The sequence below is a fragment of the Variovorax sp. 54 genome, from assembly GCF_002754375.1.
Classification (GTDB): Bacteria; Pseudomonadota; Gammaproteobacteria; order Burkholderiales; family Burkholderiaceae_C; genus Variovorax.
Map to the genome: position 1 here is coordinate 2673890 of NZ_PEFF01000001.1, position 109687 is coordinate 2783576.

A 109687-nucleotide genomic window follows, 5' to 3' on the forward strand; every position below is an offset into this window, starting at 1 on the left:
CAGGCGGTAGCCCGGCACTTCGCGCACGTTCACGCTGCCCACGTTCAGCTCGCGGATGAAGCGCGTGATGTAGTCCAGCCGGTTGGTGCAGATCGCCGACGACAGGCCATAGGCCGTGCCGTTGGAGATGCGGATCGCCTCTTCGATGTTCTTGAAGCGGATCACCGGCGAGACCGGCCCGAAGGTCTCGTGCTTTGCAACGGTCATCTGCGGGTCCACATGGTCGAGCACCGTCGGCGAGTACAGCGCGCCGCGGCGTTCGTTGCCGTACAGCAGCTTCGCACCGGACTTGATCGCCTCGTTGACCACCGCCTCGAACTGCTTGGCAGCCGCTTCATCGATCACCGTGCCCATGTCGGTGGCCGGGTCCATCGGGTCGCCGTACTTCAGCGCTTTTGTCTTGGCTACCAGCAACTCGACGAACTGGTCGGCGACCGACTCGTGCACCAGCATGCGTTTGACTGCTGTGCAGCGCTGGCCCGAGTTCTTGTACGAACCGTTGGCCGCCAGCGTGGCAGCTTCCTCAATGTCCGCGTCTTCCATCACGATGATCGGATCGTTGCCGCCCAGCTCCAGGATCTGGCGCTTGTAGACCGCCTTGCCCGCGATGTACTTGCCGATGGACACGCCACCGGTGAAGGTGACCATGTCCACGTCGGCGTTGGTCAGCAGTTCATCGGCAATCTCGGCCGGGTCACCGGTGATGACCGACAGCATCTGTGGCGGCAGGCCCGCCTCGTACAGGATGTCGGCCAGGATGAAGGCCGTCAGCGGCGTCTTCTCGCTGGGCTTGAGCACCATCCGGTTGTTGGTGGCAATGGAGGGCGCCACCTTGTGGATCACCTGGTTCAGCGGATGGTTGAACGGGGTGATGGCGGTGATGGCGCCCTGCAAGGGCTCGCGCAGCGTGTAGACCTTGCGGCTCTTGCCATGGTGCGTGAGGTCGCAAGAGAACACCTGACCGTCGTCCACCAGCGCCTGGTTGGCGGCGAACAGCAGCACGTCGGAGGCGCGGCCCACTTCGTAGAGCGAGTCCTTGCGGCACAGGCCCGATTCGAGCGTGATGGTGCGCGAGATCTCGTCCAGGCGCGAGGCGATGATCTCGCCGGCGCGCATGAGGATCTTGTAGCGCTCGTAGCGCGTGAGCGTGGGCTTGTAGTCGCGGGCGATGCGCAGGGCATTGCGCACGTCGTCCAGCGTGGCCTTGGGCACGGTGGCGATCACTTCACCGGTGTACGGGTAGGTGACGTCGATGGTGCGGTCGCGGTGGACTTTCTCGCCGGCGATGCGCAAGGCTTCGCGGTACACGGTGCCGGGCTTCAGGGCGGAATGGTCAGACTTGCTCATGGAATGCTCCGTCAAATAGGTTCAGGCGGCGGCCACCAGCGGGCCTTGGGCGTGGTTCAGTGCGAGGTCGAGTGCATCGAAGTTGCGCAGCCGGCGCGTGCTCGCGATGCCGGCGACCGGGCGGTTGCAGATCAGCGGCACCTTCTGCTCGGACACACCACCGTGCGAGCGCAGCGGCACTTCGAGGGCCGAGAGGTCGTGGCGGCTGGCGGCCGTGCCGATGACGGTGCTCTGCTCGCTCACCACCACGATGTCGCCGATGCGATCGGGTGGCAGCTCGAAGCGCTGCGCGGCTTCCTTGCGCGAGAGCACGAACTGCATGCCGGGGATGCGCTGGATGCGGTCGATCCAGCCGGGCACCTGGTTCTCATCGGGCACGTAGACGGTGGCGAAGGAACCCAGCGCGCCGTGGTGCACCACGTACGGGTCGGTGATCGGCAGGATCACGCGCGCGCGGCCCGGGCCATACCAGTCGTCGAGCACGTCCTGCAGGTAGATCACGTTCGGCGAACCGTCGGCGCCGTGCTTGTCGTTCATGCCGTGGTCGGCCGTGAGCACGATGGTGGCGCCCAGTGCATCGAGCTGCGCGAGGTAGCCGTCCATCATGGCGTAGAAGGCGTTGGCGGCGGGGCTGCCCGGCGCGGCCTTGTGTTGCACGTAGTCGGTGGTCGACAGGTACATCAGGTCGGGGCGCTGCGATTCCATCAGCTTCACGCCGGCGGCGAACACGAACTCCGAGAGCTCGGCGCTGTACACCGAAGGCACGGGCATGCCGACCATGTCGAGCACGTTGTCGATGCCGTTCTCTTCCATCGTCACCTGGTCCGACTTTTCCGACGAGAAGCAGATGCCCTTCATCTGGTGACCCAGCAGCTTGCGCAGCTTGTCCTTGGCGGTGACCACGGCGAGCTTGGCGCCCGCATCGGCAAACGCGGCCAGCACGGTGCCGGCGCGCAGGTACTTGGGGTCGTTCATCATCACTTCCTGACCCAGCTCGCGGTCGAAGAAGTAGTTGCCGCAGATGCCGTGCACTGCGGGCGGAGCGCCGGTCACGATCGACAGGTTGTTGGGGTTGGTGAACGAGGGCACGACGCAGTCGGCCAGCAGGTCGGCGCCGCCCTTGCGCATGGTGTCGAGGTAGGGCGCGACGCCGGCGGCAATGGCCGCGTCGAGGTAGGCCGGCTCGCAGCCGTCGACGCAGACGACGACGACCGGGCGGACCATCCAGCGGTAGCTGCGGCCGTTCACTTCGAGGGAATCGGATTTCATGAAGGGGTGCTCCTTGGCAAATTGAATGGGGGTTGCTGCAGCGGCCTCAGCGGCGGATGAACACCGCGATGCAGGCGCTGATGAGGCAGCTGGCCGCGACGATGGGGAACACCATCGAGGTGTTGCCCGAGTGGTCCAGCATCCGGCCGATCAGCGGTTCACCGAGGCCGGCCAGCAGGTACGAGAAGAAGTTCATGACACCGGTGGCGGTGCCGGCGCGCTTGGCGCCCACGAGGTCGGGGCACAGGGCCCAGAACGACGAGGCCGGGCCGTAGACGAAGAAGCCCGCCAGGAACAGCAGCCCCAGGCCGAGGATGCTGGTGGGCAGCAGGTACATGCCCATCGAGGCGACGCAGCCCAGCAGCATGTACAGCACGATGGCCTTGTAGCGCTTGGAGCCGAACACCTTGTCGGAGATCCAGCCGTTGGTGAGCGCACCGAAGGCCATGCCCACGGGCAGCGCCACCGAGATCCAGGCCGGGTCGATCATGCCGTCGGCGGCCTTGGCCCAGTCCTTGCCCAGGAAGTGCACCGGCACCCAGACGATGAGGCCGTAGCGTGCGGCGTTCTGGAAGCCGATGGCCAGCGCGGCGATCATCAGCTTGGGGTTGCTGAGCACGGCCTTGTAGCGCGACCACGAGCTCTCTTGCGGTTCGCCGTCGGCCACACCGGCCTGGGCGTCCTGCGGGTTGTCGTTGGCCACGCCGGTGTCGGGCGACTTGAAGCCCATGTCTTCCGGCCGTTCACGGGCGATCAGGTAGAAGGCGATGCCGCCCACCAGCATCAGCAGCACGGGGAGCCGGAAGATCCAGCGCCAATCGAGGTGCAGCACGTTGACGACGATGATCGACGTGACGAACGACAGCACCGAGGCGCAGCCGGCGGCGAACACATAGAAGCCGTAGACCTTGCCGCGCTCGCCCGCGCCCCACCAGTTCGACAGCAGCCGGCTGCCCGGCGCCCAGCCCAGGGCCTGGAAGTAGCCGTTGATGCCCCACGGAATCGCCAGGCTCTTGAAGCCGATCGCGAAGCTCACGACCCAGTTGGCAGCGCACGAGAGGATGGCGCCGGCCGTCATCACGCGGCGTCCGCCGAACTTGTCGCCCAGGTTGCCGTTGATGGCCTGCCCGACGGCATAGCACCACAGCAGCGAGGTCGAGGCCCAGCCGAGCACTTCTTTGGAGAGGCCGAACTCCTTCTGGATGCCCGGGATGGCGAAGCCGAAGGTCTGCCGCCCCGTGTAGAAGAAGAAGTAGCAGAACATGGCTGCCAGCAGCATCCGCCACTGCGCCTTGCGGAACGAATTGTCGAGGGGAGGCACGTAGGTGCCCGCCTGCAGGATGGGATTGGCCGCTTGCATGGTATGTCTCCTTGTCTTGACGGGCGTGGGGCCCGTGGGGCCGGCTCGAAATGGCCGGCATCGCTGTCTGTCTTGCCTTACTGACTCTCTTGTCTCGCTGCGCAGTCCCTGCCTGTCAGGCCAACGCCGCCGCGCCGATGAAGTTCTTGCCGCGCGCGCCGTCCATGGCACGCGCGATCATGGCCGCCGCTTCGCTGTCCGCAACGCCATAGTCGGCAAACTCGGTCTTCACGCCAAGCCCCTGCAGGAATGCCCGCAGGCGCTGTGTGGCGGTCGCCAGGTCGGGGCCGAAGATCAGCTGCAGCGTCTGGTCGCGGTCGGGCGAGCGGGCCCAGGCTTTCTCCAGCACGAGGGGCAGCGTGAACGAGCACGCGATGCCGTGGGCCAGGCCGTGGCGCAGCGTCATCTCGTACGAGATGGAATGCGCCAGCGCCGTCTTGGTGTTGGAAAACGCCATGCCGGCCTTCAGCGCGGCCAGTGCCATGCGCTCGCGCAGGTCGAGGTTGTCCAGGTCTTTCAGCAGCGCCGGCAGGCAGTCGAAGATGTCGCGCACGGCCGACACGGCGAAGGTGTCGGAGACCGGGTTGGCGTTGACGTTCCAGATGGCTTCCAGCGCATGGGACAGCGCATCGAGCCCCGTCGACACCGTGGTGCCCGCCGGCACCGTGCGCATGAGCTCGGGGTCGACGATGGCGGCCTCGGGCCAGGTGGCATCCAGGTGCAGCGAATACTTCTTCTGGTTGCCGGCGTCCCAGATGGTGGCCCAGGGCGTTACTTCGCTGCCGGTGCCGGCGGTGGTCGGCACGGCGATCAGCGGCTTGACGCTGGCGGGCACGAAGGGCTTGCCGGTGGCCAGCAGCGCGACGAGCTCGTCGAACTGCCCGTTGGCCGTGCCCACCATCAGGGCCTTGGCCGTGTCGATGGCGCTGCCGCCGCCCACCGCCACGATGGCGTCGCAGGGTGCGTCCGACTGCCAGAAGCGGTTGTACAGGTCGCGCAGCTGGGCGACGTCGGGGTTGGGGCGCACGTCGTCGATGACGGTGACGAGCGCGTCGCCCAACAGCGTCTGCAGGCGATCGACCAGGCCGAGCCCGCGGGCTTCGGGGAAGGTGACGAGCGCGACGCGGCGGCCCGCCAGGAGCGAGGGCAGCCGTTCGAGGCTGCCTCGCCCGGAATGAATGGACACGGGGTTGCGGTAAGCGTGGGGCATGTTTTTTGTCTCCGGTTTCTGTCTGGGCCGCAGTGTCGAAGCGGCGCGCCGGAGCGTCCAATCGCATTTCGCGCGTGCAACCGGTCCAAAACCGATGGATACCTTGGGGTAAGCCTGCATAGGCGCAGACGCCGCATCTGAGAGAGGCTCGGCGCATGCCCCACGGCACCGACGACCCTCACGACCGCCCCATGTTTCACCAGTACTACAAGTGGATCCGCTGCTTCCACGCCGTCGCCAAGACCGGCGGCTTCACCACGGCCGCGCGCTACCTGCACATCGGCCAGCCCACCGTGACCGACCAGGTCAAGGCGCTCGAGGAGCGCTTCAACGTCGAGCTGTTTTTGCGCAGCGGGCGCGCCGTGCGGCTCACGGCCGCGGGTGAGCAGCTGTATGCGATCACGCAGGGCCTGTTCGGGCAGGAAGAAGAGGCGATGCAGTTCCTGCAGCGCGCCCACAAGCTGCGCACGGGGCTGGTGCGCGTGGGCGCGGTGTCGCCGCCCATTGCGCTGGAGCTGGCGCGCAGCTTCAAGCGCAGCCATGCCGGGCTCGACCTGACGGTGTCGATCGGCTCCGAGGCCTCCACGCTCAGCGGGCTGCAGGACTTCGACATCGACGTCGGCATCCTCGTCGAGCCGCCCGAGATCGAAGGCCTGCACCAGGTGCCGTACCGCGTGGAGCGCATCGTGGCCGTGGTGCCCGCGAAGCACCCGTGGGCCAAGAAACGCACCATCGCCACGCGCGACATCGCGGGCGAGCCCGTGATCCTGCGCGAGCCCGGTTCCAAGACGCGCCATCGCGTCGAGCGCGCCTGCGCGCAGCAGAGCGTGCAGATGAACTGCGTGATGGAGATCAACAGCCGCGAGGCCATCCTGCATGCCGTGGCCAACGGCATGGGCGTGGGCTTCGTGACGCAGATCGAGTGCATTCCGCTGCCCGGCCTGAAGGTGGTGGAGATCGACGACGCCGAGCTCTCGATCAGCTACTCGCTGTGCTGCCTCGCGGTGCGCAAGGACCGGCCGCTGATCCGCGCGCTGTTCGACGTGGCGCAGCAGGACGACGACAAGACGGCCGACTGAGCGGGGTCTCGTCGCGGGCGGCACACCCCGCGGCGGGCTTCTTCGCTATCCTGCCGTCTGGCCTCAGACGAAGGATCGACCTTGAACTTGCACCCCGCCCTCCAGGACGCCGCCGCGCGCGACTTCGGCACCCTTGCCGACCTGGTCCGCCTCCACGCCCAGAACACGCCCGATCGCCCCGCGCTGGCCGATGCGCAGCAGACGCTCGACTACCGCGCGCTCGACGCACTCATGGACCGCATCGCCGCCGCCCTGCAGCGCGACGGCCTGCGCGCCGGCGACGCCATCGCGGTCTGCGCCGCCTCGTCGGTGCCCTATGCCGCCGTGTTCCTCGGCGCGCTGCGCGCGGGCGTCGCGGTGGCCCCGCTGGCCCCCGGCTCGGCGCCCGCCAGCCTGGCACGCATGATCTCCGACGCCGACGCGCGCCTGCTGTTCACCGACGCCTCGGCCGCCGAGGTGGTGGGCGCCGCGCAGGCCGCGGGCCTGCCGCACATCGCGCTCGACGGCTCCGATGTCGGCCGCGCCCTCGACGACTGGCTCGCCGCGCCCGGCACGAAGCCGGAGCCCGTCGACGTGCAGCCCGGCTGGGCCTTCAACATCATCTATTCGTCGGGCACCACCGGCGAGCCCAAGGGCATCGTGCAGGGCCACGGCATGCGCTGGTCGCACATCCAGCGCGGCGCCAAGTACGAGTACGGCCCCGAGACGGTCACGCTGCTGTCGACGCCGCTGTACTCCAACACCACGCTGGTCGTGTTCTTCCCCACGATCGCCTTCGGCGGCTGCGTGGTGCTGATGCCCAAGTTCGACGCGCAGGGCTACCTGCAGCTGGCCGTGCAGCACCATGTGACGCACACCATGCTCGTGCCGGTGCAGTACCAGCGCCTGATGGCGCACCCGCGCTTCGACGCGCACGACCTCTCGACCTTCCGCCACAAGTTCAGCACCAGCGCGCCCTTCAACGCGGCGCTCAAGGCCGACGTGCTCCAGCGCTGGCCCGGCGGGCTGGTCGAGTTCTACGGCATGACCGAAGGCGGCGGCACCTGCATCCTCGAGGCGCACCTGAACCCGACCAAGCTGCACACCGTGGGCCAGCCCGCGCCGGGCAGCGACATCCGCCTGATCGACGAAGAAGGCAACGAGCTGCCGCAGGGCGACACCGAGGTGGCCGGCGAGGTGGTGGGCCACTCGGCCGGCATGATGACCGGCTACCACCGCCAGCCCGAGAAGACGCGCGAGGCCGAGTGGTTCGACGCCACCGGCAAGCGCTTCATCCGCACCGGCGACGTGGGCCGCTTCGACGCCGACGGTTTTCTCACGCTGTTCGACCGCAAGAAGGACATGATCATCAGCGGCGGCTTCAACATCTACCCCAGCGACCTCGAAGGCGTGCTGCGCGGCCATGTGGCGGTGGCCGACGTGGCGGTGATCGGCGTGCCGTCCGAGCAGTGGGGCGAGACGCCCGTGGCCTTCGTGGTGCGCCGGGAAGGCGACGCCACCACCGAAGACGCGCTGCTGCAGTGGGCCAACGCACAGGTCGGCAAAACGCAACGGCTGGCGCGCCTGCGCTTCATCGACGAGCTGCCGCGCAGCGCGATCGGCAAGGTGCTCAAGCGCGAGCTGCGCGACCTGAGTGCCTGAGTGAGCGCATCGCCGGTTGCTGACAATGCCGCGCCGCCCGAACAGGGCGGCGGCAACGGCCTGCTGTGGGTGCTCGTGGCCGTCGCGGTGGTGTTCGCCTTCGTGCGCCCGCGCGCGCCGATGGACTGGCTGCAGCTGGTCGACTGGCAGACCGTGGGCGCGCTCGCGGGCCTGCTGGCCATCACGCAGGGCGTCGAGAAGAGCGGCATGCTGCAGGCCGCCGCGCGGCGCCTGCTCGCCCACACGCACAGCGAGCGCGGCCTGGCCATGGCGCTCACGGCCACGGCCGCGCTGCTGTCGGCGCTGGTCACCAACGACGTGAGCCTGTTCCTGCTGGTGCCGCTCACGCGCGTGCTGGCCGTGCAGGCGCACCTGCCGCTGGCGCGGCTGGTGGTGCTGCAGGCGCTGGCCGTCAACGCGGGCTCGGCGCTCACGCCCATCGGCAACCCGCAGAACCTGTACCTGTGGCACCGCTCGGGCGAGAGCTTCTTCGGCTTCATGGCCATGATGGGCCCGACCGTGGCGATCATGTTGTTCTGGCTGTTCGTCGCCGTGTGGTGGCTGGTGCCGCGCACGCCGATCGCGCTGCGCGAAGAGACCGAGGCCGCGCCCGTGCAGCCGCGCCTGCTGGCGCTGGCCGGCGTGCTGTTCGTCGGCTTCGTGGTCGCGCTCGACCGCCACTGGCTTTTGCCCGGCCTGGGCGTGGTGTTCGGCGTGCTGCTGCTCACCTACCCGCGCGTGCTGCGCGGCATCGACTGGGCGCTGCTGGCGATCATTGCGCTGATGTTCGTCGACCTGCGCCAGGCTGCCGAGCTGCCCGCCGTGGCGGCGCTGCTGGGCCACTGGCCCATCGGCGAAGGCTGGCGCGCCTACCTCGCGGCCATTGCGGCCTCGCAGGTCATCAGCAACGTGCCGGCGGCGATTCTGCTCGACCGCTACGTGCACGACCTGCCCGCGCTCGCGGCCGGCGTGAGCGTGGGCGGCTTCGGCTGCGTGCTGGGCTCGCTGGCGAACCTCATCGCGCTGCGGCTGGCCAAGCTGCCGCATGGGCTGCGCGAGTTCCACCGCATCAGCATTCCGTTTTTGCTGGTGTGCGCGGCCTCGGCGCTGCTGCTGCGGCTGGGGTGATGACAGGCGGCGGGGCGGCGCGGACAATCGGTTCCGCGTCATGAACACCTCCGCCCCCGTCCTCTCGTTGCGCGACTACACCCAGTCTCGCGGCAGCCACGCGCACGACCACTTCCAGGTGCTGCTCGGGCTCGACGGCGTGCTCGAGATCGAAGTCGAAGGCCGCGGCTCGGGCATCGGCACGGGCCAGGCCCAGGTGGTCGCACCCGGCGACCGTCACGACTTCGAGGCCCGGCGCGGCGGCAGCGTCTGCCTGGTGCTCGACACGCCGCATGCCCCGTGGGCACGCTGCGTCGAACAGCCGCCGACCGACGCGCCCCGGCTGCATGCGCTGGCCCGCTACCTCGCGCACTGCCTGCAGCAACCGCAGCACGCGGCCCTCGCCCTGCAGCACGGCCCTGCGCTGCTGCTCGAAGCCTGGGGCATCGTCGCCCCTTCGGTCGCAGACACGCGCCGCCGCCGCATCGACTGGCCCGCCCTCGCGGCCTGGGCGCAGGCGAACTGGCACCGGCCGCTGGGCGTCGCCGACCTGGCCGAGGTCGCCTGCCTGAGCCCCAGCCAGTTCGCGCAGCGCTGCCGCGAGGAACAGGGCCAGAGCGCGATGCTCTGGCTGCGCACGCTGCGGCTGGCCCACGCGCGCGAACTGCGGCTCGAAGGCCTGAGCGTGGCCGAGACGGCGCGCCGCACGGGCTACCGGTCGCCGTCGGCGCTCACGGCCGCGCTGCGCCGCTGACTCCGTCGTTGCGCGACGACGCACCGTCGGGCCGCGACGAGCGCGGCGCGTAGCCTCGGCGTCCATGCCCGCCACCTTCTACGCCCTGCTCGCCATCGCGCTGTGGGCCACGCTCGCCGCCTTCGGCACCGCGCTGTCGCACCTGCCGCCGTTCCTTTTGACCGGGCTGGCGCTGATCATCGGCAGCGTGCCGAGCTGGCCGCTGGTGCTGCGCGACCGCGGCGCCTGGCGCGTGCCGCCGCGCACGCTGGCGCTCGGGGTGTACGGCCTCTTCGGTTTTCACTTCCTGCTGTTCATCGCGCTGCGGCATGCGCCGCCGGTCGAGGCCAACCTCGTCAACTACCTCTGGCCGCTGCTCATGGTGGTGCTGGCGCCGGTGCTGCTGCCGGGCGTGTCGCTGCGCCCGCTGCACGTGGTGGCGGCGCTGCTGGGTTTTGCAGGCGCGGCCATCGCGATCCTCGGTGCGCGCAGCGGCGGCGCCGCACTGCCCGGCGCGCCCGCCACGTACTGGGGCTTCCTGCCCGCGGCCGGCTCGGCCTTCATCTGGGCCAGCTACTCGCTGTGGACGAAGCGCGTCACGCCCTTCCCCACCTCGGCCATCGGCCTGTTCGGACTGGTGTCGGGCGCGCTCTCGCTGGCCTGCCATGCACTGCTGGAGCCTGCCGTCGCGCTCTCGGCGAAAGACTGGCTGCTGGTCGCGCTGTGCGGCCTGGGCCCCTTGGGCGCGGCCTTCTTCGTGTGGGACATGGCGCTCAAGCGCGGCGACGCGCGGCAGATCGGCATCCTCAGCTACCTCACGCCGCTGGCCTCCACCGCGCTGCTGCTGGCCACGACCGGCCGGGCGCTCACGGCCAGCATCGCGCTGGCGGCGGCGCTCATCATCTCGGCCGCCGTGATGGGCACGCGTGCGAAATGAGACAAATCAGGGCGATGCCCGACAGAGCTTGTCGTTTTTTGTGGCTAGAGTGGAGGCTCAGGAAAAAGGAGTCACCCCCATGGATCAGAAGAACAACAAGACCGAGGATTTCGAGATCACGCCCAAGCTGGTGTTCGACATGAACCTGGCGCTGTACCTCGACCTGGTGGCCGCGCTGGAGGGCGCGGGCGCCGTTACCTACCGGCAGATGGCGGCGCGGGTCCTGAACATCAGCATGGACGCCCGCACCGACGGCGACACCCACCTGTCGACCGTGCTCGAAGGCATCGCCCAGGGCTTTGCAGGCCACGGCGACGGCCTCTCGATCGAACTGCTGAAGGCCGCGCGCGGGCTGCGGGAGGACGATGCGATGGGGGATATTCCGATGCGGCCCAACCTGGACGATTGACCCGTCGCCTGCGGCATCGATCTCCGGCGGCCGATGCGCCGTGCAATCGGCGGGGCGAGGCGACGCTGCCGCTTTCACCGCTCAAGGCGACTTCCTGACTGGCAAAGGCCGCCCCACCCGTTCCAGTACCTCCTGCGGCCAGATGACCTTGCGCATGGTCATGTGGCTGATCCAGTTGCACAGCGCCCACAGGGTGAAGAACGGCAACGTCACAGGAAAAAGGAGCAGAAAAAGAACGGTCGGAAAACGGTTGGTTCTCCACCACCAGCCCAGCTTGGGCCCGAAGGGGCTGACCACGCCCATGCTTTGCCACAAGCTGCGGGGGCGCTCGAAGATTTGAAGCTGCTCGCCCTGCGGAACACCAGGCCCCCCGTCTTCCATGAAGCGACGGATGTGCTCCCACAGCATCGGCACGGTGTACTCGCCCATGCCCAGGCTGTTGCCCACATCGAATTCATCAAGCAGGCGGCCCTCCTTTTCGTCGGGCTTGCGGTAGCCGCGCACCACCAGCGTCAGGCTGTGCAGGCGCGAGAGGGCCTGGCCAGTGGATGCCAACGTCACACGGTGTTCGGCCGTGATGCAGGCCCAGTCGTATTCCACCGCCTGCAGCGCGATGGGTTTGAGGCGCATGCGCTGCCACCCGCTGTCGGCAGAACCGTCGAGCGGCGGAAACAGGCGATAGACCTTGCGGTGCTTGCGGTCGAAGACGGTCGGCTCGTCCTCGGGGGCAAAAAGGTCCATGCGCAAGAAGAAAAGGTACCAGCGAGGAAAAACGTAGAAAGCCAGGAATGCAATGACCACCATCTCCAGCGCCAGGAACGGATGCCGCCAGGACGTGAACACGCTCAATATTCCCGAGGAAACCGCCATCCAGAGGGCCCATGTCTGGACGACAACGCCGGCCGCCACGCTCATCAATGCAAATCCGCGCATCTGTGCGGATGCCCCCGGTTGCTGAAGCACGATCGCATCCTTGAACACCGCCACCACATTGTTCATGGCACTGGGCTCGTCGCTGGCGCGCTTGTTCTTTCTGAAACGCTCCAGCACGCCATTGAGCGCCTGGTCGTCTACCGTGTTCGGCGCAGGCTCGACGCCTTGCAGCAGCGCGATGGCTGGTGCCACGAACTCACCATGCTTGAGCACGTTCAGCTTCCTCCGGTGCAGCTGTATCGTGCTGCATTTTCTTGAAAATCGCCCCATCAGGGCTCGATGGGTCTGGGTGCGCAGATTCTGGGCCACAGCCAGTGCATCGGGTCGGCCTTCAGCCCTGCTTGAATGGCGGCCCCCAGAGCGTCCAGTATCTTGCTGCGGTCCATGCGTGCAGGTCGGTCACACGACCGGGCCACTGACGAAGCGCGGAGGTTGTCAGAATTTCCCCCTTTCCATACCAACCTGTACCGAGAGCAAGGTGACCTCATTGAATCCCCCCTCGGATGGGGCCCTGTCGGCAGTGCTGCACAAGGTCAGCGACAACATCGTCCTCATCGGGCCTGCGCGAAGCAGGTTGCGGACGGGCGCAGCATTCGCATCGTTCTGCTCGATTGTCTTGCTCTGCGTGCTGTGCGCGACCTTCATCATGGGCACAAGCGACGGGCCCAACGAATGGGCATCTTTTCTTCCCTCGTTTGGCTTCGCCATGTTCCTGGTTGTGATGGTCTGCACGCAGCTTTTTTATCCTCGAAGCTTTCTGTTTCAACGTGCGCCGACCTATGCGGTCTTCGATAGCGAAGCACAGCGGGGCTACTGGGCAAGTGATGGCCAGTTGCGCCCTGTGGCATGGAAAGAAGTTCGTTTCGATGCCTTCGAAACCAGCCGCCGATTGAGCGCCGGACAATGGCTGCACCAGCATTTCCTGCGGATCGAAAGCTCTGGCCCGAGCGAGGGGCGCAGCGTCGAAATAGCGGTCACTCAGACCTTCGATCGCTTGAGCGGCGCCATGGTGGTTTCCAGGCTCATCAATGCCTCGCGTCGCTTCATGCGCAACAGCCGCGCCATGGGCGCTGACATGGAGGACCTTCGCCTGCAGCCCCAAGGAAGCATTCTTCGGTCCATCGGATCGTGGGTCATCCCGCCCCATCAGTCCCTCAAGACGCACCCCTGGAGCGTTCTTTTCGGGGTGTTCGGCTTTCCATGGGTCAGCTTGTTTTTCATCTTCACCGCCTTCTACATGGCGGCTGTCAAAGCCACGAGCACGCCCGCCCGCTGGCCGGATGAACTGCTGTCCAGGATCGGGGGAATTCCGGCAGGGTCCCAACTGGAAGCCATCATCTCGTCGAAGGTCTGACCGACCGTTGCGCAAAGCCCGCCCGCGTTTGCCAACGATCCGTCGTCCTCCTGATGCCCCGCTGGGGGGCAGCCCCGAACGACGGGGCTGCGGACGCTTTCGGCAGCGTCAGTCTTCGGCGACCTGCAACACCAGCTTGCCGAAGTTCTCCCCCGCGAACAGCTTGTTCAGCGATTCGGGGAAGGTGTCGAGCCCCTTCACGATGTCTTCCTTGCTCTTCATGCGGCCGTCCTTCAGGTAGCCGGCCATCTCGGCGATGGCAATCGGGTAACGGTCGGCGTAGTCGAACACCACGATGCCTTCCATGCGCGCACGGTTCACGAGCAGGCTCAGGTAGTTCTTCGGGCCGGCAGCCGGCATGCTGTTGGCGTTGTTGTACTGGCTGATGGCGCCGCAGATGATCACGCGGGCCTTGCGTGCCAGGCGCGCCAGCACGGCATCCAGAATCTCGCCGCCGACGTTGTCGAAGTAGATGTCCACGCCCTTCGGGCAGTGGGCCTTGAGGCCTTCGCGCACGGCGCCCGCGCCGACCTTGTAGTCGATGCAGGCGTCGAAGCCCAGCTCCTTCACCACCCAGTCGCACTTGGCGGCGCCGCCGGCGATGCCGACCACGCGGCAGCCCTTGATCTTGGCCAGCTGGCCGACGGTCTGGCCCACGGCGCCGGCCGCGCCCGAGACGACAACGGTTTCGCCTGCCTGGGGCATGCCCACGTCCATCAGGCCGAAGTAGCCGGTCATGCCGGGCATGCCCAGCACGTTGAGCCACTGGGTGATGGTGCCCACGCGCAGGTCGATCTTCACGAGACCGTTGCGCTTGATCTGGTCTTGCGGCACGAGCATGTATTCCTGCACGCCGAGCGTGCCGTACACGGTGTCGCCGACGGCGAACTGCGCGTTCTTCGAAGCGATCACGCGGCCGATGCCGCCGGCGCGCATGACCTCGTCGATGGCCACGGGCGGGATGTAGCTCTTGGCGTCGTTGAGCCAGCCGCGCATGGCGGGGTCGAGCGACAGCGACAGCGTCTTGACGAGCACGCCGCCCTCGTCGGGCTGGGCCACGGGCTCGGTGCTGAAGCGCCAGTGCTCGCGCGTGGCCGTCCCCTCGGGGCGCTTGGCAAGACGGACCTGGTGGTTGGTGAGGGGGCTGCTCATGGTGTCTGTCTCCTTGACGTGGATGTGCCGGGCGTCGGCGATGCAGGCGCATCGTAGTCGCGGGGCAAGGCCCCGCGCGTAGCGCAGGCGACAGCCCGCCCTGCCCCCTTCTGCGCCTTCTGCAGCCCTGCTATGGAAGCAGGAGCAGCCCGTACACCGCCGCCGTGGCGACGCCCAGCACGGAAGCCACGGCGCCGATGCGCCGCGCCCAGGCGGGCCGGTAGCTCACGAGGCCGACCACCACGAGCGCGGCGGCCGTGAGTGCGCCCAGCCACAGCACCCAGCCCATGGCCAGCCCGCGCAGGCGCAGGGCGGCGACCAGCGAGAGAAGAAGCAGCGCCGCACCGCCCAGCTGCTGCCAGGGCCGCGACGGGCCCGGCGTGCGGCCGCGCCCGTGGGCGTCTTCGTAATGCCGGTCCATCGCCAGGCTCAGCGTGACGAAGCCGCCGAGCGCCGACGCGAACAGGGCGCACACCAGCGCGAAGGCGCTCATCGCGAGCACCCGCGCGCCGGAAGCCCCGCCCTCACCGGACGACGAAGCTCAGCGTGGCAACGTGGCGCGTCTGCGTGTAGGGCTTGCCGTCCCAGGTGCCCTTGCCGTCCTTGTCGGTGTGGTTCACCTCGACCACGTACTGGCCGGGCCAGGGCGTCTGCAGCGTGACCTTGCCGGCGTCGTCGGTGGTGAACTTCTTCTCCCACTTGGGCGGGCCGAACACGACCACCTCGGCCTTGGGCAGGGGCTTGCCCGCGAGCAGCAGCGTGAAGCTGTTGCTGTTGGCGGCCTGCGGCACGAGCTCGAGCGTGTGGCGCGCCACGGTCTCGGTGCGGCCGGTGCGTGCCTGGTAGAGGCTGGCCACGCCCTTGTCGCTGACGTAGGCGCCCACGAGGCGCGCGTCGCCGCTGGCGTCGGCCTTGACCACGAAGTGGTCGGCATGGCGCGTGGCCGGCGTCTCCTTGCCGTCAGCGGCAATGCCGCGCGGCGCGCTGACCAGCTTCAGGTGGCCGGCCTCGGTCTCGCGCAGGTCTTCGGCCCATTCGCCGAAGTAGGCCTTGGCCTCGCCGCCCGCGGCGGGCTCGAGCCAGACGAAGTGGGCGTGCGCGGCGCCCGAGAAAACGAACGCGGCCGCCGCGAGGGTGGCAAGGGAGAACAGGGGTTTCTTCATGGTCGAGGTTCCTGGGTTGATTGAGATGGCATGGTTGAGACGGAATGGGAGGCGGCTTGTTCAGAACTTGGCGCGCAGGGTGACGCTCACGTTGCGCGGCTCGCCCCAGAACACGCTGTCGTAGAAGCCCACGTTGCGGTAGTACTTCTTGTCGAAGACGTTGCGGATGTTCAGCTGCGCCGTGAGGTTCTTGTGGATCTCGTAGCTGGCCATGAGGCTGAAGACCGCGTACGCCTTCTGCGAGATGCGCGGCAGCGGGTCCTTCATGCTGAACAGCGGCGGCTGGCCGTACCATGACTCGCCGTAGATGCTGCTTTGCGCCGTCATGTCGCCGCCGACCTTCAGGCCGCGCCAGGCGCCGCCGAAGCGGTAGGCGGTCGCAAAGCGCAGCAGGTGCCTGGGCTGGTTGGGCACGGCGCGTGCGCCCTTGGCGGTCTTCGCGTCGAGGTAGGTGTAGCCGGCGGTCACGTTCCAGTCGGGCGTGATCTGGCCCGACACGTCGAACTCCAGGCCGCGCGCGGTCACGCCGTCGCCGCTGGCCACGTAGGCCTGGCCGCCGTCGGGCAGGCGGAAGCCGGCGGATACGCTGCGGTCGAGTTCGGCCAGGTTCTTCTTCTTGACCTGAAACACGGCGGCCGACGCATTGAGCGCACCGCCGAAGTACTCGCCCTTCAGGCCCAGCTCGGCGCTGGTGCCGGTCTCGGGCGTGAGGTACTGGTCGTTGCGGTCTTTCTGGGTCTGCGGGCGGAACAGCGTGGTGTAGCTGCCATACAGCGAATGGTGCTTGTCCAGGTCGTAGACCACGCCGACATACGGCGTGACCTCGTCCTTCGATTCCGACTTGCCCGTGGTGCGCCGGTACTGGCCTGCCGTGTTGTAGGCGTGCGTGTAGCTGCGGTAGTTGCTCACGCGCGCGCCGACGATCACGCTCAGCGGGTCGGTGAGGCTGAAGCGGCCCGCCATGTAGCCGCCGTTGAGCTGCGTGAAGCCCACGCTCTTGGAGCCGTCGGCCAGGAAGACCGGTCGCGGGATGTTGCCGGTCCACAACCGGTAATCGGGAATGGCGTCGGGGTACGCACGCAGGTCGCGCCCGCCCGGCGTGGTGTAGGTCTGGTTGCCGCCGTTCCATCCGGCGATGAAGGTGTGACGCCGCCCGAACAGACTGAAGGGGCCGGTGGCATAGAGGTCGAAGTTGTCATTGACGTACTTGCCTTCGCCGTAGTTGCCGGTCCACAGCGACATGCCCTGGCCCGTGAAGCGGTTGGGGTAGCCGGCGCCGCCGTAGGCCACGGTGGTGTTGTTGGCGCTGGTGGTGCGCGCATAGCCCAGGTGCACCTTCCAGTCGTTGTCGAAGCGGTGCTGCAGCGAGACAAAAGTCGTGTGCTGCTTGTTGGCCCAGGTGCTCCAGGGCGTGCTGAGGCTGGTGTTGCGCGGCAGGTTGGCCAGCGTGCCGTCGTGGTTCCAGTAGGGCACGGCGCCCCAGGTCGCGCCCGTGGGCTTGTTGTCCTGGAAGTCGATGCCGGCGGTGAGCAGCGTGGAGCGCGTGAGGTCGGCTTCGACGATCACCATGCCCACGGTTTTTCGCTCGTGGTACATGTCCATGTAGGAGTCGCGGTCCTGCCAGGCCAGCGCGGTGCGCGCGCGGATGCGGCCGTCGGCAGTGAGCGGCACCGACAGGTCGACCTCGGCGCGCTTGTGGTTCCAGCGCCCGTAGGTGAGCGAGGCGCTGCCCTGGAACTCGCGCGTGGGGCGCTTGCGCACCGAGTTGATGGTCGCCGACGGATCGCCGGTGCCGCCCATGAGGCCGGTGGCGCCGCGGATGACCTCGATGCGGTCGTACAGCACGGTGTCGGACAGTGGCGAGTTCGGGCCGCGCGGCATGCCGTCGATCTGGAAGTTGTTGATCGAGAAGCCGCGCGCCGCGTAGTTCACGCGCTCGCTGTCGGCCTGCCCGACCATGATGCCGGTGGTCTGGCCCAGCACGTCGTCGATGCGGGCGCTGCCCAGGTCGTCCATGCGCTCGCGCGTGATCACGGTCACCGACTGCGGCGTCTCGCGGATCGACAGGTCCATGCGCGTCGCGGTGGACGCCTGCTCGGCGGTGTAGGAGCGGCTGCCCTCGGTGCGGCCGCTGCGGTCGCCCGAGACGGTGACTTCGGACAGCGCCGCGCCGCTGGCGGCGGGCTGTTGCTGCTGCTGCGCGCTGACAACGCCGCAGCAAAGCAGGGCGACAAGGGCCACGGGAGACCGCCGGAAGCGGGCGCGTGAAAACGAATGCTGGTTCATGGCATGAAGAAAGGGGACGGCCCGACCCGTGAGATCGGCAACCGCCCGTTGGCAGGAGATGGCTAGCGACGCACACCGGCCGCGAAGGGGCCGGCAGCGACCTGGCTGCGGAGAAAAAAACAGTGCGTCAGTAGGTGCCGCGCAAGGTCACGAGCAGGTGGCGCGGGGCACCGTAGAAGCTGCTGCTGGTGCTGGTGCGGTAGCGCGTGTCGAAGACGTTGTTCAGCGCCACCGACACGGCGAGGTGCTTGTTGATCGGGTAGCGCGCCATGAGGTCGAGCGTGGTGAAGGCCTGCTGCGTGAAGCGCGCGTGGCCCGAAGGACCGAGGCCGGTGCTGTAGGTGTCGCTCTGCCAGTTCAGGCCGCCGCCCACGGTGAGGCCGTTGCCGATGCCGGCGATGCGGTAGCTGGTGAAGAGCTTCAGCAGGTTCTTCGGCACCTGCGTGTTCAAGCGTTGGCCGGCCGCGTCGCGCGCCACGCTGTGCGCAAAGCCGCCGCCGACCTGCCAACCGGGCAGCAGCTCGCCGGCGATTTCAAATTCGTGGCCGCGCGTGGTCGTGCCCTTGGCCGCGCGGTAGGCGGCCGAGCCGTCGGGCGCGAATTCGTTGTCCAGGCGCACGGCGAGGTTGTCCTGCTTCACCTGGAACACGGCGGCACTGAGGTTGAGCCGGTCGTTGTAGAACGCGCCCTTCACGCCCGCTTCGTAGGCGTGGCCTTCGAGCGGATCGAGGTAGGTGCCGCTGCGGTCCTTGCTGGCCTGCGGCTTGAAGATGCTGGTGTAGCTGGCGTAGGCCGACCAGTGCTTGTCGAGGTCGAACACCACGCCCGCGTACGGCGTGACGACGCCCTTCTCGCTGCGCGTCGTGAAGGTGGCGGTGCTCTGCGAAGGGAAGCTGCGCGTCACGTCCTTCCAGTCGCTCGCGCGTGCGCCGACGATGACCGAGAGCGCATCGGTGGGCCGCAGCCGCACCGTGGCATAGGCGCCAGTCTGGCGCGTGGACGTGTCCTGCCGACCGGTCACGGGCTGATGCGGTTGGGCCGGCAGGTCGCCGGTCCAGCTGTTGAAGTTCGCCAGCCACGGGTCGAAGCCCGCCACGTTCCAGCCCGCGTACAGCGGCGCGTCGCTGTGTGTGCGCGAGGCGTTGTAGCCCAGCACCAGCGCGTGGCGCCGGCCGAAGAGTTCGAAGGGGCCGCTCGCGTACAGGTCGAACGCGTTCTGCACCGGCACCGCGTTCCAGCGGTGGGTCCACAGGCCGAGCCCCGCACCCGTGGCGCGGTTCATATAGCCGCGCAGCGCGTAGCCGATGACGTCGTCGTAGGCGCGGCGCGAGCGGTTGAAGGCGGCGTGCACGGCCCAGCCGCTGTCGAAGCGGTGATCGAGCGCAGCGAAGTACTGGCGCTGGTCCTGGTACGAATGGGCCCAGCGCGCGGCGGCGCTGCGCGAGCGGCCGTAGTCGGCCTCGGTGCCGTCGCTGAAAAACAGCGGCAGGCCGGCGCGCGCCACGCCGTCGTTGTCGTGGCGCTGCAGTTCGAAGCCGGCGCTCAGGCGCGTGGTGCGCGTGAGGTCGGCTTCGACGATGCCGTAGAACAGGCGCTTGTTCTCGTGGTGGCGCTCGATCCACGAGTCGCCATCTTGAACAGCCGCGACCACACGCGCACGCACCCGGCCGTCGGCGGTGACGGGCCCGCCGATGTCGAGCTCGGCGCGCTGGCGGTTCCAGGTGCCCGCGCTGAACGAGGCGCTCGCCTGCAGCGCGTTGCCCGGGCGCTTGCGCACGAGGTTGACGGTGGCCGCCGGCGTGCCCACGCCGTTGAGCAGGCCGGTGGCGCCGCGCACCACTTCGACGCGGTCGTAGAAGGCCAGGTCGCCCGTCTGCAGCAGCCAGGTGCCGGCCTGCGGGATGCCGTCGACCTGGTAGTTCTCGACCTCGAAGCCGCGCGAATAGACGGCATTGGCGTCGGTGCCGGCGTTGCCGCTCTGCACGAAGCTCAGGCCGGGCGTCTGGCGCAGCACGTCGCTGATCTGGCTCAGGCCCTGGTCGTCGAGGCGCTCGCGCGTGAGCACACTGACCGACTGCGGCGTCTCGCGCAAGCTGAGTTCGAGCCGCGTCGCAGTGCCGATCGCGCCGTCGGTGGTGTAGGAGCCCGTGCCTTCGGTGACGGTGCCGATGTCGCGCCCGCCGGTGACTGTGACCTCGCTGAGCGCACCGCCTGCGGCGGGTGCTTCGGCCTGCGGTTTCGGGCCTGGTGGTCGCTGCGCCGCGACGCGCAGCGCGTAGCCGCCGGACGCGCCGCGCACCGCTTCAAGGCCGCTGCCTTCGAGCAGCTGCAGCAGCGCCTCGCGCGCCGTGTAGCGGCCCTGCAGCGCGGGCGCGCGCTTGCCGCGCACGACCTCGGCATCGACACCGAGCAGCAGCCCCGTGCGCACGGCGAGCGCGGTCAGCGCACCGCTCAGCGGCTGCGCGGGCTGGTGCCACTCGAAGGCCGCGTCAGCAGTGGGCGTTTGCGCGGCAGCCGGCACGGTGAGCAGCACCAGGCTCGCGAGCGCGAAGGCACGGCGCAGGCGACGCCAGCGCTTCACGCCAGCGTGCGCGGTCTCGGTCGGGTCTGCGGCAGGTCCTGTCATGGTGTGGTGAATCTCTTTTCACCACCTATGACAAGCGGGCACGGGAAACGGGTAGCGGTGGGTGCGAAAAAGTTCAGCCGCCCGGTCACGGCGGCGCCGTGGTGGTCACGCGCACGAGCCACGGCGACAGCGTCGAGACGCGCAAGCTCGGCAGCGCGCTGGCGAGCAGCGCGAGCGCGGCGTCGCTCTGCTGGATCGGCAGCACACCGGTGAAGCGCAGCGCGCCCAGGGCCTCGTCGTCGGCCAGCAGCAGGCCGGGCCGGTGCTGGCCGAGCTGGCGCAGCACCTCGGCCACGGGCGCGTCGTCGAACACCAGCCGGCCCTGCGGCCACGCCAGGCCGCCGGGCGCGGCGGGCACGGTGTCGGTGGTGACGCCGCGGCGGTCGAAGCGCACCTGTTGCCCCGCCTGCACATCGACCCAGCGGTCGTCGCCGCCGTCCAGCGGCTGTACGCGCACGCGCGATTCGGTGACGGTGACGAGCGTGTCGCCCGCCTCGCGCCGCACGGCGTAGCGCGTGCCCAGCGCCTGCGCGGTGCCGTCGCGGTCGACCACGGCAAAGGGCTTGTCGCCGTGCGCGACCTCGACGAAGACCTCGCCGCGCAGCAGCTGCACGCGGCGCACGCTGCCGGAGAAATCGATGTCGATGGCCGAGTCGCTGTTCAGCGCGACGCGGCTGCCGTCCTCCAGCCGCAGGTGGCGGATCTCACCGACGCCGGTGCGCTCGTCGGCCAGCCAGGCCTGCCACGGCATCGCGGCGCCCGCCACGAGCAGGCAGGGCAGCAGCACGAGCGCGCCGAGCATCTGGCGCGACGGGCCGCGGCGCGCGGGCTGCGGCGCGGGGGTGTCGGGCGTCACCGATTCCCACATGCGGCGCATCTCGGCCAGCAGGCGCGCATGGCGCTCGTCGAGTGCGCACCACGCGTCGCAGGCGGCGCGCGTGGCGTCGTCGACCGCATCGTCGGCGAGGGTCACGGCCCAGAGCGCCGCCTCCTGGCGGAGGCGCTCGGCAGCCGCGTCAGGCATGGGCCGGGGCTTCGGCAGTTCCCGGTTCCGGCGCGACTGCCGCCATGCGGCCATGGCAATGCGCCAGCACCTTCGCGAGGTACTGCTTCACGCGCGTCTCGGACACGCCCAGCTCGGCCGCGATCTCGCGGTACGAGCGCCCTTCGACGCGCGCCATCAGGAACGCAGTGCGGCTCTTCACGTCGAGCTCGGTCGCCAGCAGCGCGAGCACCTGGCCCAGCAGCTCGCGCGCGCAGGCCCTGTCTTCGGCGCTCGGCGCGCAGGCGTCCTCGGCCATCAGCGCGACGGTGCGCAGCACCTCGGCCTCGACCTGCATGCGGCGAAAGCGGTTGATCATCAAACGGCTCGCCACCACCTGCAGGAACGCGCGCGGCTGGCGCAGCACCGGCTGCTGGGGCAGCTCGATGAGGTTGAGAAAGGTGTCGTGCGTGAGATCGGCCGCGGTGAAGCCGCAGCGCAGGCGGCCCAGCAACCAGCTGCGCAGCCAGCCCTGGTGGTCGACATACAGCTGCCGGACTTCCGGATGGGACATGGTGTGAAGGGGCATCGCGGGAGACGATGCAATTGAGAGTTATTCTCAATTATATAGATTTGTAAAGATTTCCTGTCCCCCGAAACGCCTCATTCCGCATGCCGCGTTTCGCGCGGGCTACCCGTTTCCGCGTTTCGCACGTCTTAGCAGCATGACCCTCGTTTTCTTCCGCAAGGGCGTCCGGTGACGGCGCCCGCTTCCCGTTCGCGCGCCGGCACGCGCCTGCGCATCGCCGCCTTCGCGGCGCTGGCCCTGGCCGCCGCTGCCGTGGCCTATGTCTGGGCGAGCCCGCGCGATCCCGGCTGGGAAACCGCCGTGCTGCGCCGTGGCGACATCGAAAGCAGCGTGACCGCCATCGGCACGCTGCAGCCGCGCCGTTATGTGGACGTGGGCGCGCAGGTGTCGGGCCAGATCCTGCGGCTGCACGTGCAGCCCGGCGACCCGGTGAAGAAGGGCCAGCTGATGGTGGAGATCGACCCCAGCGTGCAGCAGGCCACGGTGGACGCCGGCCGCGCCTCGCTCGCGGGCCTGCGCGCACAGCGGGCCGACCAGCACGCGCAGCATCGCCTGGCGCGCCAGCAGTTCGCACGCCAGCAGCAGATGGCCGCCGAGGGCGCCACGCGCGCCGAAGACGTGCAGACCGCCGAAGCCACGCTGGCCTCGGCCGCCGCGAAGATCGCGCACCTCGAAGCCCAGATCGCGCAAACCCAGGCCACGCTGAAGGCCGACGAGGCGCGCCTGGGCTACACGCGCATCTACGCGCCGATGGCCGGCAGCGTGGTCTCGGTGCAGGCGCGCGAGGGCCAGACGCTCAACGCCACCTACCAGACGCCCGACATCCTGCGCGTGGCCGACCTGTCCAGCATGACGGTGTGGACCGAGGTCTCCGAAGCCGACGTGCGCCGCGTGAAGCGCGACATGGCCGTGTACTTCACCACGCTCGGCGCCGACCGCCGCCGCTGGGAAGGCACGGTGCGCCAGGTGCTGCCCTCGCCGCCCGTGCCCGCGGGCAAGGGCGGCGGCGATGCGCCGCAGGCACCGGCCGCCAGCAAGGTCGTGCTCTACACCGTGCTGTTCGACGTCGACAACGCCGACGGCGAACTCATGCCGCAGATGACCGCGCAGGTGAACTTCGTCGCCGCCTCGGCGCGCGACGTGGTGGTGGCGCCGCTGCCCGCGCTCACGGCCGTGAAGGGCCAGAGCGGACGCTTCACCGCGCGCGTGCTCGGCCCTGATGGCCAACCCGCGCCGCGCGAGGTGCGCATCGGCGTGCGCGACCGGCTCTCCGGCGAAGTGCTCGAAGGCCTCGCCGAAGGCGAGCGCCTGATCACCGGCGAGCGCGCGGCCGGCGGCGGCACGCGGAAGTTCCAGCTGTGAGTGCCAGCGATGCAGTCACGCAGCCCCCGCTGATCGCGCTGCACGACCTGCGCAAGTCCTACGGCGGCCACGACGGCGCGCCGGCCGTCGAGGTGCTGCGCGGCATCACGCTCGAACTGCATGCGGGCGAGTTCGTCGCCATCGTCGGCAGCTCGGGCTCGGGCAAGTCGACGCTGATGAACCTGCTCGGCTGCCTCGACCGCCCGACGCAGGGGCGCTACCTGTTCGCCGGCCAGGACGTGGCCGGCATGGACGCCGACGCGCTCGCGCGGCTGCGGCGCGAGGCTTTCGGCTTCGTGTTCCAGGGCTACCACCTGATCTCGACCGAGTCGGCGCAGGAGAACGTCGAGATGCCCGCCATCTACGCCGGCGTGCCGCCCGCCGAGCGCGCCTCGCGCGCACGCGGGCTGCTCACGCGCCTGGGCCTGGGCGATCGGCTGGGCCACCGGCCGCACCAGCTCTCGGGCGGCCAGCAGCAGCGCGTGTCGATCGCGCGTGCGCTCATGAACGGCGGGCGCATCGTGCTGGCCGACGAGCCCACCGGCGCGCTCGACTCGCGCAGCGGCGAAGAAGTGATGGCGCTGCTCGACGAGATGGCCGCCGCCGGCCACACCGTGATCCTCATCACGCACGACCGCGAGGTCGCGCAGCGCGCGCGCCGCGTGATCGAAATTCGCGACGGCTGCATCGTGTCGGACAGCGGACGCGCGCCCGTTGAGGCGCTGCCAGAGCCGCTTCCCTTGCCTTCGCCCGCGAACACAGTCGATGCCGCCGACACCCCGCGCGCCCTGCTCTCCGAGCTGCACGAGGCACTGCGCGCGGCCTGGCGCGTGATGTGGATCCACCGCTTTCGCACCGGCCTCACCTTGCTGGGCATCGTGATCGGCGTGGCCTCGGTCATCGTGATGCTCGCGGTCGGCACCGGCTCGCAGGAGGCGGTGATGAAGCAGATCTCGCTGTTCGGCGCCGACAAGATGTACGTGGCCGCCATTCCCGACAGCGCGCGCGGGCGCGGCGGCAAGCTCACGCTGGCCGACGTCGACACCCTCCGCCGCCTGCCCAACGTGCGCGTGGCCATGCCCTACATCGAGGGCTTCGTGGTGGCGCGGCGCGGCAACGTGGACCACCGCACCGAGGGCGGCGGCGCGACCACCGACTTCGAGCAGGCGCTGAAGTGGCCGACCGCGCGCGGCATCTTCTTCGACGAGAGCGACGAGCAGAGCCTGGCCAAGGTCGCGGTGATCGGCGAGCGCGTGCAGGCCGCGCTGTTCGCCGACGGCACCGACCCGGTGGGCCAGCGCATCCTCCTGGACAACGTGCCCTTCGACGTGCTGGGCGTACTCGCCGCCAAGGGCGCGGGCGGCGGCCAGGCCAGCGAGGACGAGCGCGTGATCGTGCCCTTCTCCACCGCCGCCGCGCGGCTGTACGGCAGCAACCACCCGACCTGGGTGGCCGTGGCCGTGCACGACGTCGACAAGGCCTCCGAGACCGCGGCAGAAATCGTCGAGGTGCTGGCCGCACAGCGCCACGTGCGCGACGTGCAGGTGTTCAACCAGACCGAGTCGATCAAGGCGCGCGCGCAGACCCAGCGCACCATGACCGTGATGCTCGGGCTGATCGCGGCGGTGTCGCTGGTGGTCGGCGGCATCGGCGTGATGAACGTGATGCTCATGACCGTGCGCGAGCGCACGCGCGAGATCGGCATCCGCATGGCCACGGGCGCGCGCCAGCGCGACATCCTGCGGCAGTTCCTCGTCGAGGCGGTGCTGGTCACCGTGACCGGCGGCGTCGCGGGCGTGGTGGGCGGGCTGCTGTTCGGCGCCGCGCTCATGGTGGCGGACGTGCCGGTGATCTTTTCCCTCACGGCCATTGCGGGCGCCTTCGGCTGCGCCGTGCTCACCGGCCTGGTGTTCGGCTTCATGCCGGCCCGCAAGGCCGCCGCGCTCGATCCGGTCGCGGCCCTGTCTTCCGAATGATGAATGCCATGACGCGCTTTTTCTCTCCCGCCGCGCTGGCCCTGGCGGCGCTGCTGCTCGCGGGCTGCGCGACACCTTCAGCCGATGCGCCTGCGCGCACACCGCCCGTCGCCGATCCGTGGTGGACGGGCTTCGGCAGCACCGAGCTGCCGGCCTTCGTCGCCGCGGTCGATGCCGGCAACCCCGACGGCGACGCCGCCGAAGCCCGGCTGCGCCAGGCCGAAGCGCAGGAGCGCATCACTGGCGCCTCGGCCTGGCCCGAGCTGTCGGCGACCGCCGATGTGCAGCGCCAGGGTCGGCTCGGCGGCGATGCGAACGTGAGCGGCAACCGGCGCGCGCTCGGGCTCGAAGCGCGCTACGAGGTCGACCTGTGGGGCCGCCTGCGCGCGCAGCGCGACAGCGCCGGCGCCTCGCGGCAGGCCAGCGCCTTCGACCGCGACGCGGTGCGGCTCGCGCTGCGCGCGGGCGCGGGTGCGGCCTGGCTCGAAGCACTGGGCCTGCGCGAGCGCACGGCCATTGCGCGGCGCAGCCTGGACGATGCCGAACGGCTGCTGCAGCTGGTCGAGGCCCGTGCACGCGCGGGCGCGGCCTCGCCGCTCGAACTCGCACAGCAGCGCGGCATCGTCGCGTCGCAGCGGCGCACGGCCGCCACGCTGCGCCAGCAGTCGCGCGCGGCGGACGTCCGCATGGCGCGCTGGCTCGGCCAGGCGGGCAGCGAAGTGCCGATCGCCATCGCCAGCCTGCAGCAGCTCGCGCTGCCGTCGGTCGAGGCGGGCCTGCCGGCCGACCTGCTCGCGCGTCGGCCCGACATCGCACGCGCCGAAGCCGCCCTGGCCGCGGCCGATGCGGATGTGGCAGCGGCGCGCGCGGCGATGTTCCCCACACTCACGCTGAGCGCCGGCCTCGCGGCGGCGGGCCCGCGCTTCGGCACACTGTTCGACCATCCGGTGTACAGCCTGGCGGCGGCGCTGGCGGCGCCGATCTTCGATGGCGGCCGGCGCGCGGCAGTGCGTGACCTGTCGGCTGCGCGGCGCGAGGAACTGCTCGCGAACTACCGCGCCGCCACGGTGGCCGCCTTCACCGACGCACTGACCGCGCTCGAGGCTGTGGCCGCGCTCGACACGCAGCGGGTGGCACAAGACGAGGAACTGGCGCAGGCCGAACGCGCACGCACGCTCGCCGAGTCGCGCTACCGCGCGGGCGCCGAGACCTTGCTCACGCTGCTCGACGCACAGCGCACGCTGTTCGCTGCGCAGGATGCGCGCGCGCAGTTGCTGCAGGCGCGCTTGCAGGCCAGCGTGGCGCTGTACCACGCGCTCGGCGGTGGCTGGTCTGCCGAAGCAGCAGCCACCCCGCGCGTCAGCCGAACCGCACGCTGATCTGCAGGCCCGGGTGCGCGTTGCGCACCGTGAGCCGGCCGCCGTGGGCTTCGGCGATAAGCCGGCACAGGTACATGCCGAGGCCGACGCCGCCCGTGGCACGCGCCCGTGCGCCGTCGGTGCGATAGAAGGGCTCGGTCAGGCGTTCGAGCTGCGCGTCGTCCACGCCGGGCCCGAAGTCACGCACCTCCAGCTCGGCGCCGCCGTCGGCCGGTGCACGCAAGCTCACGGTCGGCGGCTGCGGCGCGCCGGCGCTGTAGCGCAGCGCGTTGTCCAGCAGGTTGCGCACCATCAGGCGCACGCGCATGCGGTCGACGGCCTGCGGCGCCAGGCCGTCTGCAAGGTCGAGTTGCACGGCCTGCGCGCCGGGCATTTCGGCCACGATCTCGCGCACCAGCGCGGCCAGGTCGACCGGCTCGCGCTGCAGCGCGGCATGCGGGCTGGCAAGGCGCTCGCTTTCGAGCAGGTCGCTGATCAGGTCGCGCATCTCGTTGAGGTCGCGCAGCAGCGCTTCGCGCTCGGCCTCGCCTTCGGGCGTGGCGGGCAGCAGCTCGGCGTTGAGCCGGGCCCTTGTGAGCGGCGAGCGCAGCTCGTGGCTCAGCGCCAGCAGCAGGCCGCGCTTGGCGTCGAGCATGGCCTGGATGTCGCTGGCCATGGTGTTGACGCGCTGCGCGAGGTCACCCAGGTCGTCGTTGCGGCGGATCGGAATGGGCTGCGTGAACTCGCCGCGGCCGAAGCGCTGCGCGCCCTCGCGGATGTCGATCAGCGGACGCAGCAGCCGGCTCACCAGCGCGTAGGCCACCACCACGAGCAGCAGCAGCACGCACAGCGTGGTCCAGCCGGCCGCGCGCGGCGCAAGCTGCCAGAGCCGCGGCGCCCAGCCGAAGATGACCTTGTGGCCGTCGGCCGTGGGGCGCACGAACCAGCGCTCGGTGGAGAACATCGACTCCTCGCGGTCACGGTCGTAGAACCAGCCGCCGCGCGCGTGCATGTCGTTGCCGGGGTTCGATTCCCAGTTCACGGTGGGCCCGGTGATGCGGATGGTGATCGGCAGCCGGTCGACCAGCGCCTGCGCGCGCGCCGTGTCGGGTGGCGTGCCGAGTTCGGCGACGAGGCGGTCGGCGTAGTCCATGAGCATGGGCTGCGCGGCCTCGGCCCAGGTGCTGGAGAAGGAGCGCTTCATGCCCCCCACGAACACCGCGGCCATCACGAGCGCGAGCACCACGAACATCATCACGATGCGCACGCGCACCGAGCTGCGCCAGCGCTGTTGCATGCGGGCGTGCATGCGCGCATGCCAGTGGCGGCGTCGCTCCTTGCCGGGGCACGGGCCCTCGCTGTCGGCACGCGCGGCGCCTGCGCGCCCCCGGGGAAATCTCATGAAGAAGGCTCGCCCGGCGCCACGGCCAGCGCATAGCCGGCGTTGCGCAGCGTCTTGATGCAGTCGAGCGGCTCGAGCTTCTTGCGCAGCCGGCTCACCACGATGTCGACCGCGCGCGTAAAGAGCTCGGCCTCGTGGCCGCGCAGCCGGTTCAGGATGTCGTCGCGGCTGAACACCTTGCCGGGCTCGCCGGCCAGCAGCGCGAGCAGGTCGAATTCGGTGCCGGTGAGCTCCACGCGCTCGCCGTGGCGCATGACCTGGCGCCGGTCGAGGTCGATCGAGAGGCCGTCGAACACGCGCAGCTGCGCGTTGGTGGCAGCGGCCGCGGCGGGCGCGCTGCGCTGGCGGCGCAGGATGGTCTGCACGCGCGCCACGAGTTCGCGCGGCTCGAAGGGCTTGGGCACGTAGTCGTCGGCGCCGAGTTCGAGGCCGACCACGCGGTCCATCACCTCGCCGCGCGCAGTGAGCATCACGATGGGGATGTCGCTTTCCTTGCGGATCTCGCGGCACAGTTCGAAGCCGTCCATCTCGGGCAGCATGACGTCGAGGATGGCCGCGTCGTAGTGCCCCGCACGCAGCTTGGCGATGCCTTCGCTCGGGCGCTTGGCGCTGTCGAGCGTGCAGCCGAAGCGTGCGAAGTAGGTGGTCAGCGGCGCGGCGAGGTGTTCGTCGTCGTCGATCAGCAGGATGCGCGGCATGGCGGGATTGTGCCTCCTGGCAAAGAGAGCGCGAATGGCAAAGCTTGCAATCAATCCGGCCGGCATCGCACCGTCCAGACCAGGCCGGCGGTGAGGCCAGCGAGCAAAAGCACGTGGTAGACCACGTCGGGCACCGTGCGCGGGCCGATGCCCGCGACGATGGTGCCAAGGCCGACCAGCGTGCCCAGCAGGGCAAAGCCCTGTCCGGCGATCGCCGCCGTGCGGGCATGCGCGGGGCGGCGCCAGGTTTCGAGCGCCGCGAGCACCAGCACGGTGGCGATCACGGCCTCGGCGGTGCGCGCCTGTGGATGCGCGTGGCCGGCCACGAGCCAGCCGCCGTGCACCGCCGACGCCACAGCGAGCGTGAACGCCTCGCCCAACATCACGGTACGCGCAAGCGCGGGGCGCATGGCAGTGCGGGAACGGGCCACGGCACTCACCACGGATCGGCGCGGCCGATGCGGCCGAGGTGGGTGGACGCAAAACCGGTCGCGTACTTGAGGCCGAAGCCCAGCGCATGGTCGAGCCCGACGCGGGCCAGCCAGATCAGGCCGCCGGCCACCGCCCACGGCTGCGCCGCGAACACGCCCAGCGCCAGCAGCAGCACCGGCCCGATCAGCGCATGCGCCGCGTTGTACAGCGCCGCACCGACGCGCGGACCGGCAAGGTAACCGAGCAGCGAGAGGTCGGGCGCGAGCAGCCAGAGCGCGAACACGCCCCAGCCCATGCCGAACTGGGCATAGCCGACCAGCGCGACCGCGAGCACCACCGCGCCTTCGAAGCGCAGCACGGTGCGCACACCGTCCACGGCTGGCGCTGCCGGTTCGCGCAACGCCACGGAGGCGGCGTGGTGCTGCGGCTCCCGCAGAGCGGGTCGGCGCAGCGACACGAAGCGCGCGAAGCCGGGGGGCGAGCCGACGTCAGCCATGGCGGTTCCAGCGGCGACCGCCGCGCTCCATGAAGTCGCGCACCTTCTGTTGCTGGGCGGCATTCAGGTGGTCAAAGAAATCGGCCGCGGCGGCGATGACCTCGGGGCTGCCGGTGCGCACCACGGCGGTCTTCTCTTCGATCAGGCGTGCGGCGCCGGACTGGTCGAGCGTGTTGCCCGCGAACAGTGCCTTGAACTGCGAGCGCGGATCGCCCGCGCCGCCCGCACCGCGCATGGCCTGGCGCTGCGCCTGCAGCTTCTCGGCGAGCACGGTGAGCTTCTGCTTCTGTGCGGCGTCGAGCTCGAGCTTGCTGCCGACACGCTCGACCATCTTGGCGCGGAACTCGGCGCTGTCGCCGCCCCAGCCGTGGCGGTGGCCGGCACAGCCGGCGATGCTGCCGGCCACGACGGCCAGGCCCGCGAATCCGAACAGGGTTCGTTTGATCCAGTGCTTCATAGGGGTGCTCCTTCATGCGCCCCTGCGCGGGGCTGCTTCAGTGATGGACGAGGCGACGGCGGCGACGCATGCGCCGCAGTGGCTCAGAGACGGTTGCTGCTGTCGCGCGCGGCGGCGGCACGCGCGTCGACGGGGTTCTGCATGGTCGAGATGACCTTGCTGTTCACGCGCGAGCCGGAGGTCACGTTCTGGTCGGGTGCGGCGGCGGTGCGCACGGCTTCGGCGACGACGCGGGCACGGTCGGTCGACACGGCCACGGTCTCGGGGCCGCGCGAACCCCGCACGACGTTCTGATCAGGGGCGGCGGCAGTGCGCACGGCTTCGGCGCTGACGTCGGCGCGGCTCATGGCCGACACGGGGGCGTGAACGCCTTGGTAGGTTTCAGCCTTGGCGCCGGCAGCGGCGAGCATGGCGAAGGAACCGACAGCGATGAGCTGGGCGAGGGAAAAAGACGACTTGACGATCATGATGCAGGCCTTTCTTTCAGGGGTTGGAAGAGGAGACCTGATGGTGCGCGTCGATGCCCGGCGAGTCCTTTCACCGCCGTATCGCCGTATTTCGGTTTGTTTCACCAGACTTGGCTCGCCCCCAGGCTGCGCGCACTTCGTGTCGCGCGCGCCTTCCCCCTACCGGGGGCAACACCGACGGCCCGGCAAAGCCGGTTCCGTGGTGTTCCTGGTACTTGCGTCCCGCCGCGAAGGGCGGGGTTGCGGGCTCAGCCCGCGAGTGCGGCCGCGGGATCGTCCGCGTCGAGCACGCCCCGCGCCCAGGGCTCGAGCTTGCCGGTGTCGGCGCGCAGCACTTCCTGCTTCACGGCAAGGATGCGCGACGGATGCATCGAGAAGCTGCGCAGGCCCAGGCCCAGCAGCAGGCGCGTGAAGGCGACGTCGCCCGCCATCTCGCCGCACACCGACACGCCCTTGCCCTGTCGGCGGCACTCGGTGATGGTGTCGGCCACGAGCTTGAGCACCGCGGGGTGCGCGGGGTCGTAGAGGTGGGCGACGGCTTCGTCGGCGCGGTCGATGGCCAGCGTGTACTGGATCAGATCGTTGGTGCCGATCGACAAAAAGTCGAAGTGCTTCAGGAAGGTCTTGAGCGTGAGCGCGGCGGCCGGGATCTCGATCATGGCGCCGAGCTTGACCGGGCCGTACACCGCGCCGCGGTTGTCGAGTTCGGCGCGCGCGAAGTCGATCAGCGACAGCGTCTGGCGGATCTCGCTGGCGTGCGCGAGCATCGGAATGAGCAGGTAGATCTCGCCGTGCGCCGCCGCGCGCAGGATGGCGCGCAGCTGCGTGAGGAACATCGCCGGATCGGCCAGGCTCCAGCGGATGGCGCGCAGGCCGAGCGCGGGGTTCAGGTGCTCCTGCTTGCTGGCCGACTTGCCGTCGAGCGGCTTGTCGGCGCCCACGTCGATGGTGCGGATGGTGACGGGCATGCCCTGCATGCCCTCGACCGCACGCTTGTAGGCCTGGTACTGCTCTTCTTCGTCGGGCAGGCGCGTCTGGCGCGCCGAGTTCTCGCGGCCCATGAAGAGGAATTCGCTGCGGAACAGGCCCACGCCCACAGCGCCGGCCTTGACGGCGCCCACCGTGTCTTCGGGCATCTCGATGTTGGCCAGCAGCTCGACGCGCTGGCCGTCGAGCGTGACGGCGGGCTTGTGGCGCAGCCGCGCGAGCCGGCCGCGTTCGAGGTCGCCCTGGCGCTGCTTGAAGCCGTACTCGGCCAGGATGATGGGAGACGGGTCGACGATCATCACGCCGGCCTCGCCGTCGATGATGACCCAGTCGTCCTGGCGCACCAGCTGGCTCGCGGAGCGCGCACCGACGATGGCCGGGATGTCCATGCTGCGCGCGACGATGGCGGTGTGCGAGGTGCGCCCGCCCACGTCGGTCACGAAGCCGGCGAACACGCTCTTCTTGAACTGCAGCATGTCGGCCGGCGAGAGGTCGTGCGCAATGAGCACCAGCGGCACGTCGAAGCCGTCGCCCGCGGTGGGGTCGTCGTCTTCGTCGTCGTGGTCGTGATGGGCGGCAGCACGCTTGCGCCGCGGCGGGCTCGGCGCGAGCACGGCGGCCGTGCCCTTCATGCGATGCAGCATGCGCTCGACCACCTGTTCGAGGTCGGCCTTGCGCTCGCGCAGGTACGGGTCCTCCATCTCGTCGAACTGGCGCGCGATGATCTCGAGCTGCGTGGTCAGCGCCCATTCGGCGTTGTACAGCCGCTCGCTGATCCAGTGCTTCACGCCGCCGCTGAGCACGTCGTCCTGCAGCAGCATCTGGTGCACCTCGAGCAGCGCCGCGAGTTCGTGCGGCGCGTCGTTCGGGCCCATCTGCGCCACGCTGGCCTGCAGCTTGGTGAGCTCGTCGGCCACCGCGTTGCGCGCGGTGCGCACGCGGTCGATCTCGGTCTCGATCTCGTCGGGCTTGATGAAGTAGTGCGCCACGTCGATGCGGCTGGACACCACCAGCACCGCGCGGCCGATGGCAATGCCACGGGCGACAGGGAGGCCGTGGACTGCGAAGGTCATGCGCGGGGACCGAAGGTCATCGGCCGCCGCCGGGCCGCCCCAAGGCGGCCGAGCCCCCTCGGGGGGCAGCGACGACACGCAGTGCGCAGCGTGGGGGCCACATTCATTCGCCTTCGCCGAACTTGTCGTCCATGAGATGGACGATGGCGTTCATGGCTTCTTCTTCCTGGGCGCCGTTGGTCTCGAGCTCGACGGTCACGCCGAGCCCGGCGGCCAGCATCATGACGCCCATGATGCTCTTGGCATTGATGCGGCGGTCGCCGCGCGACAGCCACACCTCGCAGGGGTAGCTGCCCGCGAGCTTGGTCAGCTTGGCCGACGCGCGCGCGTGCAGGCCCAGCTTATTGCTGATGGTCACGGATTTCTTGATCACTGTGCTTTCTTTTCGCCTGGTTCTGGGGAGCCGCCACCGCCACCTGCATGACGCCGGCGGTGCCGCCCGCGAGGGCGCGCTGCACCAGCGTGTCGAGCGGTTCGTGGCGGTAGGTGACGGCGCGCAGCAGCATCGGCAGGTTGACACCGGCCACGAGCCGCGAGCGCACGCCGTCCACCAGCTTCTGTGCGACGTTGCAGGGCGTGGCGCCGAACACGTCGGCCAGTACCAGCACCTGCGAGCGCGGCGCATGCAACTGCTGTGCGAGCGTGATGCGCGCGGCGGCCAGCGTTTCTTCGGGCGACACGTTGGGCAGCACGTCGAGTGCCACGACCGCCTGTTCGCAGTCGGGGAACACATGCAGCGCGCACTGCCGCAGCGCCTGTGCGAACGGAGAGTGGGCAATGATGAGGATGCTGTTCATGCGGCTCGGAGGACGACGCGTCGATTATGCGGGGGCGCCCAAAGGAAGTAGAGACTTGGAGGACACAACGCGCCAGCCGGGGAAGGCAGCCATTGGCGCCGCGGCAACAGCTACAAAAACGATAGCTGCGCCTCACGGCCCGAACTCAGGGCAGGCGCAGGCCCTCGAAGAAGGTCTTTGTCGCTTCGGGCGAGGACGGGCGGCCCAGTACGGTGGCCTGGTAGAGCGACACGCTGCCGTCTTTCTGCGACTGCGCGAACCAGAGCACCTGGACCGGCGCCACACCCTGCTGCGCCGATTGCCCGTCGAGCCGCCACGGTGCGGGAACGGCCGTGGCGCGCGGCAATGTGGCCGGTCCCTGGATCACCTGCGCCACGCCGAGCTGGCCGTATGTGGCCGTGCGCCAGGCCGTGAGCCAGGCCTCGGCCTGCGCCGGGCTGGTGGCGGAGGCATGGGCCACGGCGAAGGTCGCGCCGCCGGCTTCGCAGCCGGTCATGTCGACCTGCACCGACTCGGCCCCCAGCGGCAGCGCGCGCTGGGCGCGGTCGGCCTTGCAGGGCAGCATCGCGACCAGGCCGGCGTCGGCGATCGGCACTTCGCGCCAGTTGAAGGTGGGGCTGCAGGCGCCCAGCACGGCGGCCAGGGCCAGCACGGGCCAGAAAGGAAAAGGAAGCGATGGCATCGAGGGCGATTATCGAACGGCCTTCGGAAGGGAAAAGGCCGGAAATGGCTGCGCCGACGCGATCCGGCACGCGGAACTAAAATCGCCGCGCCTCTCTCTTTCAGATGCCCATGAAAAAATACCTCGCTGCTGCCGCCGTCGTGATCGCCCTGGCCGCCGGCGTGGGCGTGTACCTCGGTTCGGGCAGCACGGCCGCCCCGGCCTCGACCTTCGTGCTGCTCGACGGCACCACCAAGAGCACGGCCGACCTGAAGGGCAAGGTCACGCTGGTCAACTTCTGGGCCACGAGCTGCGTGACCTGCGTGGCCGAGATGCCGAAGGTGATCTCGACCTACGACAAGTACAAGGCCAAGGGCTACGACACGCTGGCGGTGGCCATGAGCTACGACCCGCCGAGCTACGTCGTCAACTTCGCCGAAACGCGCAAGCTGCCGTTCAAGGTCGCGATCGACAACACCGGCAGCGTGGCGCAGGCCTGGGGCGACGTGAAGCTCACGCCGACCACCTTCATCGTCAACAAGAAGGGCGAGATCGTGAAGCGCTATGTGGGCGAGCCCGATTTCGCCGAGCTGCACAAGCTGATCGAAAAGCTATTGGCGGAAGCTTGACTCCCCCCCAGGCTGCGCGCACTTCGTGTCGCTTCGCCAACCCCCTACCGGGGGCGATACCAGCGGCCCGGCAAAGCCGGTTCCGCGGTATCCCTGGAACGAAAAAGGCGCTCCTTGCGGAGCGCCTTTTTCATTGCGAAAGCCCGCGGCTCACTGGTTGCGGAAGCTGTCGTGGCAGGCCTTGCAGCTTGCACCGGTCGCACCGAACTGGGCCTTGAGGGTATCGAGGTTGCCGGCCTTGGCGGCGACCACCAGCTTGCCGGTTTCCTCGATCAGCTTCTGCTGGCGTTCCTTGAACTTGGCATCTTCCTTCCAGACCTCGGGCTTGGCCTTGCCGCCCTCGGTGCCGGTGCCGAAGCCAGCCCAGGGCAGCTTGGCCATGTCGGCCACGACCTCGGCGTTGGCAGCAGCCGCGGCGGCGTCGTAGGGCACGCGGCCGTTGGCCATGGCGCCGAGGCGGCCGAAGTGCTGGGCCATCACGAACAGCGCGCTCTGGCGGTACTTGATGGCGTCTTCGGGCTTGGCGAACTGTGCCGCGGCGGGCAGGGACATCGCAGCGCAGGCGGCTGCAAGGGCGAACGAAGCGAAACGGATCATCGAAGGACCTTCCTTGTGTGGGGTTTGGGCACCGTCGAACGCGGCGCTGCAGGCAGTGTAGGGGCTGGCCGTGTCGGGCGCATAGCAACAACCCGGTGCAACGACCGGGCCGGACTTTGCTAATCTGCGCCTTCCGCAGCCTCGCGCCCCGGCGCCTTTTTCGATGACCGACACCCTCTCGGTGGCCCGCACACGCGTCTGGGACCTGCCGACCCGCCTCTTTCACTGGGCGCTCGCCTTCGCCGTGATCGGCCTGCTCGTGACGGGCCTGAACGGCATCATGGAATGGCATTTCCGCCTCGGCTACTCCGTGCTGGCACTGCTGCTGTTCCGGCTGGTCTGGGGTTTCGTGGGCGGGCGCTGGTCGCGCTTTGCCGCCTTCATCTACGCCCCGGGCTCGGTCATCGCCTACCTGCGCGGCAAGTCGCATCCCGACCACCTGATCGGCCACACGCCGCTGGGCGCGCTGTCGGTGTTCGCGGTGCTGGCGCTGCTGATCCTGCAGGTCGCCACCGGGCTGATGGCCGACGACGAGATTTCAGCCTCCGGGCCGCTGACCCGCTTTGTCTCGGGCGCCATGGTGAGCCTGGCGACCGGCTGGCACAAGGCGCAGGGCAAGTGGATCGTGATCGCCCTCGTGAGCCTGCATGTGCTGGCGGTGTTGTTCTATGTGCTGGTGAAGCGGCACCGGCTGGTCGGGCCGATGCTGTCGGGCGACAAGCCGGTGATCGCGGGCGCCTCCAACGGGAACGGGAACGGGAATGGCGTGCCGCCGAGTCGCGACGATGCGGCATCGCGCACGCTGGCGCTGGTGCTGTTCGCGCTGTGCGCGGGCGTGGCGTTCTGGGTGGCGTCGTTGCGCGTATGAGCGGCTTTTCCGTCTCCCGCCCGCTGCCGCTGTCGGACATGCCGGCCGTGGTGCTTCTCACGCCCGAAGAACCTCACGAGGTCGACGCCGTGCGCGCCATCTTCCGCGACTACGCGGGCTCGCTGACCATCGACCTCGCGTTCCAGGACTTCGACGGCGAGTTGGCCGACCTGCCCGGCGAGTACGCCGAGCCGCGCGGCACCTTGCTGCTGGCGCTGGTCGATCCTGCCCATGTCAATGAAGACGCCGGCCGCGCCGCGCCCACGCTGACGCGCGCCGACGGCACGCTCGCCCACGTGGCGGGCTGCTGCGCGCTGCGCCCGATCGACAGCACGGACTACGCGAACGCGGCGGAAATGAAACGGCTGTATGTGCGCCCCGGGTTCCGAGGGCTCGGGCTCGGCCGACAACTGGCCGAAGCCATCCTGGATGCCGCGCGCAGCGCAGGCTATGCCTGCGTGCTGCTCGACACCCTCGACGACATGGAGTCGGCGCGCGCCCTCTACGAAGACCTGGGCTTCGCGGAGGTGCCGCCCTACTATCACAACCCCGTCGCCGGGGCCCATTACCTCAAAGTCGAGCTGTAGGCCGGGCTCAGCCGCGGGCTTGCGCCAGCAGCGTGTCGGCGTCGCTCACTTCGAACTTGCCCGGGCCTTCGACGTTCAGCGTCGCGACCTTGCCGTCCTTCACGAGCATCGAGTAGCGGTTGCTGCGCAGGCCCATGCCGCGGCCGGTCAGATCGAGCGTGAGGCCGGTGGCTTTCGCGAAGTCGGCGCTGCCGTCGGCCAGCATGCGCACCTTGGCGCCGGTCTTCTGGTCGCGCGCCCAGGCGCCCATCACGAAGGCGTCGTTCACGCTCACGCACCAGATCTCGTCCACGCCGGCGGCCTTGAAGTCGTCGAAGTGCTGCACGTAGCCCGGCACATGCTTGGCCGAGCAGGTGGGCGTGAAGGCGCCCGGCAGTGCGAACAGCGCGATGGTCTTGCCCGCCGTGGCCTTGGCCACGTCGACCGCGTTCGGGCCGATGCTGCAGCCCTCGCCCTCGACTTCGGAATATTCCTGCAGGGTGGCCGAAGGAAGGGTGTCGCCGACTTTGATCATGTAATTTGCTCCTGAAAAAGAAAAACGGCCCACATTGTGGGCCGTTTTCGGATGGGTTGCCTCGAGGGCGACCGAGTGCTTGATCAGACCAGGGCGGCCTTCTCGACCAGACGGGTCACAACCCAGTTCTTGGTCTTCGAGATCGGACGGCTTTCCGTGATCTCGATGGTGTCGCCCAGCTTGTACTCGCCCTTTTCGTCATGGGCGTGGTACTTGCTCGTCTTGGCCACGATCTTGCCGTAGAGCTCGTGCTTCACACGGCGCTCGACCAGCACGGTCACGGTCTTGGCACGCTTGTCGCTGACCACCTTGCCGATCAAGGTGCGCTTGAGGGATTTTTTAGCTTCCGTCATGTTCACTCCTTACTTGGCGGCTTGGGTCTCTTGCTCTTTCTGAGCAAGAATGGTCTTGGCGCGAGCGATGTCGCGACGCGTCACGCGCAGCGTCGTGGTGTTCGACAGCTGTTGCGTGGCTTTCTGCATGCGCAGGCCGAAGTGGGCCTTCTGCAGATCTTTGATTTCGGCGGTCAAGCCTGCGACGTCCTTCGTGCGCAGGGTTGCAGCCTTCGTCACCTTGGCCGAAGCCGCGGTTTCTTTCTTTTTACGTGTTGCCATGGGTGTTCTCCTCTCAGGCGCCGAGCTGGCGAGCGACGAACGTCGTACGCAGCGGAAGCTTGGCGGCGGCCAGGCGGAACGCTTCGCGGGCGAGTTCTTCGGGCACGCCGACGATCTCGAACACGATCTTGCCAGGCTGAATTTCAGCGACGTAGTACTCGGGGTTGCCCTTACCGTTACCCATCCGCACTTCAGCGGGCTTGGTAGAGATCGGCTTGTCCGGGAACACGCGGATCCAGATACGGCCACCGCGCTTCACGTGACGCGAAATCGCGCGACGAGCGGCTTCGATCTGGCGCGCCGTGAGGCGGCCGCGGTCGGTGCATTTGAGACCGAAATCACCGAACGCAACCGAGTTACCCGTGGTTGCGATGCCGGTGTTGCGGCCCTTTTGTTCCTTGCGGAACTTTCTGCGTGCAGGTTGCAGCATGTTTTGTTACTCCGTGAGGGCCCCAGGCACTTGCGTGCCCGGGAGCGACCGATTACTCGGTCTTGGCACCGTCCGCTGCTGCAGCGGGCGCGGCTTTGCGGACGCGCTTAACGGCGGGTTTCGAGTCTGCACCGGCACCGCCGGTTGCTTCTGCGGGCTTGTCGCTGCCATCGGCCGGAGCGGTGTTGCCACCGATCGGACCACGGGCACCGGCACGGGGGCCGGGACCACGACGGTCGCCACCCGGACGGTCGCCACCAGGGCGGCCATCGCGGCGGGGACCACGCGGGCGACGCTCGTCGTCCGGACGCGGCGTTTCGACGGCCGGCAGGTCGTTACGACCTAGCGTGTCGCCCTTGTAGACCCAGACCTTGACGCCAATGACGCCGTACGTGGTCTTGGCTTCCGAGGTGCCGTAGTCGATGTCGGCGCGCAGCGTGTGAAGGGGCACGCGACCTTCGCGGTACCACTCGCAACGAGCGATTTCGATGCCGTTCAGGCGGCCCGACGACATGATCTTGATGCCCAGGGCACCCAGACGCATGGCGTTTTGCATGGCGCGCTTCATGGCACGGCGGAACATGATCCGCTTTTCGAGCTGCTGCGTGATGCTGTCGGCGATCAGCTGCGCATCGATTTCGGGCTTGCGCACTTCTTCGATGTTGACCGCAACCGGCACGCCGAGCTGCTTGCCCAGTTCGCGCTTGAGGTTCTCGATGTCTTCGCCCTTCTTGCCGATCACGACGCCCGGACGAGCCGAGTAGATCGTGATGCGTGCGTTCTTGGCGGGACGCTCGATCATGACGCGCGACACCGAAGCGTTCTTCAGCTTCTTCTTCAGGTATTCGCGAACCTTGATGTCTTCGGCCAGCATGCCCGCGAAATCGCGGTCGCTTGCGTACCAACGGCTGGACCAGTTACGGGTAACCGCAAGGCGGAACCCGGTTGGGTGGATTTTCTGTCCCATATTTCTTCCAGGCCTTCTTAGTTGCCAACCGTCACGTACACATGGCACGTGGGCTTGCTGATGCGATTGCCGCGACCCTTGGCGCGCGCCGTGAAGCGCTTGAGCGTTGCACCTTGCTCGACGTAGATGGTCTTGACCTTCAGCTCGTCGATGTCGGCACCGTCGTTGTGCTCGGCGTTGGCAATTGCCGACTCGAGCACCTTCTTGATGATCACAGCGGCCTTTTTCTGCGTGAATTGCAGAACGTTGAGCGCTTGATCGACCTTCTTGCCGCGGATCAGGTCCGCGACCAGACGGCCCTTGTCGACCGACAGGCGGACACCGCGGAGGACTGCACGTGTTTCAGACATGGTCGTTCCTTACTTCTTCTGGACTTTTTTGTCCGCGGGGTGCCCCTTGAACGTGCGCGTGAGCGCAAATTCGCCGAGCTTGTGGCCGACCATCTGGTCGGTGATGTACACGGGCACGTGTTGCTTGCCGTTGTGCACAGCGATGGTCAGACCGATGAACTCGGGCAGAACCATCGAGCGGCGCGACCAGGTCTTGATCGGCTTCTTGTCCTTGTTCGTCACGGCCTTGTCGGCCTTGGCCACCAGGTGGTGGTCGACGAAAGGACCCTTTTTGAGAGAGCGAGTCATTGGCTATCCCTTACTTCTTGCGACGCGACACGATGAAGACCTGCGTGCGCTTGTTGTTACGGGTGCGATAGCCCTTGGTCAGGTTGCCCCACGGGTCGACAGGGTGGCGGCCTTCGCCAGTCTTGCCTTCGCCACCACCGTGCGGGTGGTCGACCGGGTTCATCACCACGCCGCGAACGGTCGGGCGGATACCCATGTGACGCTTCGCACCGGCCTTGCCGAGCTGGCGCAGGCTGTGTTCTTCGTTCGCCACTTCACCGATGGTCGCGCGGCATTCGATGTGAATGCGGCGGACTTCGCCCGAACGCATGCGGACCTGGGCGTAAACGCCTTCACGGGCCAGCAGCGTGGCCGAGGTACCGGCCGAACGAGCGATCTGCGCACCCTTGCCGGGTTGCAGCTCGATGCAGTGGATCGTCGAACCCACGGGGATGTTGCGGATCGGCAGGGTGTTGCCGGCGCGGATCGGTGCTTCGGCGCCCGACATCAGGGTTGCACCAGCTTCCAGACCGCGCGGGGCGATGATGTAGCGGCGCTCGCCGTCGGCGTAACAGACCAGAGCGATGTGGGCGGTGCGGTTCGGGTCGTACTCGATGCGTTCGACCTTGGCCGGGATGCCGTCCTTGTTGCGCACGAAGTCGACAATGCGGTAGTGGTGCTTGGCACCACCGCCACGATGGCGGATCGTGATGTGACCGTTGTTGTTACGGCCGGCCTTCTGGAACTGGGGTTCCAGCAGGGCTGCGTGAGGCGCACCCTTGTGCAGGTGGTCACGCGAAATCTTCACCGCGCCGCGTTGGCCCGGCGAAGTGGGTTTCATCTTGATGACGGCCATGATTAAGCGCCTTCCCCGACGAGGTTGAGCTCTTGACCGGCCTTCAGCGTCACATAAGCCTTGCGAACGTTGTCGCGGCGGCCGATGGACTTGCCAAAGCGCTTGGTCTTGCCCTTGGTGTTGAGCACCGACACGCCCTGGACTTCGACCTTGAACATCAGTTCAACAGCGGCCTTGATCTCGGGCTTGGTGGCGTCTTGCAGCACCTTGAAAGTGACAGCGTTCGACTTCTCGCCGACCATCGTGGCCTTTTCGGACACGATCGGTGCGACCAGCACGTTCATGAGACGGCCTTCGTCGAACTTACGTTGTGCAGGGGTGGGGTTCACGCGGCTCATGCGAACATCTCCTTGAGCTTGTCGACGGCACCCTTGGTGACCAGCACCTTCTTGTAGTGAACCAGCGACACCGGATCGGCGTAACGGGGTTCGACCACGAGGATGTTGACCAGATTGCGCGAGGCAAGGTACAGGTTTTCGTCGACTTCTTCGGCGATCACGAGCACGGACTCGAGATTCATTGCCTTGAAACGGGCTGCCAGCGGCTTCGTCTTGGGCGAATCCACGGTCAGCGAATCGACCACGGCCAGACGGCCTTCGCGAGCGAGCTGCGAGAAGATGGCGGCCATGCCGGCGCGGTACATCTTCTTGTTGATCTTCTGCGAGAAGTTTTCGTCAGGCATGTTCGGGAAAATACGACCGCCTCCGCGCCACAGGGGCGAGGACGTCATACCGGCACGGGCGCGGCCCGTTCCCTTTTGCTTGAAAGGCTTCTTGGTCGAGTGCTTGACCTGTTCGCGGTCCTTCTGGGCGCGCGTGCCTTGGCGGGCGTTGGCCTGGAATGCAACGACGATCTGGTGAACCAGGTCTTCGTTGTAGTCACGGCCGAACACGGTCTCGGGGGCGTCGTACTTCGACGCGGCCTGGCCTTGTTCGTTCAGGAGTTCGAGTTGCATTACTTCGCTCCTTCAGCCGCTTGCGGCTTGGCCTTGATGGCGGGACGCACGGTGACGAAGCCACCCTTCGAACCCGGGATCGCGCCCTTGATGAGCAGCAGCTGACGTGCTTCGTCGATGCGGAACACGTCGAGGTTTTGCGTCGTGCGGGTGACGTCGCCGAGGTGGCCCGTCATGCGCTTGCCGGGGAACACGCGACCGGGGTCTTGTGCCATGCCGATCGAGCCGGGCACGTTGTGCGAACGGCTGTTACCGTGCGACGCGCGCTGCGAGCTCATGTTGTGACGCTTGATCGTGCCGGCGAAGCCCTTGCCGATGGTCGTGCCTTGCACGTCCACCTTCTGGCCCACGGAGAACACGCTGCTTGCCGCGATGACGCCGCCAGCCTTGTGCTGACCTGCGGTATCGGCGGTGACGCGGAATTCCTGGCTGATCTCGCCAGCTTCGACACCTGCCTTGGCAAGGTGGCCGGCTTGGGGCTTGGTCACGCGCGATGCTTTGCGCGAACCGAACGTCACCTGCAGGGCGACGTAGCCATCGGTCTCTTGGGACTTGATCTGGGTCACACGGTTGTTGGACACATCCACCACCGTGACAGGAACTGCGTCCCCGTCATCGGTGAAGAGACGCATCATCCCCACCTTGCGGCCCAGCAACCCGAGGGAGTTGCTCAGACTCATTTGTTTTCTCCAAAAATGGAAGACTTCCTTCGCCGCTGCCACTTCAATTGGCGACAGCGTTTGGCTGGTTTCCCGGCCTGCGAGAGAAGGTTGATAAATCTCTGCCAGAACGACGCCCGTACGGACGCAACAAGGGCAGAGCCAGAGATTATAGCCCGCAGTCGAACCGGGGCGCAAGTGGCCCTGTTTGGGCCGGATTCAGGGGCTTCCGGCCCGCCTGGGAGCGGCCTTCAGGCCTATTTCGCGGGCTGCGAAATGATGTTGTCGCCGTCCGGCAGCGGCTTGATGTCGCCGTTGGCCTTCATGGCGGGGGCCGCCGCGCCCGTCTGGATCGGGATGGAAATGGCGCTGGTCCGGCCGCCCTGCGTGATGAACACGTTGAGGTAGGCCAGGCCGCCACCCTGGCTGATCACCGTGACGGAAGCATCGGAGCGCTGCCCTGCCGGCACGCTCAGCGACGGACTGCTGGAGAGCGTCAGGCCCGCATCGACAGTCAGAGTGACGCTGGCACCCGCCGGGTCACTGACGCCATCGAACTGCAGGACGACCACGGTCGGCTTGCCGGCCTGCGGTGTGCCGGCCAGACGGTACTGCAATTTGACGCCGGAGTCATTGGGTTTTCTCGACGCGGTCGCCCACGGGGCGACCGCCCCCTTCGAGGCAGCGGGCAACAGCTTGGCGGCGGTGCGCGCCGGCGGCATTCCGTCGGCCAGAGCGGACACCGGGAACATGGACACTGCAAGCCACGTCAATGCCACAGCCGACGGGAAGCGAATATTCAGGGTCATGACGAGGCCTCCTTCTTCCTTCTGTTATTGAACGAGAACGCTGAGGCATTTCTGCGAGACAGGGGTCGAGGCCATTGCGGCATCCCGCACTGCCAGAACGTACTCGCCCGCGCTCAGGCTGACCGTATTGCCCGACCGGGCGATCTCGCCACCCCTGAAGACGTCGAAGTCCGGCGCCGTGGCGCCCCCGATCGAAACCTGGTAGTCCCGGTTCGCTGGTGCGACGAAGCGCAGGTAGGCGATGTTGCCGTGCTTGTTGCCCGTGCCCGCCGCGTTGGAGACACAGGCGGTGCTCGGCGCCGGGCCCACCGTCAAGGCGCCGTACATCGGCAGCGCGCTGGGGACCCCGCCATCGTTCGATTCGCCCGCCCCGTACGCGTCGCTGGACGTGATGTTCTGCCCGCTCAACAGGCTCGTCAGCGCCGACGCATTGCCGGGCGACGTCGCCTTGAATGCCGCAGCGAAGGCGTGGATCGACGTGACAGGCGCCCCGCTGCGGAACTGGAAACCGGTCAAGGTGTCGTGGATGGGCTTGAAGCCGGCCTGCCGGTTGAGGTTCCACAGGATGGCCTGGACCGACAGCTCGCGGAACCAGCCCGGATTGCCACTCGGGGGTCCGACGGACAGATCCAGCCGCCCGCCGTCGCCCTGCTGCGCACCCTTCGAGTCCACGTAATTGCTTCGGTTCAGTGCGATACCCGACCACGCATTGCCCCAGCCCTCGGAAAAAGCGAGCCGCCGATCGAGGCGGTCATCCCCGTCATGCGCGCCTCCCATTGAATCGTCCCGGCTGAAGGCCGACTGGTAGTAGTGACCCCATTCGTGCGCGATCACCGGCGCATCGAACTCGTCGGTGTCGACGTTCTCCTTGCCAAGCACGTAGATCTGCCGACCGCTGCTTCCGTTGTTGAAGAAAAAGGTCGTGCCGATCTGGCCCGCTGCCAGGCTGCCAGCGGACGGCGTGTTGTTGATGCTCCAGAAGACCTTCAGCGAAGGGAACGCCGAGGCCGGCGCCACCGACAGCACCTTCTGCATGGATGTGTAGACCGTGTCGAGCACGGCGAACGGCGCCGCGACCCGCGTCCCGCTGTATCGCGAGCCGTCCCAGCCGCTGTCCGCCCGCAGGTCGCGCGTCAGCGCCGCGCCCCCCGACGAGAAGCTCGGCGACTGCATGGAATACATGGCGTCGCTGCGGGTGTTGTCGCGCACCGTGACATCCCAGGTGGCACCGGCGCCGGTCCGGGTCAACTGGGCCCGGACGCGCACGATGATGTTCGTGTTGCCCGGCACCGAGACCGCGTAGTTGCCACCGTCATCCGTGGTGGTCAGCGCGAGCTGCGCCGATGTGCCGGCATCGATCACTTCCACCGTAGCGCCGCGCACCGGCTTGGCCGTGGTGTCCGCGTACACAAGGGGGCCATTGTTGTTCGGCACCGAATCGTAGGTAGCTTTCCCGCTCAGGGCGACCGGGTTCACCACGATCGGCAGACCGATGGGGAACCCACCACCACCGCCTCCGCCGCCACCTCCCCCACCGCAACCTGCCAGCAATGCCGCGGCGATGCACACCGCACCGAATGCAAAAGAGAACTTCTGGCTCATCACGTGTGCTGCCCTCGTTTCAGCCCCGGCGCACTGCGTCCTGCAGGCCGGTGCGCGAGGATGCCACAGTTGATAAACAAACGTGAAGCACAAAAAAGCCCGCCTGCATTTCTGCAGGCGGGCTGTGCTCGGAATGCGACGCGAGGTCGAATTACTGCAGCTTGATCTCGACGTCGACGCCGGCCGGCAGGTCGAGCTTCATCAGCGCGTCCACGGTCTTGTCGGTGGGATCAACGATGTCCATCAGGCGCTGGTGCGTGCGGATTTCCAGCTGGTCGCGCGACGTCTTGTTGACGTGCGGCGAACGCAGGATGTCGAAACGCTTCATGCGGGTCGGCAGGGGCACGGGGCCCTTGACGATCGCGCCGGTGCGCTTGGCGGTGTCCACAATTTCAGCGGCCGACTGGTCGATGAGCTTGTAGTCGAATGCCTTCAGGCGGATGCGGATCTTTTGCTTGGTAGCCATGGTGATTCCTTTGCTTCCAGCTTAGATGTCGAGGATCTTGGCCACGACGCCCGAACCCACGGTACGGCCGCCTTCACGGATGGCGAAGCGCAGGCCTTCTTCCATCGCGATCGGGTTGATCAGCTTGACGGTGATGCTGACGTTGTCGCCAGGCATGACCATTTCCTTGTCCGCGGGCAACTCGATCGCGCCGGTCACGTCCGTCGTGCGGAAGTAGAACTGCGGGCGATAGTTGTTGAAGAACGGCGTGTGACGGCCACCTTCGTCCTTGGACAGGACATACACCTCGGCGGTGAAGTGCACGTGCGGCTTGATCGAGCCGGGCTTGCACAGCACTTGGCCGCGTTCGACTTCTTCGCGCTTGGTGCCGCGCAGCAGCACGCCGACGTTGTCGCCAGCTTGGCCTTGGTCCAGCAGCTTGCGGAACATTTCCACGCCGGTGCAGGTGGTCTTGACGGTCGGGCGGATGCCGACGATTTCGATTTCTTCGCCGACCTTGATCACGCCGCGCTCGACGGCGCCGGTCACCACGGTGCCGCGACCCGAGATCGAGAACACGTCTTCGACGGGCATCAGGAACGTGCCGTCCACAGCGCGCTCAGGCGTGGGGATGTACGTGTCCAGCGCTTCGGCCAGCTTCAGGATGGCTTCTTCGCCCAGCTTGCCCTTGTCGCCTTCGAGGGCGAGCTTGGCCGAGCCGTGGATGATGGGGGTGTCGTCGCCAGGGAACTCGTACTTGTCGAGCAGCTCGCGCACTTCCATTTCGACCAGCTCGAGCAGCTCGGCGTCGTCGACCATGTCGCACTTGTTCAGGAAAACGATGATGTAGCCCACGCCCACCTGGCGAGCCAGCAGGATGTGTTCACGGGTCTGGGGCATCGGGCCGTCAGCGGCCGAGCACACCAGAATGGCGCCGTCCATCTGAGCGGCGCCCGTGATCATGTTCTTCACATAGTCGGCGTGACCGGGGCAGTCGACGTGTGCGTAGTGGCGGTTGGCCGTTTCGTACTCGACGTGCGCGGTGTTGATCGTGATGCCGCGGGCCTTTTCTTCGGGCGCTGCGTCGATCTGGTCGTAAGCCTTGGCTTCGCCGCCGAACTTGGACGACAGAACGGTTGCGATCGCAGCCGTCAGCGTGGTCTTGCCGTGGTCAACGTGACCGATCGTGCCCACGTTCACGTGCGGCTTGGTGCGGGTGAATTTACCTTTTGCCATTTTTCAATCCTTGAAAGAGCATGTCCCGTGTGTTGGTTTTATGTCTGCATCCGATTGCTGGTTCGCCCCGCACGGGAACAGGGCGGCACCGGATCGCAGACAAGAAGAGCCGCGCACTGCGCGACCCCACATTCTTTTAATCAGTTGGGGACAGAGCAAATTTGCTTCGCAAATCTTGGTCTGTCCCGCAATGACATTACTTCGCGCGAGCAGCCACGATGGCTTCAGCAACGTTGCGCGGAGCTTCAGCGTAGTGCTTGAACTCCATCGTGTACGTGGCGCGGCCTTGCGACATCGAACGCAGCGTGGTCGAGTAGCCGAACATTTCCGACAGCGGCACTTCGGCCTTGATGGACTTGCCGCCACCGATCATGTCGTCCATGCCCTGCACCATGCCGCGGCGTGAGGACAGGTCGCCCATCACGTTGCCGGCGTAGTCTTCAGGCGTTTCGACTTCCACGGCCATCATCGGCTCCAGGATCACGGGGCTGGCCTTGCGGGCGCCTTCCTTGAAACCGAAGATCGCGGCCATCTTGAACGCCATTTCGTTCGAGTCCACGTCGTGGTACGAGCCGAAGTGCAGCGTGACCTTGACGTCCACGACGGGGTAGCCCGCCAGCACGCCTTGCGTCAGCGCTTCGACAACGCCCTTCTCCACCGCGGGGATGTATTCGCGAGGAACCACACCGCCCTTGATGGCGTCGACGAACTCGAAGCCCTTGCCCGCTTCCTGCGGCTCGAGCTTCAGGATCACGTGGCCGTACTGGCCCTTGCCGCCCGACTGGCGAACGAACTTGCCTTCGGCATCTTCGACAGTCTTGCGGATCGTTTCGCGGTAGGCCACTTGCGGCTTGCCCACATTGGCTTCCACGCCGAATTCGCGCTTCATGCGGTCCACGATGATTTCAAGGTGGAGCTCGCCCATGCCGGCGATGATGGTCTGGCCGGATTCTTCGTCGGTCTTCACGCGGAACGACGGGTCTTCCTGAGCAAGACGCTGCAGGGCGATGCCCATCTTTTCCTGGTCGGCCTTGGTCTTGGGCTCGACGGCCTGCGAGATCACCGATTCCGGGAACACCATGCGCTCGAGCGTCACGACGGCTGTCGGGTCGCACAGGGTTTCGCCCGTGGTGACTTCTTTCAGGCCCACGCAGGCGGCGATGTCGCCGGCGCGGATTTCGCTGACTTCTTCGCGGTTGTTCGCATGCATCTGCACGATACGGCCGATGCGTTCCTTCTTGCCGCGCACCGGGTTGTAGACGCTGTCGCCCTTGCTCAGCACGCCCGAGTAGACGCGCACGAAGGTCAGTTGGCCCACGAACGGGTCGGTCATCAGCTTGAATGCGAGCGCCGAGAACTTCTCGCTGTCGTCAGCCTTGCGGGTGACGGGCGCCTCGTCTTCGTCGGTGCCGGTGACCGGGGGAATGTCGGTCGGCGCGGGCATGTATTCGACGACGGCGTCGAGCATGGCCTGCACGCCCTTGTTCTTGAAGGCCGAGCCGCACAGCATCGGCTGGATCTCGCCGGCGATGGTGCGCTGGCGAATGGCAGCCTTGATTTCCTCTTCGGTCAGCTCGGTGCCTTCGAGGTACTTGTTCATGAGCTCTTCGCTCGCTTCGGCAGCGGCTTCGACGAGCTTTTCGCGGTACTCGGCGCACACATCGGCCAGGTTGGCCGGAATTTCGCCGTAGGTGAACGTGATGCCCTTGTCTTCATCCCAGATGATCGACTTCATCTTCACGAGGTCAACGATGCCCTGGAAGTGCTCTTCGGCACCGATCGGGATCTGGATCACGACGGGGTTGGCCTTCAGGCGGTCCACCATCATCTGGCGCACGCGCAGGAAGTCGGCGCCGGTGCGGTCCATCTTGTTGACGAACGCAAGGCGCGGAACCTTGTACTTGTTGGCCTGGCGCCAGACGGTTTCCGACTGGGGCTGCACGCCGCCGACGGCGTCGTACACCATGACAGCGCCGTCCAGCACGCGCATCGAGCGCTCGACTTCAATGGTGAAGTCCACGTGGCCGGGGGTGTCGATGATGTTGATGCGGTGTTCTTCGAACTTGCCAGCCATGCCCTTCCAGAAGCAGGTGGTGGCAGCCGAGGTGATCGTGATGCCGCGCTCTTGCTCTTGCTCCATCCAGTCCATCGTGGCGGCACCGTCGTGCACTTCACCGATCTTGTGGTTCACACCGGTGTAGAACAGGATACGTTCGGTCGTCGTGGTCTTGCCGGCGTCGATGTGCGCGGAGATACCGATGTTGCGGTAGCGCTCGATGGGGGTCTTGCGGGACATGGTGTACTTTCGGGTTTAAATGCGTTGAGCGCTGGGCGTCGAGCACGGACGATTTCGCCTGGCACTCAACCCCCAACGCTCAAGAGACGTGTGATTTTTAGAAGCGGAAGTGGCTGAATGCGCGGTTGGCTTCTGCCATGCGGTGCACTTCGTCGCGCTTCTTCATGGCACCGCCACGGCCTTCCGTGGCTTCCATCAGTTCGTTGGCCAGACGCAGGGCCATCGACTTCTCACCGCGCTTGCGGGCAGCTTCCTTGATCCAGCGCATCGACAGGGCGAGGCGACGGACAGGACGGACTTCGACCGGCACCTGGTAGTTCGCACCACCGACGCGGCGCGACTTCACTTCGACCATCGGCTTCACGTTGTTGATGGCAACGGTGAACGCTTCGAGGGGGTCCTTGTCCGGGTTCTTCTTCTCGATGAAGTCGAGGGCACCGTAAATGATGCGCTCGGCCACAGCCTTCTTGCCGCCTTCCATGATCACGTTCATGAATTTGGACAGCTCGACATTGCCGTACTTGGGATCCGGCAGGATTTCACGTTTGGGGACTTCGCGACGACGTGGCATTTTTCTAACCTCTTTGCTTCAGTTGGCATCGTTTCCGATACCGCGAGAGTCAGTCAGGACTCTCACTTACTCGACCCGATAGTGGGTCACTTCGCTCGACAAGCCCGCCAAGGCCATCGAACACCGCTTGTTTTCTGACGACAGGAAGGCTTAAGCCTTCTTGGGACGCTTCGCGCCGTACTTGGAACGCGACTGCTTGCGGTCTTTCACGCCTTGCAGGTCGAGCGAACCGCGCACGATGTGGTAACGCACACCGGGCAAGTCCTTGACACGACCGCCACGAACCAGCACGACGCTGTGTTCTTGCAGGTTGTGGCCTTCGCCGCCGATGTAGGAGATGACTTCGAAGCCATTGGTCAGACGGACCTTGGCAACTTTACGAAGCGCCGAGTTGGGCTTCTTGGGCGTCGTGGTGTAGACGCGGGTGCAGACACCGCGACGTTGCGGCGAGTTCTGCATGGCAGGGCTCTTCGAATTGATCTTTTCGACCGTTCGACCCTGACGCACCAGTTGATTGATGGTTGGCATGAATGAATTAGTCCCAAAACAACCCGGCCTTGGTGGTGAAACCGCCCCTGATCGTGACTCAGGGAAGCCGGGAATAACGAAAACGTGAAACCCTTCGGAAAATTCCGAAAAGCCCACGAGTATAGCAGGCAGGCCTGAAATGGCAATGTCAGGCGCCTGGAGCGCCCGCCACCACCCGTTTCAAGGCCTCTTTTCCCTGCTTCTTACTTGATCCAGAGACGCACGGCGTCCCAGGCGCGGCCGAAGACGCCGGCCTGCTCGACCGGCTCCAGGGCGACCAGCGGCACATCGGCCAGGGGCTGGTCGTCCAGCGTGACCTTGAGTGAGCCGACGGCCTGGTACTTGGTGAACGGCGCGACCAGCGGGTCGGGGCGCGACACCTGCGTCTTGATCTTGCTGGCGGAACCGGTCGGCACCGCGACCACGATGGCCTCGGGGCGGCCCAGCTTCAGCACGTTGGCCTTGCCCTTCCAGACGGCGGGCGTGGCGGCGGGCTGGCCGGCTTCGAACAGGCGCACGGCGTCGTAGGCCGTGTAGCCCCAGTTCAGCAGCTTCTGCGACTCGTTGGCGCGCACGGTCTCGCTGGTGGCACCCAGCACGATCGACAGCAGGCGGCGGCCGCCGGTCAGGTTGGGGAAGTCGCGCTTGGCGGTGGCGATCATGCAGTAGCCGGCGGCGTCGGTGTGGCCGGTCTTCAGGCCGTCGACGGTCGGATCGCGGAACAGCAGCAGGTTGCGGTTGGTGTCGTTGGTCGACGGCGTGCCCGGGTAGCGGTACTTCTTGATGGCGTAGTACTTGGCTTCTTCAGGGAAGTCGCGCACCAGGCGCGTGGCCAGGATGCTCAGGTCGCGCGCCGTGGTCGTGTGGCCGGGCGCCGTGAGGCCTTCGGGGTTCTTGTAGGTGGTGTTCTTCATGCCCAGCACCTTGGCCTGGGCGTTCATCATCTCGACGAAGTGCTCCACCGTGCCGCCCACACCTTCGGCCAGCGCCACCGTGGCGTCGTTGCCCGACTGCACGATCACGCCCTTGATGAGGTCTTCCACCGGCACCTGCATCTTGGGGTCGATGAACATGCGCGAACCGGGCATCTTCCAGGCGCGCGGGCTCACCGGCAGGGTCTGGGTCAGCGTGATCTTCTTGGCGCGCAGCGCATCGAACGCGACGTACGCGGTCATCAGCTTGGTGAGCGAGGCCGGCTCGATGGGGCTGTCGATGTCCTTCTGCGCCAGGATCTGGTTCGCGGTCACGTCGAGCAGCAGGTAGCTGCGTGCGGCGATTTCAGGCGGGGCCGGCATCTGGGCGGCGGCGATCACGCCAACCGAGGCAGCAGCGGTCAGCACCAGTGCGCGAAGCGCATTGAAAAAACGATTCATGGGGAAGATAAGAAGAGACGAGGACAAGCCTGCAAGGCTTTCATTCGGTGCCCGCGCGCAGATGGCGGGCGACCAGGCTTTTGAGCAGCGGCAATTGTCCGTGAAAGAAATGACCGCCCCCCGGAATAACCGTGACAGGGAGTGACTGGGGACGCGCCCAGTCCATCACGGCGGCGAGAGGCACGGTGTCGTCGGCTTCGCCATGGACCACCAGCGCGCGCTCGTGCGCGTCGGCCGGCAGCGTGGCCACCGAGAAGCGCGAGGCGGCCGTGCCCACCAGCACCAGTTGCCGCACGTCGCGTGCGGCCCAGAGCTTCTCGGCCGCGCAGCTGGCCACGAAGGCACCGAAGGAAAAGCCGGCGATCGCCAACTGGCCTTCGGGGGCGAGCTGGCCGACGACCTGCAGCATGTCGTCGAGCTCGCCGCGCCCTTCATCGTGGACGCCTTCGCTGGCACCCACACCACGGAAGTTGAAGCGCACGGCCGTCCAGCCGCAAGACACGAAGGCACGTGCCAGGGTCTGCACGACCTTGTTGTCCATCGTGCCGCCGAACAGCGGGTGCGGATGCGCAATCACCGCGATGCCGCGCGCTTCGCCGGTGGGCAAGTCGCGCTGCACCTCGATCACGCCCGCGGCGCCCTGGAGGCTGATTTTTTCGGTCTGGGAGTTCATGGCGCTGGGGTTGGCTGGGCCGGCGATGCCGGCAACGTGCACGGTACGAGCACGGGGTCCGCAGGAAAGTTCAGCGGCCGACGTCGGGTGGCAACACGAGCCGCTCTACGACCTGGCCATTCTTCAGGTGCGACTCGACGATCTCGTCGATGTCCTCGGCGTCCACGAAGGTGTACCAGACAGCCTCTGGGTAGACCACGGCCACGGGCCCGCCTGCACAGCGGTCGAGGCAGCCGGCCTTGTTGACGCGCACCTTGCCGGGCCCGGCGAGCCCCTGCTCCTTCACCTTGGCCTTGCAGCGGTCGAAGCCTTCCTGCGCGTTGTGCAGGGCGCAGGAGTCTTCGCCGTTCTTGCGTTCGTTCAGGCAGAAGAAGATGTGGCGGCCGTAGTAGCCGGACGGTGCGGCGGGAGTGGTGCTGGGCATCGATCGATTTTATGAGCGCACTCAGGATGGCGCCGGACGGCGCCGCCGCGACATCGCGGCCAGCACGTAGACCAGCACCGCGAAGGGCCAGCCCCAGCCCAGCCACTGGGCCAGGCCATGGAAGCGGATGAAGCGGCCCTGCTCCCAGGTGGCCAGGGTCTGTGCAAAGTAGGCACTCTCAGGCGCCTGGTTCAGCAGGCTCAGCTGGAGCACGAGCCCCATGAGCAGCAGCGCGCCGCACAAGCGGCGCGGCGCGAACAGCAGCAGCACGCCCGCGAACACCGCCGCGGCCAGCCCGACCTGCACTGGCAGATCGAGCCAGGCCCAGGCATGTGCAGGGCCGTAGCTCATGGCCGCCGACAGCGCCGAGGCCGCGACGCCCACGAGCAGGATCAGCGGCAGCAGCACCGCGCGCTGGATCACGTTGCGCGCCACCAGGTAGCCCAGCAGGCACGGCGCCAGCGCCCCGAGCATCACGCACAGCAGTTCCACGGCCGGCACCAACGGCTCCAGCTCGAACTGACGCACCGGCAGCCAGTCGATGAAGGGCGTGTCGAGCAGCCACTCGGAAATCGTCGTCTCCAGCCGCTCGAACACCTGGCCGAGGCCGAAGGTGACCGCAGCGGGAAACAACAAGGCAAAGGGCCAGAGCGCGAGCAGCACGAGCCCGCCGCGCGCGTCCTCGACGAACCACTGCGAGCGCGCGCGGCCCCAGTGCGCGACCGCTCCGAGCCGCTCCAGCGCCGCAGCCAGCACGGCGCCGAGCACCGTCCCGGCGGTGTTCAGCCCCAGGTCGACATTGGAAGGAATGCGCGCCGGCAAATAGCTCTGCAGCGTCTCCATGGCAAAAGCGATCGCCGCGCCCGCGACCGTGGCGCGCAGCAGTGCGCGCCAGACACTGTGGCTGCTGCCGGTGCGCAGCACGGTCAGCGCGCACAGGAAACCGAAGGGCACGTAGCCCGCCACGTTCACCCCGAAGTCGAAACCCGTCCAGTACTTGGGCCAGGGCGCCGAGAGATACGCCCAGGGCGCGATCCCCTGGTCACGCCAGTCGGCGAAGGGGTACAGGCTGGCATAGACGATCAGCGCCGCGTAGGCCAGCGCCAGGGGGAGCGCGGCAGACTTGTGCGGCATGTCTACCGTCGACACGGCATCAGAAAGGTTTCACCACCACCAGGATCACGATGCCCAGCAGCAGCAGCACGGGCAGTTCGTTGAACCAGCGGTACCAGCGGTCGCTGCGGCGGTTGCCGCCGGCCATGAAGCGGCGCAGCAGCACGCCGCAGCCGTGGTGGTAACCGATGGCCACCAGCACCAGCGCCAGCTTGGCGTGCATCCAACCATTGCCCGGGCCGCGGCCGATGCCGTAACCCAACCAGAGCCAGGCGCCGAACACCAGTGCCGGCACCGCCAGGAAAGTGGTGAAGCGCAGCAGCTTGCGCGCCATCAGCAGCAGGCGCTCGCGCTCTGCGACCGACTCGGGCGGCACCATCGCCAGGTTGACGAAGATCCGCGGCAGATAGAACAGTCCGGCAAACCAGCTGGCAATGAAAACAATGTGAAGAGATTTGACCCAGAGCATGGCGGCAGTTTAGTAGTCGCTGCACACTGCCCCTGTTTTGAAGCCCTTTGCAAAGCTTTCGGGCAAAAAAAAGCCCGACGTCTTCACGTCGGGCTGGGAAGCCCTTTTGCTGTCACACATCAAGGCACCCGCTCAGGGAGGAAAAGCGGGGAGCGGCAAGCCGCCCGCTTCAGAATTTAACAAAGACGAAACAAGGTTTCAAGCGATTGAGGCAGTTTCTTTGACTTTTACAACAGAAATCTAGAACTTAAGTTCTATTAATTCCCGTAGTTGTCAGACAACTTGCTTCCCGGAGCCCTGGGCTGCGATTTTCCGCTTCAGGCACAATTTTAGATATATGACGTCATCATTTTCTCCGCTCGCCATGTTCCCCGCCGGCCGCCCGCGACGGCTGCGCCGCGATGCCTTCACCCGCAACCTGGTGCGCGAGCATGCGCTGACGACGAACGACCTGATCTACCCGGTGTTCGTGCAGGAAGGCGAGAAGCGCCGCGACGCCGTGGCCTCGATGCCCGGCGTGGAGCGCCTGAGCCTGGACCTGCTGCTGCCCGTGGCCGAGCAGTGCGTGCAGGCCGGCATTCCGGTGATGGCGCTGTTCCCGGTGATCGATGCCAGCCTCAAGACGCCCGCGGGCGACGAGGCCTTCAATCCCGACGGGCTGATTCCCCGCGTGGTGGCTGCGCTCAAGGCGCGCTTCCCCGAGCTGGGCATCATGACCGACGTGGCGCTCGACCCCTACACCAGCCACGGCCAGGACGGCCTGCTCGACGACACCGGCTACATCCTCAACGACGCCACCGTTGAAGTGCTGGTGAAGCAGGCACTCACACAATCGCAAGCCGGCGTCGATATTGTGGCCCCGAGCGACATGATGGACGGCCGCATCGGCGCGATCCGCACCGCGCTCGAAGCCCGCGGCGACGTGCACACGCGCATCATGGCCTACAGCGCCAAGTACGCCAGCGCCTTCTACGGCCCCTTCCGCGACGCCGTCGGCTCGTCCGCCACGCTCGGCAAGAGCAACAAGAAGGTCTACCAGATGGACCCCGGCAACAGCGACGAGGCCCTGCGCGAGGTCGCCATCGACATCGCCGAAGGCGCCGACATGGTCATGGTGAAGCCCGGCATGCCCTACCTGGACATCGTGCGCCGCGTGAAGGACGAGTTCCACGTGCCGACCTTCGCCTACCAGGTGAGCGGCGAGTACGCCATGCTGAAGGCCGCCGCCCAGAACGGCTGGCTCGACCATGACGCCGTGGTGCTCGAAAGCCTGCTGGCCTTCAAGCGCGCCGGCGCCGATGGCGTGCTGACCTACTTCGCGCTTGACGCCGCCCGGTTGCTACAAAAATAATAGCTATTGCGGCATGCCTGCCGCACCTCCACGGCACTCCTGGCGTGGCAGACGAATCACCGGGGGCGAGTGTCCATGCGCATCTTCGAAATCAGCCGCTCGCAGGTCAGCGAGCACGCCTCGCTGGCGCCGCTGGCCGTGCCGGGCGCCTGCAGCGCCGCCAGCTACCTCTGGATTTCGCTGACGCGCGACGAATTCCGCGCCGCCCAGCCCGAGGTGCAGCAGATCCTGCAGACGCTGTGCCAGACCCAGCTCGTCGACCTGCACGTGGCCGACCTGCTCAACGACCAGCTGCCCTCGCACTACGACTACACCTCGCTGTACGACGTGCTGGTGTTCCGCCGCCTGGCCACGGGCAACGGCGCTGAAACCCCAAACACCAGCGAGCCTTCGGTGCCGCAACGGCCCTCGCGCGGCGGCCCGCCGGTGCTGCGCCGCATCGACACCCGTCCCGTCGGCTTCGCGGTGTTCGACCGCGTGCTGCTCTCGGTCCACCCCGAAGACGGCACCGTGCGCGATGCCTTCGCCGCCCGGCTGCTGGCGGCCGCCTCGTCCGACGACCGCGGCACGCCCGCGCTCGACGTGCGCGCCACCTCGGCCCGCCTGCCGGCCAGCCCGGCCGACCTGATGCTGCGCATCGTCAACCTGATCGTCGACGGCTACCTCGACATGCGGCGCGAGCTCACGAAGCAGCTCGATCACTGGCAGACCGAGCTCATCGACCCGCGCAGCCGCTTCACCAACTGGAGCGCGCTGATGGAGGCGCGCCAGTCGCTGCACCGCCTCGACGAAATCTGCGAAGACCAGCGCGCCGCCATGCAGGACTGGATCGACTCGCTCGAAACCCTGCCCGTGCCGCAGGGCGAGGTGGCGCAGCGCGAGCGCGAACTGATCATGGTGCGCAGCCGCGACGTGCTCGAGCACATCCAGCGCGTGGTGCACCACGTGCACCGGCTCGAACAGAACGCCGAGACCGCCGTGCAGATGCACTTCAGCGTCCAGGGCCACCGGGCCAACGACATCATGCGGGTGCTGACCGTGCTCACCGCCATCTTCCTGCCGCTGAACCTGATCGCGGGCATCTTCGGCATGAACTTCGAGTTCATCCCGCTGGTGCACAAGGCCGACGGCTTCTGGATCGCGATGTCGGCCATGCTGGTCATCGCGGTGCTGCTGGTCCTGGTCTTCTGGCGCAAGCGCTACCTCGCCCGCACGCGCTGAGCGGCCCTCCCGCTTGCGAGCGCCCATGAAAAAAGCCACGCAGATGCGTGGCTTTCTTTCATGAGCCCGGGCCGCCCCGGAAGGCGACTGGCTTCGTGGCCAATTACTTGGCGACGGCGCCCGAACCTTGCTGGGCTTGAACGCGTGCGTCCATCGGGTTCACCATGGTCGAAACGACCTTGCTGTTGACGCGCGAGCCCGAGGTCACGTTCTGGTCCGGAGCGTAGGCGGTGCGGATGGCTTCGGCTTCGACGATCGAACGGTCCTTCGACACGGCCACGGTTTCAGCGCCGCGCGAACCGCGCACGACGTTCTGGTTCGGAGCTGCTGCGGTGCGCTGGGCTTCGGCGTTGACTTCGTCGCGGCTCTTGGACGAGATCACTTGGGTCACGCCTTGGTACGTCTCGGCTTGGGCGCCGGTGGCGGCCAGGAGGGTCAGGGCGGCGGCTGCGAAAATGTGCGAGGTCTTCATGTCTGTTCCTTGTGTTCGGCTAGATGGGATGTCCACCAGGCTTGCACGTTGGCTCGCCTGTGCGGCGAGTGTCAGCCGGAATTCCCCCGGGAAAACACTCGGTTCAGAGACACGGTGTTTCCTGTAGCGAAACAATCGGTCAACAAAGTCGTGCAGGTAAAAACCCGGACATTCGTCGCCCGACGGCTTCCGGCCTACACCAGAACCCCGCACCAGCCCAATTCGGCAAAACCCCCGAGAATCGGCGCATCGCGCTCCCTCGCGAAAAACAACGGGCTCACTGACATGGACAGTCTCGATCTGATCAAAACCTTCCGGGAAGTCGCCTCGCACGGCAGCTTCTCCCAGGCCGCCAAGCGGCTCGACATGTCGAAGGCCACGGTCAGCAAATACGTCGCCGAACTCGAGACCCGCTTCGGCGTGCGACTGCTCAACCGCTCCACGCGGTCCGTGAGCCTCACCGACGCTGGCCAGCTGCTGCTCGAACGCAGCACGCCGATGCTCGAAATGGTCGAGCTCACCCAGGCCGAACTGCAGGAGCGCGCCAGCCAGCCCGGCGGCCGGCTTCGCATCTCGGCGCCGCACGGCATGGGCAACGGCGAGTTCCCCGACCTGCTGGCCGACTTCATGCGCCACTACCCCGACGTGAGCATCAGCCTGCAGCTGACCAACCGCACCGTCGACCTCGCCGAGGAAGGCATCGACGTCGACATCCGCAGCGGTCCGGTGGAAGACGCCAACCTCATCGTGCGCAAGCTGCGGCTCATCCACATGGTGGTCTGCGCCTCGCCGGTCTACTGGAAGAAGCACGGCAAGCCCGAGCACCCCCAGGAACTCGCCAACCACGAGGCACTGACCCATTCGCTGCTGGGCGCGCAGCCCGCATGGCGCTTCGATGACAACGGCCAGCCGCTGGACGTGCACGTCAAGAGCCGCATGGACTGCACCGAAGGCGCGCCGCTGATCCGCGTCGCGATGCGCGGCTTCGGCGTGATCTATCTGCCCTCGCTGCTCGTGCAGTCGCACATCGACAGCGGCGAGCTGGTGCCGGTGCTCGAAGGCTATGCGCGCAAGGATATGTGGCTGTCGGCCGCCTACCTGCAGCGGCGCCACAACAGCGCGGCGCTGCGCGCGCTGCTCGACTTCCTGCAGACCCGGGTCGGCGCCAAGAAATAGAAGCAATGAAAAAGCCCGGCACTGCCGGGCTTTTTCGTAGGGCGTGGCGGATCAGCCGACGTGCTTGGCAAAGAACGCCAGCACGCGTTCACGCGCCGGCTTCGCCGCTTCGGCGTTGTACGAGCCGCGCTGGTCGCAGTTGAAACCGTGGTCGGCCTCGTAGACATGCACTTCCACCTCGGGGTGCGCCTTCTTGAAGGCCTCGATGGTGTCCAGCGGAATCCAGTGGTCGCGGTTGCCGAACTGCGCGAGCACCGGCACCTTCGGCTGGCGTGCGCTTTCTTCCGGCGTCGTCATGCCACCGCCGTAGTAAGGCGCAGCAGCGGCCAGGCCCGGCAGCAGGGCCGCGGCACGCCAGACCAGCAGGCCGCCCCAGCAGTAGCCAACGATGCCGACCTTGCCCGCCTTCGAGGCGTAGGCAATCGCGGCTTCGAGGTCCTGCAGCACGCCGGGCGCGGGCAGCGCCTCGACTGCCGTCTTGTAGCCGAAGCCGGTCTTCATGTCGTCGTCGCTGTAGCCCAGCTCGACGCCGGGCTTGACGCGGTCGAAGGTCGACGGCGCCACGGCCAGGTAGCCGTCGGCCGCATAGCCGTCGGCCACCGAGCGGATGTGCGAGTTCACGCCGAAGATTTCCGGCACCACCACCACGGCACCGCGCGGCGTGCCCGCGGGCTCGGCCACGTAGGCGGGAAAAGTGAAGCCATCCTTGGCGGTGAGATCGATGAATTGGCCCATGGGGTTCTCCTGAAAACGATGGAATGAAAAAACGGGTGGGCTTGCGCGTGCCGTTACGTTACGCGCGCAATGCGCGTTCGACGAAATCGAGCCGGTCCTGGCCCCAGAAGATCTCGCCGTCGATCACGTAGCTCGGTGCGCCAAACACCTGGATGTCGATCGCTTCCTGCGTGTAAGCCTCGTAACGTTCCTGCACCGCCTGGCTTTGCGATTGCTCGGCGCGCTTGGCCGGCAGGCCGCACTCCGCGACCAGGGCTTCGAGCAGGTTCGGGTCGCCGATGTTCCGCTCCTGCACCCACACGGCCGCGAACACCGCGGCGCTGATGCGCATCGCGGCCTCGGTGCCGTCGTGCATGTCGACCGCGATGATCAGCCGCGCCGCGTCGTCGCCGGCCACCGGAAAGAACTTCGGCTTCGGGTTCAGCGGCAGGCCCAGGTGCTGGGAGAAACGCGCCAGCTCGAGCAGCCGGTAGGCCTGGCGCTGCGGCGCGCGCTTGCCCAGCGGCAGCCCGCCCGACACGGGGAACACGCTGCCCATGTCGATGGGTCGGACGCGCACCGTGGCGCCGGCGGCCGCTGCGATGGCGGCAAAGCGGGTATGCCCCAGATAGGTCCACGGGCTCTGTGGCGCAAAGTAGTAGTCGATCGTCTTGTGCATTCAATAACCTCCGTGCTTCGCACCGCGGTGCGAGCTGGCTTGGGGCGACCCGGCGCGGCGCTCACGCTCATGCGCCAGCCCTCGATGATGTAATCCAAGCGAACGGTTTTAACTGACACACAGTTTCTCTGCAGGAGGTGGGATTTGGACCAGGTGCTCTTGATCACCGGCGGTGGGCGCGGCATTGGCGCCGCCACGGCCTTGCTCGCCGCGAAGCGCGGCTACGCCGTGGCCGTGAACTACGCCAGCAACTCGCTGGCCGCCGACGAGGTGGTGCGCACCATCCGCGCGGGCGGCGGCACCGCCATGGCGGTGCAGGCCGACGTGGGCGACGAGGCCCAGGTGCTCGCGATGTTCGCGAAGATCGACGCCAGGCTCGGTCGTCTCACCGCGCTCGTGAACAACGCCGGCGTGGTCGACGTGCAGGCGCGCGTCGACGAGATGAGCGTCGCGCGCATGGAGCGCATGTTCCGCATCAACGTGATCGGCAGCTTTGTCTGCGCGCGCGAAGCCGTGAAGCGCATGAGCACGAAGTACGGCGGCGCGGGCGGCGCCATCGTCAACATCTCCAGCGGCGCCGCGCGACTGGGCTCGCCGGGCCAGTACGTCGATTACGCGGCCAGCAAGGCCGCCATCGACACCCTGACCATCGGCCTGGCCAAGGAAGTGGCCATGGAAGGCATCCGCGTCAACGCGGTGCGCCCCGGCCTCATCGACACCGAGATCCACGCCTCCGGCGGCATGCCCGAGCGCGCCGCCGAACTCGCACCGACCGTGCCGATGCAGCGCACCGGCAGCCCCGAGGAAATCGCCGGCGCCATCCTGTGGCTGCTCTCGCCCGAGGCCAGCTACACCACCATGGCCCTGCTCGACGTGACCGGAGGACGATAACGATGAGCACTTCCATGGACCTCATCAAGCCGCTGGTCACGCTGGTGGCCATCGTCAACCCGCTGGCCATCGTGCCCTTCTTCATCCACTACACGCAGGACTACTCCGACGCCCAGCGCAAGCGCACGGTGCGCATGTCGGCCTTCAGCGCCTTCGTGGTCATTGCAGTCAGCGCGCTCATCGGGCTGCAGCTGCTGTCCTTCTTCGGCATCTCGATCGCGAGCTTCCAGGTCGGCGGCGGGCTGTTGCTGCTCATGAGTTCGATCTCGATGCTCAATGCGCAACCGGCCGAGAGCAAGACCAACGTCGACGAGTTGCGCGCCACCGAAGTGAAGGCGTCGATGGGCGCCTCCATCGCGGTGGTGCCGCTCACCATCCCGCTGCTCACCGGCCCGGCCGCGATCTCCACGGTGGTGATCTACGCCGACAAGACGCAGCACCTGTGGGAGCTGGGGCTGCTGGTCGGCTATGGCGTGGTGGTGGCGCTGGCGACCGCGCTGGCGTTTTCGCTCGCGCAGCCGATCGCGCGGGTGCTCGGCAAGACGGGCATCAACATCATGACCCGGCTGATGGGCCTGATCCTCGCGGCGCTCGCGGTCGAAGTGATGGCCGACGGGCTCGGCAAGCTGTTCCCGATCCTGTCGAAGGTCGCCTGAACAGCTTCGTTCAGGCCAGCATCTTCTCGATGACCTTCCAGTGCGCCGGCTCCACCGGCGTGATCGACAGCCGGTTGCCCTTGCGCAGAATGACCAGGTCGGCCAGCTCGGGCTTGGCGCGCAGCTCGGGCAGCGACAACAGCCGCGTCTTGCGCAGCGCCTGCACGTCGACCAGCAACCAGCGCGGATCGTCCGGCTTCGCACCGGCGTCGTAGTACGGCGACGTGGGGTCGAACTGCGTCGGATCGGGCTGAATGCCCGAGGCCACGCGCGCGATGCCGGCAATGCCGGGCTCGGGGCAGCTCGAGTGATAGAACAGCACGCCATCACCGACCTTCATGCCGTCGCGCATGAAGTTGCGTGCCTGGTAGTTGCGCACGCCGGTCCACGCCACGGTGGCACCGGGCGCGGCGAGGGCATCGTCGATCGAGACCTCGTCGGGCTCGGATTTCATCAACCAGTACTGGGGCATGGCGGCAGTCTCGCGAAGGGGATTTCGCGGAATATAGCCGCTCGCCCCATTCCGGGGCGCTCCTCGTTTACGGCGTCACGTAGTCGGAGACGACCACCCACTTGCCGTCCTTGATCTGCGACAGCCGCGACTGGTCGTTGCCCAGGCGCTTGGTGGCGGTGTAGGTGCTCTTCGGGCTGCCGAACATGTCGGGCTCGAAGGTGATGCCGTCCATCGCCTTGATGAAGCTGTCGGTCGTCAGGTTCGGGCCGGCCTTGGTGGCGGCCTTGATGAACGAGTCGATGATCACGTAGCCGTACACCGAGAACACGGTCGGGTCTTCGTTGAACTTGGTCTTGTACTTGTTGGCCCAGAAGCGCAGCGGCTGCGACTGCTCGTCGGTGTAGGGGTTCTGCACCGTCATGGTGGCGTACACGCCGTCCATGGCCTTGCCGCCGAGCTTGTGGATCAGGTCGGTGTAGGCGGCGCTCGAACCCAGGAAGGTCGGGTTGAAGCCGGTCTTGCGCGACTCGCCCACGGTGCCGATGGTCTCGCGGATGATGGTGCCGAGCACCACGAGGTCGCAGTTGGCGGCCTTCATCTTCGCGACCTGCGAGCTGAAGTCGGTGGCGCCGCGCTTGAACGAGGTCTTCTCGGCCAGCTCCATGCCCGAGGCCTTCAGGCCGGCCTCGGCGCCGCGCTGCACCTCGAGGCCGAACTCGTCGTCCTGGTAGATCGTGCAGACCTTCTTGGCGCCCTTGTCCTTGATCATCTTGGGCAGCGCCAGGCGAATCTGGTCGTAGTAGGTGGCCGCGAACGAGTACTTCAGCCGGTTCAGCGGCTCGTACATTTCGCGCGCCGCGGTAATGGGCATGTAGTTGACGACGTTCTTGTCGAACTGCACCGGCATCGCCGCCATGTTCTGCGCCGTGCCGATGTGGCCGGCCATGATGAAGATCTTTTCCTGGTTGACCAGTTTCTGCGCCGCCAGCACGGCCTTCTTCGGGTCGTAGCCCGAGTCTTCGACGAAGAGCTTGAGCTTGCGGCCGTTGAGCGTGCCCTGCTCGTTGAGCTCGTCCACGCGCAGCTGCATGCCGTTGCGCGCCTGCTTGCCGAAGCCCGCCAACGGACCCGACAGGTCCTGGATGGTGCCGATGCGGATCTCGTCCTTCGTCACGCCCTGCTGCGCCGACGCGAGCGTCGCGATCAGGCCCAGCACAGCCAGCGTCGTCAATGTCTTGAGCTTCGTCATAGCGTTGTCTCCTCGGGTTGGCAAAAAAGAGGTCAGCGGTACATGGCGTCGATGCGCGCCGCGTACTTGGTCTGCACCAGCTTGCGCTTGAGCTTCATCGTCGGCGTGAGCTCCTCGTCCTCGGCGCTCAGTTGCGTCTCGAGCAGGAAGAACTTCTTGATCTGCTCGACGCGCGCGAACTTGGCGTTGACGCGATCGATCTCGCCCTGGATCAGGTCCTGCACTTCCTGCGTGCGCGTCAGGCTCTCGTAGTTGCTGAACGGCACGTCGTGGTCCTGCGCAAACTTTTCGACGTTCTCCTGGTCGATCATGACGATCACCGTGAGGTAGGGCCTCTTGTCGCCGATCACCACGGCATCGGTGATGTAGAGGCTGAATTTGAGCTCGTTCTCCAGCTCGCTCGGGGTCACGTTCTTGCCGCCTGCCGTGATGATGATGTCTTTCATCCGGTCGGTGATGCGGAAATACCCGTCCTCGTCCATCACGCCCACGTCGCCCGTGTGCAGCCAGCCGTCGGCGTCGATGGTCTCGGCGGTCTTCTCCGGCAGATTCAAATAGCCCATGAAGACGTTGGGGCCGCGCACCAAAATTTCGCTGGTGGCCGGATCGATGCGCACCTCGTTGTAGCCCGTGGCCGGGCCGATGGAGCCGGGCTTGATGCGGGTGACGGGCACCGCGGTGGAAGCGCCGCACGATTCCGTCATGCCCCACACCTCGAGCATGGGCACGCCCAGCGCGAGGTACCACTTGACCAGCTCGGGCGAAATGGGCGCCGCACCGGTCACGAGAAAGCGCGCGCGGTGGATGCCGATGAGCTTGCGCGCGTTGTCCAGCGCCAGCAGCCGCGCCAGCCTGAACTTGAGGCGCAGCCCCGTGCCGATCTCTTGCCCCGCGAGCACCCTGTTGGCGATGGTCTCGCCCACGCCGATGCTCCATTTGTAGGCGGCCTGCTGCAGCGGGCTGGCCTCCTTCAGCGCGATCATCACGCCCGAATAGAACTTCTCCCACACGCGCGGCACGCCCGTGAACACCGTGGGCGCAATCTCGCGCACGTTCTCGGGCACCGTCTCGGGGTTCTCGACGAAGTTGAGGATCGAGCCGGTGTACATCGCGAAGTACTCGCCGCCCATGCGCTCGGCGATGTGGCACAGCGGCAGGAAGCACATGCGCTCGTCCTTGTCGTCCTGTGCGATGAGCGTGTTGTAGCCGCGCGCCGTGTACACCAGCCCCGCGTGGCTGTGCATGGCGCCTTTGGGCTTGCCGGTGGTGCCCGAGGTGTAGACAAGAATCGCGAGGTCTTCGGGCCGGCAGGCGGCCACGCTGCGCTCCACCGCCTGCGGGTCGCCCGCCAGGTGCGTGCGGCCGAGGGCGCGCAGCGCATCGAGGCTCATCACCGCCGGGTCGTCGAGCTCGCGCAGGCCTTCCATGTCGAACACGACCACCTGGCGCAGGCCGGACAGGCGGGCGCGCACCTCGAGCGCCTTGTCGAGCTGCTCGTCGTCTTCCACGAACAGCACCGTGGTGCGCGAGTCTTCGCACAGGTATTCCACCTGCGAGGCGGCGTCGGTCGGGTAGATGCCGTTCGACACACCGCCGCAGCTCAGCACGGCCAGGTCGGCCAGCACCCACTCGATGACGGTGTTGGAAAGGATGGACGCGCACTCGCCGCGCGTGAAGCCGATCGCCTGCAGGCCGGCTGCGATTTCGCGCACGGCCTCGGCGGTCTGGCGCCAGCTCCAGGCGCGCCAGATGCCCAGCTCCTTCTGTCGCATCCAGATGTTGTCGCCGCGCTGGCGCACGGCGTTCCAGAACATGGCCGAGAGCGTGTCGCCGGGCACGAGGATGTCGTGGCCGGGTTCGATGGTTCGAAGATCCCAGAGTCCTTGCATGGCGACGGCTACCTCCAGGTCTTCTTCTTTTTCCAGCGCCGCTCGCCGCGCACGCCGTCGTCCTTGACACCGAGGTAGAACTCCTTGATGTCGTCCTTCTCTCGCAGGCGTTCGCACGAGTCTTCCATCACGATGCGCCCGTTCTCCAGAACGTAGCCGTGGTCGGCGGCGTTGAGCGCCATGTTGGCGTTCTGCTCCACCAGCAGGATGGTGGTGCCGCGCTCGCGGTTGATGCGCACCACGATCTCGAAGATTTCCTTCGTGAGCTTGGGGCTCAGGCCGAGGCTGGGTTCGTCGAGCAGGATGAGGTGCGGCGCCGCCATGATGGCGCGCGAGATGGCCAGCATCTGCTGCTGCCCGCCCGAGAGCAGGCCCGCGTCCTGCGTGGCACGCTCGCGCAGGATCGGGAAGTAGGTGAAGACGGTCTCGATGTCGCGCGCCACGCCGTCGCGGTCCTTGCGCGTGTAGGCGCCCATCAGCAGGTTGTCCTTCACCGAGAGCAGCGGGAACACCTCGCGCCCTTCGGGCACGTGGCTCAGGCCCTGCTGCACGATGAAGGCCGGGTCTTTCGCCGTGATGTCCTGGCCCTGGAATTCGATGCTGCCCTTGCGCGGATCGATGATGCCCGAGATGGTCTTGAGGATCGTCGTCTTGCCCGCGCCATTGGAGCCAAGCACCGTCGCGATCTCGCCCTTGCGCACCTTCAGGCTCACGCCGCGGATGGCCTTGATCGGGCCGTAGGCGCTTTCCACATTGAGCAGTTGAAGCACGACGTCGCTCATGCGTGCGCTCCCTGATTCGGGGAACGGCGTTGGAGCCCATGCCCCGGACGGGCCGACGTCACCGGCCCTTCGGGCTGCCCTGCGCTGCTCACGACGGGCGGGGTCTCGCAGAACTCGCTTCGCTCAAACAGCTGCGAGCCCTGATCCGCCCGTCGCTGCGCTGCTCGGCGGCGCCTCAACGGCCCGCCCGGGGCATGGGCCCCAACGCCGTGGGCACGCACAGAGCGAACACCCCACAGCAAAAGCTCGGTGTGCGGTGCGGTGTGGGCGTCCCCTCTGTGCCGCTGAGGAGCGCAGCTTTCCGCGGACAAGGGCCCGCCCTTGTTTGAGCGAAGCGAGTTTGGGCGGGACCCCGCGGAAAGCGAGCACCGGAAGGGAGCCCGAAGGGCCGGCACAGTGGGGGCGACCGCGCCGTGCCGCGCACCGGGCGCCTCCAAAGGGGTAGCGAACAAAGCGCTCATGCCGCAACCCTCCGCAAACTGCTCACGTCATCCACAGTCCCGAGATAAGCCTCGATCACCCGCGGATCCGCCTGCACCTCTCGCGGAGACCCGGTAGCCAGCACCTCGCCCTGATTCATCGCCAGCACGCGATCCGACACCTTGGAAACCAGCGACATGTCGTGCTCGACCATCAGCACCGACACGCCCAGCTCGTGCTGGATGTCCTGGATCCAGAACGCCATGTCCGCCGTCTCTTCGACATTCAGTCCCGAAGAAGGCTCGTCGAGCAGCAGCAGCTTGGGCTCGGTGCACAGTGCACGCGCCAGCTCCACCACCTTGCGCACGCCATACGGCAACCCCGCCACCATCGAGTCGCGGTAGTGCTGCAGGTCGAGCAGGTCGATCACCTGCTCCGCTTTCTCGCGCGCCGCGATCTCGGCGCGGCGCGTGGCCGGCGTGAAGAACACTTCGTTCCAGAAGCCCGTCTGCCGGTGCGTGTGGCGCCCGATCAGCAGGTTGTGCAGAACGGTCGCATGCTCGAACAGCTCGATGTTCTGAAAGGTGCGCGCAATGCCCAGAGCGGCAATCGCGTGCGGCGCCTGCTGCGTCAGCGCGATCGGCCCACCCGCCTCGCCATGCCAGGTGATCTCGCCCGTGGTCGGCGTGTAGATGCGGCTGATGAGGTTGAACACCGTCGTCTTGCCCGCGCCGTTCGGGCCGATGAGCGTGAACACCTCGCCGCGCCGCACGTCGAAGCTCACCTTGTTGACCGCGAGCACGCCGCCGAAGCGCACGCTCAGGTCCTTGGCCGACAAAAGAACGTCGTTGCTCATCTCAGTCGGTCCGATTTGGTGAACGACTTCTGCCGCTTGAACAAGCCCTTGCGGTAGAACGGAAAGAGCTGCAGCCAGGTGCGGATCTTCAGCCAGCGCCCGTACAGCCCCAGCGGCTCGAACAGCACGAAGGCGATCAGCACCAGGCCGTACACCAGCCCCTGCAGGCCGGGCGCCTGGCCGACGACGGCCGGCAGCCAGTCCTTGCCCATCGAGATCAGCTGCGGCATCGCGATGAGAAAAATCGCGCCGAGGAACGCGCCGTGCACCGAGCCCAGCCCGCCGATCACCACCATCAGCAGCAGGTCGATCGACTGCAGGATGTTGAACTGGTCGGGCGAGATGAAGCTCAGCTTGTGCGCATACAGCGCCCCGCCCAGCCCCGCGAGCGCGGCCGAGATCGCGAACGACATCGTCTTGTAGCGCGCCAGGTGAATGCCCATGCTCTGCGCCGAAATCTCCGAATCGCGGATCGCCACGAAGGCCCGCCCGGTCGGCGAACGCAGCAGGTTCAGGATGCCGAGCGTGGAGATCACCGCGACCACCAGGCAGAGAAAGTAGAAGCCCTCCCCCGAGCCCAGCGACCAGCCGAACAGCTGCGGCGACTTCACATGCAGGCCCGCGTTGCCGCCCGTCACGCTTTCCCAGCGCGCGAACACTTCCTCGACGATGAATCCGAACGACAGCGTCGCGATGCCCAGGTAGATGCCTTTCACGCGCAGCGCCGGCAGCGCCACCACCACGCCCACCGCCGCCGACAGCGCGGCCGACGCGAGCAGCGCGAGCGGGAACGGCACGCCCATGTTGGTCAGCACGCCCTGCGTGTACGCACCCGTTCCGAGAAACGCCGCATGCCCGATGGAGAACTGCCCCGTGAAGCCCGCCAGCAGCATCAGCCCCAGGCCGACGATGCCGTAGATGAGCACGAAGGTCAGCTGCGCAAGCCAGTACTCGTCGATGACCCACGGCGCGACGAGCAGGAAGGCCATGAGCAGGCTGTACCAGAGCACATGGCCGCCGTGCCGCGCGAGGCGGATGTCCTGGTCGTAGCTGGTTTTGAAGATGAAGCGCATATTTCAGGTCCGCCGCCGGGCCGCCCCAAGGCGGACCTGGGCCCCCTCGGGGGCCAGCGAGTACACGAAGTGACGAGCGTGGGGGTGCATTGCTTTACACCTTCTTGCGCAGCTTTTCGCCGAAGAGGCCGTTCGGCTTGATCGTGAGCATCAGCAGCACCACGATGTACGGCGCCGTGTCCTTGAAACCGTCGGGCAGGTAGAAACCCGCGAACGACTCGACGATGCCGATCACCAGCCCGCCGACGATCGCGCCCGGCAGGCTGCCGAAGCCGCCCACCACCGCCGCCGGAAAAGCCTTGAGCCCGATGAAACCCATGTTGGCGTGCACGAAGGTGATGGGCGCGAGCAGCAGGCCGGCAATGGCCGCCACCGCCGCGGCGAGCCCCCACACCAGCCCGTTGAGCCGCTTCACCGGAATGCCCATGTAGTAGGCCGCGAGCTGGTTCTGCGACGAGGCCTGCATCGCGATGCCGAGCTTGCTGTAGCGGAACATCGCGAACAGCAGGCCGCACAGGATGGCGGTGGCAATGATGATCACGAGCTGCTCGAGGTTCACGACCAGCTCGCCGAGCTTCCAGATCTGGTCCTTGTAGGGCACGGCCAGCGTGTGGGTGTCGGTGCCGATGCCCGGCACCATGGTGATGAGGCCGCGCGCCACGTAGGCGATGCCGATGGTCAGCATCACGATGGAGAACTGCGGCTGCCCGAGGATCGGGCGGATCACCACCAGTTCGAGCAGCACGCCGAAGGCCGCCATGGCCACCACGGCCAGCAGCGCCGCGAGCCAGAACGGCATGCCGAACAGCGACATGCCCGCGAAGGCACCGAACGCGCCGAGCATCATCAGGTCGCCCTGCGCGAAGCTCACCGTTTCGGTGGCCTTGTAGATCAGCACGAAGCCGAGTGCGATCAGGCCGTAGATGCAGCCTTGCGCGATGCCCGACAGCAGGAGTTGGAGGATCTGCATGCGTTGCCGTCCCGCGCGCCGTTACTGCCGGAACCCGCCGGCCGCGTCGTGCAGCGCGAGGCGGCGCGAGCCCGCCACGATGTCGCTGGGCTTGAGCCCGTAGACCTGGCGGATCGAATGGCTGAAGTGCGTGGAGTCGGGGTAGCCGGTGTCCAGCGCGATGTCGGTGAGCGTGCCGCTCTGGTGCACGTAGCGCAGCAGGCTGCGCGCGCGCTTCCAGGCACGGAAGCCGCGAAAGGGCATGCCGGTCTCCTGCTTGAACAGATGCAGGAAGCGCGAGAACGACAGGTGCACCGAGGCCGCGCAGTCTTCCGCCGAGGCGGGTGCGGCCGGGTCGGCCACGAGCATGTCGACCACCTTGCGGATGCGCGCGTCGAGCGGGCGCGGCGCGAGCGGGCCGTCGAAGAACAGCGCGTCGAAATCGAAACCGTCGAAGTCGATGCCGCGCGCCGAGGCCGCCAGCAGATGGGCGTGGGCCTCGCGCATGCGCTGCACGAAGGCCGGCGCATCGACCGGGCCGCAGTGCTGCAAGAAGGCCGGCATGCGCGCGGGATCGACCGACTCCGATTCGATCAGCAGGTTGAAGATCAGCGGGCACGCGCTCTCGACCTGGTGCGGCACGTGCGGCGGCACCACGATGAACTCGCCGCTTTGCCAGGCACCACCGCCGATGCGGATGCGGTTGGGCGGCGCACCGGCGGGCGACACATACACGCCGTGCCCGCCCATCGCGCGCTCGGCCGCAGCGCCGAGCAGGCCGGCATAGAAGACGCGCTGCGGCGTGAGCCACATGAGGCGTTCGCCCTGCCGTGCATCGCCGCCCGAAGGCGTCGACGTCCTGGTTCGCTGCATGGTGTCTGTCTCCTGCATCGGTCGACGACGTCCGACCGGGGGGTGGCGTCGTGTTCGCTGGATCGTAGCGGCGAGGGCCCTGAGCGCGGCATCCATTTGCGCGGGGACTTTCCCTAGGCCGACGCGAACGCGCGGCGCAGTTCCGCCGCGCACAACGCGACCGCCGTGTGGGCCTCGTCGAGCACCTTCCCCATGGTGATGAAGCCATGGATCTGGCGCTCGAAGCACACGTAGTTCGCGCGGTTGCCGGCGGCCGTGAGCGCCTCGGCATACGCCGCGCCTTCGTCGCGCAGCGGGTCGTAGCCGGCCGTGAGCACGAGCGCGGGCGGCAGGCCCGCCAGGTCGGTGTGCAGCAGCGGCGAAGCGCGCCAGTCGAGGTCGTGCTTCGCGTCGGTGATGTAGTGGTCGTGGAAGTAGGTCATCGTGTCGCGCGTGAGCAGGTAGCCCTGCCCGTTCGCCTGGTGCGACGGATGGCCGCGGCGCATGTCGGTGGCCGGGTAGATCAGGAGCTGGAACACGATCGGCAGGTCGCCCGCATCGCGCGCCGCGATCGACGCCACGGCCGCGAGGTTGCCGCCCGCGCTGTCGCCGCCCACCGCGAGGCGGTTGGCATCGAGCCCCAGTGCGGCGGCTTCGCGGCGCACCCAGCGCGTGGCCGCGAGCACGTCGTCTACCGCCGTGGGAAAGCGGTGCTCCGGGCCCATGCGGTAGTCGACCGCGACCACTGCGCAGCCTGCGCCGTTGGCCAGCTCGCGGCACAGCACGTCGTGCGTGTCGAGGTCGCCGATGACCCAGCCGCCGCCGTGGTAGTACACGAGCACGGGCAGCGGACCTGGGCCTGCGCCAAGTGGCTTGTACAGCCGCACCGGGATGGTGCCGTGCGGCCCGTCGGCGGCGAGGTCGCGCACTTCGGCCACCTCGGCCGGCAGCGGCTGCGTGGCCGTGCGGCGCTCGCGATAGAAGGCCCGCGCATCGGCGGGCGACAGCGTGTGGGTCGGCGGAATGCCGCGCGCTTCGATGAAATCCAGCAAGGCGCGCGCCTGGGGATGCAGCATGGTGTCTCCGGTGAATCGAACGGAGCGCTCAGTGTGGAGGGCGGGGTGCCTGCGGGGTATCCGCATGCACCCGCACCCGACCGGCGTCCTGGCGACAAGACCTGCACCATGCCCGCACCGCTGCGGGGTCGCTTGCGAAAACTGGCTACCGGGGCCCGGCTCGCGGGTTCACCCGGAGGGTTCGGCCGCTCAGGCCGTGCGCGGCTTCACGCGCGAAGCGGCTTCCTTGGCGAGCTTGCGTGCCGTGTCGGTGTCGGCCGCGTGCACCAGCGCCACGCCCATGCGGCGCTTGACGAAGCTCTCGGGCTTGCCGAACAGGCGGATGTCGCTGCCCGGCACCTGCAGCGCCTCGGCCACGCCGTCGAAGGCGATGCCGGTGGCGTCAACGCCGCCGTAGATCACGGCGCTGGCGCCCGGGCTCTTGAGCGAAGTGTCGACCGGCAGGCCGAGGATGGCGCGCGCGTGCAGCTCGAACTCGTTCTGCCACTGCGTGGCCATGGTGACCATGCCGGTGTCGTGCGGACGCGGGCTGACCTCGCTGAACCAGACCTCGTCGCCCTTCACGAACAGCTCGACGCCGAACAGGCCCTGGCCGCCGAGGTCGGCCGTGACGGCCTGCGCGATCTGCTGCGCCTTCTGCAGCGCGGCCGGCGCCATGGGGTGCGGCTGCCAGCTTTCGACGTAGTCGCCGCTGACCTGCACGTGGCCGATGGGGTCGCAGAACTTCGTTTCGACGGCGCCTGCCGCATCCTTGGCGCGCACGGTCAGCAGCGTGATCTCGTAGTCGAAGTCGATGAAGCCCTCGACGATCACGCGACCATGGCTCACGCGGCCGCCGGCCATGGCGTAGTCCCAGGCCTTCTGCACGTCGGCCGGGCCGTCGATCTTGCTCTGGCCCTTGCCGGAACTGCTCATCACGGGCTTGACGATGCAGGGGTACCCAATGCCCGCGTCGATGGCGGCTTGCAGCTCGGCCAGCGAGTCGCAGAACTTGTAGGGGCTGGTGGGCACGCCCAGCGTCTCGGCGGCCAGGCGGCGGATGCCTTCGCGGTCCATCGTGAGGCGGGCGGCGCGGGCCGTGGGAATCACGCGCACCACGCCCGCGTCTTCGAGCGCCTGGAGCGTCTGCGTGGCGATGGCTTCGATCTCGGGCACCACCAGCGTGGGCTTCTCGGCCTCGATCAGCGCTTTCAGCTGTTCAGGGTCGCTCATGGTGATGGTGCGCGCGTGGTGCGCCACCTGCTGGCCGGGGGCGTTCTCGTAGCGGTCGACCGCGATGGTCTCGACGCCCAGGCGCTGCAAGGCAATGAGCACCTCCTTGCCGAGCTCGCCGGAGCCGAGCAGCATCACGCGGGTGGCGGAAGGGGACAGGGGGGTGCCGAGGGTGGTCATGCGAGGGCTCGAAAAAATAGGGTTGAAAACAATCGCAGCACTGTAAGCCACCCCGGGGCGGTGTCGCCCACGGGAACGGCGGCCCCACCGGGCTGCTTCACAATTGCCGCCATTGCGCGACGGCGGCCTTGCGCCCGCCCTCGCCTCCGCTTTTCTTTTTTGTTTCAAGGAGCATTTTTCATGACGATTCAAACTGTGGGCATCATCGGCGCCGGCACCATGGGCAACGGCATCGCCCAGGCCTGCGCGGTGTCGGGTGTCAACGTGGTGATGATCGACGTGGCCCAGGCCGCCGTCGACAAGGGCATCGCCACCATTTCGGGCAGCCTCGACCGCCTCATCAAGAAGGAAAAGCTCACGGCCGAGCAGAAGGCCGCCGCGCTGGCGCTGGTCAAGGGCTCGACCGACTACAACGACCTGAAGGGCGCGCAACTCGTCATCGAGGCCGCCACCGAGAACCACGCGCTCAAGCTCAAGATCCTCAAGCAGGTGGACGATCTGGTCGGCCCCGAGGTGATCATCGCGTCGAACACCTCGTCGATCTCGATCACGCAGCTGGCCGCCGCCACCTCGCGCGCCGACCGCTTCATCGGCATGCACTTCTTCAACCCGGTGCCGATGATGGCGCTGGTGGAGCTGATCCGCGGCTACCTCACGAGCGACGCCACGCACGACGCGGTGAAGGCGCTGGCCGAGAAGCTGGGCAAGTCGCCCATCACGGTGAAGAACGCGCCGGGCTTCGTGGTCAACCGCATCCTGGTGCCGATGATCAACGAGGCCTTCTTCGTGCTGGCCGAAGGCCTGGCCACGGCCGAGGACATCGACGCCGGCATGAAGCTGGGCTGCAACCAGCCCATCGGCCCGCTGGCACTGGCCGACATGATCGGCCTGGACGTGTGCCTGGCCGTGATGGAGGTGTACCTCGAGCAGTTCGGCGACTCCAAGTACCGCCCCTGCCCGCTGCTGAAGGAAATGGTCGCCGCCGGCCAACTGGGCCGCAAGACGGGCCGCGGCGTCTACACGTACTGATCCGGCATTCCATAAAAACAAGGAGACAAGCAACGCCATGACCGCCACCCCCACCACCCCGCCCGCCGAAGGCTGCATCGACACGCAGGTGCTCGACCACGTGCTGCTGATCGGCATCAACCGCCCTGCCAAGCGCAACGGCTGGACGCCGCCGATGTTCAAGCAGCTGGCCGAGGCCTACACGCGGCTGGACGACGACCCGAGCCTGCACGTGGGCGTGCTGCATGCCTTCGGCGACCACTTCACGGCGGGCCTGGACCTGCCGGCGGTCACCGAGTACATGAAGCGCGGCGAAAAAGCGATTCCAGCCGGGCTGGTGGAGCCGCACGACTTCGGCCTGGAGGGCTACCGCCGCCGCACCAAGCCGATGGTGGCGGCCGTCAAGGGCATCTGCTTCACGGTGGGCATCGAGCTGATGCTGGGCGCCGACATCGTGGTGGCGGCCGACAACTGCCGCTTCTCGCAGATGGAAGTGCAGCGCGGCATCATGGCCACGGGCGGCGCCACGCTGCGCATGGCCGAGCGTGCGGGGCTGGGCAACGCGATGCTGCACCTGCTCACGGCCGACGAGTTCGACAGCGCCGAGGCCTATCGCCTGAACTTCGTGCAGAAGGTGGTGCCGGCCGGGCAGGAGCTCGACACTGCGCTGCAGATCGCGCAGCGCATCGCGGCCCAGGCGCCGCTGGCCGTGCAGGCCACGCGGCTCAACGTGCTCAAGGCGATCGAACACGGGCCGCTGGCGGCCGTCGCGGAATTCATCGAGACGCAGAAACGCCTGTCGAACAGCGAGGACGCGGCCGAGGGCGTGCGCTCGTTCATCGAGCGCCGGCCTGCGCGTTTCAGCGGCCGTTGAGCCCGTTGCTGCCGTTGTTGGTGTCCGTTCCCTTTCTGTCGTCCACTGGAGCCCGTTGCATGCCCTCTTCTTCTTCGTCGTTTTTCTTCTTTCAACGCACGGCGCTGGCCGCCGCCTTCACCCTTCTTGCCGTGAACACCAGCCTCGCCCAGACCCCGTCGCCGCCTGCGCTGCCCGATCCCGCCGCCACCTCGGTCGAGGCGCTGGGCTGGATGCAGGGCTTTCCGCCGCCGCCCGACAAGCAGCTCACCTTCGACAATCCGGCCGGCGGCGTGTACCCGCGCATCCGCTGGACCTTCTCGCACGTGCGCGAGACGGTGCCCACGGCCAACGTGTGGCGCGGCCCCGGCGCCGCCAGCCCGCTGCCGGCGGCCACGCCGCGCTTCGACATCGAGGCCGTGCGCTTCCAGCCCATGGGCGGCGGCGAGACGCAGACCTTCGGCCAGATGGTCACGCGCACCTACACCGACGGCATCCTGGTGCTGCACCGCGGCCAGGTGGTCTACGAGAAGTACTTCGGCGCGCTCACGCCCGAGCGCCCGCACCTGGCGATGTCGGTCACCAAGTCGTTCGTGGGCACGCTGGCAGCCATCCTTGCGCAGGAGGGCACGATCGACCCGTCGGCGCCGGTCACCAAGTACCTGCCCGAGCTCAAGGACACGGCCTACGGCGACGCCACGGTGCGCCAGGTGATGGACATGACCATCGGCGTGCGCTACTCCGAGAACTACGCCGACCCGAAGGCCGAGGTCTGGGACTATGCGCGCGCCGGCGGCATGCTGACGCAGGGCGCCAACTACACGGGCCCGAAGTCGTTCTACGAGTTCCTGGTCACGCTCAAGAAGGAAGGCACGCACGGCGACGCCTTTGCCTACAAGACGGTCAACGCCGAGGTGCTGGCCTGGATCGTGCGCCGCGCGTCCAACCGCTCGCTGGCCGACCTGCTGAGCGAGAAGATCTGGCGCCGCATCGGCGCTGAGCAAGATGCGTATTTCATGGTCGACCGCATCGGCACCGAGTCGGGCGGCGGCGGCCTGAACACCGTGCTGCGCGACATCGCACGCTTCGGCGAGACGCTGCGCAACGGTGGTCGCGCGCCCAACGGGCAACAGGCCATTGCGAAGGCGGTGGTCGACGACATCCAGCGCGGCGCCGACCCCGCCAAGTTCGCAAAGGCCGGCTACGCGCTGCTGCCGGGCTGGAGCTACCGGAACATGTGGTGGGTCTCGCACAACCCGCATGGCGCGTACATGGCGCGTGGCATCCACGGCCAGAGCATCTATGTCGATCCGAAGGCCGAGATGGTGATCGTGCGCTACGCCGCGCACCCGATCGCAGCGAACGGGGGCAACGACCCGCTGACCCTGCCCGCCTTCCAGGCCATGGGCGAGGCGTTGATGAAGCCCTGAGGCTCAGCCGGCGCGCTGCTTCGCGATGACGAGCAGGCCGTCCATGATCAGGCTCTCGACCAGTTCGAAGTCGCCGTTCATGGCGGGCGCCATCTTCCAGCCCGCGCCGCCTGTCATGAAGCAGGCCGGCTCGGCGCCGCAGTGCGAGCGCACGTGCTGCACCATGCGCTCGACCGCGCCCGCGATGGCGTAGGTGCCGCCGCTGGTCAGTGCGTCGCTGGTGTTGGTGGGAAATTCGCGCACCTCGCCGGTGGGCACGTGCAGGCCCGCCGTGCCCGATTCGAGCGCGCGCAGCATGATGCCGTGGCCCGGCAGGATCAGGCCGCCCAGGAACTTGCCGCTGGCATCGATCGCCTCGACCGTGACGGCCGTGCCGATCAGCACCACCACCATCGGCCGCTCGGGCCCTTGCGACAGCATGCGGTGGCGCGCACCGATCATCGCCACGAAGCGGTCGGCACCCAGTCGCGTGGGATGGTCGTAGCCGTTCACGATGCCGGCCTCGCCCGCGCTCGACACCACCCAGCGCGGCGTGCAGTCGAAGCGCTCGGTGATCTGCTCTTCGGCGCGCCGCCGCAGCGTGTCGCCGGCCACCACGCAGCCCAGCATGGAGCCGGGCGCGGGCAGGTCGGCCCAGGGGCCGTCGGCCAGGCGTTCGATGTGGTCGAGAAACTCGGCACCATGGGCCTGCAGTGCCGCACCGGGGAAAGCCCCCTCGTACAGCGCCCACTTGAGCCGGGTGTTGCCGATGTCGATGGCGAGGAAGGGGGAAGACATGCGCGCGATTATTGCGACTTTGTGGTTATTCCTGCTGGCGCCTCTTTGACAGTCGCGGCATGGGCCTACGCGGACGGCGTCGATTCGGCCGCTACATTCGCCTTTTCCATCCACCACGGCACAAGGAGAACACCATGGGATTGCTCAGCTTCATCAAGGAGGCCGGCGAAAAACTGTTCGGCGGTTCGTCGGCCGAAGCGGCCACGCCCGATGCGAACACGGCAGCCGCTGCGGCCATCAAGACCTACATCGAGACGCAGAACCTGGGCCTCACCGCCTTCGAGGTGACCTACGTGGCAAGCAGCGGCGTGGTCACCCTCGCCGGCCAGGCGCCCTCGCAGGAAGCCAGCGAAAAAGCCTCGCTGGCCGCGGGCAACGTGGCCAACGTGACGAGCGTGGACAACAACCTCGTCGCACCGGCCGCGCCGCCTGCGCAGTACCACGACGTGGTGCGCGGCGACACGCTCTCGGCCATCTCGAAGAAGTACTACGGCGACGCCAACAAGTACAACGCGATCTTCGAGGCGAACAAGCCGATGCTGTCGCACCCGGACAAGATCTATCCGGGGCAGAAGCTGCGCATTCCCGCGCTCTGATCGCGCGCATCGCTAGGCGCCGTTCTGTCGCCAGGCGCCTGGCGACACCCCGTACTCGCGCTTGAACGCGCGGTTGAAAGCGGCTTCCGATTCGTAGCCCACGCCTTCGGCAATGCGCGCCAGGTTGCCCTGGTCCTTGCGCAGCATGCCGGCGGCCAGAATCATGCGCCAGCGCGCCAGGTAGTGCATGGGCGGCGCGCCCACCAGTTCGGTGAAGCGGTCCGCCAGCACGCTGCGCGAGGTGTGGGTTTCGTGTGCCAGTGCGTCGACCGTCCAGTTGCGCGCGGGCTCGGCGTGCATCAGCGCCAGGCAGCGGCTCACGTGGGGGTCGCGCAGCCCCGCCAGCCAGCCAGGGTTGTTGGCGGGCATGGATTCGATGTAGCCGCGCAGCACTTCGGTGAACAGCACTTCCGCCACCTTGGCCGCGACCATCTCCGAGCCGGGCGTGTGCAACGGCGCATCACCCAACACGAAGTGGACCGACTGCTCGATCCATGGGCCCGCCGGCCTGCTGCGCAGCGGCGTGGTGAACAGACGCGGAATGTTCGCCATGACAGGATTCGGCGCGTCGCCTTCGTACGCGAACCAGCTGCAGACCAGCACCGTGCGATCGCCCTGGCCGCCGTAGCGGATGCGCTCCAGCTCGGGCGCCCTCGGACTCACCACATGCGACATGTCGATGGCCGCATGCTGCAGGCCACTGCCCAGCGCATGCGAGTCGCCATGCGGCACGGCGATCACGTCGCCGGCGCACGCGCGGACCGGCGCCTCGCCGTCGACCTGGGCCCAGCATTCGCCTTGCAACACCAGGTGGCAGATGGCCAGCCGCTGCGCGCCGGGCCTGAGCACTTGCGCGATGTCTGTTCCCTTGGGTACCTTGAAACACCAGGGTGCATACATGTCCCCGTTCAGGAACAGCGCACCCTCCAGGCGGATGGTCCGAAGCACGTCCGACAAGACATCCATGGTCACCTCCCGGCAAGCGAGGGCGGGGTTTCGGTCAACAAGTCCGGCGAGACGGGCAATGCCGAGCGGCTGCGCGTCGGCACCATAGGACCTGGTCACCTTCGGCCGATTCTAGACAGGAGTACCGCCATGCCCAAATTCGTTATCGAGCGAGACATCCCCGGCGCCGGCAAGTTCACGCCGTCGGATCTCAAGGCCATCTCGCAGAAATCCTGCGGCGTGCTCAACAGCATGGGCGCTGACATCCAGTGGATCCACAGCTACGTGACGGACGACCGGATCTACTGCGTCTACCAGGCGACCGACGAGGCCCTGGTGCGCCGGCACGCGGAGCTCGGTGGCTTCCCGGCCAACCGTGTGGACCGGGTGTACAGCGTGATCGACCCGGCCACGTCCGAGTGAGGCGAGCGGCGCTCTCTAGTTCTGGCGCCAGGGCAGCCCGCGCTTGCGCCAGCCGCCGATCAACCCGCGGTGCCCGCTCTCGTCCGGGTTGCCCTCGAAGCCTTCGAGGATGTTGTAGGCCTGCGCGCCCAGCTCGGTCGCCCGCTTCGCCGCGGCGATCGAGCGCACACCGCTGCGGCACAGCAGCACCAGCTTCTTGCCGCCCTCTGCAGCGGCGCGCACGCCGTCGTCGAAGGCCGGGTTGAGCGCCATGCCCGGCCACTGCTTCCAGGCCAGCGGCACGGCGCCGGGCACGTAACCGACCCATTCGCGCTCGGCGTCGGTGCGCACATCGACCAGCACGGCCTCGCCGCTGGCCATCCACTGCGCCGCTTGTTCGGGCGTCACGTCGCCGGCGTAGCCTTTTTCTCCAACGGGTTCACTCATGTTCGCGTTTTCTTTCCAATTTCTAGGGTTAGCCCGGAGCCTTTGGCGGCTGGGGGCGATCGATCTGCACGCCAGATGATGGAATTTTTCACCGGTTCGTGAAAACCCTGTTTGTCGCGGGGGGTGACGCGCCAAAGATGGCGGTCGCGGCCAGTCGAACCATAACGCCAAGAAGACGGCCTGGGTGTTCCGATCAGAGAACTGGATGGAGAGAGACACATGACAGACAGCAAATCGCCCCGCCGTCGCAGCCTTCTCAAAGGCGCGGCAGTGGCCGCAGGCGCCATGTCCGCGCCGATGGTCAGCATGGCCCAAACCACCTCGCTGCGTTTCCAGAGCACCTGGCCGGCGAAGGACATCTTCCACGAGTACGCACAGGACTTCGCCAAGAAGGTGAACGACATGGCGGGCAACCGCCTCAAGATCGAAGTGCTGCCCGCCGGCTCGGTGGTGCCCGCCTTCCAGCTGCTCGACGCGGTGGCCAAGGGCACGCTCGACGGCGGCCACGGCGTGGTCGCGTACTGGTACGGCAAGAACTCCGCGCTCGCGCTGTGGGGGTCGGGCCCGGGCTTCGGCATGGACGCCAACATGGTCCTGGCCTGGCACAACTACGGCGGCGGCAAGGCGCTGATCGACGAGATCTACAAGAGCCTGAACCTGGACGTGGCGTCGTACCTGTACGGCCCCATGCCCACGCAGCCGCTGGGCTGGTTCAAGAAGCCGGTGGCCAAGGTCGAGGACATGAAGGGCCTGAAGTTCCGCACCGTGGGCCTGGCGGTGGACGTGTTCACCGACATGGGCACGGCCGTGAACCCGCTGCCCGGCGGCGAGATCGTGCCGGCGCTGGACCGCGGGCTGATCGACGCGGCCGAGTTCAACAACGCCTCGAGCGACCGCGTGCTGGGCTTTCCCGACGTGGCGAAGAACTGCATGCTGCAGAGCTTTCACCAGTCGGGCGAGCAGTTCGAGATCCTCTTCAACAAGGCCAAGCTCACGGCGCTGCCGACCGAGCTCAAGTCGATCATCGACTACGCGGTGCAGGCCGCGAGCGCCGACATGAGCTGGAAGGCGATCCAGCGCAACTCGCAGGACTACATCGAGCTCAAGAAGGCCGGCATCAAGTTCTACAAGACGCCCGACGCCATCCTGCGCGCGCAGCTGGCCTCGTGGGACAAGACGGTGGCCAAGAAGTCGGCCGAGAACCCGATGTTCAAGAAGGTGCTCGACTCGCAGAAGGCCTTTGCCGAACGCGCGGGCCAATGGCAGAACGACTACACGGTCGATTTCAAGATGGCCTACAACCACTACTTCGGCGCCAAGGCCAAGAAGGCCTGAGGCCGTCCGCCGACTCGAGGGGGCACCCGCGCGGTGCCCTCTTTGCTTGCCTGTCCGCGCGGCGCCGCCCGCAGCGAGGAGCCCTTTTCGATGCAATCTTTCCTGTTGGCCGTCGACCGGTTCTCGACCTGGATCGGCAAGACGTTCTCGTGGTGCGCGCTGCTGCTCACGCTGCTCATCAGCTGGGAGGTGTTCTCGCGCTATGCGCTGAACCGCCCGCACGCCTGGGTGCTCGACGCGCAGATCATGTTGTACGGCGCCATGTTCATGACCGCGGGCGCGTACACGCTCTCGAAGAACGGCCATGTGCGCGGTGACGTGCTCTACGGTTTCTTTCGCCCCCGCACGCAGGCGCTGGTCGACCTGGTGCTCTACTTTCTGTTCTTCCTGCCGGGCATCATCGCGCTGACCTGGGCCGGCTGGGTCTATGCGGGCGAGTCGCTGGCCATCCGCGAGCAGACCTTCTCGGCCGAGCCGCTGCCGCTGTATCCGTTCAAGTACATCATTCCGCTGGCCGGCTTCACGCTGCTGTTGCAGGGCCTGGTCGAGATCATCCGCTGCGTGCAGTGCATCCGCACCGGCGCCTGGCCGTCGCGCGAGCAGGACGTCGAGGAAGTCGACGTCGAGAAGCTCAAGGAGATGGTGCACGTGAAGGACGAAGACATCGCCGCGCTCGACCGCGTGGTGGTGGCCAAGGAGGCCGCGCGATGAACATCCGCCGCGAACTCTGGTTCGGCCTGTCGTTCATGGCCCTCATCGTCGTCGGCGCGGCAGCCATGCTGCTGAGCGCCGACACCATCACCAACGGCCACCTGGGCCTGTTGATGCTCTCGCTCGTCGTGGTGGCGATCATGCTGGGCTTTCCCACGGCGTTCACGCTGATGGGCATGGGCATGCTCTTCACCTGGCTGGCCTACGACCGCGACTGGCACCGCACGCTCGACCTGATGGTGCAGTCGGCCTACAAGACCATGGCCAACGACGTGCTGATCGCCGTGCCGCTGTTCGTCTTCATGGGCTACCTGGTGGAGCGCGCGAACCTCATCGAGTCGCTGTTCAAGAGCCTGCACCTGGCGCTCGCGCGGCTGCCCGGCGCGCTGGCCGTGGCGACGCTGGTCACCTGCACCATCTTCGCCACCGCGACCGGCATCGTCGGCGCAGTGGTCACGCTGATGGGCCTGCTGGCGCTGCCGGCCATGCTGCGCGCAGGCTACAGCGTGCCGCTGGCCGCAGGCGCGATCACGGCGGGCGGCTGCCTGGGCATCCTGATTCCGCCGTCGGTGCTGCTGATCGTGTACGGCGCGACGGCGGGCGTGTCGGTGGTGCAGCTGTATGCGGGCGCCTTCTTTCCGGGGCTGATGCTCGCGTCGCTGTACGTGGTGTACGTGATCATCATCGCGTGGTTCAAGCCGCAGTGGGCGCCGCCGCTGTCGCAGGCCGAGCGCGTGGTGCCGCTGCCGCCGCTGTCGCAGCGGCTGGCCGACAGCCCCGCCGCGCACGCGGTGGTCGGCCTGCTGAAAGGCCGCCGCAATGCCGACGTGCCGTTCTCGCATGTGCTGAAGCAACTGGGCATCGTCGTGATGCCCGGCGTGCTCTTCCTGCTGGCCGCGGGCCTGAGCTACCAGGCGGTGACCACGGTGGAGGCGCAGGCACGCTACGAGATCCAGGAGATCGGCGCGGCCGGAGCGGCCAGCGGCGAGAGCAGCGCGGGCGGCTTGCAGGAGCCCCCGTCGAACGACAGCCTGAAGGAACCGCCTCCCGAAGGCGGGCTGCAAGAGCCGCCGTCAGAAGAGACGGCCGCGTCTTCTGGCCCGCTGGCGGAACCGCCCGGTGCCGCTGCCGAAGCCGCCGCACCTGCAGCCGCTGTCGCGGAACCGCCGGCCGCCGCATCGTCGGCCCCGGCCGAAGGTGCCACGGTGCGCCCTGCGCCGACCTGGTGGTGGGTCACCTTCGCCGTCTTCGGCGCGATGGTCACGCTGTTCTACCTGTTCCTGAGTTTCGCGCGGCTCGAGATCTTCAAGATGCTCTTGGCCTCGTTCTTCCCGCTGGTGCTGCTGATCCTCTCGGTGCTGGGCTCGATCGTGCTGGGCCTGGCCACGCCGACCGAGGCCGCCGCCATGGGCGCGCTGGGGGGCATGCTGCTGGCTGCGGCCTACCGACGGCTCAACCTCACGGTGCTGAAGGAATCGGTCTTCCTCACGGCCAAGACCTCGGCGATGGTGTGCTGGCTATTTGTCGGCTCGGCCATCTTCTCGGCGGCCTTCGCGCTGCTGGGCGGCCAGGCGCTGGTGGAACAGTGGGTGCTGAGCATGAACCTCACGAAGGTTCAGTTCCTGATCCTGAGCCAGGTCATCATCTTCCTGCTGGGCTGGCCGCTGGAGTGGACCGAGATCATCGTGATCTTCATGCCCATCTTCATCCCGCTGCTGGACAACTTCGGTGTCGACCCGCTGTTCTTCGGGCTGCTGGTGGCGCTGAACCTGCAGACGGCGTTCCTGTCGCCGCCGGTGGCGATGGCGGCCTTCTACCTGAAGGGCGTGAGCCCGTCGCACGTCACGCTGAACCAGATCTTCCTGGGCATGCTGCCGTTCATGGGCATCCAGGTGCTGGCGATCGTGCTGCTGTACATCTGGCCGCAGATCGGTCTGTGGCTGCCGCAGCTGCTCTACAAGTAAGCAGACGGCGCCGGGCGTTGCTCAGCGGCGGCGCTCGATCACTTCGAACAGGCCCATGCCCAACAGCATGGCGCCCACGAAGACCAGCGCCTTGACCTCGCCCGAGCCGAGCGACACCAGCGCGGGCCCGGGGCAGAAGCCCGCGATGCCCCAGCCGACGCCGAACAGCAGGCTGCCGCCGACGAGGCGGCGGTCGATGTGGCGCAGGCTGGGCAGCGTGATCGGCCCGCCGAGCAGCGAGGCCTTGCGACGGCCCGCGAGCAAAAAGCCCACGGCGCTCACCGCCACCGCACCGCCCATCACGAAGGCGAGCGACGGGTCCCAAGCCCCGCCCAGGTCGAGAAAGCCCAGCACCTTGGCCGGATTGGCCATGCCGGAGACGATGAGGCCGAGCCCGAAGACAAGGCCTGAGAACAAGGAGGCAATGGCGGTCCACATGGCAGGTCGCTCCCGGTTCACAGATTCAACAGGTGGCGCACCACGAACACCGTGGCGAACCCCGCGGCCATGAACGCCAGCGTGGCGACCAGCGAACGCGGCGACCGCCGCGCCAGCCCGCACACGCCGTGGCCGCTGGTGCAGCCCGCGCCATAGCGCGTGCCCACGCCCACCAGCAGCCCGGCCAGCGCGAGCGTGCCGTAGCCCGCGTCGATCTGTACCGCGGGCAGCGCGGTGAACAGCCCATAGACGAACGGTGCGCCGACCAGCCCGAGCACGAAGGCCGCGCGCCAGGTCACGTCGCCCTTCATGGGGCGCAGCAAGCCGCCCAGCACGCCGCTGATGCCGGCGATGCGCCCGTTGAGCAGCACGAACATCGCCGCGGAAAGTCCGATGAGCACGCCGCCGGCCAATGCGGCCCAGGGCGTGAAATGAGGCCAGTCGATGGTGGGCATCTTCAGTTCTCCTGCGGGCAGTAGAGGCGGTAGAGCACCGCAAGAATTTCGAGCAGCGCGGGGTCGGCCACGCTGTAGTGGATGTTCTTGCCTTCGCGGCGCGTGGTCACCACGCCTTCGGTGCGCAGCACCGACAGTTGCTGCGACAAGGTGGGCTGGCGGATGCCCAGCGCGCTTTCGAGATCGCTCACGCACATCTCGCCCTGCGAGAGCTGGCACAGCAGCAGCAGCCGGTCTTCGTTGGCCAGCAGCTTGAGCACGGCGACCGCCTGGCCGGCCGCACCGCGCAACTGCGCGGGATCGATGACGAGGGTCGAAGCCTTCATGGGGACATTCTCAGTTCTGGAATTTATATTCTATCAATTCATATAATATTGATCGCTTGAATGAGCGTCAGCCCTCGTTCGCGAAAGGAGTGCCCATGACCACGCCCCGCGCCACCACCCAGGCGTTCTTCGACCCCGCGACGGGCACGGTGTCCTACGTGGTGTGGGACCCCGCCACGAAGCGCGCCGCCGTCATCGACCCGGTGCTCGACTACGACTTCCGATCCGGTCACACCGACACCGTCTCGGCCGATCGCCTGCTGGCGTACGTGCGTGCGCAGGCCTTGCAGGTCGACTGGATTCTGGAGACCCACGCGCACGCCGACCACCTCTCGGGCGCTCGCCATGTGCAGTCGCAGGCCGGCGGGCGCATCGCCATCGGCGAGCACATCCGCACGGTACAGGCCACCTTCCGCAGCCTCTACAACCTGGAGCGCGACTTCCTGCCCGACGGCAGCCAGTTCGACCACCTCTTCAAGGACGGCGAGCGCTTTCGCATCGGCGAGATCGAGGCGCAGGCCCTGCGCGTGCCCGGCCACACGCCGGCCGACATGGCGTACCTCGTCGACGGCGCAGTTTTCGTGGGCGACACGCTCTTCATGCCCGACCTGGGCAGCGCGCGCGCCGACTTTCCGGGCGGCGACGCGCGCGAGCTCTACCGCTCGATGCGCCGGCTGCTCGCGCTGCCGCCCGAGACCACCGTGTACGTCTGCCACGACTACCCGCCCGCCACGCGCGAGCCGCGCTGGCAAAGCACCGTGGCGCAGCAGCGCGCCCACAACATCCACGTGCGCGACGGCATCGGCGAAGACGAATTCGTGCGCATGCGCACCGCGCGCGACGCCACGCTCGAAGTGCCGACGCTGATCCTGCCGTCGATGCAGGTCAACGTGCGCGGCGGCCGGCTGCCGCCGCCCGACGACAACGGCGTGGCCTACCTGCGCATTCCCTTGAACACGCTGGCGGGGCATCGCCCGCGCGCCACGGCGGCCTGACGGCGCTGCTGACTAGCTAGCGCCGCCGCTCCACATACGGCCGCGCCTGCAGCAGCACGATCTTGTCGCCCACCGTCGCCCACTCGATGTCCTGGTCGACCGCATTGAACGTGCGCTTCACCGCCGCGCCCACGTTCGCGAGCCGCACCACCAGCTCATCGGTCAGCACGTGGCGGCCCAGCTCCACGGGCACTTCCTTCACGCCGCCGTCCTTGTCCAGCTGCAGCGCCGTCTCTTCGGCCGAGCGGCTCAGCACCTGGATGGCTTTGGACCAGCTCGAATACATCACCTGCTCCGCCACGCGCTGGCCCTCGACCACGCGGATGCCGATGCCGCGCTTGGCCGAGATGTAGGTGACGTGCGGGTGGCCCGCGTCGAAGGGGTCGCGCGTGATCATCACGCCGGCGTTGGTCGAGTCGATGGCGGTCTGCACGAAGACGCCCATCAACACCGACTCTGCGCCGAAGCCCGCGGCGCTGCGCGCCTCCCAGGCCTCGGGGTTGAACACCGAGGCCCAGACCTTCTTCACCGCGAGCTCGAGCGCGTCACCGGTCTTCACGTTGGGCACCGTCGTGTAGAGCCCCGCACCGCTGAAGCCCGGCAGGTCTTCCGAGTTGGACGAGCTGCGCACGAACACGCCGCCCCCACCCAGCTGCGATTGCCACGCGGCGCGCCACGCCGCCGCGGTGCCCGCATCGACAGGCCACTGCACGATCTCGTCGCGCAGCTGCGCCAGTGCCTTCTGCCGCACCTGCGGGTCGCCCGCGAAGCCGGGTTGCTGCTGCATGCGCGCGATGCGCTCGGCCAGCCCGTTCGATCGCATGAAGCGGTCGTAGTGCGCGAACGGAATGCAGAAGCCGTCGGGCACGGTGGTCGAGGGAATGCGCGCAGCCAGCACGGCGCCGAGGTTGGCCGCCTTCGAGCCGCACTGCACGCTGCTGCGCGCACGCAGCGAGGCCAGCGGCAGCAGGCGCGTCTCACGCAGGTCGGGCTTCGCGGCCTTGCCGCTGCCGGGCAGCGCGCCGGTGGCAGCGGCACGCACGGCGCGTGGCGGCAGCGCGGCGATTTCTTCTGCCGTGAGGCGGCGCAGCTGGTAGCCCGAGGCCGCGACCTTCAGCGCCACCCACTGGCCCGCGTGCGCCTTCAACACCGTGGCGGCATCGCGCACGTAGGCGTTCGGAATGCCCCAGCCCTTGGCCAGCAGGTTGACGTGCGACAGCGCCGTAGACGGCCGTTCGGTCAGCACGCCGGCCACCGGCGGCAGGTTGATCGGCACCTCGCGCAGCACGGCGATGTCGTCGGGCAGCAGCGCATTCAGGCCCGAGGCGTCGTTCACGATGCGCACGCGGCCCGTGGCGGTGCCGAGGTTCATCGGCAGGAAGGGCTGTTCGCGGATCAGCGCCTCCTGGCTCACGAAGTCGATGCCGGCCTCCTTCGCGATGCGTTCGTGCAGCGTGGAGTTGGTCTTGAACTTCACTGGCGCGAAGAAGCTGGCCTTCACCTGCGCCTCGGCCTCGCGCAGCAAGGGCACCGTGAGCCGGTCGCCTTCCCAGAACTCGTAGGTGAAGGTGCCGATGTTCTGCTGCCAGCTCAGCGTGCCGAACAGGAAGCGGCGGTCGGGCACGAGGTAGTTGCGATCGATCTCGCGCTTGAGGGTGTTCGGCGTGAGCCGCGTGTCGCGCAGGAAGCGCACGTGCAGCTGGAAGCGCGGCGTGTCGATGTAGTGCATGCGCGCCGGCTTGGCCTGCCGGTCGATCGCGAACAGCACATGGGCCAGCTGCATAGGCGTGCCGGCGTCGTAGACGCGCGCCAGCATGTCGAAATCGCCCTGGCTGCGCAGCGCCGGCAACGAGGCCGGCACGGCGGGGCGCGGCACCAGTTGCGCGGCGGGCCCTTCGGGCTGCAGCGGGGTTTGCTGCTGGTAGTACGACGGCTTGCGCGCGAGCTGCGCGTCGGCCGGTGCGGGCGCGACGGCCATGACGCACAGCGCCAGGCCCGACAGCCACGCCAGTGCCGCGCCGTCCGTCTTCTTCCTGTTGGATTCGTTCTTCATGGGGCTCCCTCCCTTGTTGCCGACAACTGTGAATTCTCGCTGTCGGCCCGCCCCTTTTCACGGATCAGGCGCGCGGTGCCGCCTCCGTCGACTGGCCACATTGCGCGCAGAACTTCGCGCCGGGCGCCATCGCCGTGCCGCACTGCCGGCAGGCCGCGGGCAGCATCGACGCGCCGCATTGCTGGCAGAAGCGCGCACCGGCGGCGTTCACCGCGCGGCAGGCCGGGCAGGCGCTGCCACCGGATGGTGGCGGCGGCGGTGCGTCGCGGCCGTACCCGTAGCCGCCTTGCGAACCATGGTGCCCGCCCCCGCCGCCGTGGCGCGAGCCCCCATGTCCACCGAAGAGTCGTTCGAGCATGCCCATGTGTTTCTCCCTTGCGTCGTGCAACAGGCCGGTGGCAACGTCGCCGACGGCGATGAATTCCCGTGGGCCTGCAGTCAGTGGATTCCCTGAAGCAGCTTCAGGGTCAAGCGGCCCCTGCCAAAGACCCTCGCGGGCCGCGGTGCTTCACGGCCATGCCCGCGCCCGAAGCGCCGCCATCGCCCCGCCGCTACAGTCGGCCGCAAGGAGCATCTTTCTCATGCAACCATTCGATTTCGACCTCTTCGTCATTGGCGGCGGCAGCGGCGGCGTGCGCGCCGCGCGCATGGCGGCGCAAACCGGCGCGCGCGTCGCGCTGGCCGAGGCCGCCGAACTGGGCGGCACCTGCGTCAACGTGGGCTGCATCCCAAAGAAGCTCTACAGCTATGCGGCCGGCTATGCCGAGGCCTTCGAGGAAGCCGAAGGCTACGGCTGGAAGCTGCCCGAGGCGCCGCAGTTCGACTGGGGCCACCTCAAGACGCAGCGCGCCAAGGAGATCGGCCGGCTCAACGGCATCTACGGCTCGCTCTTGAAAAACTCGGGCGTCACGCTCGTCACCGGCTGGGCGCAGCTGGTCGATGCGCACACGGTGGAAATCGACGGCAAGCGCCACACCGCACGCCACCTGCTGGTGGCCACCGGCGGCACGCCCTTCGTGCCCGCAATTGCGGGCCGCGAACACATCGTGACCTCCGACGCGATGTTCGACCTCGACCCGTTCCCCAAGCGCCTGCTGGTGGTGGGCGGCGGCTACATCGCCTGCGAGTTCGCGTCGATCTTCAACGGCCTGGGCTCGAAGGTGACGCAGCTGCACCGCCGCGCCCACCTGCTCACCGGCTTCGACGACGACGTGCGCCAGTTCCTCGCCACCGAGATGGGCAAGGCCGGCGTCGACGTGCGCCTGAACTGCGAGGTCTCGTCGATCGCGCGCGGCCCCGACGGTCTCGTGGTCACGCTCGCGCGCGGCCAGCAGATCGAGGCCGACACCGTGCTCTTCGCCACCGGCCGCGTACCCAACACGCAGGGGCTCGGCCTCGAGGCGGCCGGCGTGAAGGTCGACGACAAGGGCGCGATCGCGGTCGATGCGCACTACCGCACCTCGGTGCCGTCGATCTACGCGGTGGGCGACGTGTCGACCCGCGTGCAGCTCACGCCCGTGGCACTGGCCGAGGCGATGGTGGTGGTCGATGCACTGTTCGGCAAAGGCAAGCGCGGCATGGACTACGAGTTCATTCCCACCGCCGTGTTCACGCACCCCAACATCGGCACCTGCGGCTACAGCGAGATCGACGCACGCGCGAAGTTCGGCGAGGTCACCGTGTTCTCCAGCGAGTTCAAGTCGCTGCGTCACACGCTCTCGGGCCGCAGCGAGCGCACCTTCATGAAGCTCGTGGTCGACAAGAAGAGCGACCGCGTCGTCGGCCTGCACATGGTGGGCGCGGACGCGGGTGAAGTGGTGCAGGGCTTTGCGGTGGCGATGCGCGCGGGTGCGACGAAGGCGATCTTCGACAGCACCATCGGCATCCACCCGACGGCCGCTGAAGAGTTCGTGACGATGCGCGAACCGATGCCCGGCTAGACGCCGGCCTGGGGCTGCTTGCCTTCCAGCAGCTTCACCATCACGAACAACACCCGGTTCGCCGGCGTCGGCACACCCAGCGCCTCGCCCCGCCGCACCACCAGCCCGTTGAGATGGTCGATCTCGCTGCGCTTGCCGCGTGCGAGGTCTTGCGCGGTCGACGAATACTGTGAGGGCATCGACTGCGCAATGCCGCGCACCGCCGCGTCGACATCGCCCGGAATCACCACGCCTTCGGCCTTCGCGACTGCGAGGCATTCGGCGACCACGTCGCGGATCACGTCGCTCACGCCGGTGCCCTGCACGAGTTCGCCGTACGGCAGCTGCGACACCGCCGACAGCGCGTTGTAGGCGCAGTTGAGCACCAGCTTGGCCCACAGCGCGCCGCGCACGTTGTCGGAAACCTGCGTGGGCACGCCGGCGGCGATCAGTGCCTGCGCGACCTCGTCGCTGCGGCGCGACGGCGCGATCACCAGCTCGCCGCGGCCATGGTGCTTCACGTGGCCCGGCCCTGCCATCTCGGTCGCCACGTAGACCACGGCAGCGGCCACGTCGTGGGACGTCAACACCGATCGCACGCGCGCGTCGTTGTCGACGCCGTTCTGCAGCGTGAGCACCAGCGCGCCGGGCGCGAGGTGCGCCTCGATCTGCGCGGCGGCCGATTCGGTGTCGGTGGACTTCACGCAGAACAGCACGAGGTCGGCGCCCTGCACCGCGTCCGCTTCGGTGCTGGCATCGAGCGGCACCTGCACGTCGAAGGTCTTGGCCTCGAGTCGCAGCCCGTGCGCGCGCACCGCCTCCACATGCGAAGGCCGGCCGATCAGCACGACCTCGTGACCCGCGCGCGCCAGCATGGCGCCGTAGTAACAGCCGACCGCGCCGGCACCCATGACTGCGACTTTCATCGATTCGATTCCTTGGTTGTTCCGTGGACAGAGCGTAGCGAAGACGGCCGCCTCATGCCTCGGTCTCGACGCCGCGCGACTTCTGCCCCTCGCCCATGATCCATTCGCGAAACGCAGCGAAGGCCGGCAGGTCGAGGCGGTCGGGCCGGTAGCAGAGGTAATGGCCCTGGTCCACGCGCACCGGTGTGCCGCAGGGGCTCAGCAACGCGCCTTCGGCCAGCTCTTCCTGCACCAGCAGCTTGGGCACGAGCCCGATGCCCAGCCCGTTGAGCGCTGCCTGGATCAGCGCCGAGTACTGCGCGAAGCGCGGGCCGGCCACGGTCTGCACTTCGGGCACGCCGTGCTGCGCGGCCCACTGGCGCCACGCGGTGGGCGCGCCCTCGTGGTGCAGCAGCGTGTGGCCGACGATGTCGATGGGCTGCGCGATGCGGTGGCGCCCCTCGACCAGCGCACGCGCCACGATCAGCACGAACTCGCGCCCCGCGATGTATTCGGACACCACGCCGGGCCAGCCGTCGGGGCCGTAGCGGATGGCCGCATCGACGCCCGCCGGAATGCCGTCGCTGGGCTCCAGGTGGCGGCTGAAGCTCAGCATCACGTGGCGGCTCTTCTGGCTGAAGGCCGGCAGGCGCGGGATGAGCCACTTGGTGAGAAAGGTGGGCACGCTGGCCAGCGTGAGCAGGCCGGCACCGGCATCGCCCGAGCGCGCCTCGAAGGTCGCGGTCTCGATGGCGCGCAGGCCGCCCGAGATCTTCTGCCAGTACACACGCCCCTGCGGCGTGAGCTGCACGCCGCGGCCGTTCTTCTGCAGCAGCTCGCGGCCGAGAAAGGCCTCGAGCCCCGCGATCTGCTTGCTCACAGCGCTCACGGTGATGCACAGCGCACCGGCCGCGAGCGTGATGCTCTGCTGGCGCGCCACGGCGTCGAAGGCCAGCAGCTCCTGGATGGTGGGGCAATCACGCTTCATGCATGGCTCCGGTTGATGAAAGCTGCGTGAAAAACACTTTCCAATTGCTCAAGCGTCGTCATCCAAGTTTCACCCATAAGTACGCAGGTGCTTCCTAGAATTCGCAGGAACGCGGCAACCCGCCGTGCGCAAAAAGTAGAGCATCCGGAAAGTATGCCGGTTGCGCAAGACATTCGGAGACACCCCTTGATTCGCGGCATCTCGCTCGTCTACGGCCTGTACCTGCTGCTGCCCATCGCCCTGCTGATGATCGGCAGCTTCGGCGGCAACTGGACCAACACGCTGCTGCCCACGGGCATCACCGGGCAGTGGTATGTCGACCTGTGGCTCGACACCTCGTTCCGCAAGGCCTTCGTGAGCAGCCTCGTGGTGGCGATGAGCGCCTGCGCGATCAACACGGTGCTGGCGCTGCCGCTGGCCTATGCGCTGTACCACGGCGCGCGGCGCGGCAGCAGCATCGCGGCGCGCATCGTGAGCGCCACGCCGGTCGCGGTGCCGACCATCACGCTGGCCTTCGGCTACATGATCGTTTTCAACACCGACCTCGCTCCCTGGTTGGGCTCGATGCCGCTGCTGATTGCGGCGCACGCGATCCTCACGCTGCCCTACCTCACGAACACGCTGCTGACCGACCTGCGCCACCAGGACCTCGGGCGGCTCGAGCAGGCCGCCGCCACGCTCGGGGCCTCGGGCTGGCAGCAGTTCACCGGCATCGTGCTGCCCGGCCTGCGCCAGAGCCTGATCAGCGGGCTGGTGATGGTGGCCGCCATTTCGGTGGGCGAGTTCGGGTTGTCGAACCTGCTCACGAGCTTCCAGAACCGCACCTATCCGGTGGTGCTGCTGCAGGCCTTCTATGGCGCGACGGGCTTTGCCTGCGCGGCCACGGTGATCCTTCTCGTGCTGGCGAGCGCGTCGGCCCTTCTTTCCTCCTCCCTTGTGAAGCGACGCGCATGAGCCTCCTCCTGGACAACGTCAGCTACAACTACCCCGGCAGCACGCACGGTCTGCATGACGTGTCGCTCGACGTGCGCACCGGCGAACTCGTGGCGGTGATCGGCCCCAGCGGCTCGGGCAAGTCGACGCTGCTCAAGCTGGTGGCGGGCCTGGAGACCGGCCACACGGGCCGCATCGTGCTCGGCGGCGACGACATGTCGCGCACGCCCGTGCACCAGCGCCACATCGGCATGGTGTTCCAGAGCTACGCGCTGTTTCCGCACCTGAGCGTGCTCGACAACGTGGCCTACGGGCTCAAGCTGCGCAAGGTCGACACGGCAGAGCGCCGCAAGCGCGCGCAGGAACTGCTCGACATCGTCGGGCTGGGCGACTACACGCAGCGCGCCGTGGCGCAGCTCTCGGGCGGGCAGCAGCAGCGCGTGGCGCTGGCCCGCGCGCTCGCCATCGACCCGCGTGCGCTGCTGCTCGACGAGCCGCTCTCCGCACTGGACGCCAGCGTGCGCGGCCATCTACGCGACCAGATCCGTTCGATACAACAACGCTTCAACGCCACCACGCTGCTGGTCACGCACGACCAGGAAGAAGCACTGGTGATGGCCGACCGCGTGGCGATGCTGAAAGACGGCCGGCTGCTGCAGATCGCCACGCCGCGCGAGATCTACGAGCACCCCGCGAGCCGCGCGGTGGCCGAGTTCGTCGGGCTCTCGACCATCCTGCCCGCGAAGGTGGCGTCACCGGGCCGGCTCGACATGGGCTTTGCCGAACTCTTCGCCGAGACCGGCACCCGCCCCTTCGGCACCGCGGTGCACGTGCTGGTGCGGCCCGAACACATCCGACCCGACCCCGCACCCGACAGCGTGAACCGACTGGCCGGCCGCATCGGCGCGCAGCGCTACCTGGGCGCGCTCACGCGCTACGACTTCGACGTGGCGGGCGCAGGCAAGCCCTTCCTCGCCGAGTCGGCCGCGCCGGCTGCCGAAGCGATTGCCATCGCGCCCGAACACCTCCGTTTGCTCGACCACTGACCTCTTCCTCCATTCCTCCAAGGAGCCACCATGCAACGCAGACATCTGATCCAGGCCGCCGGCGCATTGCCCGTGCTGTCATTGGCCCGCACCGCCTTTGCCTTCGACGGCCCCGAGCTGTATGCGGGCGAGAAGGCGCTGTACGCCGAAGCGCAGAAGGAAGGCCTGTGCGTCTCCTTCGACACCGGCCCCGAGTGGGCCAACTGGAAATCGCTGTTCCGCGACTTCAAGAAGCGCTACCCCGAGATCGAGCTGACCTACAACGACATCGGCTCGGCCGCCACCGTGGTCGCGCTCGAGAAGACCAAGCGCCGCCCGCAAGCCGACACCGCCTACTACTTCGCGGCCTCGGCCGTCGATGCCGCGAAGAAGGACGTGGTCGCGCCCTTCAAGCCCGTCAACTTCGACAAGCTGCCGCCGGTGTTCCGTGAGGCCGAGGGCCGCTGGTTCACCATCCACACGCTCAACATCGCCTTCCTGGTGAACAAGAAGCTGGTGAAGAACGTGCCCACCGGCTGGGCCGACCTGCTCAAGCCCGAGTTCAAGAGCACGGTGGTGTACCTCGACCCGCGCTCCACCGGCATCGGCCAGGTGCTGACCTTCGCCGCGGCCTATGCCAACGGCGGCAGCGTCGACAACGTGCAGCCCGGCACCGACTACCTGGGCAAGCTGCATGCGGCCGGCAACGTGCTGCGCGTGGAAGGCACCACGCCGTATGCCAAGTTTCTGAAGGGCGAGATTCCGGTGTGGATCAGCTACGAGAACGACGGCCTCAAGGCCAAGCATGTCGACGGCATGGGCGACGCGGTCGAGGTCGTGATTCCGAAGGAAGCCAGCGTGGCAGCGCCGTATGCCATCAGCCTGGTGAAGAACGGCCCGAACCCGAACGCCGGCAAGCTGTGGCTCAACTTCATCATGAGCGAGGCCGGCCAGACGCTGTTCGCGCAGGGCTTCGTGCGGCCTGCCGTGCCGGGCACGCCGCTGAGTGCCGACGTGGCGGCCAAGATGCCGGCCGCGCCGCAGATCCGCCCGCTCGACGTGGTGAAGGCCTCGGAGCGCAAGGCCGAGGTCGACAAGCTCTGGGCGCAGGCCGCGCTGGGCAAGTAAGAAGAAGGCCGTGATGCGACGCTTTGGCGCCTGGCCCGCGTGGGCCTTCATGGCGCTCTTCTTCGCGGTGCCGCTCGCGGCGCTGCTGCCCGAAGCCTTCGGCGAGGGCGGCAGCGCCTTCGGGCGGCTGTTCGGCAACCCGCTGTTCCTGGGCGCGCTGCGCAACACGCTGGGCCTGGGCCTGGCGGCGGGTGCGATCTCGGCGCTGGTGGGCACCTGCATCGCGATCGAACTGGCGCGCCAGCCCGAGGGCCGGCGCCAATGGATGATGACCTTGCTGGGCCTGCCGCTGGCGTTCTCGGGCCTGGTGATCGCCTACGGTTTCATCCTCGCCTTCGGGCGCGCGGGCTTCGTGACGCAGCTGCTCGCGGGGCTGGGCGCCGACCCGGCCGTGATCGGCAGCTGGATCTACAGCGTGTCGGGCCTGGGCTTCGCCTATGCCTACTACCTGATCCCGCGCGTGGCGCTGTCGCTGTACCCGGTGTTCGCCAACCTCGACCTGCGCCCGGCGCAGGCGGCGCGCACGCTGGGCGCATCGAAGGCGCGCGCCTTCTGGGACACGGTGGTGCCCGAGGTGATGCCTTCGGTGCTGTCGAACGCCTGCATGGTGGCCGCGATTGCGATGGGCACCTACGGCACGGCGCTGGCGCTGGTGGGCACGCAGCTGAACATCCTGCCGCTGATGCTGCTCGCGCAGGTGGGCGACGGCGGGTCCGATTTCGCGGTGGCGGCGGCTCTGTCGCTGGTGCTGATGGTGGTGTGTGTGGTCGTGATGGGAGTGGGCGATGTCTTTACACGAAGGCGCGAGCGCGGTGCTGTCGGCGCCGGTCACTGAGGCGCTGACGCGCCTGGCGCAACGGCAGTGGGGGCCGCAGCGCCACCGCCAGCCGGTGGCGATGCTAGGCCCCGGCGACGGCGGCCCGGCCGAATGCGAGGCCGCCTACGCGGTGGCGCATGCGCTGGCCGGCGCGGGCATGGCGGTGGTCTGCGGCGGGCGCGGCGGCGTGATGGCCGCAGCCTCGCGCGGCGCGGTGGAAGCCGGCGGCATCGCCGTGGGCATCCTGCCCGAGGACGACGACCGCCACGCCAACGAATGGCTCAGCGTGGCCATTCCCACCGGCATGGGCGAGATGCGCAACGGCATCATCGCGCGCAGCGGCGTCTGCTTGATCGCCATCGGCGGCAACATGGGCACGCTGTCGGAGATGGCGATGGGCCTGAAGTGGGGCAAGCCGGTGTTCGTGATGCACGGCGACGTTGCGCTGCCCGGTGCGGTGCAGGCCACCGACGTGGACGACATGCTCGCCAAGGTGCTGGCCTGCCTGCTGGACTAGGGCCTCCCCGGCGACACGGGCGCATTGCACAATGACGGCATGCCCTACATGCCCACCTTCGTCGCTCCCGCCCGCTTCACCGACGCCGCCGAGGCGCTCGACCAGGTCAAAGCCATCTACCAGGGCGGCCTTGCCCACCTGCGCGAATCGATGCTGCGCTTCGTCGCCGGCGAGGCGCTGCCGGACCGGGTGCGGGCCTGCTACCCGTTCGTGCGGGTGCACACGCACACCGTGTCCCGCCACACGCCGCCGGCCAACGCCGGCCTGAGCTACGGCTTCGTGGCCGGCCCCGGCCGCTACGAGACCACGCTGACGCGGCCCGACCTGTTCTCGCGCTACTACCTCGACCAGTTCCGCCTGCTGCTCGAGAACCACCAGGTCGAGCTCGAGGTGGGCACCAGCACGCAGCCCATTCCCATCCACTTCTCGTTCGCCGAGAACGACCACATCGAAGGCACCATGAGCGCCGAGCGCCGCGCCCTCATGCGCGACGTGTTCGACCTGCCCGACCTGGGCGCCATGGACGACGGCATTGCCAACGGCACCTTCGAGGCGCTGCCCGGCGAGCCGCAGCCGCTGTCGCTGTTCACGGCGGCGCGCGTCGACTACTCGCTGCACCGCCTGCGCCACTACACGGGCACGGCGCCCGAGTGGTTCCAGAACTTCGTGCTGTTCACCAACTACCAGTTCTACATCGACGAGTTCGTGCGCCTGGGCCACGAGGCCATGGCCGACGAGAACAGCGAGTACATCGCCTTCATCGAGCCCGGCAACGTGATCACGCGCCGGCGCGGGCTGGCCGCGGGCAAGAGCGACACCTTCGCCCACCTGCTGGACGGCAGCCAGGGCACCGCGCCGCCGCGCCTGCCGCAGATGCCGGCCTACCACCTCGTGCGCGAGGACTACAGCGGCATCACCATGACGAACATCGGCGTCGGCCCGGCCAACGCCAAGACCATCACCGACCACATCGCCGTGCTGCGCCCGCACGCCTGGATGATGCTGGGCCACTGCGCGGGCCTGCGCAACACGCAGCAGCTGGGCGACTACGTGCTGGCGCACGCCTACGTGCGCGAGGACCACGTGCTCGACGAGGAACTGCCGCTGTGGGTGCCGATTCCGGCGCTGTCGGAAATCCAGCTCGCGCTCGAGCAGGCGGTGGCCGACGTCACGAAGTGCGAAGGCCCCGACCTGAAGAAGATCATGCGCACCGGCACCGTGGCCAGCACCGACAACCGCAACTGGGAGCTGCTGCCCGGCAACCAGCCGCAACGCCGCTTCAGCCAGAGCCGCGCCGTAGCGCTGGACATGGAAAGCGCGACCATCGCGGCCAACGGCTTCCGCTTCCGGGTGCCCTACGGCACGCTGCTGTGCGTGAGCGACAAGCCGCTGCACGGCGAGATCAAGCTGCCCGGCATGGCCAACCACTTCTACCGCGAGCGCGTGGAGCAGCACCTGCGCATCGGCATGCGCGCCATCGAGATCCTGCGCCAGGAAGGCACGACCCGGCTGCACAGCCGCAAGCTGCGAAGCTTCGCGGAAGTGGCTTTCCAGTAGGCTCCGACGCGTTTCGTTTGCTTTTCCTTTGCATTCTCCCTCAGGGTTTCTCCCTGTGAGAGCGAGGGCGTGATGGCGGTGTTTCGCGGACATCATTGGCTGTCACGTACACAACTGGAAACACGATGCGCCCGTCTTCGCCAACTGCCGCTGCCCTTCCCCTGTCCCGCCGCCGTTTCGGCACCTGGCTGGCAGCCTCGGCCGCAGCCGCCGGTGCGGGCCAGGCCGCGCTGTGGGCCGGCAACGCCCGTGCGGCCGACGCGCCGCTGAGCAGCAAGCTGCGCATCGTCATTCCCGCGAACGAAGGCGGTGGCTGGGACCAGACCGGCCGCGCCCTCGGTGCCGCCCTGCTGGCTTCGGGCGCCGTGGGCACCGTCAGCTACGAGAACATCGGCGGCAAGGGCGGCACCATCGGGCTGGCCAAGTACGTCGAGAAGTACGACGCCGACCCCGAGGCGCTGCTGGTCAGCGGCATGGTGATGGTCGGCGCGGTGGCGCTGCAAAAGCCCGCCGTCACGCTCGCGCACGTGTCGCCCGTGGCGCGGCTCACCAGCGACTACGAGGTGGTCGCCGTCAAGGCCGACTCGCCCATCAAGACCCCCAAGGACCTCATCGCCCAGCTGCGCGCCGATGCCGCCAACACGGTCATCGCGGGCGGCTCGGCCGGCGGCGTGGACCACATGTTCGCCGGCATGCTGGCGCGCGTGGCCGGCGCCTCGGCGTCGCTGAACTACCAGCCGCACCCGGGCGGCGCGCAGGTCGTCGAAGCGCTCGACACGGGCAAGGCGGCGGTCGGCATCTCGGGCTACAGCGAGTTCGCCGAGAACATCACGAACGGCAAGCTGCGCGCCATCGGCGTGTCGTCGAAGCACCCGTTCCAGGGGATTTCGTCGGTGCGCCAGCAGGGCGTGGACGCCGACCTGGCCAACTGGCGCGGCGTGATGACCGGCAAAAAGGTGCCGCCCTACCGCCGCGGCCAGCTGCTCGACGCAGTGCAGCGCGCCACCGCGCACGACCTCTGGCAGAAGACCATCAAGCGCAACAACTGGGACCCGTACTGGATGGCGGGCAAGGACTTCGAGAGCTTTCTCGAGCTCGACATTGCGATGGCTGGGCCGCTGATCTATCTGCTCAAGCTGAAGGCCTGAGCGCCTTCAGGCAAACAACTCCGGCATCTCCCGCTGCGCCTTCGGCGTCAGCGTGAGCGCACGCCCGTCGAGCTCTTGCCGCACCCAGCCGCGCCGCAGCGACAGCTGCAGCCACGCAGCCCCGAGTGCGCCGCCCAGGTGCGGGCGGCGTTCGCTCCAGTCGAGACAGGCACAGGCGAAGCGGCGGCGTGAACGGCGCACGGCGTCGACCTCGACGCCCAGGCTCTCCAGCGCGATCGCGCCGTCGGGCGTGAGCTCGTACGAGCCGCTCTCCAGCCCACTGAGCCAGCCCTGCGCATGCAGCCGGTCGTGCAGCGCGACGCCCGCGGTGCCGGCCATGTGGTCGTAGCAGGTGCGGGCACTGCGCAGGCGGCTCGGCGTGTTCGGCTGGAAGGCGGCCGCCGTGGGGCGCGGCGCGCCGGCCACGACCATGAGGCTTTCGAGTGCGGCGGCCACGTCGTCGCTGGCCAGGCGGAAGTAGCGGTGCTTGCCTTGCACGAGCACCTCGACCAGCCGCTCTTCCTTCAGGCGCGCAAGGTGCGCGCTCGCGGTCGAGGCCGCCACCTCGGCGACGGTGGCCAGCTCGGTCGCGGTGCGGGCGTGGCCGTCCATCAGGCAGTTCAGCATGCGGGCGCGCGCCGGTTCGGCGATGGCGCCGGCGAGGCGGGCGAGCTGAAGGTCGGAAGCGGTGGTGTCGTCCATGCGGCCATCCTAAAGCGGCGCCGCATCCCACACTTCGTTCGCGAACGAAGTGTGTCGGCAGCCCCGAACGCACACTGCGCGCCATGACCACCGCTGTGCTCCCCCACCACCCCGCCGATCCGGTCGCCGCCGCCACGCACGCCGACCCGTACCCGTACTACGCCACCCTGCGCGACGGCCCATCACTCGTGTGGCACGACGGCTTGCGCGTCTGGGTTGCGAGCCGCGCCGATGTCGTCCTGCAGGTGCTGCAGGCGCACGGTGCGCTGCGCGTGCGCCCCGCCGCCGAGCCCGTGCCGCGCGCGATCGTGGGCAGCCCGGCCGGCGAGGTGTTCGGCCACCTCGTGCGCATGAACGACGGCCCCGCGCACCAGGCGCACCGGCCGGCATTGCAGCGTGCGCTGGCCGGGCTCGATCTTCATGCGGCACACGCCGCCGCGCTCGCAATCGCGCGGCAGGTGCCCGCGCACGCACCGCTGTCCGACGCGCTGTTCTCGCTGCCCGTGCGCGCGATGGCGCACCTGCTCGGCTTCGACGACGCGGCGCTGCCGCAGGTGGACCGCTGGATGCGCGACTTCGTCGCCTGCCTCTCGCCGTTGTCGAGTGCCGACCAGTTGCAGGCCGCGAGCGCGGCGGCCGGCGAGCTGATGACCCGCTTCGAAGCCCTGAGCGCGAACGCCTCGCCGCGCGACGGCACGCTGCTGGCAGCAGTGCTGACCGAAAGCGCCGCGAGCGCCCCGCTCTCACGCGCGCTGCTGGCGAACCTCGTGGGCCTGCTCTCGCAGACCTGCGACGCCACGGCGGGCCTGCTGGGCAACAGCCTGATCGCACTGGTGCGCGAGCCCGCACTGCGCCCGCTGGCACGCACGCGCGACGGGCTGCTCGCGATCGTCGAAGAGACGGCGCGCCACGACCCGTCGGTGCAGAACACGCGCCGCTTCGCGATCGAACCCGTCGAGATCGCCGGCACCTCGCTGGCGGCGGGCGATGCGGTGCTGGTGCTGCTGGCCTCGGCGCACCGCGACCCGGCGTTCAATCCCGAGCCCGACCGCTTCATGCCGGTGCGAGCCCAGCGCCGCGTGCTTGGCTTCGGCCATGGCATGCATGCGTGTCCCGGGCAGGCGCTGGCCTGCACGCTGGCTGCAGCAGGCCTCGAAGCGCTGCTGCGTCAACAACGCGCATCCGATCTCGATGCGCTCAGGTGGCACTACCGCCCGTCGGTCAACGGGCGCATCCCCGTTTTCGACTGAGTCAGTGCGCGGCCCAACGGCCGGTGCCTGCAAGGTGCGGCGACAACGCGGCCTCGCCCCAGCGCAGCGGCAATGCCGCCGGACGGCGCAGCGCGCGCGTGACGTGAAAACGCATCAGCCGCTCCGCGCCTTCGAACGCCGCGACCTCGGGGCCGTCCGTGACGATCTCCGCCGTGGCGCTCAGGTGCAGCAGCTCGCCGGTGTCGAAATCGACGAACAGCAGGCCCGCGCGCGGGTGCGCCTGCAGGTTGCCGAGCGTGTTGAAGAAGCGGTTGCCGTTGAAGTCGGGCACCGTGAGCACGCCGCCCGCATCGACGCGCACGAAGCCGGGGCGACCACCGCGGTGCGACACATCGACGCCGTGCGAACGCGCATCGGCCTCGTCGCCCACCGCCGCCGCGTCGGGGTACGCCGTGGCGATGAACAGCGTGTCGGCCGCGCCGATGAGCCGTTCGGCGGCGAGGTCGAGCGTGTCGAGCCACTGCACTGCGGGCTCGTTGGCCGGCGCTGCGGCAAACACCGGCTCGCGCGCCTGGATGTAGCGCGGGCAGTTGCCAAAGCTCTGCTGCACCTCGACCATGAAGCCGCCCGCATCAAGCGCCTCGACCGTGCCGTTCATGCGGTTGCGCCGCCGTGTGTGGGGCTGGATGCCCAGCAGCCCGAGCGTGGCGCCGGGCACGAGCTGGCCCGCCAGCGGATCGCCGGCGTCCGGCAGCGCATCGATGCGCAGGTGCATCGCATCGGGCGAGTACGCGAAGCCGGCGGGCGCCGCGAGCATGCTGGCCCACGGCTGCAGGTCAGCATCGAGGCTGCCGACCACGAGGAACGGCAGCAGCGAAAAGAACTCGCGGTGCTGGTCGGGCATGTAGTCGCGGATCACGCGCGGCCCGATGGCCTCCATCTGCTCGCGCGAACCCACGAGCGCTTGCAACGCGCGCTCTCCCGCGTGGAATGGCGCCGCGATCATGCGACCGCCGCCAGGCCGACCGGTGTGCGCACCATCGGCACGAACCCCGGCAAGGCTTCGACGCGCGCCAGCCAGGCGCGCAGTTGCGGATACGCGTCGAGCGACACGCTGCCCTCGGGCGCATGGGCCACATAGGCGTAGTTCGCGATGTCGGCCAGCGTGGCCGACGGGCCGGCGAGAAAGGCCTGGCCGGTCAGGCAGGTTTCCATCACGGCGAGCAGTGCGTGCGAGCGCTTGACGGTTTCGGTGCGGTCGGCGTCCACGCCGAACAGCACCATGATGCGCGCCGCCGCGGGCCCGAAGGCCAGCGGGCCGGCCGCCACCGAGAACCAGCGCTGCACGCGCGCCGCACCCACCGGGTCGCGCGGCATCCAGCGCGCCGGATCGGGGGCGTACCGTTCGTTGAGGTACACGAGGATGGCGTTGGAGTCGGCCAGCGTGACCTCGCCGTCCTCGATCACCGGCACCTGGCCGAAGGGGTTGCGCGCCAGGAACTCCGGCGTGCGGTGCTCGCGCTGGCGCAGATTGAGTTCGACGATCTCGAAAGGCAGGCCGAGCACCGAGAGGAAGAAGCGCACGCGGTGCACGTGGCCCGAGATGGCGTTGCCGTAGAGCTGGATGGGCTGGGCGGGCAGGCGGGCGGCAGCGGTGTTCTCGGTCATGGAAAGTCCTTCGGGTGGGTATGCCCTCGATTCTTCTCTCTTCCATCAAATGAATGAATAGCCTTTGCCGGATTTGACTGCTGCGTTTTCCGGTTTAATCGCACCATGGATCGCTTCAAAGCCATGCAGACCTTCGTGCAGATTGCCGACCAGGGCAGCCTGACCCGCGCCGCCGAGGCGCTCGGCAGTTCGCTGCCCGTCGTGGTGCGCGCGCTCGCCGCGCTCGAAGCGCACCTGGGCGTGCGTCTGTTTCACCGCACCACGCGGCGCCTGTCGCTCACCGAGGAAGGCCGTCACTACCTGCCGAGCGCGCGCGAGGTGCTGCTCGCGGCCGATGCCGCCGACCAGGCGCTGAAGGCCGAGGCGCGCGAGCCCGCGGGGCAGCTGGTCATCACCGCGCCGGTGCTGTTCGGCCACATGTACGTGGCGCCGGCCATCGTGCGCTTCATGCAGCGCCACGAGAAGGTGCGCTGCAGCGTGCGGCTGCACGACCGCACGGTGAACCTGCTCGAAGAGGGCATCGACGTCGGCATCCGCATCAGCCCGCTTGAAGACTCGTCGCTGGTGGCGCAGACGCTGGGCACCATCCGGCGCGTGGTGGCGGCCAGCCCCGCGTTCCTGGCGCAACACGGCGTGCCGCGCCATCCGCGCGACCTGGCCGGTGCGCCCTGCGTGCGCGGGCGCATTGATGCACCGCCGCAATGGGCGTTCCGCGACGGCGGCAAGACCGTGCACGTCACGCCGGAGAACCGCCTCGAGTTCAATCACCTCGCACCCGCCATCGAAGCCTGCGCCGCGGGCATGGGCTTCGGCACTTTCTTCTCCTACCAGGTGCTGCCGTATGTGGCGCAGGGCCGGCTGCAGCTGGTGCTCGAAGACTACGAGCCCGCGCCTCGCCCCGTGAGCGTGATCTACCCCAACGCGCGGCTGCTGCCGGCGCGCACGCGGGCCTTCATCGACTGGATGAAAACCGAGTTCAGCGGCTTGCGCATGTAGCCGCTGCGCCAATCGGCCGGCTGCGTCAGAATGACCGCGTGCCATCCCACACCACCCCCTCCTCGCCTTCTTCTTCCTCTTCCCCGTTGTTCCAGGTCCGTGGGCTGCGCAAGCGCTACGGCGAGACCACGGTTGTCGACGACCTCTCGTTCGAGATCGCGCCCGGCGAGTGCCTGGGCGTGATCGGCCCGAACGGCGCGGGCAAGACCACCACCATCCGCATGTGCCTGGGCCTGACTGCGCCCGACGGCGGCAGCATCGAGGCACTGGGCCTGCAGATGCCGCGCGACGCGCTGGCCATCAAGGCGCAGCTGGGCGTGGTGTCGCAGTTCGACACGCTCGACCCCGACTTCAGTTGCGCCGAGAACCTCGTGGTGTACGGCCGCTACTTCGGCTTCAGCAAGGCGCACGTGCGCGCACGCGTGCCCCAATTGCTGGAGTTCGCCGCGCTTTCGCACAAGGCCAATGCCAAGCCCGGCGAGCTGTCGGGCGGCATGCGTCGGCGGCTGTCGCTGGCGCGCGCGTTGGTGAACGACCCCAAGTTGTTGCTGCTCGACGAGCCCACCACCGGCCTCGACCCGCAAGCGCGGCATCTGATGTGGGAGCGGCTGCAGGTGTTGCTGCAGCAGGGCAAGTCGATCTTGTTGACCACGCACTTCATGGACGAGGCCGAGCGCCTGTGTTCTCGCCTGCTGGTACTCGACCACGGCCGCAAGATCGCCGAGGGCCGTCCGCGTGACCTGATCGCCGAGCACCTGGAGCCTGACGTGGTGGAGGTGTATGGCAACGGTGCGCTGTCGCTGGCCGGCTCGGCCGAGCTGCAGGCGCTGGCTGCGCGCGTGGAGGTGAGCGGAGAGACCGTGTTCTTCTACACGCAGGATGCGCGGCGTTTGCTCGACGCGTTGACGCAGCACGGCGGGCTGCGGACCTTCCATCGGCCGGCCAACCTGGAAGATCTTTTCCTCAAGCTCACTGGCCGGCAGATTCGCCAGGATGGCTAGACCTTCTTTTATGAACACGACCACTGCTTCTTCTGCGGTTCCCCCCGAAACACCTGTGCCGCCTTCACCCTCTGTGTGGCGCGCGCCTGAGCTTTCGATGCGATGGTGGCCGGTGTTTTTGCGCAACCTGCTGGTGTGGCGCAAGCTCGCCTTGCCGAGCCTGATCGGCAACATCGCAGAACCGTTGATCTGGCTTGTGGCCTTTGGCTACGGCATGGGCGCGCTCGTCGGGCAGGTGACGGTGGATGGCACGCAGGTGCCGTACATCCTGTTTTTGGCGAGTGGGTCGATCTGCATGAGTGCGATGAATGCGGCGAGCTTCGAGGCGCTGTATTCGGCGTTTTCTCGGATGCATGTGCAGAAGACGTGGGACGGGATCATGAATGCGCCGGTGGGGCTGGATGACATCGTGCTCGCGGAGATGCTGTGGGCGGCGTTCAAGTCGATTTTTACGGTGACTGCGATCTTGTTTGTGATGTTGGGGTTGGGGATCAGTCACAGCCCGAAGTTGATCGTGGCGTGGATGGTGTTGATTGGGTGTGGGATCACGTTTTCTTCTGTGGCGTTGATCTTCAATGCGCTGGCTAAGGGGTATGACTTTTTTACTTATTACTTCACGTTGTTCATGACGCCGATGATGTTTTTGAGTGGGGTGTTTTTTCCGCTGGAACAACTGCCTTCTGCTGTGCGTGCTGTGGCTGCCTGGTTGCCTTTGACGAATGCTGTTGCTTTGGTGCGGCCGTTGTTTATGGATCGGTGGCCTGAGGGGTGGTGGGTGCATGCGGGGGTGTTGGTTGTGTATGCGGTTGTTGCTTTCTGGGTTGCTTTGGCGCTGACTCGGAAGAGGTTTCGGGGGTAGTTCCTGGGGCGTGGTTCTTGTTCTTTCCCGAGGCCGGGTCTCGCCCCGGCGGGCGACCTACTTTTCTTTGCTTCGCCAAAGAAACGTAGGCAAAAGAAAGGCGACCCTACTGTCTGCGTCCCTGCGCTTCGCTACGGGCAACCTGCGGTGCTCACGTTCCGCGGGGTCTCGCCCAAACTCGCTTCGCTCAAACAAGGGCGAGCCCTGATCCGCGAAACGCTGCGCTCCTCGGCGCATACAGAAGGGGTTGGGATACCTGACGGGCCATCGCTTCGCTCGGCGCCTGAACACCTCACGAGCCTTCGCTTCGCTCGGCCTGAATTGCTCCCTCTCCCCTTGGGGAGAGGGTTGGGGTGAGGGTCCGCGGCACAGAAACACCGCCTCGCGCGCATGAAGGCCGATGCCCTCCCCCCCGCCCTCTCCCCAAGGGGAGAGGGAGCCAGTCCAGCCGCCGAACGAAACAGCGGCCCAACCACAACGAGGCCGAGCGAAGCAAAGGCCCGATTGCAAGCCGAGCAAAGCGATGGCCCGTTCGGTGCCCACCCCCTCTGTATGCGCCGAGGAGCGCAGCGTTTCGCGGATCAGGGCTCGCAGCTGTTTGAGCGCAGCGAGTTCTGCGAGACCCCGCGAAACGCGAGCACCGCAGGTTGCCCGTAGCGAAGCGGAGGGACGCAGACAGTGGGGTCGCCTTTTCTTTGCTTACTTTCTTTTGGCGAAGCAAAAGAAAGTAAGTCCGCCGCCGGGCGGAACTCCCGGCCTCGGAAAGCAAAACGACCAACAAGCCAAGGTCACCCAAAACAACTACATTGCACGCAATTGAATTGCGAACTACAATTCCACCCATGCCAACGAAACCCCCACCAGACGAGATGCTCAAGCTAGACAACCAGCTCTGCTTCGCCGTCTACTCCGCATCCTTGGCAATGACCCGCCTCTACAAGCCGTTGCTAGAAAAGCTCCAGCTCACCTACCCCCAATACCTCGTGATGCTCGCCCTCTGGGAGCAAGACGGCCCCACCGTCTCTGCCTTGGGCGAACGCCTCTCGCTGGATTCCGGCACGCTGACCCCGCTGCTCAAGCGCCTCGAAGCCAATGGCTACGTATCCCGAGTCCGCGACGTCGCAGACGAGCGCCGCGTGCACATCATGCTCACCGCCCCAGGCCGCAAGCTCAAGACCCGCGCCGCCAACGTCCCCGCCTGCCTCATGGCCGCCGCCGAATGCTCCGTCCCCGAGCTGATCGCCCTCACGCAACAAATCCAGACCCTGCGCGACCGCATCCGCAAAGCCGCCTGACACACAACCCAATCACAGTTCTCCCAGGCCTCCCCAGGAAGCCCTTTCACCACCCCCAAGCCAAAGGAAATCACCATGACCACCAAGCTCGACAAAGTTCTCTACACCGCAGAAGCCCACACCGTCGGCGGCCGTGACGGCGCCGGCAAGTCCAGCGATGGCGCCATCGACGTCAAGCTGAGCTCGCCCGGTTCGGGCAAGCCCGGCACCAACCCCGAGCAGCTGTTCGCGGTCGGCTACGCCGCCTGCTTCATCGGCGCCATGAAGGCCGTCGGCCCGAAGATCAGCGTCAAGGTGCCGGAAGAAGTCGCCATCGACTCGAAGGTTTCCCTCGGGCCGACGAACGGCGGCGCGGCCTACGGCATCTCGGTGCAACTGGCGATCTCGCTGCCCGGCCTCGACGACGCACAGAAGAAGCTGCTGGTCGACACGGCCCACCAGGTCTGCCCGTACTCGAACGCAACGCGCGGCAACATCGACGTCGAACTGACGATTGTTTGAGCTCACCCCCAGGCTACGCGCACTTCGTGTCGCTTCGCCAACCCCCTACCGGGGGCAACACCTGAGGCCCGGCAAAGCCGGTTCCTCGGTGTTCCCTTGAAGGGAACCCCAAAGCGCCCCGGCCACAAGCCCGGGCGCTTTTTTCATCTCTGTCTCACGGGTGACGCCGAAACGCACGCCGAGATAGCGCCTTTCACCAAGCTTGGCTAATGTCGCCGCACGTCCCGCCCGCTAGTCCTCAACACACACCCGTGGAGATCGACCCCATGAGCACCACCCACCTCCTGATCCGCAAAGACCAGCTCGCCACCGCGCGCCTGCACACCGACACCACCGAACGGCCGCTGGCCGACGGGCAGGTGCGCGTGCGCATCGACAGCTTTGCGCTCACCTCCAACAACATCACCTACGCCGCCTTCGGCGATGCGATGAGCTACTGGCAGTTCTTTCCCTCCGAGGAAGAAGGCTGGGGCAGCATCCCGGTGTGGGGCTTCGCGAGCGTGGTGCAGTCGCTGCACCCGGGCGTGGCCGTGGGCGAAAGGCTCTACGGCTACTGGCCGATGGCCACGAGCGCGGTGCTCAGCCCCGACCGGCTCTCGCCCGCGCGCTTCACCGACGCAGCGCCGCACCGCGCCGAACTGCCCGCGGTCTACAACCAGTACTTCCGCTGCAACGCCGACCCGCTGTACACCACCGACACCGAAGACCTGCAGGCGCTGCTGCGCCCGCTGTTCATCACCTCGTGGCTCATCGACGACTTCATGGCCGACAACGATTTCTTCGGCGCCACCACCATGCTGCTGTCGAGCGCATCGAGCAAGACGGCCTACGGCACGGCCTTCCAGCTGCACCAGCGCGAAGGCATCGAAGTGATCGGGCTGACCTCGCCCGCCAACGTGGCCTTCTGCCAGAGCCTGGGCTGCTACGACCGCGTGGTGACCTACGACGCCCTGGACAGCATCGCGGCCGACACCCCCTGCGTGTACATCGACTTCGCCGGCAACGGCGAGCTGCGCACCGCGATCCACGAGCGCTTCGCGAACCTGAAGTACAGCAGCTCGATCGGTGGCACGCACGTGGAGCAGCTCGCCGCCAAGGGCGCGGGCAAGAGCCTGAGCGGCCCGCGCGCCACGCTGTTCTTTGCGCCGGCGCAGATCAAGAAGCGCACCACCGAATGGGGCGCCGACGAGTTCGGGCGGCGCATGGTGGCCGCCTGGCACCACTTCCTGTCCACGGTGACCGACCCCAACAACCCCTGGCTGCACGCCCAACACCACTTCGGCGGCGAGGCGGTGCAGGCCGCCTACGCGCAGGTGCTGGCAGGCAAGGGCGACCCGCGCACGGGCCATATCCTTTCGCTTTACAAACAAGCGGGCGCTCGCTGACCGGCACGGGGCCCGTGTGGCGACAATCGCCGCATGACCCCTTCTTCTGTCGCGCCCGCGAACACCCATCCTTACGAGAGCCTCACGCCTGACGTGGTGCTCGACGCGCTCGCGACACTCGGCCTGCACGGCGATGGCCGGCTCACCGGCCTGAACTCCTATGAAAACCGGGTCTACCAGGTGTTCCTGGAAGACCCGAATCCCCATCCGGCGGTGGTGCTCAAGTTCTACCGCCCCGGCCGCTGGAGCGAGGCCGATATCCTCGAAGAGCACGCCTTCTCGCTCGAACTGGCCGCCGGCGAAGTGCCGGCCGTGCCCCCGCTGGTCTTCGACGGCAAGACGCTGCACCACCACGCCGGCTTTGCCTTCAGCGTGAGCCCCTACCGCGGCGGCCGTGCGCCCGAGCTCGACAACTTCGAGGTGCTCGAATGGGTCGGCCGTTTCCTGGCGCGCATCCACACCGTGGGCAGCGCCAAACCTTTCGAGGCCCGCCCCGCGCTCGACCTGCAGACCTTCGGCCTCGATTCGCGCGACTGGCTGCTCGAGAACGACAAGATCCCGCTCGACATGCAGCGCGAATGGGAAAAGACCTGCAACGAGGCGCTGGACATGGTCCGCGCAACGGCCCTGGCGCTGCAGCCGCCGGCCTCCGACTTCAAGCCGCGCAAACTGCGCCTGCACGGCGACGTGCACCCCGGCAATATCTTGTGGACGCCCACCGACCGCCCCGGCGGCGGCCCGCACTTCGTCGACCTGGACGACGCGCGCACGGGCTTCGCGGTTCAAGACCTGTGGATGCTGCTGTCGGGCGACCGCGCACAGCGCACGGCGCAGCTGTCGGGCCTGCTCGACGGCTACGAGCAGTTCCGCGAATTCGACCGCCGCGAGCTGGCACTCATCGAGCCGCTGCGCACGCTGCGGCTCATCCACTACAGCGCCTGGCTGGCGCGCCGCTGGGAAGACCCGATCTTCCCGATCAACTTTCCGTGGTTCGGCTCCAGCGACTACTGGAAGGGGCAGATCCTCGTGCTCGAAGACCAGTGCGAGCAGATGGCGGAAGAGCCGCTGTACGCGTGATCATTCGGCGGCATCCGCCGCAAGGCTCTGCGCCACGCCTTCGAGCAGCCGCTCGACCAGCACATTGACCGGCCCGGTGCGCCACACACCGTAAGCCTCCGACTGCGCCACGGCGCGGTCGAGCGGGCGGAACACCGCACCGCGCAGCGCCGAGTGCCGCATCGCCTGCGGCACCAGCGCCACGCCCATGCCTTGCGACACCAGCGACACCACGGCCAGCCAGTGCCGCACCTCGTGGCGCACCTCGGGCGAAAAGCCCGCGTCGGCGCAGATCGAAAGGATGCGCTCGTGGTAATCGGGTGAGGCCTCGCGCGAGAACAGCACGAAGGGCTGCGCGCGCAGGTCGGCCGGCGCCAGCACGCGCTTGCGCGCCAGCGCATGGCCCGCGGGCAGGCAGGCCACGAAGGGCTCCGACAGCAGCAGCCGGTGCTGCAGCTCCGCCGGCATGCGGCTGGTGTGGACGAAGCCCAGGTCGAGCCGGTCGTGCAGCAGCTCGGCAATCTGCACGCCGGAGTTGAGTTCGCTCAGCGTGATGCGCACCGCCGGATGCCGCGCCTGGAACGCGCGCAGCGCCGGCGGCAGGCCGCGGTAGAGCATGGCGCCGACGAAGCCGATGCGCAGCCGGCCCGCCGAGCCGGTGGCCACGTCGCGCGCTTCCATGGCGGCCTCTTCGGCCTGCAGCAGCACGCGCCGCGCCGACACGCGCAGCGCCTCGCCCGCGGGCGTGAGCCGCACCTCCTTGCTGTTGCGCTCGAACAGGCGCGCGCCCACCGAGTCTTCGAGCTGGCGGATCGCCACCGACAGCGGCGGCTGCGAAATGGCCAGCCGCCGCGCGGCGCGCCCGAAGTGCAGCTCTTCGGCGAGCACGGAGAAGTAGCGCAGGTGCCGCAGTTCCATGAATAGTCAAATCAAATCGTACAAGACCAAATCAATATTAGACACGGATCGTTGCCAACTCAACAATGCGGCGAACCAGGAGACGCCCGCATGCCC

General features: G+C 67.7%; 117 protein-coding genes (2 of these 117 cut by a window edge). 44 read left to right on the top strand and 73 right to left on the bottom strand.

Annotated features, from left to right (window positions below):
* From phnY to psrA, 4 genes are all read right to left on the bottom strand, one after another.
* Positions 1–1347, bottom strand: the 5' portion of a protein-coding gene (phnY, locus tag CLU95_RS12295) for a phosphonoacetaldehyde dehydrogenase (RefSeq protein ID WP_099793456.1). It extends 111 nt beyond the left edge of the window; the window shows 1347 of its 1458 coding nt (coding positions 1–1347); its start codon is at positions 1345–1347; the stop codon falls past the left edge of the window.
* Between the two features lie 21 nt (positions 1348–1368).
* Complete coding sequence (gene phnA, locus CLU95_RS12300) at positions 1369–2616, bottom strand: phosphonoacetate hydrolase (RefSeq protein WP_099793458.1); 1248 nt, start codon at positions 2614–2616, stop codon at positions 1369–1371.
* Between the two features lie 46 nt (positions 2617–2662).
* On the bottom strand, positions 2663–3976 hold the full coding sequence (locus tag CLU95_RS12305; protein WP_099793460.1) for an MFS transporter: 1314 nt from the start codon (positions 3974–3976) through the stop codon (positions 2663–2665).
* A gap of 115 nt (positions 3977–4091) precedes the next feature.
* Positions 4092–5186 carry an iron-containing alcohol dehydrogenase PsrA gene (psrA, locus tag CLU95_RS12310; RefSeq protein ID WP_099793461.1) on the bottom strand — a complete coding sequence of 365 codons (1095 nt, stop codon included), beginning with the start codon at positions 5184–5186 and terminating at the stop codon, positions 4092–4094.
* A gap of 191 nt (positions 5187–5377) precedes the next feature.
* Here psrA and CLU95_RS12315 point away from each other — a divergent pair, with 191 nt between their 5' ends.
* The 6 genes from CLU95_RS12315 to CLU95_RS12340 all read left to right on the top strand — a co-directional run bounded on the left by CLU95_RS12315 (position 5378) and on the right by CLU95_RS12340 (position 11092).
* Positions 5378–6265 (top strand): LysR substrate-binding domain-containing protein, encoded by an 888-nt coding sequence (locus CLU95_RS12315; RefSeq protein ID WP_099797253.1) that lies wholly within the window; start codon positions 5378–5380, stop codon positions 6263–6265.
* A gap of 87 nt (positions 6266–6352) precedes the next feature.
* Positions 6353–7906: a class I adenylate-forming enzyme family protein gene (locus tag CLU95_RS12320; RefSeq protein WP_099797255.1), complete on the top strand. Its 1554-nt coding sequence runs from the start codon at positions 6353–6355 to the stop codon at positions 7904–7906.
* Complete coding sequence (locus CLU95_RS12325; RefSeq protein ID WP_099793463.1) at positions 7907–9034, top strand: SLC13 family permease; 1128 nt, start codon at positions 7907–7909, stop codon at positions 9032–9034. It begins immediately after the preceding gene.
* Positions 9035–9074: 40 nt separating this feature from the next.
* On the top strand, positions 9075–9767 hold the full coding sequence (locus tag CLU95_RS12330; RefSeq protein ID WP_099793465.1) for a helix-turn-helix domain-containing protein: 693 nt from the start codon (positions 9075–9077) through the stop codon (positions 9765–9767).
* A gap of 64 nt (positions 9768–9831) precedes the next feature.
* Positions 9832–10683 (top strand): DMT family transporter, encoded by an 852-nt coding sequence (locus CLU95_RS12335; protein ID WP_099793467.1) that lies wholly within the window; start codon positions 9832–9834, stop codon positions 10681–10683.
* Positions 10684–10762: 79 nt separating this feature from the next.
* The gene (locus CLU95_RS12340; protein WP_099793469.1) at positions 10763–11092 is read left to right on the top strand and encodes a hypothetical protein; all 330 of its coding nucleotides are present in this window, start codon (positions 10763–10765) and stop codon (positions 11090–11092) included.
* An 81-nt stretch (positions 11093–11173) separates the two neighbouring features.
* On the opposite strand, the gene CLU95_RS12345 is transcribed toward CLU95_RS12340, so the two are convergent.
* Positions 11174–12238, bottom strand: a complete 1065-nt coding sequence (locus tag CLU95_RS12345) for a DUF6708 domain-containing protein (RefSeq protein ID WP_099793471.1) — start codon at positions 12236–12238, stop codon at positions 11174–11176.
* Positions 12239–12503: 265 nt separating this feature from the next.
* Here CLU95_RS12345 and CLU95_RS12355 point away from each other — a divergent pair, with 265 nt between their 5' ends.
* Positions 12504–13379 (top strand): hypothetical protein, encoded by an 876-nt coding sequence (locus CLU95_RS12355; protein ID WP_143605990.1) that lies wholly within the window; start codon positions 12504–12506, stop codon positions 13377–13379.
* Between the two features lie 108 nt (positions 13380–13487).
* Here CLU95_RS12355 and CLU95_RS12360 read toward each other — a convergent pair whose 3' ends face one another.
* From CLU95_RS12360 to CLU95_RS12390, 7 genes are all read right to left on the bottom strand, one after another.
* The gene (locus CLU95_RS12360) at positions 13488–14531 is read right to left on the bottom strand and encodes an NADP-dependent oxidoreductase (RefSeq protein ID WP_099793477.1); all 1044 of its coding nucleotides are present in this window, start codon (positions 14529–14531) and stop codon (positions 13488–13490) included.
* Between the two features lie 130 nt (positions 14532–14661).
* A complete protein-coding gene (locus CLU95_RS12365; RefSeq protein ID WP_099793479.1) occupies positions 14662–15024 on the bottom strand; it encodes a DUF3325 domain-containing protein in 363 nt (120 codons plus the stop codon).
* A 31-nt stretch (positions 15025–15055) separates the two neighbouring features.
* Positions 15056–15694: a DUF4198 domain-containing protein gene (locus CLU95_RS12370; protein ID WP_099793480.1), complete on the bottom strand. Its 639-nt coding sequence runs from the start codon at positions 15692–15694 to the stop codon at positions 15056–15058.
* 60 nt (positions 15695–15754) lie between these two features.
* Positions 15755–17935: a TonB-dependent siderophore receptor gene (locus CLU95_RS12375; RefSeq protein ID WP_180288589.1), complete on the bottom strand. Its 2181-nt coding sequence runs from the start codon at positions 17933–17935 to the stop codon at positions 15755–15757.
* A gap of 172 nt (positions 17936–18107) precedes the next feature.
* Positions 18108–20606, bottom strand: a complete 2499-nt coding sequence (locus CLU95_RS12380) for a TonB-dependent siderophore receptor (protein ID WP_099793484.1) — start codon at positions 20604–20606, stop codon at positions 18108–18110.
* Positions 20607–20691: 85 nt separating this feature from the next.
* A complete protein-coding gene (locus tag CLU95_RS12385) occupies positions 20692–21630 on the bottom strand; it encodes a FecR family protein (protein ID WP_180288590.1) in 939 nt (312 codons plus the stop codon).
* Entirely contained in the window at positions 21623–22162 is a 540-nt protein-coding gene (locus CLU95_RS12390; protein ID WP_180288591.1) for a sigma-70 family RNA polymerase sigma factor, read from the bottom strand. The genes CLU95_RS12385 and CLU95_RS12390 overlap by 8 nt, the downstream gene beginning before the upstream one ends.
* A 183-nt stretch (positions 22163–22345) precedes the next feature.
* On the opposite strand from CLU95_RS12390, the gene CLU95_RS12395 reads away from it, so the two are divergent.
* The 3 genes from CLU95_RS12395 to CLU95_RS12405 are packed head-to-tail and all read left to right on the top strand — an operon-like array spanning position 22346 to position 26894.
* Complete coding sequence (locus CLU95_RS12395; protein WP_373668792.1) at positions 22346–23539, top strand: efflux RND transporter periplasmic adaptor subunit; 1194 nt, start codon at positions 22346–22348, stop codon at positions 23537–23539.
* A complete protein-coding gene (locus CLU95_RS12400) occupies positions 23536–25515 on the top strand; it encodes a MacB family efflux pump subunit (RefSeq protein ID WP_257214610.1) in 1980 nt (659 codons plus the stop codon). The genes CLU95_RS12395 and CLU95_RS12400 overlap by 4 nt, the downstream gene beginning before the upstream one ends.
* Before the next feature lie 8 nt (positions 25516–25523).
* Complete coding sequence (locus CLU95_RS12405; protein WP_099793491.1) at positions 25524–26894, top strand: efflux transporter outer membrane subunit; 1371 nt, start codon at positions 25524–25526, stop codon at positions 26892–26894.
* On the opposite strand, the gene CLU95_RS12410 is transcribed toward CLU95_RS12405, so the two are convergent.
* From CLU95_RS12410 to CLU95_RS12455, 10 genes are all read right to left on the bottom strand, one after another.
* Positions 26875–28275, bottom strand: coding sequence for a sensor histidine kinase (locus tag CLU95_RS12410; RefSeq protein WP_099793493.1), 1401 nt, complete (start codon positions 28273–28275; stop codon positions 26875–26877). The two genes, CLU95_RS12405 and CLU95_RS12410, sit on opposite strands and share 20 nt — an antisense overlap.
* Positions 28272–28973, bottom strand: a complete 702-nt coding sequence (locus CLU95_RS12415; protein WP_099793495.1) for a response regulator transcription factor — start codon at positions 28971–28973, stop codon at positions 28272–28274. The genes CLU95_RS12410 and CLU95_RS12415 overlap by 4 nt, the downstream gene beginning before the upstream one ends.
* A gap of 50 nt (positions 28974–29023) precedes the next feature.
* The gene (locus CLU95_RS12420; protein WP_099793497.1) at positions 29024–29383 is read right to left on the bottom strand and encodes a hypothetical protein; all 360 of its coding nucleotides are present in this window, start codon (positions 29381–29383) and stop codon (positions 29024–29026) included.
* Positions 29384–29409: 26 nt separating this feature from the next.
* A complete protein-coding gene (locus tag CLU95_RS12425) occupies positions 29410–29901 on the bottom strand; it encodes a DUF4260 domain-containing protein (protein WP_099793499.1) in 492 nt (163 codons plus the stop codon).
* The gene (locus tag CLU95_RS12430; RefSeq protein ID WP_099793501.1) at positions 29894–30358 is read right to left on the bottom strand and encodes a Spy/CpxP family protein refolding chaperone; all 465 of its coding nucleotides are present in this window, start codon (positions 30356–30358) and stop codon (positions 29894–29896) included. Before CLU95_RS12430 ends, CLU95_RS12425 begins: the two co-directional genes overlap by 8 nt.
* 83 nt (positions 30359–30441) lie before the next feature.
* Positions 30442–30825, bottom strand: a complete 384-nt coding sequence (locus CLU95_RS12435) for a DUF4148 domain-containing protein (RefSeq protein ID WP_099793503.1) — start codon at positions 30823–30825, stop codon at positions 30442–30444.
* 248 nt (positions 30826–31073) lie between these two features.
* The gene (gene ptsP, locus CLU95_RS12440) at positions 31074–32885 is read right to left on the bottom strand and encodes a phosphoenolpyruvate--protein phosphotransferase (protein ID WP_099793505.1); all 1812 of its coding nucleotides are present in this window, start codon (positions 32883–32885) and stop codon (positions 31074–31076) included.
* 103 nt (positions 32886–32988) lie between these two features.
* Positions 32989–33258: an HPr family phosphocarrier protein gene (locus CLU95_RS12445; RefSeq protein WP_099793507.1), complete on the bottom strand. Its 270-nt coding sequence runs from the start codon at positions 33256–33258 to the stop codon at positions 32989–32991.
* Positions 33227–33682, bottom strand: coding sequence for a PTS sugar transporter subunit IIA (locus CLU95_RS12450; protein ID WP_062478898.1), 456 nt, complete (start codon positions 33680–33682; stop codon positions 33227–33229). Before CLU95_RS12450 ends, CLU95_RS12445 begins: the two co-directional genes overlap by 32 nt.
* A 145-nt stretch (positions 33683–33827) precedes the next feature.
* Complete coding sequence (locus tag CLU95_RS12455) at positions 33828–34364, bottom strand: hypothetical protein (protein WP_099793509.1); 537 nt, start codon at positions 34362–34364, stop codon at positions 33828–33830.
* 110 nt (positions 34365–34474) lie between these two features.
* Between CLU95_RS12455 and CLU95_RS12460 the strand changes: the two genes are divergently transcribed.
* Positions 34475–34972 carry a TlpA disulfide reductase family protein gene (locus CLU95_RS12460; RefSeq protein WP_056576533.1) on the top strand — a complete coding sequence of 166 codons (498 nt, stop codon included), beginning with the start codon at positions 34475–34477 and terminating at the stop codon, positions 34970–34972.
* Positions 34973–35122: 150 nt separating this feature from the next.
* Here CLU95_RS12460 and CLU95_RS12465 read toward each other — a convergent pair whose 3' ends face one another.
* Positions 35123–35569, bottom strand: coding sequence for a c-type cytochrome (locus tag CLU95_RS12465; protein WP_099793511.1), 447 nt, complete (start codon positions 35567–35569; stop codon positions 35123–35125).
* A 163-nt stretch (positions 35570–35732) separates the two neighbouring features.
* Here CLU95_RS12465 and CLU95_RS12470 point away from each other — a divergent pair, with 163 nt between their 5' ends.
* Positions 35733–36437, top strand: a complete 705-nt coding sequence (locus tag CLU95_RS12470; RefSeq protein ID WP_099793513.1) for a cytochrome b/b6 domain-containing protein — start codon at positions 35733–35735, stop codon at positions 36435–36437.
* Positions 36434–37024 carry a GNAT family N-acetyltransferase gene (locus CLU95_RS12475; protein ID WP_099793515.1) on the top strand — a complete coding sequence of 197 codons (591 nt, stop codon included), beginning with the start codon at positions 36434–36436 and terminating at the stop codon, positions 37022–37024. Before CLU95_RS12470 ends, CLU95_RS12475 begins: the two co-directional genes overlap by 4 nt.
* Before the next feature lie 7 nt (positions 37025–37031).
* Here CLU95_RS12475 and CLU95_RS12480 read toward each other — a convergent pair whose 3' ends face one another.
* From CLU95_RS12480 to CLU95_RS12590, 23 genes are all read right to left on the bottom strand, one after another.
* A complete protein-coding gene (locus CLU95_RS12480) occupies positions 37032–37538 on the bottom strand; it encodes a peroxiredoxin (protein ID WP_099793517.1) in 507 nt (168 codons plus the stop codon).
* Between the two features lie 83 nt (positions 37539–37621).
* Entirely contained in the window at positions 37622–37891 is a 270-nt protein-coding gene (gene rpsQ, locus CLU95_RS12485; protein ID WP_056576548.1) for a 30S ribosomal protein S17, read from the bottom strand.
* A gap of 9 nt (positions 37892–37900) precedes the next feature.
* Positions 37901–38110 (bottom strand): 50S ribosomal protein L29, encoded by a 210-nt coding sequence (rpmC, locus tag CLU95_RS12490; protein ID WP_099797259.1) that lies wholly within the window; start codon positions 38108–38110, stop codon positions 37901–37903.
* Between the two features lie 55 nt (positions 38111–38165).
* On the bottom strand, positions 38166–38582 hold the full coding sequence (gene rplP, locus CLU95_RS12495) for a 50S ribosomal protein L16 (protein WP_007838137.1): 417 nt from the start codon (positions 38580–38582) through the stop codon (positions 38166–38168).
* Between the two features lie 52 nt (positions 38583–38634).
* Complete coding sequence (gene rpsC, locus CLU95_RS12500; protein ID WP_099793519.1) at positions 38635–39549, bottom strand: 30S ribosomal protein S3; 915 nt, start codon at positions 39547–39549, stop codon at positions 38635–38637.
* Between the two features lie 17 nt (positions 39550–39566).
* Positions 39567–39899: a 50S ribosomal protein L22 gene (rplV, locus tag CLU95_RS12505; RefSeq protein WP_007838134.1), complete on the bottom strand. Its 333-nt coding sequence runs from the start codon at positions 39897–39899 to the stop codon at positions 39567–39569.
* A gap of 9 nt (positions 39900–39908) precedes the next feature.
* Positions 39909–40187, bottom strand: coding sequence for a 30S ribosomal protein S19 (gene rpsS / locus CLU95_RS12510; RefSeq protein ID WP_062478874.1), 279 nt, complete (start codon positions 40185–40187; stop codon positions 39909–39911).
* Positions 40188–40197: 10 nt separating this feature from the next.
* A complete protein-coding gene (gene rplB, locus CLU95_RS12515; protein WP_099793521.1) occupies positions 40198–41022 on the bottom strand; it encodes a 50S ribosomal protein L2 in 825 nt (274 codons plus the stop codon).
* 2 nt (positions 41023–41024) lie between these two features.
* Positions 41025–41360, bottom strand: a complete 336-nt coding sequence (gene rplW, locus CLU95_RS12520; RefSeq protein ID WP_056576559.1) for a 50S ribosomal protein L23 — start codon at positions 41358–41360, stop codon at positions 41025–41027.
* Positions 41357–41977, bottom strand: a complete 621-nt coding sequence (gene rplD / locus CLU95_RS12525) for a 50S ribosomal protein L4 (protein ID WP_013543942.1) — start codon at positions 41975–41977, stop codon at positions 41357–41359. The genes rplW and rplD overlap by 4 nt, the downstream gene beginning before the upstream one ends.
* Positions 41977–42657: a 50S ribosomal protein L3 gene (gene rplC / locus CLU95_RS12530; RefSeq protein ID WP_099793523.1), complete on the bottom strand. Its 681-nt coding sequence runs from the start codon at positions 42655–42657 to the stop codon at positions 41977–41979. Before rplC ends, rplD begins: the two co-directional genes overlap by 1 nt.
* Positions 42658–42893: 236 nt before the next feature.
* The gene (locus tag CLU95_RS12535) at positions 42894–43445 is read right to left on the bottom strand and encodes a hypothetical protein (RefSeq protein WP_257214611.1); all 552 of its coding nucleotides are present in this window, start codon (positions 43443–43445) and stop codon (positions 42894–42896) included.
* A gap of 24 nt (positions 43446–43469) precedes the next feature.
* A complete protein-coding gene (locus CLU95_RS12540; protein WP_099793525.1) occupies positions 43470–45047 on the bottom strand; it encodes a hypothetical protein in 1578 nt (525 codons plus the stop codon).
* Positions 45048–45198: 151 nt separating this feature from the next.
* Complete coding sequence (gene rpsJ, locus CLU95_RS12545) at positions 45199–45513, bottom strand: 30S ribosomal protein S10 (RefSeq protein WP_007838118.1); 315 nt, start codon at positions 45511–45513, stop codon at positions 45199–45201.
* Between the two features lie 21 nt (positions 45514–45534).
* Positions 45535–46728: an elongation factor Tu gene (tuf, locus tag CLU95_RS12550; RefSeq protein WP_099793527.1), complete on the bottom strand. Its 1194-nt coding sequence runs from the start codon at positions 46726–46728 to the stop codon at positions 45535–45537.
* A 196-nt stretch (positions 46729–46924) separates the two neighbouring features.
* Positions 46925–49024 (bottom strand): elongation factor G, encoded by a 2100-nt coding sequence (fusA, locus tag CLU95_RS12555; RefSeq protein WP_099793529.1) that lies wholly within the window; start codon positions 49022–49024, stop codon positions 46925–46927.
* Between the two features lie 97 nt (positions 49025–49121).
* Positions 49122–49595 carry a 30S ribosomal protein S7 gene (gene rpsG / locus CLU95_RS12560; protein WP_007829591.1) on the bottom strand — a complete coding sequence of 158 codons (474 nt, stop codon included), beginning with the start codon at positions 49593–49595 and terminating at the stop codon, positions 49122–49124.
* Between the two features lie 150 nt (positions 49596–49745).
* Complete coding sequence (rpsL, locus tag CLU95_RS12565; protein ID WP_013543948.1) at positions 49746–50123, bottom strand: 30S ribosomal protein S12; 378 nt, start codon at positions 50121–50123, stop codon at positions 49746–49748.
* Positions 50124–50326: 203 nt separating this feature from the next.
* Positions 50327–51496, bottom strand: a complete 1170-nt coding sequence (locus tag CLU95_RS12570) for a D-alanyl-D-alanine carboxypeptidase family protein (RefSeq protein WP_099793530.1) — start codon at positions 51494–51496, stop codon at positions 50327–50329.
* Between the two features lie 40 nt (positions 51497–51536).
* Positions 51537–52169 (bottom strand): alpha/beta hydrolase, encoded by a 633-nt coding sequence (locus CLU95_RS12575; protein WP_099797262.1) that lies wholly within the window; start codon positions 52167–52169, stop codon positions 51537–51539.
* Positions 52170–52239: 70 nt separating this feature from the next.
* The gene (locus CLU95_RS12580; protein WP_095950244.1) at positions 52240–52593 is read right to left on the bottom strand and encodes a (2Fe-2S) ferredoxin domain-containing protein; all 354 of its coding nucleotides are present in this window, start codon (positions 52591–52593) and stop codon (positions 52240–52242) included.
* 21 nt (positions 52594–52614) lie between these two features.
* Positions 52615–53727, bottom strand: a complete 1113-nt coding sequence (locus tag CLU95_RS12585; protein WP_099793532.1) for a VanZ family protein — start codon at positions 53725–53727, stop codon at positions 52615–52617.
* A 19-nt stretch (positions 53728–53746) separates the two neighbouring features.
* Positions 53747–54175 carry a CopD family protein gene (locus CLU95_RS12590; RefSeq protein ID WP_099793534.1) on the bottom strand — a complete coding sequence of 143 codons (429 nt, stop codon included), beginning with the start codon at positions 54173–54175 and terminating at the stop codon, positions 53747–53749.
* Between the two features lie 364 nt (positions 54176–54539).
* Here CLU95_RS12590 and hemB point away from each other — a divergent pair, with 364 nt between their 5' ends.
* Together hemB and CLU95_RS12600 are read left to right on the top strand one after the other, a co-directional pair.
* Complete coding sequence (gene hemB, locus CLU95_RS12595) at positions 54540–55526, top strand: porphobilinogen synthase (RefSeq protein ID WP_099793536.1); 987 nt, start codon at positions 54540–54542, stop codon at positions 55524–55526.
* A 75-nt stretch (positions 55527–55601) separates the two neighbouring features.
* Positions 55602–56747: a magnesium transporter CorA family protein gene (locus tag CLU95_RS12600; protein WP_099793538.1), complete on the top strand. Its 1146-nt coding sequence runs from the start codon at positions 55602–55604 to the stop codon at positions 56745–56747.
* Between the two features lie 103 nt (positions 56748–56850).
* On the opposite strand, the gene CLU95_RS12605 is transcribed toward CLU95_RS12600, so the two are convergent.
* Positions 56851–57219: a DUF4148 domain-containing protein gene (locus tag CLU95_RS12605; protein ID WP_099793539.1), complete on the bottom strand. Its 369-nt coding sequence runs from the start codon at positions 57217–57219 to the stop codon at positions 56851–56853.
* A gap of 285 nt (positions 57220–57504) precedes the next feature.
* Here CLU95_RS12605 and CLU95_RS12610 point away from each other — a divergent pair, with 285 nt between their 5' ends.
* Positions 57505–58395: a LysR family transcriptional regulator gene (locus CLU95_RS12610; RefSeq protein ID WP_099793541.1), complete on the top strand. Its 891-nt coding sequence runs from the start codon at positions 57505–57507 to the stop codon at positions 58393–58395.
* Between the two features lie 51 nt (positions 58396–58446).
* Here CLU95_RS12610 and CLU95_RS12615 read toward each other — a convergent pair whose 3' ends face one another.
* Together CLU95_RS12615 and CLU95_RS12620 are read right to left on the bottom strand one after the other, a co-directional pair.
* Positions 58447–59130, bottom strand: coding sequence for a dienelactone hydrolase family protein (locus CLU95_RS12615; protein WP_099793543.1), 684 nt, complete (start codon positions 59128–59130; stop codon positions 58447–58449).
* 58 nt (positions 59131–59188) lie between these two features.
* The gene (locus tag CLU95_RS12620; protein ID WP_099793545.1) at positions 59189–59788 is read right to left on the bottom strand and encodes a 2-hydroxychromene-2-carboxylate isomerase; all 600 of its coding nucleotides are present in this window, start codon (positions 59786–59788) and stop codon (positions 59189–59191) included.
* Between the two features lie 144 nt (positions 59789–59932).
* Between CLU95_RS12620 and CLU95_RS12625 the strand changes: the two genes are divergently transcribed.
* Together CLU95_RS12625 and CLU95_RS12630 are read left to right on the top strand one after the other, a co-directional pair.
* Positions 59933–60679 (top strand): SDR family oxidoreductase, encoded by a 747-nt coding sequence (locus CLU95_RS12625; protein WP_099793547.1) that lies wholly within the window; start codon positions 59933–59935, stop codon positions 60677–60679.
* Between the two features lie 2 nt (positions 60680–60681).
* Positions 60682–61335 carry a MarC family protein gene (locus tag CLU95_RS12630; RefSeq protein ID WP_099793548.1) on the top strand — a complete coding sequence of 218 codons (654 nt, stop codon included), beginning with the start codon at positions 60682–60684 and terminating at the stop codon, positions 61333–61335.
* Between the two features lie 10 nt (positions 61336–61345).
* Here the strand turns inward: CLU95_RS12630 and CLU95_RS12635 are convergent, their stop codons facing one another.
* The 10 genes from CLU95_RS12635 to purT all read right to left on the bottom strand — a co-directional run bounded on the left by CLU95_RS12635 (position 61346) and on the right by purT (position 72327).
* Positions 61346–61807: an EVE domain-containing protein gene (locus CLU95_RS12635; protein ID WP_099793550.1), complete on the bottom strand. Its 462-nt coding sequence runs from the start codon at positions 61805–61807 to the stop codon at positions 61346–61348.
* A 67-nt stretch (positions 61808–61874) separates the two neighbouring features.
* The gene (locus tag CLU95_RS12640) at positions 61875–63038 is read right to left on the bottom strand and encodes an ABC transporter substrate-binding protein (protein ID WP_099793552.1); all 1164 of its coding nucleotides are present in this window, start codon (positions 63036–63038) and stop codon (positions 61875–61877) included.
* A gap of 32 nt (positions 63039–63070) precedes the next feature.
* Positions 63071–64927, bottom strand: a complete 1857-nt coding sequence (locus CLU95_RS12645; protein WP_099793554.1) for an AMP-dependent synthetase/ligase — start codon at positions 64925–64927, stop codon at positions 63071–63073.
* Positions 64928–64935: 8 nt separating this feature from the next.
* Entirely contained in the window at positions 64936–65709 is a 774-nt protein-coding gene (locus CLU95_RS12650; protein WP_056576626.1) for an ABC transporter ATP-binding protein, read from the bottom strand.
* 457 nt (positions 65710–66166) lie between these two features.
* Complete coding sequence (locus CLU95_RS12655) at positions 66167–66985, bottom strand: ABC transporter ATP-binding protein (protein ID WP_099793555.1); 819 nt, start codon at positions 66983–66985, stop codon at positions 66167–66169.
* The gene (locus CLU95_RS12660; protein WP_099793557.1) at positions 66982–68058 is read right to left on the bottom strand and encodes a branched-chain amino acid ABC transporter permease; all 1077 of its coding nucleotides are present in this window, start codon (positions 68056–68058) and stop codon (positions 66982–66984) included. The genes CLU95_RS12655 and CLU95_RS12660 overlap by 4 nt, the downstream gene beginning before the upstream one ends.
* A gap of 94 nt (positions 68059–68152) precedes the next feature.
* Positions 68153–69028, bottom strand: coding sequence for a branched-chain amino acid ABC transporter permease (locus CLU95_RS12665; protein ID WP_099793559.1), 876 nt, complete (start codon positions 69026–69028; stop codon positions 68153–68155).
* A 21-nt stretch (positions 69029–69049) separates the two neighbouring features.
* Positions 69050–69880 (bottom strand): helix-turn-helix domain-containing protein, encoded by an 831-nt coding sequence (locus CLU95_RS12670; protein ID WP_099793561.1) that lies wholly within the window; start codon positions 69878–69880, stop codon positions 69050–69052.
* A gap of 113 nt (positions 69881–69993) precedes the next feature.
* A complete protein-coding gene (locus tag CLU95_RS12675) occupies positions 69994–70935 on the bottom strand; it encodes an alpha/beta hydrolase (RefSeq protein WP_099793562.1) in 942 nt (313 codons plus the stop codon).
* A 189-nt stretch (positions 70936–71124) separates the two neighbouring features.
* Positions 71125–72327: a formate-dependent phosphoribosylglycinamide formyltransferase gene (gene purT, locus CLU95_RS12680; RefSeq protein WP_099793564.1), complete on the bottom strand. Its 1203-nt coding sequence runs from the start codon at positions 72325–72327 to the stop codon at positions 71125–71127.
* A 180-nt stretch (positions 72328–72507) separates the two neighbouring features.
* On the opposite strand from purT, the gene CLU95_RS12685 reads away from it, so the two are divergent.
* From CLU95_RS12685 to CLU95_RS12695, 3 genes are read left to right on the top strand one after another with little or no spacing between them, the layout of a single operon-like run.
* On the top strand, positions 72508–73356 hold the full coding sequence (locus CLU95_RS12685) for a 3-hydroxybutyryl-CoA dehydrogenase (protein WP_099793566.1): 849 nt from the start codon (positions 72508–72510) through the stop codon (positions 73354–73356).
* Positions 73357–73393: 37 nt separating this feature from the next.
* On the top strand, positions 73394–74209 hold the full coding sequence (locus CLU95_RS12690) for a crotonase/enoyl-CoA hydratase family protein (protein ID WP_099793568.1): 816 nt from the start codon (positions 73394–73396) through the stop codon (positions 74207–74209).
* 59 nt (positions 74210–74268) lie between these two features.
* The gene (locus CLU95_RS12695) at positions 74269–75618 is read left to right on the top strand and encodes a serine hydrolase domain-containing protein (protein ID WP_099793570.1); all 1350 of its coding nucleotides are present in this window, start codon (positions 74269–74271) and stop codon (positions 75616–75618) included.
* Between the two features lie 3 nt (positions 75619–75621).
* Here the strand turns inward: CLU95_RS12695 and CLU95_RS12700 are convergent, their stop codons facing one another.
* Entirely contained in the window at positions 75622–76395 is a 774-nt protein-coding gene (locus tag CLU95_RS12700) for a type III pantothenate kinase (RefSeq protein WP_099793571.1), read from the bottom strand.
* A gap of 134 nt (positions 76396–76529) precedes the next feature.
* Here CLU95_RS12700 and lysM point away from each other — a divergent pair, with 134 nt between their 5' ends.
* On the top strand, positions 76530–76991 hold the full coding sequence (gene lysM / locus CLU95_RS12705) for a peptidoglycan-binding protein LysM (protein WP_099793573.1): 462 nt from the start codon (positions 76530–76532) through the stop codon (positions 76989–76991).
* A 12-nt stretch (positions 76992–77003) separates the two neighbouring features.
* Here the strand turns inward: lysM and CLU95_RS12710 are convergent, their stop codons facing one another.
* Complete coding sequence (locus CLU95_RS12710; protein ID WP_099793575.1) at positions 77004–77957, bottom strand: AraC family transcriptional regulator; 954 nt, start codon at positions 77955–77957, stop codon at positions 77004–77006.
* Positions 77958–78086: 129 nt separating this feature from the next.
* Here CLU95_RS12710 and CLU95_RS12715 point away from each other — a divergent pair, with 129 nt between their 5' ends.
* Entirely contained in the window at positions 78087–78359 is a 273-nt protein-coding gene (locus CLU95_RS12715) for a DUF4242 domain-containing protein (protein ID WP_099793577.1), read from the top strand.
* A 15-nt stretch (positions 78360–78374) separates the two neighbouring features.
* On the opposite strand, the gene CLU95_RS12720 is transcribed toward CLU95_RS12715, so the two are convergent.
* Complete coding sequence (locus tag CLU95_RS12720) at positions 78375–78785, bottom strand: rhodanese-like domain-containing protein (protein ID WP_099793579.1); 411 nt, start codon at positions 78783–78785, stop codon at positions 78375–78377.
* Positions 78786–79004: 219 nt separating this feature from the next.
* Between CLU95_RS12720 and CLU95_RS12725 the strand changes: the two genes are divergently transcribed.
* The 3 genes from CLU95_RS12725 to CLU95_RS12735 all read left to right on the top strand — a co-directional run bounded on the left by CLU95_RS12725 (position 79005) and on the right by CLU95_RS12735 (position 82795).
* Positions 79005–80120: a TRAP transporter substrate-binding protein gene (locus CLU95_RS12725; protein ID WP_099793581.1), complete on the top strand. Its 1116-nt coding sequence runs from the start codon at positions 79005–79007 to the stop codon at positions 80118–80120.
* Positions 80121–80210: 90 nt separating this feature from the next.
* The gene (locus tag CLU95_RS12730; RefSeq protein ID WP_099793583.1) at positions 80211–80831 is read left to right on the top strand and encodes a TRAP transporter small permease subunit; all 621 of its coding nucleotides are present in this window, start codon (positions 80211–80213) and stop codon (positions 80829–80831) included.
* Positions 80828–82795, top strand: a complete 1968-nt coding sequence (locus CLU95_RS12735; RefSeq protein WP_099793585.1) for a TRAP transporter large permease — start codon at positions 80828–80830, stop codon at positions 82793–82795. The genes CLU95_RS12730 and CLU95_RS12735 overlap by 4 nt, the downstream gene beginning before the upstream one ends.
* 21 nt (positions 82796–82816) lie before the next feature.
* On the opposite strand, the gene CLU95_RS12740 is transcribed toward CLU95_RS12735, so the two are convergent.
* From CLU95_RS12740 to CLU95_RS12750, 3 genes are read right to left on the bottom strand one after another with little or no spacing between them, the layout of a single operon-like run.
* Entirely contained in the window at positions 82817–83233 is a 417-nt protein-coding gene (locus CLU95_RS12740; protein WP_099793587.1) for a DUF6691 family protein, read from the bottom strand.
* A 17-nt stretch (positions 83234–83250) separates the two neighbouring features.
* Positions 83251–83688, bottom strand: coding sequence for a YeeE/YedE family protein (locus CLU95_RS12745; RefSeq protein WP_099793588.1), 438 nt, complete (start codon positions 83686–83688; stop codon positions 83251–83253).
* Positions 83689–83690: 2 nt separating this feature from the next.
* The gene (locus CLU95_RS12750) at positions 83691–84014 is read right to left on the bottom strand and encodes an ArsR/SmtB family transcription factor (protein WP_099793590.1); all 324 of its coding nucleotides are present in this window, start codon (positions 84012–84014) and stop codon (positions 83691–83693) included.
* Between the two features lie 95 nt (positions 84015–84109).
* Between CLU95_RS12750 and CLU95_RS12755 the strand changes: the two genes are divergently transcribed.
* Complete coding sequence (locus CLU95_RS12755) at positions 84110–85009, top strand: MBL fold metallo-hydrolase (RefSeq protein ID WP_099793592.1); 900 nt, start codon at positions 84110–84112, stop codon at positions 85007–85009.
* A gap of 16 nt (positions 85010–85025) precedes the next feature.
* Here CLU95_RS12755 and CLU95_RS12760 read toward each other — a convergent pair whose 3' ends face one another.
* Together CLU95_RS12760 and CLU95_RS12765 are read right to left on the bottom strand one after the other, a co-directional pair.
* Positions 85026–86987, bottom strand: coding sequence for a PEP/pyruvate-binding domain-containing protein (locus CLU95_RS12760; RefSeq protein ID WP_373670036.1), 1962 nt, complete (start codon positions 86985–86987; stop codon positions 85026–85028).
* 139 nt (positions 86988–87126) lie between these two features.
* Entirely contained in the window at positions 87127–87420 is a 294-nt protein-coding gene (locus CLU95_RS12765; RefSeq protein WP_373668822.1) for a double zinc ribbon domain-containing protein, read from the bottom strand.
* 223 nt (positions 87421–87643) lie between these two features.
* Here CLU95_RS12765 and gorA point away from each other — a divergent pair, with 223 nt between their 5' ends.
* A complete protein-coding gene (gene gorA, locus CLU95_RS12770; RefSeq protein ID WP_099793597.1) occupies positions 87644–89002 on the top strand; it encodes a glutathione-disulfide reductase in 1359 nt (452 codons plus the stop codon).
* Here gorA and CLU95_RS12775 read toward each other — a convergent pair.
* The gene (locus CLU95_RS12775; protein WP_099793599.1) at positions 88999–89907 is read right to left on the bottom strand and encodes a ketopantoate reductase family protein; all 909 of its coding nucleotides are present in this window, start codon (positions 89905–89907) and stop codon (positions 88999–89001) included. The two genes, gorA and CLU95_RS12775, sit on opposite strands and share 4 nt — an antisense overlap.
* Positions 89908–89959: 52 nt before the next feature.
* A complete protein-coding gene (locus CLU95_RS12780; protein ID WP_099793601.1) occupies positions 89960–90874 on the bottom strand; it encodes a LysR substrate-binding domain-containing protein in 915 nt (304 codons plus the stop codon).
* Positions 90875–91027: 153 nt separating this feature from the next.
* Between CLU95_RS12780 and CLU95_RS12785 the strand changes: the two genes are divergently transcribed.
* The 7 genes from CLU95_RS12785 (at position 91028) to CLU95_RS12815 (ending at position 97999) form a co-directional block, all read left to right on the top strand.
* A complete protein-coding gene (locus tag CLU95_RS12785; RefSeq protein ID WP_099793602.1) occupies positions 91028–91828 on the top strand; it encodes an ABC transporter permease in 801 nt (266 codons plus the stop codon).
* Positions 91825–92853: an ABC transporter ATP-binding protein gene (locus CLU95_RS12790; RefSeq protein ID WP_099793604.1), complete on the top strand. Its 1029-nt coding sequence runs from the start codon at positions 91825–91827 to the stop codon at positions 92851–92853. The genes CLU95_RS12785 and CLU95_RS12790 overlap by 4 nt, the downstream gene beginning before the upstream one ends.
* 30 nt (positions 92854–92883) lie before the next feature.
* Positions 92884–93960 (top strand): extracellular solute-binding protein, encoded by a 1077-nt coding sequence (locus CLU95_RS12795; protein ID WP_099793606.1) that lies wholly within the window; start codon positions 92884–92886, stop codon positions 93958–93960.
* 13 nt (positions 93961–93973) lie between these two features.
* On the top strand, positions 93974–94795 hold the full coding sequence (locus CLU95_RS12800) for an ABC transporter permease (protein ID WP_099793608.1): 822 nt from the start codon (positions 93974–93976) through the stop codon (positions 94793–94795).
* Positions 94746–95294 carry a TIGR00725 family protein gene (locus CLU95_RS12805; protein ID WP_099793610.1) on the top strand — a complete coding sequence of 183 codons (549 nt, stop codon included), beginning with the start codon at positions 94746–94748 and terminating at the stop codon, positions 95292–95294. The genes CLU95_RS12800 and CLU95_RS12805 overlap by 50 nt, the downstream gene beginning before the upstream one ends.
* A gap of 39 nt (positions 95295–95333) precedes the next feature.
* Positions 95334–96851, top strand: coding sequence for an AMP nucleosidase (locus CLU95_RS12810; protein WP_099797264.1), 1518 nt, complete (start codon positions 95334–95336; stop codon positions 96849–96851).
* A gap of 125 nt (positions 96852–96976) precedes the next feature.
* On the top strand, positions 96977–97999 hold the full coding sequence (locus CLU95_RS12815) for a Bug family tripartite tricarboxylate transporter substrate binding protein (protein ID WP_180288592.1): 1023 nt from the start codon (positions 96977–96979) through the stop codon (positions 97997–97999).
* Between the two features lie 6 nt (positions 98000–98005).
* Here the strand turns inward: CLU95_RS12815 and CLU95_RS12820 are convergent, their stop codons facing one another.
* Entirely contained in the window at positions 98006–98701 is a 696-nt protein-coding gene (locus tag CLU95_RS12820; protein WP_099793612.1) for an ArsR/SmtB family transcription factor, read from the bottom strand.
* Positions 98702–98784: 83 nt separating this feature from the next.
* On the opposite strand from CLU95_RS12820, the gene CLU95_RS12825 reads away from it, so the two are divergent.
* Positions 98785–99951 (top strand): cytochrome P450, encoded by a 1167-nt coding sequence (locus CLU95_RS12825; RefSeq protein WP_099793614.1) that lies wholly within the window; start codon positions 98785–98787, stop codon positions 99949–99951.
* Position 99952: 1 nt separating this feature from the next.
* Here CLU95_RS12825 and CLU95_RS12830 read toward each other — a convergent pair whose 3' ends face one another.
* Together CLU95_RS12830 and CLU95_RS12835 are read right to left on the bottom strand one after the other, a co-directional pair.
* Entirely contained in the window at positions 99953–100918 is a 966-nt protein-coding gene (locus CLU95_RS12830) for a pyridoxamine 5'-phosphate oxidase family protein (RefSeq protein WP_099793616.1), read from the bottom strand.
* On the bottom strand, positions 100915–101580 hold the full coding sequence (locus tag CLU95_RS12835) for a glutathione S-transferase family protein (protein ID WP_099793618.1): 666 nt from the start codon (positions 101578–101580) through the stop codon (positions 100915–100917). The genes CLU95_RS12830 and CLU95_RS12835 overlap by 4 nt, the downstream gene beginning before the upstream one ends.
* 105 nt (positions 101581–101685) lie before the next feature.
* On the opposite strand from CLU95_RS12835, the gene CLU95_RS12840 reads away from it, so the two are divergent.
* The 7 genes from CLU95_RS12840 to CLU95_RS12870 all read left to right on the top strand — a co-directional run bounded on the left by CLU95_RS12840 (position 101686) and on the right by CLU95_RS12870 (position 108694).
* The gene (locus tag CLU95_RS12840) at positions 101686–102576 is read left to right on the top strand and encodes a LysR family transcriptional regulator (RefSeq protein WP_099793620.1); all 891 of its coding nucleotides are present in this window, start codon (positions 101686–101688) and stop codon (positions 102574–102576) included.
* Positions 102577–102614: 38 nt separating this feature from the next.
* The gene (locus CLU95_RS12845; protein WP_257214613.1) at positions 102615–103577 is read left to right on the top strand and encodes an ATP-binding cassette domain-containing protein; all 963 of its coding nucleotides are present in this window, start codon (positions 102615–102617) and stop codon (positions 103575–103577) included.
* Positions 103578–103587: 10 nt separating this feature from the next.
* A complete protein-coding gene (locus CLU95_RS12850) occupies positions 103588–104436 on the top strand; it encodes an ABC transporter permease (RefSeq protein WP_099793623.1) in 849 nt (282 codons plus the stop codon).
* Positions 104437–105278: 842 nt separating this feature from the next.
* On the top strand, positions 105279–105731 hold the full coding sequence (locus CLU95_RS12855; protein WP_099793625.1) for a MarR family winged helix-turn-helix transcriptional regulator: 453 nt from the start codon (positions 105279–105281) through the stop codon (positions 105729–105731).
* 75 nt (positions 105732–105806) lie between these two features.
* On the top strand, positions 105807–106232 hold the full coding sequence (locus CLU95_RS12860; RefSeq protein ID WP_062481095.1) for an organic hydroperoxide resistance protein: 426 nt from the start codon (positions 105807–105809) through the stop codon (positions 106230–106232).
* Between the two features lie 266 nt (positions 106233–106498).
* On the top strand, positions 106499–107617 hold the full coding sequence (locus CLU95_RS12865) for a DUF2855 family protein (RefSeq protein WP_180288593.1): 1119 nt from the start codon (positions 106499–106501) through the stop codon (positions 107615–107617).
* Positions 107618–107650: 33 nt separating this feature from the next.
* Complete coding sequence (locus tag CLU95_RS12870; RefSeq protein WP_099793629.1) at positions 107651–108694, top strand: serine/threonine protein kinase; 1044 nt, start codon at positions 107651–107653, stop codon at positions 108692–108694.
* On the opposite strand, the gene CLU95_RS12875 is transcribed toward CLU95_RS12870, so the two are convergent.
* The gene (locus CLU95_RS12875; protein ID WP_099793630.1) at positions 108695–109591 is read right to left on the bottom strand and encodes a LysR family transcriptional regulator; all 897 of its coding nucleotides are present in this window, start codon (positions 109589–109591) and stop codon (positions 108695–108697) included.
* Between the two features lie 90 nt (positions 109592–109681).
* Between CLU95_RS12875 and CLU95_RS12880 the strand changes: the two genes are divergently transcribed.
* Positions 109682–109687, top strand: partial view of an acyl-CoA dehydrogenase family protein gene (locus CLU95_RS12880; RefSeq protein ID WP_099793632.1) — the beginning only. The gene runs 1704 nt beyond the window's last position; the window shows 6 of its 1710 coding nt (coding positions 1–6); it begins with the start codon at positions 109682–109684; its stop codon lies off the right edge, out of view.

Excerpts from the sequence above, each read along its gene's own strand:
- rpsJ (WP_007838118.1), bottom strand. The coding sequence starts at position 45,513 with ATGGCTACCAAGCAAAAGATCCGCATCCGCCTGAAGGCATTCGACTAC.
- CLU95_RS12745 (WP_099793588.1), bottom strand. The coding sequence starts at position 83,688 with ATGCCCACCATCGACTGGCCTCATTTCACGCCCTGGGCCGCATTGGCC.
- CLU95_RS12465 (WP_099793511.1), bottom strand. The coding sequence starts at position 35,569 with ATGATCCGTTTCGCTTCGTTCGCCCTTGCAGCCGCCTGCGCTGCGATG.
- CLU95_RS12815 (WP_180288592.1), top strand. The coding sequence starts at position 96,977 with ATGCGCCCGTCTTCGCCAACTGCCGCTGCCCTTCCCCTGTCCCGCCGC.
- CLU95_RS12635 (WP_099793550.1), bottom strand. The coding sequence starts at position 61,807 with ATGCCCCAGTACTGGTTGATGAAATCCGAGCCCGACGAGGTCTCGATC.
- CLU95_RS12700 (WP_099793571.1), bottom strand. The coding sequence starts at position 76,395 with ATGTCTTCCCCCTTCCTCGCCATCGACATCGGCAACACCCGGCTCAAG.
- CLU95_RS12585 (WP_099793532.1), bottom strand. The coding sequence starts at position 53,727 with ATGCCGCACAAGTCTGCCGCGCTCCCCCTGGCGCTGGCCTACGCGGCG.
- CLU95_RS12365 (WP_099793479.1), bottom strand. The coding sequence starts at position 15,024 with ATGAGCGCCTTCGCGCTGGTGTGCGCCCTGTTCGCGTCGGCGCTCGGC.
- rplB (WP_099793521.1), bottom strand. The coding sequence starts at position 41,022 with ATGGCCGTCATCAAGATGAAACCCACTTCGCCGGGCCAACGCGGCGCG.
- CLU95_RS12540 (WP_099793525.1), bottom strand. The coding sequence starts at position 45,047 with ATGAGCCAGAAGTTCTCTTTTGCATTCGGTGCGGTGTGCATCGCCGCG.
- CLU95_RS12665 (WP_099793559.1), bottom strand. The coding sequence starts at position 69,028 with ATGCAGATCCTCCAACTCCTGCTGTCGGGCATCGCGCAAGGCTGCATC.
- CLU95_RS12460 (WP_056576533.1), top strand. The coding sequence starts at position 34,475 with ATGAAAAAATACCTCGCTGCTGCCGCCGTCGTGATCGCCCTGGCCGCC.
- CLU95_RS12750 (WP_099793590.1), bottom strand. The coding sequence starts at position 84,014 with ATGAAGGCTTCGACCCTCGTCATCGATCCCGCGCAGTTGCGCGGTGCG.
- CLU95_RS12535 (WP_257214611.1), bottom strand. The coding sequence starts at position 43,445 with ATGACCCTGAATATTCGCTTCCCGTCGGCTGTGGCATTGACGTGGCTT.
- CLU95_RS12415 (WP_099793495.1), bottom strand. The coding sequence starts at position 28,973 with ATGCCGCGCATCCTGCTGATCGACGACGACGAACACCTCGCCGCGCCG.
- CLU95_RS12855 (WP_099793625.1), top strand. The coding sequence starts at position 105,279 with ATGCCAACGAAACCCCCACCAGACGAGATGCTCAAGCTAGACAACCAG.
- CLU95_RS12370 (WP_099793480.1), bottom strand. The coding sequence starts at position 15,694 with ATGAAGAAACCCCTGTTCTCCCTTGCCACCCTCGCGGCGGCCGCGTTC.
- CLU95_RS12580 (WP_095950244.1), bottom strand. The coding sequence starts at position 52,593 with ATGCCCAGCACCACTCCCGCCGCACCGTCCGGCTACTACGGCCGCCAC.
- CLU95_RS12455 (WP_099793509.1), bottom strand. The coding sequence starts at position 34,364 with ATGCCATCGCTTCCTTTTCCTTTCTGGCCCGTGCTGGCCCTGGCCGCC.
- CLU95_RS12765 (WP_373668822.1), bottom strand. The coding sequence starts at position 87,420 with ATGCTCGAACGACTCTTCGGTGGACATGGGGGCTCGCGCCACGGCGGC.
- CLU95_RS12820 (WP_099793612.1), bottom strand. The coding sequence starts at position 98,701 with ATGGACGACACCACCGCTTCCGACCTTCAGCTCGCCCGCCTCGCCGGC.
- rplV (WP_007838134.1), bottom strand. The coding sequence starts at position 39,899 with ATGTCTGAAACACGTGCAGTCCTCCGCGGTGTCCGCCTGTCGGTCGAC.
- CLU95_RS12480 (WP_099793517.1), bottom strand. The coding sequence starts at position 37,538 with ATGATCAAAGTCGGCGACACCCTTCCTTCGGCCACCCTGCAGGAATAT.
- CLU95_RS12775 (WP_099793599.1), bottom strand. The coding sequence starts at position 89,907 with ATGAAAGTCGCAGTCATGGGTGCCGGCGCGGTCGGCTGTTACTACGGC.
- CLU95_RS12360 (WP_099793477.1), bottom strand. The coding sequence starts at position 14,531 with ATGAGCAGCCCCCTCACCAACCACCAGGTCCGTCTTGCCAAGCGCCCC.
- CLU95_RS12615 (WP_099793543.1), bottom strand. The coding sequence starts at position 59,130 with ATGGGCCAATTCATCGATCTCACCGCCAAGGATGGCTTCACTTTTCCC.
- CLU95_RS12780 (WP_099793601.1), bottom strand. The coding sequence starts at position 90,874 with ATGAAGCGTGATTGCCCCACCATCCAGGAGCTGCTGGCCTTCGACGCC.
- CLU95_RS12675 (WP_099793562.1), bottom strand. The coding sequence starts at position 70,935 with ATGCTGCATCCCCAGGCGCGCGCCTTGCTGGATTTCATCGAAGCGCGC.
- rpsL (WP_013543948.1), bottom strand. The coding sequence starts at position 50,123 with ATGCCAACCATCAATCAACTGGTGCGTCAGGGTCGAACGGTCGAAAAG.
- CLU95_RS12405 (WP_099793491.1), top strand. The coding sequence starts at position 25,524 with ATGACGCGCTTTTTCTCTCCCGCCGCGCTGGCCCTGGCGGCGCTGCTG.
- CLU95_RS12805 (WP_099793610.1), top strand. The coding sequence starts at position 94,746 with ATGTCTTTACACGAAGGCGCGAGCGCGGTGCTGTCGGCGCCGGTCACT.
- CLU95_RS12305 (WP_099793460.1), bottom strand. The coding sequence starts at position 3,976 with ATGCAAGCGGCCAATCCCATCCTGCAGGCGGGCACCTACGTGCCTCCC.
- CLU95_RS12860 (WP_062481095.1), top strand. The coding sequence starts at position 105,807 with ATGACCACCAAGCTCGACAAAGTTCTCTACACCGCAGAAGCCCACACC.
- psrA (WP_099793461.1), bottom strand. The coding sequence starts at position 5,186 with ATGCCCCACGCTTACCGCAACCCCGTGTCCATTCATTCCGGGCGAGGC.
- CLU95_RS12335 (WP_099793467.1), top strand. The coding sequence starts at position 9,832 with ATGCCCGCCACCTTCTACGCCCTGCTCGCCATCGCGCTGTGGGCCACG.
- CLU95_RS12670 (WP_099793561.1), bottom strand. The coding sequence starts at position 69,880 with ATGCAGCGAACCAGGACGTCGACGCCTTCGGGCGGCGATGCACGGCAG.
- rpsC (WP_099793519.1), bottom strand. The coding sequence starts at position 39,549 with ATGGGACAGAAAATCCACCCAACCGGGTTCCGCCTTGCGGTTACCCGT.
- CLU95_RS12410 (WP_099793493.1), bottom strand. The coding sequence starts at position 28,275 with ATGAGATTTCCCCGGGGGCGCGCAGGCGCCGCGCGTGCCGACAGCGAG.
- CLU95_RS12610 (WP_099793541.1), top strand. The coding sequence starts at position 57,505 with ATGGACAGTCTCGATCTGATCAAAACCTTCCGGGAAGTCGCCTCGCAC.
- CLU95_RS12865 (WP_180288593.1), top strand. The coding sequence starts at position 106,499 with ATGAGCACCACCCACCTCCTGATCCGCAAAGACCAGCTCGCCACCGCG.
- CLU95_RS12630 (WP_099793548.1), top strand. The coding sequence starts at position 60,682 with ATGAGCACTTCCATGGACCTCATCAAGCCGCTGGTCACGCTGGTGGCC.
- CLU95_RS12470 (WP_099793513.1), top strand. The coding sequence starts at position 35,733 with ATGACCGACACCCTCTCGGTGGCCCGCACACGCGTCTGGGACCTGCCG.
- CLU95_RS12755 (WP_099793592.1), top strand. The coding sequence starts at position 84,110 with ATGACCACGCCCCGCGCCACCACCCAGGCGTTCTTCGACCCCGCGACG.
- CLU95_RS12655 (WP_099793555.1), bottom strand. The coding sequence starts at position 66,985 with ATGAGCAACGACGTTCTTTTGTCGGCCAAGGACCTGAGCGTGCGCTTC.
- CLU95_RS12475 (WP_099793515.1), top strand. The coding sequence starts at position 36,434 with ATGAGCGGCTTTTCCGTCTCCCGCCCGCTGCCGCTGTCGGACATGCCG.
- CLU95_RS12835 (WP_099793618.1), bottom strand. The coding sequence starts at position 101,580 with ATGACCGAGAACACCGCTGCCGCCCGCCTGCCCGCCCAGCCCATCCAG.
- rpsS (WP_062478874.1), bottom strand. The coding sequence starts at position 40,187 with ATGACTCGCTCTCTCAAAAAGGGTCCTTTCGTCGACCACCACCTGGTG.
- rpsQ (WP_056576548.1), bottom strand. The coding sequence starts at position 37,891 with ATGACGGAAGCTAAAAAATCCCTCAAGCGCACCTTGATCGGCAAGGTG.
- CLU95_RS12830 (WP_099793616.1), bottom strand. The coding sequence starts at position 100,918 with ATGATCGCGGCGCCATTCCACGCGGGAGAGCGCGCGTTGCAAGCGCTC.
- CLU95_RS12760 (WP_373670036.1), bottom strand. The coding sequence starts at position 86,987 with ATGGCCGTCGCGCCCGCACCGGCCGACGCGCAGCTCGCGCGCAAGCCG.
- CLU95_RS12390 (WP_180288591.1), bottom strand. The coding sequence starts at position 22,162 with ATGTCCCATCCGGAAGTCCGGCAGCTGTATGTCGACCACCAGGGCTGG.
- CLU95_RS12825 (WP_099793614.1), top strand. The coding sequence starts at position 98,785 with ATGACCACCGCTGTGCTCCCCCACCACCCCGCCGATCCGGTCGCCGCC.
- ptsP (WP_099793505.1), bottom strand. The coding sequence starts at position 32,885 with ATGACCTTCGCAGTCCACGGCCTCCCTGTCGCCCGTGGCATTGCCATC.
- CLU95_RS12735 (WP_099793585.1), top strand. The coding sequence starts at position 80,828 with ATGAACATCCGCCGCGAACTCTGGTTCGGCCTGTCGTTCATGGCCCTC.
- CLU95_RS12315 (WP_099797253.1), top strand. The coding sequence starts at position 5,378 with ATGTTTCACCAGTACTACAAGTGGATCCGCTGCTTCCACGCCGTCGCC.
- rpsG (WP_007829591.1), bottom strand. The coding sequence starts at position 49,595 with ATGCCACGTCGTCGCGAAGTCCCCAAACGTGAAATCCTGCCGGATCCC.
- CLU95_RS12620 (WP_099793545.1), bottom strand. The coding sequence starts at position 59,788 with ATGCACAAGACGATCGACTACTACTTTGCGCCACAGAGCCCGTGGACC.
- fusA (WP_099793529.1), bottom strand. The coding sequence starts at position 49,024 with ATGTCCCGCAAGACCCCCATCGAGCGCTACCGCAACATCGGTATCTCC.
- CLU95_RS12740 (WP_099793587.1), bottom strand. The coding sequence starts at position 83,233 with ATGTGGACCGCCATTGCCTCCTTGTTCTCAGGCCTTGTCTTCGGGCTC.
- tuf (WP_099793527.1), bottom strand. The coding sequence starts at position 46,728 with ATGGCAAAAGGTAAATTCACCCGCACCAAGCCGCACGTGAACGTGGGC.
- CLU95_RS12715 (WP_099793577.1), top strand. The coding sequence starts at position 78,087 with ATGCCCAAATTCGTTATCGAGCGAGACATCCCCGGCGCCGGCAAGTTC.
- CLU95_RS12730 (WP_099793583.1), top strand. The coding sequence starts at position 80,211 with ATGCAATCTTTCCTGTTGGCCGTCGACCGGTTCTCGACCTGGATCGGC.
- purT (WP_099793564.1), bottom strand. The coding sequence starts at position 72,327 with ATGACCACCCTCGGCACCCCCCTGTCCCCTTCCGCCACCCGCGTGATG.
- CLU95_RS12850 (WP_099793623.1), top strand. The coding sequence starts at position 103,588 with ATGAACACGACCACTGCTTCTTCTGCGGTTCCCCCCGAAACACCTGTG.
- CLU95_RS12575 (WP_099797262.1), bottom strand. The coding sequence starts at position 52,169 with ATGAACTCCCAGACCGAAAAAATCAGCCTCCAGGGCGCCGCGGGCGTG.
- CLU95_RS12785 (WP_099793602.1), top strand. The coding sequence starts at position 91,028 with ATGCCGGTTGCGCAAGACATTCGGAGACACCCCTTGATTCGCGGCATC.
- phnA (WP_099793458.1), bottom strand. The coding sequence starts at position 2,616 with ATGAAATCCGATTCCCTCGAAGTGAACGGCCGCAGCTACCGCTGGATG.
- lysM (WP_099793573.1), top strand. The coding sequence starts at position 76,530 with ATGGGATTGCTCAGCTTCATCAAGGAGGCCGGCGAAAAACTGTTCGGC.
- CLU95_RS12810 (WP_099797264.1), top strand. The coding sequence starts at position 95,334 with ATGCCCTACATGCCCACCTTCGTCGCTCCCGCCCGCTTCACCGACGCC.
- CLU95_RS12425 (WP_099793499.1), bottom strand. The coding sequence starts at position 29,901 with ATGGCTGACGTCGGCTCGCCCCCCGGCTTCGCGCGCTTCGTGTCGCTG.
- CLU95_RS12640 (WP_099793552.1), bottom strand. The coding sequence starts at position 63,038 with ATGACGAAGCTCAAGACATTGACGACGCTGGCTGTGCTGGGCCTGATC.
- CLU95_RS12710 (WP_099793575.1), bottom strand. The coding sequence starts at position 77,957 with ATGGATGTCTTGTCGGACGTGCTTCGGACCATCCGCCTGGAGGGTGCG.
- CLU95_RS12800 (WP_099793608.1), top strand. The coding sequence starts at position 93,974 with ATGCGACGCTTTGGCGCCTGGCCCGCGTGGGCCTTCATGGCGCTCTTC.
- CLU95_RS12330 (WP_099793465.1), top strand. The coding sequence starts at position 9,075 with ATGAACACCTCCGCCCCCGTCCTCTCGTTGCGCGACTACACCCAGTCT.
- CLU95_RS12795 (WP_099793606.1), top strand. The coding sequence starts at position 92,884 with ATGCAACGCAGACATCTGATCCAGGCCGCCGGCGCATTGCCCGTGCTG.
- CLU95_RS12605 (WP_099793539.1), bottom strand. The coding sequence starts at position 57,219 with ATGAAGACCTCGCACATTTTCGCAGCCGCCGCCCTGACCCTCCTGGCC.
- CLU95_RS12685 (WP_099793566.1), top strand. The coding sequence starts at position 72,508 with ATGACGATTCAAACTGTGGGCATCATCGGCGCCGGCACCATGGGCAAC.
- CLU95_RS12695 (WP_099793570.1), top strand. The coding sequence starts at position 74,269 with ATGCCCTCTTCTTCTTCGTCGTTTTTCTTCTTTCAACGCACGGCGCTG.
- CLU95_RS12660 (WP_099793557.1), bottom strand. The coding sequence starts at position 68,058 with ATGCGCTTCATCTTCAAAACCAGCTACGACCAGGACATCCGCCTCGCG.
- rplW (WP_056576559.1), bottom strand. The coding sequence starts at position 41,360 with ATGAGCCGCGTGAACCCCACCCCTGCACAACGTAAGTTCGACGAAGGC.
- CLU95_RS12430 (WP_099793501.1), bottom strand. The coding sequence starts at position 30,358 with ATGAAGCACTGGATCAAACGAACCCTGTTCGGATTCGCGGGCCTGGCC.
- CLU95_RS12385 (WP_180288590.1), bottom strand. The coding sequence starts at position 21,630 with ATGCCTGACGCGGCTGCCGAGCGCCTCCGCCAGGAGGCGGCGCTCTGG.
- CLU95_RS12645 (WP_099793554.1), bottom strand. The coding sequence starts at position 64,927 with ATGCAAGGACTCTGGGATCTTCGAACCATCGAACCCGGCCACGACATC.
- CLU95_RS12380 (WP_099793484.1), bottom strand. The coding sequence starts at position 20,606 with ATGACAGGACCTGCCGCAGACCCGACCGAGACCGCGCACGCTGGCGTG.
- CLU95_RS12790 (WP_099793604.1), top strand. The coding sequence starts at position 91,825 with ATGAGCCTCCTCCTGGACAACGTCAGCTACAACTACCCCGGCAGCACG.
- CLU95_RS12450 (WP_062478898.1), bottom strand. The coding sequence starts at position 33,682 with ATGAACAGCATCCTCATCATTGCCCACTCTCCGTTCGCACAGGCGCTG.
- rplD (WP_013543942.1), bottom strand. The coding sequence starts at position 41,977 with ATGCAACTCGAACTCCTGAACGAACAAGGCCAGGCCGCGTCGAAGTAC.
- CLU95_RS12570 (WP_099793530.1), bottom strand. The coding sequence starts at position 51,496 with ATGAATCGTTTTTTCAATGCGCTTCGCGCACTGGTGCTGACCGCTGCT.
- CLU95_RS12590 (WP_099793534.1), bottom strand. The coding sequence starts at position 54,175 with ATGCTCTGGGTCAAATCTCTTCACATTGTTTTCATTGCCAGCTGGTTT.
- gorA (WP_099793597.1), top strand. The coding sequence starts at position 87,644 with ATGCAACCATTCGATTTCGACCTCTTCGTCATTGGCGGCGGCAGCGGC.
- CLU95_RS12340 (WP_099793469.1), top strand. The coding sequence starts at position 10,763 with ATGGATCAGAAGAACAACAAGACCGAGGATTTCGAGATCACGCCCAAG.
- rplP (WP_007838137.1), bottom strand. The coding sequence starts at position 38,582 with ATGCTGCAACCTGCACGCAGAAAGTTCCGCAAGGAACAAAAGGGCCGC.
- CLU95_RS12840 (WP_099793620.1), top strand. The coding sequence starts at position 101,686 with ATGGATCGCTTCAAAGCCATGCAGACCTTCGTGCAGATTGCCGACCAG.
- CLU95_RS12875 (WP_099793630.1), bottom strand. The coding sequence starts at position 109,591 with ATGGAACTGCGGCACCTGCGCTACTTCTCCGTGCTCGCCGAAGAGCTG.
- CLU95_RS12690 (WP_099793568.1), top strand. The coding sequence starts at position 73,394 with ATGACCGCCACCCCCACCACCCCGCCCGCCGAAGGCTGCATCGACACG.
- CLU95_RS12870 (WP_099793629.1), top strand. The coding sequence starts at position 107,651 with ATGACCCCTTCTTCTGTCGCGCCCGCGAACACCCATCCTTACGAGAGC.
- CLU95_RS12600 (WP_099793538.1), top strand. The coding sequence starts at position 55,602 with ATGCGCATCTTCGAAATCAGCCGCTCGCAGGTCAGCGAGCACGCCTCG.
- rplC (WP_099793523.1), bottom strand. The coding sequence starts at position 42,657 with ATGAGTCTGAGCAACTCCCTCGGGTTGCTGGGCCGCAAGGTGGGGATG.
- CLU95_RS12435 (WP_099793503.1), bottom strand. The coding sequence starts at position 30,825 with ATGATCGTCAAGTCGTCTTTTTCCCTCGCCCAGCTCATCGCTGTCGGT.
- hemB (WP_099793536.1), top strand. The coding sequence starts at position 54,540 with ATGTTCCCCGCCGGCCGCCCGCGACGGCTGCGCCGCGATGCCTTCACC.
- CLU95_RS12720 (WP_099793579.1), bottom strand. The coding sequence starts at position 78,785 with ATGAGTGAACCCGTTGGAGAAAAAGGCTACGCCGGCGACGTGACGCCC.
- CLU95_RS12420 (WP_099793497.1), bottom strand. The coding sequence starts at position 29,383 with ATGCGCCCCGCGCTTGCGCGTACCGTGATGTTGGGCGAGGCGTTCACG.
- CLU95_RS12650 (WP_056576626.1), bottom strand. The coding sequence starts at position 65,709 with ATGAGCGACGTCGTGCTTCAACTGCTCAATGTGGAAAGCGCCTACGGC.
- CLU95_RS12725 (WP_099793581.1), top strand. The coding sequence starts at position 79,005 with ATGACAGACAGCAAATCGCCCCGCCGTCGCAGCCTTCTCAAAGGCGCG.